Annotated in this window: 99 protein-coding genes and 1 pseudogene (2 of these 100 cut by a window edge); 42 read left to right on the forward strand and 58 right to left on the reverse strand. The window is 73.6% G+C overall.

All coding sequences use genetic code 11. From position 1 onward, the window contains the following. Positions 1 to 73, forward strand: the 3' portion of a protein-coding gene (locus FHX78_RS00930) for an SDR family NAD(P)-dependent oxidoreductase (RefSeq protein ID WP_145865542.1). Its footprint begins 722 nt before the window's first position; the window shows 73 of its 795 coding nt (coding positions 723-795); the start codon falls outside the window, past its left edge; the stop codon is at positions 71 to 73. Positions 74 to 132: 59 nt separating this feature from the next. Here the strand turns inward: FHX78_RS00930 and FHX78_RS00935 are convergent, their stop codons facing one another. The 6 genes from FHX78_RS00935 to FHX78_RS00960 all read right to left on the reverse strand — a co-directional run bounded on the left by FHX78_RS00935 (position 133) and on the right by FHX78_RS00960 (position 6,654). Further along, a complete protein-coding gene (locus FHX78_RS00935; RefSeq protein WP_145865543.1) occupies positions 133 to 1,260 on the reverse strand; it encodes a glycoside hydrolase family 5 protein in 1,128 nt (375 codons plus the stop codon). Between the two features lie 107 nt (positions 1,261 to 1,367). Continuing rightward, positions 1,368 to 2,117, reverse strand: a complete 750-nt coding sequence (locus tag FHX78_RS00940; RefSeq protein ID WP_373313072.1) for a sulfite exporter TauE/SafE family protein — start codon at positions 2,115 to 2,117, stop codon at positions 1,368 to 1,370. Positions 2,118 to 2,301: 184 nt separating this feature from the next. Continuing rightward, positions 2,302 to 2,619, reverse strand: a complete 318-nt coding sequence (locus tag FHX78_RS00945; protein WP_145865545.1) for an SCO5918 family protein — start codon at positions 2,617 to 2,619, stop codon at positions 2,302 to 2,304. Positions 2,620 to 2,853: 234 nt separating this feature from the next. Then, positions 2,854 to 4,530, reverse strand: a complete 1,677-nt coding sequence (locus tag FHX78_RS00950; protein ID WP_145865546.1) for a DEAD/DEAH box helicase — start codon at positions 4,528 to 4,530, stop codon at positions 2,854 to 2,856. A gap of 247 nt (positions 4,531 to 4,777) precedes the next feature. After that, entirely contained in the window at positions 4,778 to 5,569 is a 792-nt protein-coding gene (locus tag FHX78_RS00955) for an SAM-dependent methyltransferase (protein ID WP_145865547.1), read from the reverse strand. Between the two features lie 92 nt (positions 5,570 to 5,661). After that, on the reverse strand, positions 5,662 to 6,654 hold the full coding sequence (locus FHX78_RS00960; protein WP_145871548.1) for a LacI family DNA-binding transcriptional regulator: 993 nt from the start codon (positions 6,652 to 6,654) through the stop codon (positions 5,662 to 5,664). A gap of 360 nt (positions 6,655 to 7,014) precedes the next feature. Between FHX78_RS00960 and FHX78_RS00965 the strand changes: the two genes are divergently transcribed. The 6 genes from FHX78_RS00965 to FHX78_RS00990 all read left to right on the forward strand — a co-directional run bounded on the left by FHX78_RS00965 (position 7,015) and on the right by FHX78_RS00990 (position 15,402). After that, entirely contained in the window at positions 7,015 to 7,944 is a 930-nt protein-coding gene (locus FHX78_RS00965) for a carbohydrate ABC transporter permease (RefSeq protein ID WP_145865548.1), read from the forward strand. 7 nt (positions 7,945 to 7,951) lie between these two features. Further along, the gene (locus tag FHX78_RS00970; RefSeq protein WP_145865549.1) at positions 7,952 to 8,893 is read left to right on the forward strand and encodes a carbohydrate ABC transporter permease; all 942 of its coding nucleotides are present in this window, start codon (positions 7,952 to 7,954) and stop codon (positions 8,891 to 8,893) included. Positions 8,894 to 9,056: 163 nt separating this feature from the next. Continuing rightward, on the forward strand, positions 9,057 to 10,400 hold the full coding sequence (locus FHX78_RS00975; protein WP_145865550.1) for an ABC transporter substrate-binding protein: 1,344 nt from the start codon (positions 9,057 to 9,059) through the stop codon (positions 10,398 to 10,400). A 73-nt stretch (positions 10,401 to 10,473) separates the two neighbouring features. Continuing rightward, positions 10,474 to 12,516: a beta-galactosidase gene (locus FHX78_RS00980; RefSeq protein WP_145865551.1), complete on the forward strand. Its 2,043-nt coding sequence runs from the start codon at positions 10,474 to 10,476 to the stop codon at positions 12,514 to 12,516. 124 nt (positions 12,517 to 12,640) lie between these two features. After that, entirely contained in the window at positions 12,641 to 14,680 is a 2,040-nt protein-coding gene (locus FHX78_RS00985) for an RICIN domain-containing protein (protein WP_145865552.1), read from the forward strand. A 128-nt stretch (positions 14,681 to 14,808) separates the two neighbouring features. After that, complete coding sequence (locus FHX78_RS00990; protein ID WP_145871550.1) at positions 14,809 to 15,402, forward strand: sugar O-acetyltransferase; 594 nt, start codon at positions 14,809 to 14,811, stop codon at positions 15,400 to 15,402. 41 nt (positions 15,403 to 15,443) lie between these two features. Here FHX78_RS00990 and FHX78_RS00995 read toward each other — a convergent pair whose 3' ends face one another. From FHX78_RS00995 to FHX78_RS01005, 3 genes are all read right to left on the reverse strand, one after another. Continuing rightward, positions 15,444 to 16,733: a vWA domain-containing protein gene (locus FHX78_RS00995; protein WP_145865553.1), complete on the reverse strand. Its 1,290-nt coding sequence runs from the start codon at positions 16,731 to 16,733 to the stop codon at positions 15,444 to 15,446. Continuing rightward, complete coding sequence (locus FHX78_RS01000; RefSeq protein WP_145865554.1) at positions 16,730 to 17,950, reverse strand: AAA family ATPase; 1,221 nt, start codon at positions 17,948 to 17,950, stop codon at positions 16,730 to 16,732. The genes FHX78_RS00995 and FHX78_RS01000 overlap by 4 nt, the downstream gene beginning before the upstream one ends. Before the next feature lie 69 nt (positions 17,951 to 18,019). Next, the gene (locus tag FHX78_RS01005; RefSeq protein WP_145865555.1) at positions 18,020 to 19,411 is read right to left on the reverse strand and encodes a hypothetical protein; all 1,392 of its coding nucleotides are present in this window, start codon (positions 19,409 to 19,411) and stop codon (positions 18,020 to 18,022) included. A 329-nt stretch (positions 19,412 to 19,740) separates the two neighbouring features. Here FHX78_RS01005 and FHX78_RS01010 point away from each other — a divergent pair, with 329 nt between their 5' ends. Further along, entirely contained in the window at positions 19,741 to 20,193 is a 453-nt protein-coding gene (locus FHX78_RS01010; protein WP_145865556.1) for a phospholipase, read from the forward strand. Positions 20,194 to 20,414: 221 nt separating this feature from the next. On the opposite strand, the gene FHX78_RS01015 is transcribed toward FHX78_RS01010, so the two are convergent. The 5 genes from FHX78_RS01015 to FHX78_RS01035 all read right to left on the reverse strand — a co-directional run bounded on the left by FHX78_RS01015 (position 20,415) and on the right by FHX78_RS01035 (position 28,208). Further along, positions 20,415 to 22,481, reverse strand: coding sequence for an iron ABC transporter permease (locus FHX78_RS01015; protein WP_145865557.1), 2,067 nt, complete (start codon positions 22,479 to 22,481; stop codon positions 20,415 to 20,417). A gap of 4 nt (positions 22,482 to 22,485) precedes the next feature. After that, complete coding sequence (locus FHX78_RS01020) at positions 22,486 to 23,460, reverse strand: ABC transporter substrate-binding protein (protein ID WP_145865558.1); 975 nt, start codon at positions 23,458 to 23,460, stop codon at positions 22,486 to 22,488. After that, a complete protein-coding gene (locus FHX78_RS01025; protein ID WP_145865559.1) occupies positions 23,457 to 24,311 on the reverse strand; it encodes an ABC transporter ATP-binding protein in 855 nt (284 codons plus the stop codon). The genes FHX78_RS01020 and FHX78_RS01025 overlap by 4 nt, the downstream gene beginning before the upstream one ends. Positions 24,312 to 24,389: 78 nt before the next feature. Next, on the reverse strand, positions 24,390 to 25,574 hold the full coding sequence (locus FHX78_RS01030) for a spore photoproduct lyase family protein (RefSeq protein ID WP_145865560.1): 1,185 nt from the start codon (positions 25,572 to 25,574) through the stop codon (positions 24,390 to 24,392). A gap of 354 nt (positions 25,575 to 25,928) precedes the next feature. After that, positions 25,929 to 28,208, reverse strand: coding sequence for a catalase (locus FHX78_RS01035; RefSeq protein WP_145865561.1), 2,280 nt, complete (start codon positions 28,206 to 28,208; stop codon positions 25,929 to 25,931). Positions 28,209 to 28,664: 456 nt separating this feature from the next. On the opposite strand from FHX78_RS01035, the gene FHX78_RS01040 reads away from it, so the two are divergent. After that, complete coding sequence (locus FHX78_RS01040; protein WP_145865562.1) at positions 28,665 to 31,238, forward strand: discoidin domain-containing protein; 2,574 nt, start codon at positions 28,665 to 28,667, stop codon at positions 31,236 to 31,238. Between the two features lie 24 nt (positions 31,239 to 31,262). Here FHX78_RS01040 and FHX78_RS01045 read toward each other — a convergent pair whose 3' ends face one another. Next, on the reverse strand, positions 31,263 to 31,487 hold the full coding sequence (locus tag FHX78_RS01045) for a hypothetical protein (protein ID WP_145865563.1): 225 nt from the start codon (positions 31,485 to 31,487) through the stop codon (positions 31,263 to 31,265). A gap of 177 nt (positions 31,488 to 31,664) precedes the next feature. Here FHX78_RS01045 and FHX78_RS01050 point away from each other — a divergent pair, with 177 nt between their 5' ends. Continuing rightward, a complete protein-coding gene (locus tag FHX78_RS01050) occupies positions 31,665 to 32,138 on the forward strand; it encodes a carboxymuconolactone decarboxylase family protein (protein WP_145865564.1) in 474 nt (157 codons plus the stop codon). A 42-nt stretch (positions 32,139 to 32,180) separates the two neighbouring features. Here FHX78_RS01050 and msrA read toward each other — a convergent pair whose 3' ends face one another. Further along, a complete protein-coding gene (gene msrA / locus FHX78_RS01055; protein WP_145865565.1) occupies positions 32,181 to 32,693 on the reverse strand; it encodes a peptide-methionine (S)-S-oxide reductase MsrA in 513 nt (170 codons plus the stop codon). A 223-nt stretch (positions 32,694 to 32,916) separates the two neighbouring features. On the opposite strand from msrA, the gene FHX78_RS01060 reads away from it, so the two are divergent. Then, complete coding sequence (locus tag FHX78_RS01060) at positions 32,917 to 35,595, forward strand: SpoIIE family protein phosphatase (protein WP_145865566.1); 2,679 nt, start codon at positions 32,917 to 32,919, stop codon at positions 35,593 to 35,595. A gap of 37 nt (positions 35,596 to 35,632) precedes the next feature. On the opposite strand, the gene FHX78_RS01065 is transcribed toward FHX78_RS01060, so the two are convergent. The 8 genes from FHX78_RS01065 to FHX78_RS01100 form a co-directional block, all read right to left on the reverse strand. Further along, positions 35,633 to 36,076, reverse strand: a complete 444-nt coding sequence (locus tag FHX78_RS01065; RefSeq protein WP_145865567.1) for an ATP-binding protein — start codon at positions 36,074 to 36,076, stop codon at positions 35,633 to 35,635. 114 nt (positions 36,077 to 36,190) lie between these two features. Next, the gene (locus tag FHX78_RS01070) at positions 36,191 to 37,387 is read right to left on the reverse strand and encodes a carboxylate-amine ligase (protein WP_145865568.1); all 1,197 of its coding nucleotides are present in this window, start codon (positions 37,385 to 37,387) and stop codon (positions 36,191 to 36,193) included. Positions 37,388 to 37,556: 169 nt separating this feature from the next. Continuing rightward, positions 37,557 to 39,143 carry an MFS transporter gene (locus tag FHX78_RS01075; RefSeq protein WP_145865569.1) on the reverse strand — a complete coding sequence of 529 codons (1,587 nt, stop codon included), beginning with the start codon at positions 39,141 to 39,143 and terminating at the stop codon, positions 37,557 to 37,559. Between the two features lie 168 nt (positions 39,144 to 39,311). Continuing rightward, positions 39,312 to 39,788 (reverse strand): MarR family winged helix-turn-helix transcriptional regulator, encoded by a 477-nt coding sequence (locus tag FHX78_RS01080; protein WP_145865570.1) that lies wholly within the window; start codon positions 39,786 to 39,788, stop codon positions 39,312 to 39,314. Positions 39,789 to 39,888: 100 nt separating this feature from the next. Then, positions 39,889 to 40,230, reverse strand: a complete 342-nt coding sequence (locus tag FHX78_RS01085; protein ID WP_145865571.1) for an STAS domain-containing protein — start codon at positions 40,228 to 40,230, stop codon at positions 39,889 to 39,891. Positions 40,231 to 40,237: 7 nt separating this feature from the next. Continuing rightward, positions 40,238 to 41,470, reverse strand: a complete 1,233-nt coding sequence (locus FHX78_RS01090) for a PP2C family protein-serine/threonine phosphatase (RefSeq protein WP_229924068.1) — start codon at positions 41,468 to 41,470, stop codon at positions 40,238 to 40,240. A 32-nt stretch (positions 41,471 to 41,502) separates the two neighbouring features. After that, positions 41,503 to 42,309, reverse strand: a complete 807-nt coding sequence (locus tag FHX78_RS01095; RefSeq protein WP_145865573.1) for an alpha/beta fold hydrolase — start codon at positions 42,307 to 42,309, stop codon at positions 41,503 to 41,505. Between the two features lie 85 nt (positions 42,310 to 42,394). After that, positions 42,395 to 43,300: an NAD(P)-dependent oxidoreductase gene (locus tag FHX78_RS01100; RefSeq protein WP_145865574.1), complete on the reverse strand. Its 906-nt coding sequence runs from the start codon at positions 43,298 to 43,300 to the stop codon at positions 42,395 to 42,397. 119 nt (positions 43,301 to 43,419) lie between these two features. Between FHX78_RS01100 and FHX78_RS01105 the strand changes: the two genes are divergently transcribed. Continuing rightward, a complete protein-coding gene (locus FHX78_RS01105) occupies positions 43,420 to 44,037 on the forward strand; it encodes a TetR/AcrR family transcriptional regulator (RefSeq protein ID WP_145865575.1) in 618 nt (205 codons plus the stop codon). Between the two features lie 68 nt (positions 44,038 to 44,105). Then, the gene (gene htpG / locus FHX78_RS01110) at positions 44,106 to 46,010 is read left to right on the forward strand and encodes a molecular chaperone HtpG (RefSeq protein ID WP_145865576.1); all 1,905 of its coding nucleotides are present in this window, start codon (positions 44,106 to 44,108) and stop codon (positions 46,008 to 46,010) included. A 24-nt stretch (positions 46,011 to 46,034) separates the two neighbouring features. Here the strand turns inward: htpG and FHX78_RS01115 are convergent, their stop codons facing one another. The 3 genes from FHX78_RS01115 to FHX78_RS01125 form a co-directional block, all read right to left on the reverse strand. Then, positions 46,035 to 46,565, reverse strand: coding sequence for a DUF2269 domain-containing protein (locus FHX78_RS01115; protein ID WP_145865577.1), 531 nt, complete (start codon positions 46,563 to 46,565; stop codon positions 46,035 to 46,037). An 86-nt stretch (positions 46,566 to 46,651) separates the two neighbouring features. Then, entirely contained in the window at positions 46,652 to 47,737 is a 1,086-nt protein-coding gene (locus FHX78_RS01120; protein WP_145865578.1) for a GNAT family N-acetyltransferase, read from the reverse strand. Positions 47,738 to 47,867: 130 nt separating this feature from the next. Then, the gene (locus FHX78_RS01125) at positions 47,868 to 48,248 is read right to left on the reverse strand and encodes a hypothetical protein (protein WP_145865579.1); all 381 of its coding nucleotides are present in this window, start codon (positions 48,246 to 48,248) and stop codon (positions 47,868 to 47,870) included. A gap of 259 nt (positions 48,249 to 48,507) precedes the next feature. On the opposite strand from FHX78_RS01125, the gene FHX78_RS01130 reads away from it, so the two are divergent. Next, a complete protein-coding gene (locus FHX78_RS01130; protein ID WP_145865580.1) occupies positions 48,508 to 49,815 on the forward strand; it encodes a cation:proton antiporter in 1,308 nt (435 codons plus the stop codon). Positions 49,816 to 49,836: 21 nt separating this feature from the next. On the opposite strand, the gene FHX78_RS01135 is transcribed toward FHX78_RS01130, so the two are convergent. Then, positions 49,837 to 51,663, reverse strand: a complete 1,827-nt coding sequence (locus FHX78_RS01135; protein ID WP_229924071.1) for an RICIN domain-containing protein — start codon at positions 51,661 to 51,663, stop codon at positions 49,837 to 49,839. Between the two features lie 366 nt (positions 51,664 to 52,029). On the opposite strand from FHX78_RS01135, the gene FHX78_RS01140 reads away from it, so the two are divergent. The 4 genes from FHX78_RS01140 to FHX78_RS01155 all read left to right on the forward strand — a co-directional run bounded on the left by FHX78_RS01140 (position 52,030) and on the right by FHX78_RS01155 (position 56,885). Further along, positions 52,030 to 52,692 (forward strand): TetR/AcrR family transcriptional regulator, encoded by a 663-nt coding sequence (locus FHX78_RS01140; RefSeq protein WP_268257223.1) that lies wholly within the window; start codon positions 52,030 to 52,032, stop codon positions 52,690 to 52,692. Positions 52,693 to 53,062: 370 nt separating this feature from the next. Beyond that, positions 53,063 to 54,013, forward strand: a complete 951-nt coding sequence (locus FHX78_RS01145) for a hypothetical protein (protein ID WP_145865581.1) — start codon at positions 53,063 to 53,065, stop codon at positions 54,011 to 54,013. A 178-nt stretch (positions 54,014 to 54,191) separates the two neighbouring features. Beyond that, entirely contained in the window at positions 54,192 to 55,367 is a 1,176-nt protein-coding gene (locus FHX78_RS01150) for a S1 family peptidase (RefSeq protein WP_145865582.1), read from the forward strand. 195 nt (positions 55,368 to 55,562) lie between these two features. Next, complete coding sequence (locus tag FHX78_RS01155; RefSeq protein WP_145865583.1) at positions 55,563 to 56,885, forward strand: lipase family protein; 1,323 nt, start codon at positions 55,563 to 55,565, stop codon at positions 56,883 to 56,885. 201 nt (positions 56,886 to 57,086) lie between these two features. Here FHX78_RS01155 and FHX78_RS01165 read toward each other — a convergent pair whose 3' ends face one another. Next, positions 57,087 to 57,626: a snapalysin family zinc-dependent metalloprotease gene (locus FHX78_RS01165; protein ID WP_145865584.1), complete on the reverse strand. Its 540-nt coding sequence runs from the start codon at positions 57,624 to 57,626 to the stop codon at positions 57,087 to 57,089. Between the two features lie 227 nt (positions 57,627 to 57,853). Here FHX78_RS01165 and mgrA point away from each other — a divergent pair, with 227 nt between their 5' ends. Together mgrA and FHX78_RS01175 are read left to right on the forward strand one after the other, a co-directional pair. Further along, on the forward strand, positions 57,854 to 58,897 hold the full coding sequence (gene mgrA / locus FHX78_RS01170; RefSeq protein ID WP_145865585.1) for an L-glyceraldehyde 3-phosphate reductase: 1,044 nt from the start codon (positions 57,854 to 57,856) through the stop codon (positions 58,895 to 58,897). 90 nt (positions 58,898 to 58,987) lie between these two features. Next, the gene (locus FHX78_RS01175) at positions 58,988 to 59,470 is read left to right on the forward strand and encodes an MSMEG_6728 family protein (RefSeq protein ID WP_145871555.1); all 483 of its coding nucleotides are present in this window, start codon (positions 58,988 to 58,990) and stop codon (positions 59,468 to 59,470) included. A 64-nt stretch (positions 59,471 to 59,534) separates the two neighbouring features. On the opposite strand, the gene FHX78_RS01180 is transcribed toward FHX78_RS01175, so the two are convergent. The 9 genes from FHX78_RS01180 to FHX78_RS01220 form a co-directional block, all read right to left on the reverse strand. Then, the gene (locus tag FHX78_RS01180) at positions 59,535 to 60,821 is read right to left on the reverse strand and encodes an ABC transporter substrate-binding protein (RefSeq protein ID WP_145865586.1); all 1,287 of its coding nucleotides are present in this window, start codon (positions 60,819 to 60,821) and stop codon (positions 59,535 to 59,537) included. Then, positions 60,818 to 61,960 carry a branched-chain amino acid ABC transporter permease gene (locus FHX78_RS01185; protein ID WP_145865587.1) on the reverse strand — a complete coding sequence of 381 codons (1,143 nt, stop codon included), beginning with the start codon at positions 61,958 to 61,960 and terminating at the stop codon, positions 60,818 to 60,820. The genes FHX78_RS01180 and FHX78_RS01185 overlap by 4 nt, the downstream gene beginning before the upstream one ends. Then, on the reverse strand, positions 61,953 to 62,849 hold the full coding sequence (locus tag FHX78_RS01190; RefSeq protein WP_145865588.1) for a branched-chain amino acid ABC transporter permease: 897 nt from the start codon (positions 62,847 to 62,849) through the stop codon (positions 61,953 to 61,955). The genes FHX78_RS01185 and FHX78_RS01190 overlap by 8 nt, the downstream gene beginning before the upstream one ends. After that, complete coding sequence (locus tag FHX78_RS01195; RefSeq protein WP_145865589.1) at positions 62,846 to 63,649, reverse strand: ABC transporter ATP-binding protein; 804 nt, start codon at positions 63,647 to 63,649, stop codon at positions 62,846 to 62,848. The genes FHX78_RS01190 and FHX78_RS01195 overlap by 4 nt, the downstream gene beginning before the upstream one ends. Continuing rightward, the gene (locus tag FHX78_RS01200) at positions 63,646 to 64,428 is read right to left on the reverse strand and encodes an ABC transporter ATP-binding protein (RefSeq protein WP_145865590.1); all 783 of its coding nucleotides are present in this window, start codon (positions 64,426 to 64,428) and stop codon (positions 63,646 to 63,648) included. The genes FHX78_RS01195 and FHX78_RS01200 overlap by 4 nt, the downstream gene beginning before the upstream one ends. A 225-nt stretch (positions 64,429 to 64,653) precedes the next feature. Then, positions 64,654 to 65,913: a PucR family transcriptional regulator gene (locus tag FHX78_RS01205; protein WP_145865591.1), complete on the reverse strand. Its 1,260-nt coding sequence runs from the start codon at positions 65,911 to 65,913 to the stop codon at positions 64,654 to 64,656. Positions 65,914 to 66,053: 140 nt separating this feature from the next. Then, on the reverse strand, positions 66,054 to 68,999 hold the full coding sequence (locus tag FHX78_RS01210; protein ID WP_145865592.1) for a helix-turn-helix transcriptional regulator: 2,946 nt from the start codon (positions 68,997 to 68,999) through the stop codon (positions 66,054 to 66,056). Positions 69,000 to 69,222: 223 nt separating this feature from the next. Then, a complete protein-coding gene (gene bdeA / locus FHX78_RS01215) occupies positions 69,223 to 70,125 on the reverse strand; it encodes a bis(hydroxyethyl) terephthalate hydrolase (RefSeq protein ID WP_145865593.1) in 903 nt (300 codons plus the stop codon). 300 nt (positions 70,126 to 70,425) lie between these two features. Continuing rightward, complete coding sequence (locus tag FHX78_RS01220) at positions 70,426 to 70,638, reverse strand: hypothetical protein (RefSeq protein WP_189908675.1); 213 nt, start codon at positions 70,636 to 70,638, stop codon at positions 70,426 to 70,428. 139 nt (positions 70,639 to 70,777) lie between these two features. On the opposite strand from FHX78_RS01220, the gene FHX78_RS01225 reads away from it, so the two are divergent. The 3 genes from FHX78_RS01225 to FHX78_RS01235 all read left to right on the forward strand — a co-directional run bounded on the left by FHX78_RS01225 (position 70,778) and on the right by FHX78_RS01235 (position 73,107). After that, a complete protein-coding gene (locus FHX78_RS01225; RefSeq protein WP_229924067.1) occupies positions 70,778 to 70,960 on the forward strand; it encodes a hypothetical protein in 183 nt (60 codons plus the stop codon). Positions 70,961 to 71,047: 87 nt separating this feature from the next. After that, on the forward strand, positions 71,048 to 71,962 hold the full coding sequence (locus FHX78_RS01230) for a DUF6424 family protein (protein ID WP_145865595.1): 915 nt from the start codon (positions 71,048 to 71,050) through the stop codon (positions 71,960 to 71,962). Between the two features lie 29 nt (positions 71,963 to 71,991). Continuing rightward, a complete protein-coding gene (locus tag FHX78_RS01235; protein ID WP_145865596.1) occupies positions 71,992 to 73,107 on the forward strand; it encodes a DUF2235 domain-containing protein in 1,116 nt (371 codons plus the stop codon). Positions 73,108 to 73,120: 13 nt separating this feature from the next. On the opposite strand, the gene FHX78_RS01240 is transcribed toward FHX78_RS01235, so the two are convergent. Then, complete coding sequence (locus tag FHX78_RS01240; protein ID WP_145865597.1) at positions 73,121 to 74,806, reverse strand: tetratricopeptide repeat protein; 1,686 nt, start codon at positions 74,804 to 74,806, stop codon at positions 73,121 to 73,123. A gap of 366 nt (positions 74,807 to 75,172) precedes the next feature. Between FHX78_RS01240 and FHX78_RS01245 the strand changes: the two genes are divergently transcribed. After that, positions 75,173 to 75,994, forward strand: a complete 822-nt coding sequence (locus FHX78_RS01245; protein WP_145865598.1) for an SAM-dependent methyltransferase — start codon at positions 75,173 to 75,175, stop codon at positions 75,992 to 75,994. A 79-nt stretch (positions 75,995 to 76,073) separates the two neighbouring features. Here the strand turns inward: FHX78_RS01245 and FHX78_RS01250 are convergent, their stop codons facing one another. Next, positions 76,074 to 76,991: a helix-turn-helix domain-containing protein gene (locus tag FHX78_RS01250; RefSeq protein WP_145865599.1), complete on the reverse strand. Its 918-nt coding sequence runs from the start codon at positions 76,989 to 76,991 to the stop codon at positions 76,074 to 76,076. Between the two features lie 157 nt (positions 76,992 to 77,148). After that, the gene (locus tag FHX78_RS01255; protein ID WP_145865600.1) at positions 77,149 to 77,379 is read right to left on the reverse strand and encodes a DUF397 domain-containing protein; all 231 of its coding nucleotides are present in this window, start codon (positions 77,377 to 77,379) and stop codon (positions 77,149 to 77,151) included. A gap of 134 nt (positions 77,380 to 77,513) precedes the next feature. Here FHX78_RS01255 and FHX78_RS01260 point away from each other — a divergent pair, with 134 nt between their 5' ends. The 5 genes from FHX78_RS01260 (at position 77,514) to FHX78_RS01280 (ending at position 83,773) form a co-directional block, all read left to right on the forward strand. Further along, the gene (locus FHX78_RS01260) at positions 77,514 to 78,098 is read left to right on the forward strand and encodes an ATP-binding protein (RefSeq protein WP_229924070.1); all 585 of its coding nucleotides are present in this window, start codon (positions 77,514 to 77,516) and stop codon (positions 78,096 to 78,098) included. A gap of 30 nt (positions 78,099 to 78,128) precedes the next feature. Then, a complete protein-coding gene (locus FHX78_RS01265; RefSeq protein WP_189908674.1) occupies positions 78,129 to 78,674 on the forward strand; it encodes a hypothetical protein in 546 nt (181 codons plus the stop codon). Positions 78,675 to 78,890: 216 nt separating this feature from the next. Continuing rightward, a complete protein-coding gene (locus FHX78_RS01270) occupies positions 78,891 to 81,617 on the forward strand; it encodes a SpoIIE family protein phosphatase (RefSeq protein WP_145865602.1) in 2,727 nt (908 codons plus the stop codon). Positions 81,618 to 81,764: 147 nt separating this feature from the next. Continuing rightward, positions 81,765 to 83,129 carry an FAD-dependent oxidoreductase gene (locus FHX78_RS01275; RefSeq protein WP_145865603.1) on the forward strand — a complete coding sequence of 455 codons (1,365 nt, stop codon included), beginning with the start codon at positions 81,765 to 81,767 and terminating at the stop codon, positions 83,127 to 83,129. A 146-nt stretch (positions 83,130 to 83,275) separates the two neighbouring features. Continuing rightward, complete coding sequence (locus FHX78_RS01280) at positions 83,276 to 83,773, forward strand: lamin tail domain-containing protein (RefSeq protein WP_145865604.1); 498 nt, start codon at positions 83,276 to 83,278, stop codon at positions 83,771 to 83,773. Between the two features lie 33 nt (positions 83,774 to 83,806). Here the strand turns inward: FHX78_RS01280 and FHX78_RS01285 are convergent, their stop codons facing one another. The 5 genes from FHX78_RS01285 to FHX78_RS01305 all read right to left on the reverse strand — a co-directional run bounded on the left by FHX78_RS01285 (position 83,807) and on the right by FHX78_RS01305 (position 88,737). Continuing rightward, on the reverse strand, positions 83,807 to 86,176 hold the full coding sequence (locus FHX78_RS01285; protein WP_145865605.1) for a glycoside hydrolase family 65 protein: 2,370 nt from the start codon (positions 86,174 to 86,176) through the stop codon (positions 83,807 to 83,809). Between the two features lie 284 nt (positions 86,177 to 86,460). Beyond that, a complete protein-coding gene (locus FHX78_RS01290) occupies positions 86,461 to 86,835 on the reverse strand; it encodes a roadblock/LC7 domain-containing protein (protein WP_145865606.1) in 375 nt (124 codons plus the stop codon). 86 nt (positions 86,836 to 86,921) lie between these two features. After that, a complete protein-coding gene (locus FHX78_RS01295; RefSeq protein ID WP_145865607.1) occupies positions 86,922 to 87,440 on the reverse strand; it encodes a roadblock/LC7 domain-containing protein in 519 nt (172 codons plus the stop codon). 38 nt (positions 87,441 to 87,478) lie between these two features. Then, positions 87,479 to 88,249: a DUF4388 domain-containing protein gene (locus FHX78_RS01300; RefSeq protein ID WP_145865608.1), complete on the reverse strand. Its 771-nt coding sequence runs from the start codon at positions 88,247 to 88,249 to the stop codon at positions 87,479 to 87,481. Then, on the reverse strand, positions 88,246 to 88,737 hold the full coding sequence (locus tag FHX78_RS01305) for a hypothetical protein (RefSeq protein WP_145865609.1): 492 nt from the start codon (positions 88,735 to 88,737) through the stop codon (positions 88,246 to 88,248). Before FHX78_RS01305 ends, FHX78_RS01300 begins: the two co-directional genes overlap by 4 nt. A 477-nt stretch (positions 88,738 to 89,214) precedes the next feature. On the opposite strand from FHX78_RS01305, the gene FHX78_RS01310 reads away from it, so the two are divergent. Continuing rightward, the gene (locus tag FHX78_RS01310; RefSeq protein ID WP_145865610.1) at positions 89,215 to 90,372 is read left to right on the forward strand and encodes a peroxisomal biogenesis factor 19; all 1,158 of its coding nucleotides are present in this window, start codon (positions 89,215 to 89,217) and stop codon (positions 90,370 to 90,372) included. Positions 90,373 to 90,488: 116 nt separating this feature from the next. Here the strand turns inward: FHX78_RS01310 and FHX78_RS01315 are convergent, their stop codons facing one another. After that, positions 90,489 to 91,826, reverse strand: coding sequence for a hypothetical protein (locus FHX78_RS01315; protein WP_145865611.1), 1,338 nt, complete (start codon positions 91,824 to 91,826; stop codon positions 90,489 to 90,491). A gap of 245 nt (positions 91,827 to 92,071) precedes the next feature. Between FHX78_RS01315 and FHX78_RS01320 the strand changes: the two genes are divergently transcribed. The 3 genes from FHX78_RS01320 (at position 92,072) to tgmB (ending at position 93,710) form a co-directional block, all read left to right on the forward strand. Continuing rightward, entirely contained in the window at positions 92,072 to 92,398 is a 327-nt protein-coding gene (locus FHX78_RS01320) for a YkvA family protein (protein WP_145865612.1), read from the forward strand. A 120-nt stretch (positions 92,399 to 92,518) separates the two neighbouring features. After that, positions 92,519 to 92,710: a putative ATP-grasp-modified RiPP gene (tgmA, locus tag FHX78_RS01325; protein ID WP_004935783.1), complete on the forward strand. Its 192-nt coding sequence runs from the start codon at positions 92,519 to 92,521 to the stop codon at positions 92,708 to 92,710. Positions 92,711 to 92,726: 16 nt separating this feature from the next. After that, positions 92,727 to 93,710, forward strand: a complete 984-nt coding sequence (tgmB, locus tag FHX78_RS01330) for an ATP-grasp ribosomal peptide maturase (protein ID WP_145865613.1) — start codon at positions 92,727 to 92,729, stop codon at positions 93,708 to 93,710. Between the two features lie 18 nt (positions 93,711 to 93,728). Here the strand turns inward: tgmB and FHX78_RS01335 are convergent, their stop codons facing one another. Both FHX78_RS01335 and FHX78_RS01340 read right to left on the reverse strand, forming a co-directional pair. Continuing rightward, positions 93,729 to 93,947: a hypothetical protein gene (locus tag FHX78_RS01335; protein WP_145865614.1), complete on the reverse strand. Its 219-nt coding sequence runs from the start codon at positions 93,945 to 93,947 to the stop codon at positions 93,729 to 93,731. A gap of 160 nt (positions 93,948 to 94,107) precedes the next feature. Further along, positions 94,108 to 94,581, reverse strand: a complete 474-nt coding sequence (locus FHX78_RS01340; protein ID WP_145865615.1) for a hypothetical protein — start codon at positions 94,579 to 94,581, stop codon at positions 94,108 to 94,110. Between the two features lie 343 nt (positions 94,582 to 94,924). Between FHX78_RS01340 and FHX78_RS01345 the strand changes: the two genes are divergently transcribed. Beyond that, positions 94,925 to 95,410, forward strand: coding sequence for a hypothetical protein (locus FHX78_RS01345; protein ID WP_229924066.1), 486 nt, complete (start codon positions 94,925 to 94,927; stop codon positions 95,408 to 95,410). 317 nt (positions 95,411 to 95,727) lie between these two features. On the opposite strand, the gene FHX78_RS01350 is transcribed toward FHX78_RS01345, so the two are convergent. Then, positions 95,728 to 96,333 (reverse strand): dihydrofolate reductase family protein, encoded by a 606-nt coding sequence (locus FHX78_RS01350; protein ID WP_145865616.1) that lies wholly within the window; start codon positions 96,331 to 96,333, stop codon positions 95,728 to 95,730. A gap of 307 nt (positions 96,334 to 96,640) precedes the next feature. On the opposite strand from FHX78_RS01350, the gene FHX78_RS01355 reads away from it, so the two are divergent. After that, positions 96,641 to 97,612 (forward strand): GlxA family transcriptional regulator, encoded by a 972-nt coding sequence (locus tag FHX78_RS01355; RefSeq protein ID WP_145865617.1) that lies wholly within the window; start codon positions 96,641 to 96,643, stop codon positions 97,610 to 97,612. Positions 97,613 to 97,652: 40 nt separating this feature from the next. Here FHX78_RS01355 and FHX78_RS01360 read toward each other — a convergent pair whose 3' ends face one another. The 3 genes from FHX78_RS01360 to FHX78_RS01370 form a co-directional block, all read right to left on the reverse strand. Then, positions 97,653 to 97,949 carry a DUF5133 domain-containing protein gene (locus tag FHX78_RS01360; protein WP_145865618.1) on the reverse strand — a complete coding sequence of 99 codons (297 nt, stop codon included), beginning with the start codon at positions 97,947 to 97,949 and terminating at the stop codon, positions 97,653 to 97,655. A gap of 111 nt (positions 97,950 to 98,060) precedes the next feature. Then, positions 98,061 to 99,830, reverse strand: a complete 1,770-nt coding sequence (locus tag FHX78_RS01365; protein ID WP_145865619.1) for an ABC transporter ATP-binding protein — start codon at positions 99,828 to 99,830, stop codon at positions 98,061 to 98,063. A gap of 120 nt (positions 99,831 to 99,950) precedes the next feature. Next, positions 99,951 to 100,808, reverse strand: coding sequence for an aldo/keto reductase (locus FHX78_RS01370; RefSeq protein ID WP_145865620.1), 858 nt, complete (start codon positions 100,806 to 100,808; stop codon positions 99,951 to 99,953). 237 nt (positions 100,809 to 101,045) lie between these two features. Here FHX78_RS01370 and FHX78_RS01375 point away from each other — a divergent pair, with 237 nt between their 5' ends. The 4 genes from FHX78_RS01375 to FHX78_RS01390 all read left to right on the forward strand — a co-directional run bounded on the left by FHX78_RS01375 (position 101,046) and on the right by FHX78_RS01390 (position 104,907). Further along, positions 101,046 to 101,459 (forward strand): VOC family protein, encoded by a 414-nt coding sequence (locus FHX78_RS01375; RefSeq protein ID WP_145865621.1) that lies wholly within the window; start codon positions 101,046 to 101,048, stop codon positions 101,457 to 101,459. A gap of 544 nt (positions 101,460 to 102,003) precedes the next feature. Next, positions 102,004 to 102,894: a Gfo/Idh/MocA family protein gene (locus FHX78_RS01380; protein ID WP_145865622.1), complete on the forward strand. Its 891-nt coding sequence runs from the start codon at positions 102,004 to 102,006 to the stop codon at positions 102,892 to 102,894. Positions 102,895 to 103,260: 366 nt separating this feature from the next. After that, the gene (locus FHX78_RS01385; RefSeq protein ID WP_145865623.1) at positions 103,261 to 104,466 is read left to right on the forward strand and encodes a glycoside hydrolase family 64 protein; all 1,206 of its coding nucleotides are present in this window, start codon (positions 103,261 to 103,263) and stop codon (positions 104,464 to 104,466) included. 234 nt (positions 104,467 to 104,700) lie between these two features. Beyond that, on the forward strand, positions 104,701 to 104,907 hold the full coding sequence (locus tag FHX78_RS01390) for a hypothetical protein (RefSeq protein WP_145865624.1): 207 nt from the start codon (positions 104,701 to 104,703) through the stop codon (positions 104,905 to 104,907). An 83-nt stretch (positions 104,908 to 104,990) separates the two neighbouring features. Here the strand turns inward: FHX78_RS01390 and FHX78_RS01395 are convergent, their stop codons facing one another. The 5 genes from FHX78_RS01395 to FHX78_RS01415 all read right to left on the reverse strand — a co-directional run bounded on the left by FHX78_RS01395 (position 104,991) and on the right by FHX78_RS01415 (position 111,341). Further along, positions 104,991 to 105,479, reverse strand: a complete 489-nt coding sequence (locus FHX78_RS01395) for a DUF5709 domain-containing protein (RefSeq protein ID WP_145865625.1) — start codon at positions 105,477 to 105,479, stop codon at positions 104,991 to 104,993. Between the two features lie 140 nt (positions 105,480 to 105,619). Continuing rightward, positions 105,620 to 106,465 (reverse strand): proteasome subunit beta, encoded by an 846-nt coding sequence (gene prcB / locus FHX78_RS01400; protein ID WP_145865626.1) that lies wholly within the window; start codon positions 106,463 to 106,465, stop codon positions 105,620 to 105,622. A gap of 99 nt (positions 106,466 to 106,564) precedes the next feature. After that, positions 106,565 to 108,052 carry a hypothetical protein gene (locus FHX78_RS01405; protein WP_145865627.1) on the reverse strand — a complete coding sequence of 496 codons (1,488 nt, stop codon included), beginning with the start codon at positions 108,050 to 108,052 and terminating at the stop codon, positions 106,565 to 106,567. 200 nt (positions 108,053 to 108,252) lie between these two features. Next, positions 108,253 to 110,607 carry a glycoside hydrolase family 65 protein gene (locus tag FHX78_RS01410; protein ID WP_145865628.1) on the reverse strand — a complete coding sequence of 785 codons (2,355 nt, stop codon included), beginning with the start codon at positions 110,605 to 110,607 and terminating at the stop codon, positions 108,253 to 108,255. Further along, entirely contained in the window at positions 110,604 to 111,341 is a 738-nt protein-coding gene (locus FHX78_RS01415; RefSeq protein ID WP_145865629.1) for an HAD family hydrolase, read from the reverse strand. Before FHX78_RS01415 ends, FHX78_RS01410 begins: the two co-directional genes overlap by 4 nt. A 93-nt stretch (positions 111,342 to 111,434) precedes the next feature. Here FHX78_RS01415 and FHX78_RS01420 point away from each other — a divergent pair, with 93 nt between their 5' ends. The 3 genes and pseudogenes from FHX78_RS01420 to FHX78_RS01430 all read left to right on the forward strand — a co-directional run. Beyond that, the gene (locus FHX78_RS01420) at positions 111,435 to 112,121 is read left to right on the forward strand and encodes a nucleoside/nucleotide kinase family protein (protein WP_145865630.1); all 687 of its coding nucleotides are present in this window, start codon (positions 111,435 to 111,437) and stop codon (positions 112,119 to 112,121) included. Positions 112,122 to 112,137: 16 nt separating this feature from the next. Continuing rightward, positions 112,138 to 112,641: a GNAT family N-acetyltransferase gene (locus FHX78_RS01425; RefSeq protein ID WP_145865631.1), complete on the forward strand. Its 504-nt coding sequence runs from the start codon at positions 112,138 to 112,140 to the stop codon at positions 112,639 to 112,641. 165 nt (positions 112,642 to 112,806) lie between these two features. Continuing rightward, a pseudogene (locus FHX78_RS01430) lies at positions 112,807 to 112,989 on the forward strand (phospholipid carrier-dependent glycosyltransferase) (it continues 1,361 nt past the right edge of the window).

Raw genomic sequence — 112,989 nt, forward strand, 5'->3', positions numbered from 1 at the left:
CGAACAGGCCTCCGCCACCACCGGCGGGGCGCTGCGCGTCGACGGCGGCTACGTCGACTCGATCCTGCCCTGAGGCCGCACCGGCCCGCCCGGCAGGGGCGCCGGGCGGGCCGGTCCCGCGTGCGTGCCGGGTCAGTGCGCCGGGAAGCCGTCCGGGGTCCGGACGCGGTCGCGGATCCAGGCACCGGCGGGCTTCAGCGCGGAGGTGCCGGTCCAGGGGCCGTCGCGGTGACAGGTGCCGGGTGCGAAGACGGCTCCGGAGCGGTGGTCGTCGGAAAAGTTCCAGTTGACCCAGCTGATCTTCTCGCTCGCCATCAGGTCGAGGTAGCGCTGAGACATGGCGAAGTCGTCGGGGCCCTCGCCGGCGTAGTTCTGCGTGCCGAACTCGGTGACGAACACGGGGATCCGGTCCGCGGCCCGGGTGAGGGCCGCCAGGTACTCGTCCCGGTGCGAGGCGGCGTAGAAGTGGAAGGTGTACATGATGTTGGAGGCGTCGACCGGGTCGTTCACGACCTCCGACTCGTCGGCGCCCTCGGAGACGCCGAACGAGGACCAGGCGCGGGTGCCGACGAGGACGGGGGCGTCGGGGTCCACGGCGCGGATGACCGGGATGATCTGTTCCGCGTAGCTCCTGATCCGTGACCAGCTCACACCGCTGGGCTCGTTGGCGATCTCGTAGAGGACGTTGTTCCGGTCCTGGTTGCGGCGGGCGATCTCGGTGAAGAACCGCCGCGCGCTGTCGAGGTTCAGGTGCGGGTCGCCGGGGTCGAGCATGTGCCAGTCGACGATGACGTACATGCCGCGCTCGCTCGCCCGCCGGATCAGGGAGTCGGCCAGGTCGGTGAAGTGCGCGGGGTCGGTCTCGTAACCGCCTTCCTGGACGTACGTGGAGACGCGCAGGACGTCGGCGTTCCAGTCCCGGGCCAGGGCGTCGAGCGAGCCGTCGGTGAGGCAGTGGGGGTACCACTGGGTGCCGTGGGTGCTCATGCCGCGCAGCTGGACCGGGGTGCCGTGCTCGTTGCAGAGCTTGGTGCCGCAGACCTCGAGCTGTCCGTTGACGGCCACCGGCGTGCCGGCCGCGGGCGGGCCGGCCGGGGTGGTGTCCCGGGTGTCCGCCGCGGACCGCGCGGCGGGGGTGGTCGCGCCGGTGGGGGCCGGTGCGGCGAGGGTCGCGGGCGCGCCCGTCAGGGTGAGGAGGAGGGCACTGGCGAGGGCCGCGGCGGTCGCGGCGGGGCGCAGGGGGAAGCGGGCCGGTGTCATGTGGGGGGCTCCGTCCGGATGGATGGTTAGGAAAGTTTCCTAACGTGACGGAACCAGAGCCGGGCCCGGTTTGCAAGGTGCACGACAAGTGCGGGCCCGGGGACGGGTCAGCGGAGCAGCAGCTGCACGAGGGCGACGGTGCCGACCGTGACGATGAGGGCGCGCAGGACCGCGGGGCTGAACCTGCGGCCCGCGCCGGCCCCGAACCGGCCGCCCAGGGCGGAACCGGCGGCGATGAGCGCGACGGCCGTCCAGTCGAAGTCGGCGACGAAGAGGAAGAAGGTCGCGGCGACCGCGTTGACGATCGCGGCGAGCACGTTCTTGACGGCGTTCAGGCGCTGCAGTGGCTCGTCGAGCAGCAGGCCCATCAGGGAGACGTAGATGATGCCCTGGGCGGCGGCGAAGTAGCCGCCGTAGACGCTGGCCAGGGTCAGCCCCGCGAGCAGCGGTGCGCCGCCGTCGCGCCGGGAGGAGGGCCGCTCCCCTCGGCGGGCCCGCACCGCCCTGCTGATCAGGGGCTGGAACGCGACGAGGACGAGGGCGAGCCCCACCAGGGTCGGCACGATGGTCTCGAACGCCTCGGCGGGCAGGGCCAGCAGCAGTGTGGCGCCGGCCAGACCGCCCAGCGCCGCACCGGCCCCGAACCTGCGGAGGCGCCGGCCCTGGCCGGCCAGTTCCCTGCGGTAACCGATGGCGCCGCCGACGGAGCCGGGGATCAGCCCGAGGGCGTTGGAGACCGTGGCGGTGACGGGGGACAGCCCCGTGGCGAGCAGCACGGGAAAGGTGATCAGTGTTCCTGAGCCCACGACGGCGTTCAGGGCGCCGGCGCCGGCTCCCGCCGCGAAGACGCCCAGCATCTCCGGCGGGGTCACGCCGCGGCTCCGGTCACGTCGTCGCCGTCCGAGGGCGGCCGGTGCCGGCCGGGGTCCGCTGAAGCATTCATGGGACGACGCTAGCCCGTGGACCCTTCGGCGCTCGCCGAAGGGTCCACGTCCAGGTCTCCCGGGCGGCCCGGTGCGGCCGCCGTTCGGTCGCGGTGGCTCAGGCCTGCCCGGTGGCCGGGCTGCCCAGCAGTTCCGACGCCGTCTCGAGCGGGGAGAGCTCGCGCGCGGGCGGCGCGGCCTCAGGGTGCGCGTGGCAGGTGAAGCCGAGGCGCGCCATGGCCCGGACGACCTCGCCGCTCGAGAAGTCGCGGCGGTCCTGCCGGGTGATGACCTGCCCGACCTGCTTGGCGGGGTAGCGGCGGCGGCCGATGGTCACGGACTCACCCGTGATCGGTTCGGGGGTGATCCCCTTCATCGACTCCAGGACTCCGGCCTTGGTCAGGTCGAACGGGTAGCGGGCGATGACACAGCGCATGTTGCCTCACAGGAGGAGAAGGAAGACGGGCCCACCCGGGTGGGTGGGTGGTCCGCGGCGGACTGGGGTCGATCAGGGGGGCGACAGGCGCCACGGCGGCCGGGCCGCATCCACGGCCGTACCACCGGGTCGCCATGTCGCCATGTCGCTATCTCGTCATGGACGCGGTGCGTCCGAGGTCCTGTCGTCGGACGCCCGCCCTCCGGGCGGAGGACGGGAGTCCGACGACGGGTCCTAGGCCGCGCGGTCCGCGGCCGGCTCCCTGCGCGCCCTGCGGCGCGGCGCCTCACCGGCGCGCCGTCCCTGGCCGGTCCGGCTCTGCGCCGTGCGCTCCTCGGCCGGGCGGCCCCCCTGGGTGACGCGTCCCTCGGCGGAGCGGGACTGCCCGCCACGCCCCTGCCCGCCACGGCCCTGCCCCGTGCGCTCCTCGGCCGGGCGGCCGCCCTGCGCGGTACGCCCCTCGGCGGAGCGGGACTGCCCGCCACGCCCCTGCCCGCCACGGCCACGGCGGCCGCGGGACGACGAGGACGCGGCGCGGCGGGGCCGCTCCACGACCGGGGCGGCGATGACGACCGGGATGCCGGAGGGGGCCTGGGCTCCCGTGATCCGGGTCAGCTCCGCGTCGCCGGACCGCACCTGGGTGATCCGCGGGGTGATGCCCGCCTGGGTCATCAGCCGGCTCATCTCACGCCGCTGGTCGCGCGTCACCAGGGTGATGACGGTGCCGGTCTCGCCGGCGCGGGCCGTACGGCCGCCGCGGTGCAGGTAGTCCTTGGGGTCGCTGGGCGGATCGACGTTGACCACCAGGTCGAGGTTGTCGACGTGGATGCCGCGCGCCGCGACGTTGGTCGCCACCAGCACCGTCACCAGTCCGTCCTTGAACTGGGCGAGGGTCCGGGTGCGCTGGGGCTGGGACTTGCCGCCGTGCAGGCCCGCCGCGCGGACGCCGCTGCTCAGCAGGTGCTTGGTCAGCTTGTCCACCGCGTGCTTGGTGTCCAGGAACATGATCACCCGGCCGTCGCGCGCCGCGATCTCGGTCGTCGTCCGGCGCTTGTCGGTGTCGTCGATGTGGAGCACGTGGTGCTCCATCGTCGTGACCGCGCCCGCCGACGGGTCCACGGAGTGGACCACCGGGTCGCTCAGGTAGCGCCGCACCAGCTGGTCGACGTTCCGGTCGAGCGTGGCGGAGAAGAGCATCCGCTGGCCGTCGGCCCGCACCTGGTCCAGCAGCCTGGTGACCTGGGGCATGAAGCCCATGTCGGTCATCTGGTCGGCCTCGTCGAGGACGGTGATGGCGACCTCGTCCAGCCGGCAGTCCCCGCGGTCGATGAGGTCCTTGAGCCGCCCGGGCGTCGCGACGACGACTTCGGCGCCCGCCCGCAGGGTCCCGGCCTGCTTGCCGATCGACATCCCGCCGACGACGGTGGCCATCCGGAGCCTCAGGGAACGGGCGTACGGCGTGAGCGCGTCGGTGACCTGCTGGGCCAGCTCGCGGGTCGGCACCAGGACGAGGGCGAGCGGCTGCCGGGGCTCGGCGCGCCTGCCCGCCGTACGGGCCAGCAGCGCCAGACCGAAGGCGAGGGTCTTGCCGGACCCGGTGCGGCCGCGACCGAGCACGTCACGGCCGGCCAGGGAGTTCGGCAGGGTGGCCGCCTGGATCGGGAAGGGCACCGTGACGCCCTCGTGGCCGAGGGTGGCCAGCATCTCGGCCGGCAGGGCGAGTTCGGCGAAGTCCCGCACGGCGGGGAGGGCGGGGGTCACCGTCGTCGGCAGGGCGAACTCGCCCTGGACGGAGGACCCTCTGCCCGACGAACCCCGGGAGCGACGCGGAGCACCGGAGCGGCCTGATGCCGTGGCTCCGGTGCGGGTGTGCGTGCGGGTGGAACGATTATTGGTGCGGGCGCGATTCAAGCGGAACCTTCCTTGAAGTGGCACCTGTCAAGGAACGCCCACAGCGAGATGCTTCCGGCAGCGGACCGGGGCCTGCGTCGCGGTGGACGCGGGCCCCAGCTGCGAAGTGAACGTTATGAGGAAGAGAGGCGTTTCGGTCGCCCCTCGAGCCTTTCGGCTACCACAACTGCAACTGACCTCACAGTACACGCCCGCGCAACCCCCCGGTCCACCCGTGGCGCCGTACGGCCGTGACCGGGCGCGGGTGTCAGGGCAGCCGGGCCACGCCGGCGTAGATGCCGCTGTCCTCCGCAGCCGGGGCGGGGGGCGTCCGGTACCACTCCGGAGCGGTCACCAGACCGGGTTCGACCAGGTCCAGGCCGTCGAAGAAGCGGGCGACCCCGGCGCGGGTGCGGAAGCCCAGGCGTATTCCCGCGCGGGCGTACTCGGCCGTGACCTGCTCGGCCAGCTCGGAGTGGAGGTCGGAGGCGGCGTGCGACAGGACGAGGTAGCTGCCCGGCGGGAGGGCGGCCCGCAGCTCGCCGACGATGCCCAGGGGGTCCTGGTCGTCGGGGAGGAAGTGCAGGAGGGCGATGAGGGACAGCGCGATCGGGCGCTCGAAGTCGAGCACGCCGCGCGCGTGCCGGATGATCTCTCCCGGCTCGCGCACATCGGCCGCGACGTAGTCCGTGGCGCCCTCGGGGCTGCTGATCAGCAGGGCCTCCGCGTGCCGCAGCACGATCGGGTCGTTGTCGGTGTAGACGACCTTCGCGGACGGGACGAGGCGCTGCACGATCTGGTGCAGGTTGGGCTCGGTGGGGATGCCCGTGCCGATGTCGAGGAACTGGTCGATGCCCTGCCCGGCGAGCCAGGCGGCGGCGCGGTGCATGAACCGGCGGTTCTGCCGGGCGGCGTCCCGCGCCTGGGGCGGCAGCTTCTCCCCCACGGCCTCGTCGACCGGGTAGTTGTCCTTGCCGCCGAGGAGCCAGTCGTAGACCCGCGCCGGGTGCGCCTTGCCGGTGTCGATCCGCGGAGGGTTGGCGGGGGTGCCGGTCGGCATGGCGGTGTCCGTCCCGAGGAGTGGAGCGAGAGTGCCTGACGGTCGCCAAGTCTCGCACACCAACCGGCGCGGGCAGGAGGGGAGTTGGCTCCTCAGACGGAGTCCGGGGGCGGCGCCGTGCTGGCGCGCGGCACCAGTCGCGCCGGGACCAGGGTGGTGCCCCGCTCCGGTCCGACCTGGCGCATCTTGCGCAGCACCGCCTGGACGCAGAGCCGTCCCACCTCGGCGAAGTCCTGGTGGACGGTGGTCAGCGGGGGCAGGAAGGAGGACGCCTCGGGAATGTCGTCGAAGCCGATGACGCTGACGTCGTCGGGGACGCGCCGGCCGCGTTCGTGCAGGGCGCGCAACAGGCCCAGCGCCATCTGGTCGTTGGCGGCGAAGACGGCGGTGCACTCCTCGCGGGCCGCGAGGTCGAGACCGGCCCGGTAGCCCGAGTCCGCCGACCAGTCGCCGCGGACCAGGGGCGGCGGCACCCGCCCGGCCTCGGTGAGGGCGGCGCGCCAGGCGTCCGTGCGGCGCTGCGCGGCGAAGGAGCCCTCCGGGCCGCCCAGGTGCCACACCGTGCGGTGGCCGAGGCCGAGCAGGTGCTGCACGGCGGCGCGGGTGCCGCCGGCCTGGTCGGTGTCGACGACCGTGTAGTGGTCGCCGGCGTCGGAGTCGACGACCACGACCTGGACGTGCGGGGGCAGGGTGACCGTCGCCGCGTCCAGCAGGTGGACCTCCATGATGACGATCACGGCGTCGACGGCGAGTTCCTCCAGCCGGGAGAAGGCGCCGCGCACCTCGGCCTGGGTGGGCACCGCGACCGGCAGCAGGGTCACCGCGTAGCCCTCCGCCGCGGCGGAGGTGGCGATCGCCTCCAGCGTGCGCACGTTGCCGGTGGTGGACAGGGTGAAGGTGATGACGCCGATGGTGCGGAACTCGCCGCGTTTGAGGGCGCGGGCCGCGCTGTTGGGCCGGTAGCCGAGTTCCTTCATCGCGGCCAGCACCTGGCGGCGGGTCTCCTCCGTCACCCCCGCGTAGCCGTTGGACACGCGGGAGACGGTCTGCGACGAGACTCCCGCGAGGCGGGCCACGTCCGCCATGGAGGCCGTGGCGCGGGCCCGGGTGCGCCCGGGAGGCGCAGCGCCGCCGGCCGCGTCCCGCGCGGTCCCGGCCGTCCCGGTGGCGGGGCCGGACAGGTGCGCCGACCCTCCCTCGACCGTGTCCACTCGACGTCCGCCGCCTTCCTGTCGGTTGCTCGCACCTCGGTTCCCCGGGGAACCCTTGACCGTCGTCCTCGGGGGAGTGTAAACATTCCGCCATCGGATGTTTACGTAAACATAACAGCTCGGCGCCTCCTCGCGGTCACTGATGTTTGCGTAAACATCACGTGCTGGGGCATGCCGCCCGGCTCCGGGCCGCGACAGCCGCCGGTTCCGGAATGGTGACGAGCGAGGTACGACATGACGACGCTGCAACCGCCGGTGGACGCCGCCGAGCCGCGGCCGGCCCCGCCCCCGGCGGGACGGGACCGCCGCTCCTGGACGGGGTGGGGGTTCATCGGCCCCTTCGTGGCCGTGTTCGCCCTGGTCTTCCTGGCGCCGATCGCGTACTCCCTGTACCTGAGCCTCTTCCGCGACCAGCTCATCGGCGGGACCACCTTCGTCGGCCTCGACAACTACCAGCAGGCGCTGCGGGACGACCGCTTCTGGGCCGCCCTCGGCCGGGTCTCGCTCTTCCTGTGCGTCCAGGTGCCGGTCATGCTCGGCATCGCCCTGCTGGTGGCCCTGGCGCTGGACAGCGGCCGGCTGTACGGCAAGGACTTCTTCCGCATCTCGGTCTTCCTGCCGTACGCGGTGCCCGCCGTCGTCGCCACGCTCATGTGGAGCTTCATGTACGGCACCCGCTTCGGCCTCGTCGGCGACATCAACGACGCCTTCGGCGTCTCGCTGCCCGACCCGCTCTCCCCCGGCCTGGTGCTGGCCTCGATCGGCAACATCGTCACCTGGGAGTTCGTCGGCTACAACATGCTGATCTTCTACTCGGCACTGCGGGTCGTCCCGCACTCCCTCTACGAGGCGGCCGAGATCGACGGCGCCGGCCAGATCCGCGTGATCACCGCCATCAAACTGCCCGCGATCCGGGGCGCGCTCGTCATCGCGACGATCTTCTCCATCATCGGCAGCTTCCAGCTGTTCAACGAGCCCAGCGTCATGCAGAAGCTGGCGCCCAACGCCATCACCACCGACTACACGCCCAACTTCTACACGTACTCGCTGTCCTTCTCCGGCCAGCAGCACAACTACTCCGCGACGGTCGCCATCGTCATGGGGCTGATCACCATGGTCATCGCCTATGTCGTCCAGCTGCGCGGCATGCGCAAGGGAGTGTGAAGCAGCGATGACCAGTACCGTCACCCCCGCCGCCACCGGTTCCACGGCCTCCCGGTCCGCCTCCGGCGCACGGCTGCGCACACCCCGGCGCCGGCACTCCCCCGGCCGGCCCCGCCGCAGTGTCCTGCTGACCGTGCTCACCGGCCTGGTGCTGCTCTACAGCCTCGTGCCGCTGGTGTGGCTGGCCGTCAGCGCCACCAAGACCCAGGAGGGGCTGTCCCGTTCGTTCGGCCTGTGGTTCGACGGCGACTTCGCCCTCTGGGCCAACATCTCCGAGACGTTCACCTACGACGACGGCGTCTTCACCCGCTGGCTGCTCAACACGCTGCTGTACGTGCTGGCGGGCGCCGGCGGCGCCACCCTGCTGGCGGTGCTGGGCGGTTACGCCCTCGCCAAGTTCGACTTCCCCGGCCGCCGGGCGGTCTTCGCCGTCGTCATCGGCGCGGTGGCCGTGCCGGGGACCGCGCTGGCGGTGCCGACCTTCCTGATGTTCAGCAACATGGGGCTCACCAACACCCCCTGGGCGGTGATCATCCCCTCGCTGATCTCCCCGTTCGGCCTGTACCTGATGTGGGTGTTCGCCAGTGAGGCCATCCCGACCGAGCTGATGGAGGCGGCCAGGATCGACGGCGCCGGCGAGATGCGCACCTTCTTCCAGGTCGCGCTGCCGCTGCTGGCGCCGGGCATCGTCACCGTCTCGCTGTTCACCATGGTCGCGACCTGGAACAACTACTTCCTGCCGCTGATCATGATCAAGGATCCGGACTGGTATCCGCTGACCCTGGGCCTGAACAGCTGGAACGCCCAGGCCGAGACCGCCGGTGGCCAGCCCGTCTTCCATCTGGTCGTCACCGGCTCACTGATTACCATCGTCCCGCTGATCGCCGCGTTCCTGCTGCTCCAGAAGTACTGGCAGTCCGGCCTCGCCGCCGGAAGCGTCAAGGAATAGCGCCACCCGCCCCCTCCTGTCCCCACCACCGCTGTCCCTGTCCGCCGCCGCGCGGCACCGTCCGCCCCGCCGCCGCGCCCGGACGGACGGTGCCCGCACGGTGGTTGTCCCCGCCCCCGCCCACCGGTCCCGGTGTCGGCCACGAAGAAGTGGAAGCACGACCATGCGCACACACCCCCGCCGCCTGCTGCGCGGCACCGCCCTCGTCTGCGCCCTCGCCCTGGGCGCCACCGCCTGCGGCGGATCCGACGACGAGGGATCCGCACCGAAGACGGTCTCCGAGGCCGACGTCCGCGCCGCGCTCGACAAGGGCGGCTCCCTCACCGTCTGGGCGTGGGAACCCACGCTGAAGCAGGTGGTCGCCGACTTCGAGAAGGAGCACCCGAAGGTCGAGGTGAACCTCGTCAACGCGGGCACCGGCAACGACCAGTACAAGGCGCTGCAGAACGCCATGTCCGCCAAGAAGGGCGTCCCGGACGTCGCCCAGGTCGAGTACTACGCCATGGGCCAGTACGCGCTGACGAAGCAGCTCACCGACCTCGAGGGCTTCGGCGCCGACAAGCTCGCCGACCGGTACTCCCCCGGCCCGTGGAACGGCGTGAAGGCCGGCGGCGAGGGGATCTACGGCCTGCCCATGGACTCCGGCCCGATGGCGCTGTTCTACAACAAGGCGGTCTTCGACAAGCACAAGATCAAGGTGCCCACGACGTGGGACGAGTACGTGGACGCGGCCCGCGACCTGAAGAAGGCGGACCCGAAGGCGTACATCACCAACGACGCCGGCGACGCGGGCTTCGCCACCAGCCTCCTGTGGCAGGCCGGTTCACGCCCGTACGACGTCGACGGCACCACGGTGGGGATCGACTTCTCCGACGAGGGCGCCAAGACCTACACGGACACCTGGCAGAAGCTCCTCGACGAGAAACTGGTCGCGCCCGTCACCAGCTGGTCCGACGACTGGTACAAGGGCCTCGGCGACGGCACCATCGCCACCCTGGCCATCGGCGCCTGGATGCCCGCCAACCTCGCCTCCGGAGTGAAGGACGCCGCCGGTGACTGGCGCGTCGCCCCGCTGCCGCAGTGGCAGGCGGGCGGCCGGGCGAGCGCCGAGAACGGCGGCAGCGCCCTCACCCTGCCCGAGCTCGGCGGCAACGAGGCCCTCGCCTACGCCTTCGTCGAGTACGCCAATGCCGGCAAGGGTGTGGACACGCGGGTGAAGGGCGGCGCCTTCCCGGCCACCACCGCGCAGCTGAACTCCCCGGCGTTCCAGAACACCGAGTTCCCCTACTTCGGCGGCCAGCAGGCCAACAGGATCTTCGCCGAGTCGGCCGCGAACGTCGCCGACGACTGGTCGTACCTGCCGTACCAGGTGTACGCCAACTCGATCTTCAACGACACCGTCGGCAAGGCCTACGTCTCGGGCACCAAGCTCGCCGACGGACTGAAGAGCTGGCAGGACGCCTCCGTCAAGTACGGCGAGGAGCAGGGCTTCACCGTCGAGAAGTAGCCGTCGAGCAACAGCACGCCGGGCGGCGCGCACCCCCGCGCCGCCCGACGGCCCCCACCCCGGAAGGACCGCCATGATCTCCACCCTCCTGTCCCGCGCCGGCGGGGCGGACGGTGACCCCGCCCCCCGTCTCGTCTACGGCGCCGACTACAACCCCGAGCAGTGGCCCCGCACCGTGTGGGAGGAGGACGTCCGGCTGATGCGCGAGGCCGGCGTGAACCTCGTGTCCGTGGGGATCTTCTCCTGGGCCCGCATCCAGCCGGCCGAGGACACCTGGGACTTCGGCTGGCTCGACGAGGTCCTGGACCTGCTGCACGAGGGCGGCATCGGGGTCGACCTGGCCACCGCCACCGCCTCCCCGCCGCCCTGGCTCACCACCGCCCACCCGGAGATCCTCCCCGTCACCGCCACCGGCGGGACGCTGTGGCCCGGGGCGCGCCAGCACTGGCGGCCCACCTCGCCGGTCTTCCGCCGGTACGCGCTGCGCCTGGTGCGGGAGCTGGCGACCCGCTACGCCGGACACCCGGCGCTGGTCGCCTGGCACGTCAACAACGAGCTGGGCTGCCACAACGTCTACGACTACTCCGACGACGCCGCCCGCGCCTTCCGGGACTGGCTGCGCGCCCGCTACACCACGCTCGACACGCTCAACAGCGCCTGGGGCACGGCCTTCTGGTCGCAGCGCTACACCGACTGGGAGCAGATCCTGCCGCCCCGGCTGGCCGCCTCCCACCCCAACCCCACGCAGCAGCTGGACTTCAAGCGGTTCTCCTCGGACGCGCTGAAGGACCATCTGCGCGCCGAGCGCGAGGTCCTGCGGGAGATCACCCCGGACATCCCCGTCACCACCAACTTCATGGTGATGGGCGGCACGAAGGGCATGAACTACCCCGACTGGGCCGCCGAGATCGACTTCGTCTCCAACGACCACTACGTGCACCCCGGCCCGCACGACCGGGACGAGCTGTCCTTCTCCGCCAACCTCACCAGCGGCATCTCCGGCGGGCGGCCCTGGTTCCTGATGGAGCACTCCACCAGCGCCGTGAACTGGCAGCCCGTCAACGTGCCCAAGCGGCCCGGTGACCTGGCCCGTGACTCACTGCTGCACGTCGCGCACGGGGCGGACGCGGTCTGCTTCTTCCAGTGGCGGCAGTCGGCGGCGGGCGCCGAGAAGTACCACTCCGCGATGGTGCCGCACGCCGGCGCGGACAGCGACCTGTTCCGGGCGGTGACCGAGCTGGGGGCCACCCTGAAGGCGCTCGCCCCGGTCGCCGGGACCGAGCGGGAGCCCGCGCGGATCGGCATCCTCTACGACTGGGAGTCGTGGTGGGCCAGCGAGCAGGACTCGCACCCCACCTCCCTGCTGGACTACCGGCAGGAGGCGCTCGACTGGTACGCGGCCCTCCTCGCCCTCGGGATCCGCGCCGACCTCGTCACCACCCGTGCCGACCTGCACCGCCACCACATGGTGATCGCTCCGGTGCTGCACGTGGTCCCCGCCGACCTGGCCAAGACGCTCACCCGGTACGCCGAACAGGGCGGCCACCTCGTCACCACGTACTTCTCCGGTGTCGTCGACGAGCACGACCACGTCCTGCTCGGCGGCTACCCGGGCGCCCTGCGGGACCTGCTCGGCATCCGGATCGAGGAGTTCGGCCCGCTGCTCCCCGGTGTCGGCGTGGAGCTGGACGACGCCACGACCGGCACCCTGTGGACCGACCGGATCACCGTGACCGCCGCGGACACCGAGGTCGTGTCCCGCTACCGCACCGGACTGCAGGCCGGCCGGCCCGCGGTCACCCGGCGGCCGACGGGCTCCGGCTCGGCCGCGTACGTCTCCACCCGGCTCGGCGTCGACGGGCTCACCTCCCTGCTGCCCCGGCTGCTGGGCCCGGCCGGGGTGGAGAGCGAACTGCCCGCCGGCCTCCGCGGGCTGGTCGAGCCGGCCGTGCGCCGGGGACCCGGCGGCAGGTTCCTGTTCCTGGTGAACCGTACGGACGAGACCGTCGTGGTGCGGGACGTCCCCGGCGAGGCACTCGTCGGCACCACCGGCGCCGACGGCGCCCTCACCCTCGGGCCCCGCGCGGTCGCCGTGCTGCGGCAGCCGGCCGTCTGAGACCCCCACAGCTCCCCGGGACGGCACGCACCCGCCCCGGGGGCCGTCCCCTCCCGCCGACGGCGTACGCGGCGGGAGGGTCCACTTGAGCGCGACCACACCTCAATGTTGGGAGCACACACCGATGGCACGCCGCACCCGCAGCAGACGGCTCCTCACAGCCGCCGGGCTCACCGCCCTGGCCACCGGGGCCGCCCTGCTGTCCGCCCCGTCCTCCACCGCACAGGTGGCGGCGGACACCCCCTCCGTCACCGTCCGGCCCGACCCCTCCTACCAGCAGGAGGAGTTCGAGGGCTGGGGCACCAGCCTCGTCTGGTTCGCCAACGCCACCGGCGACTACCCGCCCGAGATCCGCGAGAGGCTCGCGCGGCTGCTCTTCGGCGACGACGGGCTGGCCCTGAACATCGCCCGGTACAACATCGGCGGCGGCAACGCCCCCGACGTGAAGGACTACCTGCGCGCCGGCGGCGCCGTCGAGGGCTGGTGGAAGGCGCCCGCGGGCACCACCCGCGAGGACACCGGCTGGTGGGACGCCGAGGACCCCGCCGACTGGAACGAGCACGCCGACGCCACCCAGCGCTGGTGGGTGGACCGCATCAAGAAGGACATCACCCACTGGGAGACCTTCAGCAACTCCCCGCCGTGGTTCATGACGGTCAGCGGGTACGTCTCCGGCGGGTTCGACGCCAACGCCGACCAGCTCAAGCCGGAGTCGGTCGACGACTTCGCCGCCTATGTGGCGGGCGCGACCAAGCGGCTGGAGAAGGCGCACGGCATCGAGGTCGACACCGTCGACCCCTTCAACGAGCCGAACACCACCTACTGGAGCACCCGCCTGGGCGCGGACGGCGAACCCGTCGGCGGACGCCAGGAGGGCGCCCACATGGGGCCCGGACTCCAGGAGAAGGTGCTGCACGCCCTCGCCCCCGCACTGAAGGAGGCGAGGACCGGCGCGGAGATCTCGGCGATGGACGAGACCAACCCGTCGATCTTCGCGCAGAACTGGAACTCCTACTCCCCCGAGGCCCGCGACCTCGTCGGGCAGATGAACGTCCACACGTACGGCACCGGTCAGCGCACCACCGTGCGCGACCTCTCCAAGGCCGCGGACAAGCCGCTGTGGATGAGCGAGGTCGAGGGCGACTGGGGTGACGGGCAGAGCTTCACCGACATGCGCCCCGGTCTCGGCCTCGCCCAGCGCATCGTCGACGACCTGCGCGAACTGGAACCGCGCGCCTGGGTGTTCTGGCAGCCGGTCGAGGACCACGACAACATGAAGCCGGGCGGCGAGTCCGCCAAGGGCGGCAACTGGGGCGAGATCCAGGTCCCCTTCAGCTGCACCTCCGAGGACACCCTCGAGACCTGCCCCGTTCACACCAACACCAAGTTCGACACCGCCCGCAACTTCACCCACTTCATCAAGCCCGGCGACCGGCTGATCAAGGTGAACGACACCTCCAGCGCGGCGGCGGTGACGAAGAACGGCAAGGGCGCCTCCCTGGTCCACGTCAACAGCACCACGGCGCCGCGCGAGGTCACCCTCGACCTGTCCCGGTTCCGCCGCGTGAGTGCCGGCGCGACCGTCACACCGGTCGTGACCAGCGCCGACGGCAAGCTGGCACGGCACGACGCCATCAGGGTCGACGGCCGCGCGGCCACCTTCACGGTGCCGGCCCAGTCGGTGACGTCGTTCGTCGTCGAGGGCGTCTCGGGTGTCGCGCAGGACGCCCCGCTGCTGCGCAAGGGCCACTCGTACACCCTGACCGGGGTGCAGAGCGGCAAGGCGGTCGAGGTCGCCGGCGACGGCACGTCCCTCGTCATCGGCTCCGGTGACGGCTCCGCCGCCCAGCGGTGGCGGCTGAGCGCGGTGCGTCCCGACGACGGGGTGCGCCAGCGCTACGAGTTCACCAGCCCGGTGGACGGCAGGCGGCTGGCCGTGCGGGACGGCGTCCCGGTGGCCGAACCGCACACCGGAGAGCGGGACCCCGCCGCCGAGTGGATCATGTCCACGACGGGCGACGGCACCTGGACCCTGGTCAACGCGGACACCGGACGCCTCCTGGAGGTCGGCGGCCAGGCCACCCACGAGGGCGCCGCGGTCACGACCTGGCCGCCCAACTCCGGCGCCAACCAGCGCTGGACGGTCACGGACGTGACGGACTGACCGGACCCCTTTCCACGGCGGCCCGGGCCGCACCGCCCCCGCGGCGGGTGCGGCCGGGCCGCCGCCACGACACCCTGGGAGCACCCGTGGCACACGACGACACCGCCGAGCGCGAGGTGCGCCGCCGCATGGCGGAGCACGAGCTGTACACCGACTCGGCGCCCGGCCTCGAACGGCTGGAGGAGCAGCGGCTGCGCGGCAAGGAACTCGCCGCGCGGTACAACGGCACCGGCCCGCGCGACCGGGGGGCCCGCGACGCGCTCCTCGGCGAACTGCTCGGCTCGGTGGGCCGCGGGGTGTGGATCGAGCCGCCGCTGCACGTCGCCTACGGCCGTCATGTGCGCCTCGGTGACGACGTGTACGCCAATTTCGGTCTCACGCTGGTCGACGACGTCGAGGTCGTCGTCGGCGACCGGGTGATGTTCGCGCCGCACGTGACGGTCAGCACCACCGGGCATCCCGTCCATCCGGAACTGCGCCGGGACGGCAGCCAGTTCTCGGCTCCGGTGCGCGTCGAGGACGACGTGTGGATCGGGGCCGGCGCGGTGATCCTGCCGGGCGTGACCGTCGGGCGGGGCTCGGTCGTCGGCGCGGGCAGTGTGGTGACCGCCGACGTGCCGCCGATGACGGTCGTCGCCGGGACCCCGGCGCGCGTGCTGCGGCACATCACCGACGCGGACCGGGAGTGGACGTACCGGCCGCCGGGCACCGCGCGAGCCTGAGCGGGGGCCTGAGCTGGGGCCTGAGCGGGGACCGGCGCGGCTCACCGCGCGCCCGGTCCCGGGTCGATGGTCACCACGCGGGCCCAGTCGGGCGGGGTGTCCGGCACGTAGTCGGGATCGTCCTCGTCCACCGGCGAACCCGCGCGCTGCCGGGGGAACAGCCCCACCACCGTCCGGCACGCCGGCCGTGCGTCCGGCCAGGGCGTCTGTCCGTCGGTGAGCACGACCACCACGTCCGGGCGGGGCCGCGCGGCCAGTGCCCGGGCGAAGCCGGTCCGCAGGTCCGTGCCGCCGCCGCCGGTCAGCGGGATGCCCTCGGCGCGGCACAGCCGGTGGACCTCACCGGCGGCCGCGTCGCAGGGCACCACCGTCACCATGTCGCGCCTGCCGCCCACGGCGCGGGAGATCGCGGCGACCTCCAGCAGCGCGCTGCCCAGCTCGCGGTCGCTGACCGAGCCGGAGGTGTCGATGACGACCGACACGCGGGGCGGCGTGCGGCGCAGGCTCGGCAGGACGACGCCGGGCACCCCGGCCGACCGCCGTGCGGGACGGCCGTAGGTGTAGTCGTCGCCCGCGCCGGCCCCGGAGACCGCCGAGCGCAGCGCCGCGCCCAGCAACTCCCGCCAGGGCTGCGGCGGGTGGAACGCCTCCTCCGCCCACCGCCGCCAGCCCTTCGGCGCGTCGCCCGGCCGGGCGGTGATGCCCCGCGCCACCCGGAAGCGGACCGCGTCGCGTTCCTGCTCGCTGAGGCCGTGCGCACCGTCCGGGCCCAGGTCCCACTCCCGTTCCCGTCCGTCGGCGCCGCTGCCGCAGTCCAGCCAGGCCATGCCCTGGGTGTACGGGCCGAGGCGGAACTGGCGCAGGTAGTCCTCCATCAGCTGCCCGGCGGGCAGTTCCAGCAGGTGGGGCAGGACCACGTCGGCGGGGGCCGGCAGCCCGTCGCCGTACACGTCGTCGTTGATCTCGCAGTCGGCCGCGATGTTCATCCGCAGCCGTTCGGCCGGGCCGTGCAGTCCGCGGGCGCGGGCGACGCGGTCGCTGCGGCCGTGGTGGTCGCGCAGCAGGTGCGACACCTCGTGCACCCAGACGCCGGCCAGTTCCTCCACGGGCATGCGGTCCACGAAGGCCGGTGAGACGTAGCACCGCCAGTGCCGGTCGACGGCCATCGTGGGAACGTGCCGGGACGCGACGACGTGCAGGGCGAACAGCGCGGTGGCGAGGTAGGGCCGGACGCGGGCGGCGTGCAGCCGGGCGGCGAGGAGCTTGTCGAGGTCGAGTGCGGGGTCCGGGGGCCGGGGCGGGTGCGCGGTCCGGTGCGGGTGCGCGGTCATCGGCCGGTCCCTGCCGCGACGGCGGCCCGGTCGGCCCGCCGGGAGAGCTCCATGGCCGGGGCGAGCCGGTCGATCGTCGCCGGTACGTCCCAGTCCGCGCGGCGCAGGGTGGCGAGGGTGGTGGCGGGGACGACCACGACGTCGGGCGTGCCGGTGTCGACCGCGCGGGCCAGCAGCGCCCAGGCGGCGTCCCAGCGGGACTTCTCGGGGCGTGCGCGCACGGCGGCGACCACCGCGTCGAGCACGGCCTGGCGCAGATCGCCGCGTTCGGGCAGCTCGGCGCGGGCCGGGTCGGCGAGCAGCGCCTCGGGGTCGGGGAGGTCCATGCGGTCCAGGCTCGCCAGGAGTTCGAGGCCCGGCCCGTCGCCGACGGTGCCGCGGACCAGCAGGGACAGGACGTCGCGGGAGGAGCCGGCGGCGGTGGCGAACGCGATCAGGTGCAGGGTCATCTCCCAGCTGCGCGGGGAGGGCCAGGGGCCGCCCCGCCGGGTTTCGCCGCTGGGCAGCCGGTGCACCAGCGGCGGCCGGGCGGTGAGGAAACGGCACACGGCGCGGCGGGCGAACTCCACGGCGCCATGGAGCCGTGCGGGGTCGAGCCGGGGCAGGATGGCGTGCGGCCAGGTGCCGCCGAGGCCGCGGACGACGACCTCGGGGTCGTGGGTCCACTGAAGGTGCACGAAGCGGTTGGCCAGCGGCGGGCTGAGTTCCCACCCGTCGGCCGCCGAGGCGCGTGGGTTGGCGGCGGCGACGATCCGTACGCCGGGCGGCAGCCGCAGGGCGCCGATCCGCCGTTCCAGCACCAGGCGCAGCAGGGCCGCCTGGACGGCGGGCGGCGCGGTGGACAGTTCGTCGAGGAAGAGCAGGCCCCGGCCGGCCCGTACCAGGCGGACGGCCCAGTCCGGCGGGGCCATCGGGATGCCCTGTCCGGCGGGGTCGTCGCCGACGACGGGCAGTCCGGAGAAGTCGGACGGTTCGTGGACGCTGGCGATCACGGTGGTCAGGGGCAGGTCGAGGGCGGTGGCGAGCTGGGTGAGGGCGGCCGTCTTGCCGATGCCGGGCTCGCCCCAGAGCAGGACGGGCAGGTCGGCGGCGACTGCGAGGGTGAGGGCCTCCAGCTGGGTGTCGGGGCGGGGTTCGGTGGTGGTGTCGCGCAGGAGGGCCAGCAGGTCACCGGCGACGGCGAGCCGTGCGGCGGGGGAAGGGGTGTGCGGGGGCATGGGTGATCACCTGTGGGTGTGTCGGTGGTACGCGAGTGGGAGGGGTGCGGGGACGGCGGTCCCCTGGTGTCAGGTGAGGGTGGCGTGGCGCGTGCGGTCGCGCAGGCGGCGCGGCCGGGGAACGGCCGGGCGGAGGCGGTCGGGTGCGGGTCCGCGCAGACCGGTCCGGTACAGGCCGTAGGCGATCCGGCGGTCCGCGGCTGCCTCGAGTGCGTCCCTCAGGGGTCCGCCGCGCAGGCGCGCGCGGGCTCCCAGCAGGTTCTCGACGACGGCGAGCGCGCCGGCGGTGTCGCCGTGGAGCAGGCGTTCGCGTACACCGGTGAGGCAGTCCGGGCGGCGGTGTGCCCGGTCGATGGCCTGGAGGCAGGGCAGGGGCGGGCCGGTGAACGCGGCCAGCAGTTCCTCCCGGCGGATCTCCTCCGGGTCGTGGTCCAGGGGGACCAGGACGCCGTCGACCAGGCCGATGCGGTGCCGTGTGCCGCGGCACTCCACGAGGTGCGGCTGTCCCGCCCGGTCCGGTGGCGGGGGCGGGCCGGTCGCCGTGCGGCCCGGTGCGAGGGCGGCGGCGACCAGCGGATGCAGCCGACCGGCCTCGATCGCGCCGGTGCGGAGCAGTTCGAGGTCGGGCAGGACGTGGGTGGCCGCGTCGGGCAGGACGGGCAGCGCCGGGCCGTGGGCGGCGGGGTCCGGCGGGCCGGCCCGTACGCCCGGGGAGCCGGGTCCGCCGGCGTCGTCGGTGACGGTCAGCACCAGCCGGTGCCCGCCGCCCGCCCGTACGGCGACGGAACCGCCGGTGCGGCCGGCGTCGCGCAGCACGATGCGCGCCTCGTCGGCCCACCGGTCGACGGCGCAGTGGTGGCCGGGCGGCAGCAGTTCCGCGTGCTCTGACGGGGCGTCACCGCCGGTGCGGTCGGCGCCGGAGCGGTGGCGCAGTTCGTCCGTGCGGCGGGCGTCCCACAGGTGGCGGTGGAGGTCGAGGCGGAAGCGCGGTCCGGGGCGCGGGTGCGGGTGGGCGCGGGCCCCGTCGCGGAGCCGGGAGCCGTCCCACAGGGTGAGCTCGATGCGCCGGCCGCCGTCCGCCCAGGCGGGCGGTGTCCGGACGACCAGGTGCACCGGGTGCGGTCCGCCGGGGTCGGGGACGTCGTAGCGGGCCAGGGCGATGGTCAGGCCGGGGCGCAGGAGTCCGTCCGGGGCGATCCTCGGCATGTGCCAGCGCAGCAGGTCGGGTGCCAGGTGCCGCAGGTCGGCGCGGACCCGTGCCGCGAGGTCCCGGCCGTGGGTGCGGGCGAGGGGGCGGAGCCGGAGGTCGGTGTCGATGCCCGCGGCGGCGCATGCGCCGGCCCAGTCGCCGACGTGGCGGCGGGCGGTCGCGGTCTCGATCATGGAGGGCGGCACGGCGTAGGCACGTACGCGCTGCCAGAGGGAGAGGCGGGTGTCCCCGTCCGAAGGGTGTGTGCGCATCAGCACTCACCTTGCGTGGACGGGTCCCCCAATCTGTGAACGGAGTGAGTGGTCATCGCGGCGAGCATAGCCCGCCGCCTCACGGCCTGTCAGGTGTCTTTTTTCCGCTCGGGCCGCGGTTGCCGGTGGGGGGACCTCCGGTTCGGCGATCGAGGGGAAGGGCTGGTTGCGGCGGGCCCTTCTCCGGTTCACCTCCCCCTCGCCGGGCCCTGCCAAGAGTTAACGGATCATTGGGCGGCCCCGGGTGTGAGGGGACACCGGCCACGGGCATTGTCTTGTCATGAACCTGCGGTCCGATGGTCGGGCCGCAGTTCTCATGGAGGTATGGGATGCACCGCAAGCTCGCCACCGCGCTCGCCGCCCCGGCCCTGGCGCTCGTCAGTGTCCTCGGCACCGCCACGGCCGCCGACGCCGTGCCCGCCGACAAGGCCCAGGTCCTCGCGAGCTGGACGCAGACCAGCGCGTCGAGCTACAGCCTCTGGGCCGCGGCCCGGGCCAACCAGTCCGCGTGGTCCGCCTACGAGTTCACCTGGGCCACCGACTACTGTTCCACCTCCCCCGACAACCCGTTCGGCTTCCCCTTCTCGATGTCCTGCGCCCGCCACGACTTCGGATACCGCAACTACAAGGCGATCGGCCGCTTCGACGCCAACAAGGCGCGCCTGGACAGCGCCTTCTACGAGGACCTCAAGCGTGTCTGCGCCCGCTACAGCGGCGGGACGAAGAGCGCCTGCGACAGCACCGCGTGGACGTACTACCAGGCCGTCAAGGCCTTCGGCTGAGCCCTCCGCCCGAACGGGCCCGGTGCCGCCGGCCGGTGAACGGACCGGCGGCTCCCGGCACTTGTCACCACTCCCCCGGTTGACCCGCCCGCGCCCAGGAACGGCGGACGCCGGTCTCACTCGCGGAACGCCTCCGGCGGCGGAGGAGGACACCGCGAACTCCGCGACGAGGTGTTCCCCTCCTCACCCTCGCGGGGCCCGCGGTACCCGCCCGGCGTTCCCTAACGGCGTCCGCGCATCAGCACGTAGAGGAAGTACGGCGTTCCGATCACGGCCGTCATGAGGCCGGCGCCCAGCTGGGCCGGTGAGATCACGGTGCGGCCCAGCAGGTCCGCCGTGCACACCAGGACGGCGCCGAGCAGCAGCGCGACCGGGAGGACGCGGGCGTGGCGGCGTCCGACGAGGGCGCGCGCCGCGTGCGGGGCCACCAGGCCGACGAAGCCGATGGTGCCCGCGGCGGCCACGGCGGTGGCGCTCAGCAGCACGCTCAGCACGAGGAAGCCCAGCCTCCCGCGCGGCAGGTCGAGGCCGAGCAGCCGGGGGGTGTCCTCGTCGAGGGAGACCAGGTCGAGTTCCCTGTGCCGTACGGCGGCCACCGCGACGGCGACGGCGAGCACGCCGGCGAGGGGCAGCACGTCGGGCAGGGTCCGGCCGTACGTGGAGCCGGACAGCCAGGTGAGCGCCTTGGTCGCGTTGAACGGGTCGGTGAGCACGATCAGCAGGCTGATCAGTGCCGTGGTCCCGGAGGCGACACCCACACCGACGAGGACCAGCCGGTTCTGCTGGAAGCCGCCGCGCGCGGCGAGGCCGAACACGACGACCGCGGTGAGGGCGGAGCCCGCGAAGGCGGCTCCGGCGACGCTCCACGCCCCGGCGAGCGGGACCGTCGTCACGAGGATCACGGCGCCGAGCGCGCCGCCGCCGGAGACCCCCAGCACGGCGGGTTCCGCGAGCGGGTTGCGGGTGACGGCCTGGACCAGGGTCCCGGCGAGGGCGAGGGCCGCGCCGGCGAGCAGCGCGGCGAACACCCGGGGGGTGCGGGTGTCGAGCACGAAGGACACGGTCTGTCCCGCCCTGCCCTGCACCCAGTGGGCGACGTCGCCGAGCAGCAGTTTGCTGTCGCCGAGCAGGACGGCGGCGACGGTGAGGGCGACCAGGGCGACGGCGAGGACGGCGAGGGTGGTGAGGAAGACGGCGCGGCTGCGGATGCGCAGCCGGTCCGGTGCGGCGGCCTGGGCGGTGTCGCGGAGCCGGGCCGCCATCACGACGAGGAAGACGGCGCCGACGAGGCTGGTGACCACACCGGTGGGAACGGCGACCGCGGTGTCCGGGTCGACGCACGCGCGCAGCAGTACGTCCGCCCCGAGCACCAGCCCCGCGCCGACCAGACCGGCGGCCGGCACTGCCGTGCGCACCCGTGCGAACCCCCGGAACCGGCGGGCGAGCGGGCGGACGAGGGCGGGGGCGCACAGGCCGACGAAGCCGATCGGGCCGGCGAGGGTGACGGCGGCCGCGGAGAGCAGGGTCGCCAGCACGACCGCCGTGATCCGGGTGGCCCGCACCGGCACACCGAGGCCGCGGGCCGCGTCGTCGCCGAGGGCGAGGGCGTCGACCCGGCGGGCGATGAGCAGGAGCCCCACGAGTCCGAGGACGGCGACGGGCAGCATCTGGACGACGCCCTCGAAGCCGTTCTGGCCGATGCTGCCCTGGTTCCACTGGTAGAGGCCCTCGGTCTGCTCGGGGAACAGCAGCAGGAGGCCCTCGGTGACGGCGGTGAGGCCGAGGGCGAGGGCGGTGCCGGCGAGCACGAGGCGTACGGTGCCCGCGCCGAGCCCCGACAGGCCGAGCACGACGGCCGCCGCGGCGAGGCCGCCGGCGAAGGCGATGCCGGAGGAGGCGAGCAGCGGCAGCGACACGCCGGTGACGGCGGCGAGGCCGAGGGCGAGGTAGGAGCCCGCGTTGACCGCGAGGGTGTCCGGGGAGGCCAGCACGTTGCGGCTGACGGCCTGCAGGGCGACGCCGGCCATGCCGAGGGCCGCGCCGACGAGGAGTCCGGCGGCCGCCCGGGGCAGCCGGGAGGCGATGACGACGGACGCGTCGGCCGGGTCGGCCCGTCCGGTGAGTGCCTTGAGGACCTCGGCCGGGCCGACCGCGGCGGTGCCCTGGGTGATGTCGACGACGGCGAGGGCCGCGACCAGGAGCACGAGCGCGGTCGTCACCGCGGCCGCACCCGCCCGGGACGTGACCGTCGCCGGGCGGGCGGGGGTGGTGGGGGCGGTGACGGCCATCGCGCTACTTCGTCAGCGCCGCGACGAGGGAGTCGGCGTACGCCTCCATCGAGCCGGTGCCGCCGAACATCCAGACGCCGTCGGAGAGCCGGTGGACGTCGCCGGACTTCACGAACGGCAGCGACGTCCAGACGGAGTTCTTCGCCAGCTCCTTGCCGAAGGGGTCGCTGCTGGGGTCGTCGTCGTTGCCGATGTAGACGAAGTGGACCTTCCCCAGGCCGGTCAGGCCCTCGACGTCGGTCGAGGCCAGGCCGTAGGCCTCGTCGCCCTTCATCTTCCAGGCGTTCTTCAGGCCGAGCCGCTCGTTGACGGCGCCGATGAGCGATCCGGCAGTGTAGGGGCGCACGGAGACCTGGTTGGAGGTGACGTAGCCGTCGGCGAAGGCGATCTCCGCGCCGTCCAGGCCGGCGTCGGCAAGGGCCTTCCTGCCCTCGGCGAGCTTGGCCTCGAAGTCCTTCTTCAGGGTCGCCGCGCGCTCGGTGGTGCCGGTGGCCCGGGCGATGAGGTCGACGTTCTCCAGCATCCGCCCGATGGGGTCGGCGGCGTCGGCGGAGGTGACCTGGAGGACCGGCGCGACCTCGCGCAGCTGCTTGACGGCGCCCGGCTGCAGGTCGGAGGTGGTGACGATGAGGTCGGGCTTCAGCGAGGCGATGGTGTCCATGCTGGGCTCGCCGCGGGTGCCGATGTCCTTGGGGTCGTTCTTGAGCGGGACCGCGGTGTCCCAGGTCTTGTAGCCCTTCACGTCGGCCACACCGACCGGGTCGACGCCGAGCGAGACCAGGCTCTCGACGACGTTCCACTCGGTGCCGACGACCTTGGTGGCGGGGCCGTCGAGTTCCACCTTCGCGCCGGTGGCGTCGGTGAGGGTGATGGCCTCGGTGGACGCCTTGGCGTCGTCGGCGGCGGGTTCGGTGGTGCCGCAGGCGGTCAGCAGGAGGGCGGCGGCGGCCAGGGGCGCGGTGAGCAGGAGGCGTCTCATGAGGTGGTGCTGAGCCTTTCGCTTCGGGTGTGGTGGCGGCCGATGGCGCGGGTGCGCAGCCGGCCGGTGAGGGGGTCGGTGTCGACCTCGATCCGGATGCCGTAGACCTCGGTCAGGCGCTCGGGGGTGAGGACGTCCTCGGGCCTGCCCTCGGCGACGACGCGGCCGGAGGCGAGCAGGACGATCCGGTCGGCGACGGCCGCGGCCTGGTCGAGGTCGTGCAGGACGACGCCGACGGCGATGCCGTGCTCGTCGGCCAGGTCCCGCACGAGGTCGAGGAGTTCGACCTGGTAGCGCAGGTCGAGGTAGGTGGTGGGTTCGTCGAGGAGGAGGACGCCGGTCTCCTGGGCGAGGCAGCCGGCCAGCCACACGCGCTGGAGCTGCCCGCCGGAGAGGTGTTCGGCCCCGCGCTCGGCGAGTTCCGCGACGCCGGTGAGGGCGAGGGCGCGGTCCACGGCGGCCGGGCCGCCGGGGTCGCCGCCGCCCCATCGGCCCCGGTGCGGGTAGCGGCCGAACTCGACGACGTCCCGCACGCTCAGGCCGCTGGGCGTGGGGCGGGACTGCAGCAGCAGGGCGACGCGGCGGGAGAAGTCCCGCGGGCTGAGCGCGAGCGCGTCGGTGCCGGCGTCGATCGTGAGTGTGGCGTGCCGGGGGCGTTGCAGCCGGGCGACGGTGCGCAGCAGGGTCGACTTGCCGCTGCCGTTGGGGCCCACCAGGGCGGTCACTTCGCCGGGCCGCAGGGTCAGCGCCGCGTCGTGCACGACGTCCGCGCCGTCGTACGCCACGGTCACGTCCGTGGCCGACAGTTCGTGCCCGCGCGGGCCCAGGGGCGTCTCTTCACCAGGAATCACGTGGCAAGGTTAGCCTACCCTTATTCCACGTTATCGGGCGGTGACCTGCGACAACGCCGGAGAAGGTCTGGCGGACCGTCAGAACGCGTAGCGGATGCCGAGCCAGGGTGCGTGGTGGGCGACCAACTCGCGCAGCTCCGCGAGGGCTTGGCGTTTGACGCCGTTGCGGTAGCGGAGGTTGAGGGCGCCGTTCTCGGAGCGCTTGGTCTGCTGCGCGGCGGGCTGCCACAGCACGTCCTCGCCGCGCGGGTGCCAGCGGAGGTTGACCTCGTGCAGGTCCGCGTTGTGCGTGAGCATGATGACCTCGGCCAGCGCCTGCCGCTTGACCCGCTGCGGCAGTACGTCGTCCAGCTGCCGCAGCAGCTCGGCCCAGGCGTCCTGCCAGCCGGGGCGCAGGACGACGGGCGAGAGGTTGAAGTGCACCTCGTACCCGGCGTCGAGGAAGTCCTGGGCGGCGGCGATCCGCCGGTCGACGGGGCTGGTGCGCAGGTCCAGCAGGCGGGAGTCGTCGGCCGGCATCAGCGAGAAACGGATGCGGGTACGGCCGCGCGGGTCGAGCTCCAGCAGGTCGGGGTTGACGAACTTGGTCGCGAAGGACGCCTTCGCGGTGGGCCAGTCCCGGAAGGCGCGCACCAGGTCGGCGGTGTTGTCGCAGATCAGCGCGTCGACCGAGCAGTCGCCGTTCTCCCCGATGTCGTAGACCCATGCCTCGGGGTCGCACTGGTTGGGCTCCTGCTTGGGGCCCTGGGCGGCGATGTGACGTCCGAGGTGGGCGACGATGCGGTCGATGTTGGTGAAGACGGTGATCGGGTTGGCGAAGCCCTTGCGGCGGGGCACGTAGCAGTACACGCAGGACAGCGCGCAGCCGTTGGACGGGCCGGGGGCGATCCAGTCGGCGGAGCGGCCGTTGGGGCGGGTGGTGAGCGTCTTCTTCACGCCCAGCACCAGGGTCTCACGTTTGATCCGCATCCAGCGGTCGGCGCTGCCCTCGTTGCCGTGCAGCTCGGGGATGCGCCAGTGGGAGTCGACCTCGATCAGCCGGGCCTCGGGGAAGCGGGCGAGGATCTGCCGGCCGCGGGGTGAGGCGGCGGCGGCCGGTTCGGCGTGGATCTCCCGGATCGCGAGCAGCCTCCGCGCCTGCGCGGAGTCCCGGAAGGCGCCGCCGGCCGGGGCGGCCGGCTCGGCCACCGGGGTCCGGGGCATCGCGTCCAGGCCGAAGAGCGGTTCCTGGGAACCGCCGGGCGGGGTGGGGTGGGGGTGCATGGGCTCGTCGGCTCTCGGACGGACGGGAGGGCGGTACGGGAGGCCCGCCGGGCGGGATCGGGAGCCGGCGGGGCACGGCCGTCCTCCCCACTGTACGGCGGCTACACGGTGACCTGCGGTCCCGCCGTGCGCCGACGGGCCCCGGGCCCGCGCCCCCGCCCCGGGACGCCCGTCACCGCACGGCTCCCGCGTTGCGGCGGAACGCCGCGGTGCGCCGCCCGCGACCGGTCCCGCGGCTTCGCGGCGCGCGTCGCGTCCGCCCCGCGCGGTGGCCGAACCGCTCGGAGCGGACCCGCTCGGAGCGGCCCCGTCGCCCGCCGCCCGCTTCCGGGTGGCGGGCGGCGGGCCGGGGTGTCAGGCCCCGGTGGTGAAGCGTTCCCAGACCCGGTGCGAGGACAGCAGCTCGCGGAGCTGTTCGAGGGCGGCGGGACCCGAGTCGGCGACGACGACACCGGGCGCGTCGACCGGAACGCCCGCCGCCTCCAGGGCGGTCTCGCCGCCCGCCCACGCGCCGATCGCCTTGCCGTGCCGGAACGCCTCGGACAGCAGCAGGGAGAGCCGCGGGTCGAGGGTCGTCCGCGCGGCGGCGGAGGGGGCGCCCTTGGCGTCGCGCGCGCCGTACGCGTCGCCGCCCACGGCCGGCGCGCCCGCCAGCAGCACGGCGTCGAACTCGACGGAGCGGGCGGTGGCGTAGGTGCGCTGCGCCACCGGCGCGCCCGCGCCCGTACCGACCGGGCCGCCGGTCGGTGCGACCACGAACGGCACCATGCCGGCTTCGAGCACCGCGTCGCGTACCGCGTGCACCCCGTCGAGGTCGCCGTCGGGGCTCGCGACGATGCCGATGACGCGGCCCTCCACGGGCCAGCTCTGCCCGAGCTGGGAGAGGGCCGGGCTCGGTTCGACGTCGGCGAGCGGCACCGTCGGCGCGGGCGCGGGCAGGCCCAGTCCCTCGGCGACCTGGGAGCACAGCTCGGGGTCGATGTTGGCCAGGACCTGGAGGGCGCGCTCCTTGACGGCCTGCTCGTAGCACTTGGCGAGTTCGAAGGTGTAGGCGCCGATGATGTGCTCGCGCTCGACCGGGCTCATGCTCAGCCAGAAGCGCCGGGGCTGGCTGAAGTGGTCGGCGAACGACTCGGGTGCCTCGCGCACCTTCGTCGCCTCCGGGACCCGTACGGGGGTCTCGATGTAGGCGCCGGTGTCGGCTCCCGCGGTGAACGGGCAGCCGCCGTCGAGGGAGTTCGGCCGGTACGGGGCCACGCCCCGGTGCACGGCGGTCTGGTGCATGCCGTCGCGGAGCATGTCGTTGACCGGCGCCTGGGGCCGGTTGACGGGGAGCTGCGGGAAGTTGGGGCCGCCGAGGCGGGTGATCTGCGTGTCCAGGTAGGAGAAGAGGCGTCCGGCGAGCAGCGGGTCGTCGGTGATGTCGATGCCGGGGACGAGGTGGCCGACGTGGAAGGCGACCTGCTCGGTCTCCGCGAAGAAGTTCGAGGGGTTGCGGTTGAGGGTGAGCAGGCCGACCGGCTGTACGGGGGCGAGTTCCTCGGGGACGAGGTTCGTCGGGTCCAGCAGGTCGATGCCCTCGAAGGTCTGGTCGGGGGTGTCGGGGAAGGTCTGGATGCCCAGTTCCCACTCCGGGTACGCGCCGGACTCGATGGCGTCGGCGAGGTCCCGGCGGTGGAAGTCCGGGTCGACGCCGTTGATCAGCTGCGCCTCCTCCCACACCAGGGAGTGCACGCCGAGCTTGGGCTTCCAGTGGAACTTCACCAGCGTCGTTCCGCCGTCGGCGGCGACCAGGCGGAAGGTGTGGACGCCGAAGCCCTCCATCATCCGGTACGACCGCGGGATGCCCCGGTCGGAGATGTGCCACAGGGTGTGGTGGGTGGCCTCGGTGTGCAGGCTGACGAAGTCCCAGAACGTGTCGTGGGCGCTCTGCGCCTGCGGGATCTCCCGGTCCGGGTGCGGCTTCACGGCGTGGATGATGTCCGGGAACTTGATGGCGTCCTGGATGAAGAACACCGGGATGTTGTTGCCGACCAGGTCGAAGACGCCCTCACTGGTGTAGAACTTCGTCGCGAACCCCCGGGTGTCGCGCACGGTGTCGGCGGAGCCGCGTGAGCCCACCACCGTGGAGAAGCGCACGAACACCGGTGTCTCCACGTCCTCGCTCAGGAAGGCCGCCTTGGTCACCGCGGCGGCGGTGCCGTAGCTCCTGAACACCCCGTGGGCCGCCGCGCCGCGGGCGTGGACCACCCGCTCGGGGATGCGCTCGTGGTCGAAGTGCATGACCTTCTCGCGCAGGTGGTGGTCCTGGAGCAGGACGGGACCGCGGGGGCCCGCCTTGAGCGAGTGGTCGGTGTCGTGGAGCCGCGTGCCCTGCGCGTTCGTCAGGTACTTCCCGGACTGCGCCATCCTGGCCTGGTCGGCACCGGTGGGCTGGCCGGTGGGCGACACGGTGTCCGGGCCGCTCTGGTCCGGCTTCGGCGGCAGCGGCTCACGGGGCTCGGTGGGCTCGGCCAGGCTCGGCGCCTCCGAGGCCGGCCGCCCGGGAATGCCGTCCGCCGGCGACGAACCGTCGTCCCGCAGGCTCTCGCTGATCTTCTTCGCTGCCCGCTTGACGGGGTTGGCCTCGCTCATGGGGTGACACTCCTCCGCTTCGTCGCGGCCACGGACGGGGTGGCCTGCGTAGGGTCGGGCGCCGACTGGCGAACATCCCGACAAAAAGCACATAAATAGGGCATCGGTTCGTGCCAACGTCTCACGGCGCGTCCACCTCCGCAGCGACGCACGCCCCGATGGGGTGAACGCGTACCCCTGCCGCACGGATCAAGGCATGGCAATGCGGCCCGGCGGACGGGCGACGGAGGATCCCGGGCGCACTCCCCCGGTGCCGCTCGTTGACCAATTCGCGTCCAGGGGCTTGCCCGGGTGATGTCTCACCACTTAAATCAAACCCTGAACTAAGCGGTGCGGCAGCCGTGTTCGTCCTTCGGCATGCCCCGGGCACGAAGAGCCGCGCCGACGCACCAGCGGCCCGGTGCCGCTCGTCGCAGTCCGTTCCCCCTCCCCACCGTCCCAGCAGAAAGCGGACGCATGAGACACGTGAAGCAGTTGAGCCGCCTCAGACGCAGAGCCCTGGTCGCGGCCTTCGCCGCCACGGCGGCGCTCGTCACCCTGCCCGCCGCCCAGACCCCCGCCACGGCGGCCGAGACCCCCTTGTCCCAGGGCAGACCGGCCACCGCCTCCTCGACCGAGAACGCCGGAACGCCGGCGAGCGGCGCCGTGGACGGCGACACGGGCACCCGGTGGTCGTCGGCCGCGAGCGACGACCAGTGGCTGCAGGTCGACCTCGGCACCACGGCGTCGGTCTCCCGGGTCGTCCTCACCTGGGAGGCGGCCCACGGCAAGGACTACAAGATCCAGTTCTCGCAGGACGGCGGCACCTGGACCGACGCCAGGACCGTGACCGGCAGCGACGGCGGCGTCGACACGGTGGACGTGTCGGGCCAGGCACGCCACGTCCGGATGCAGGGCCTGGACCGGGCCACCGCGTGGGGCTACTCCCTGTGGGAGTTCCAGGTCTTCGGCACCGGCGGCGGCACCCCGCCCGCCTCCTGCGGCACGGCCGACGCGGCCCGCGGCAAGCCCGCTTCCGCCTCCTCCACGGAGAACGCGGGTACCCCCGCCTCCGCCGCCTTCGACGGTGACACCGGCACCCGCTGGTCGAGCCAGGCCTCGGACCCGCAGTGGGTGCAGGTCGACCTGGGCACGGTGCAGGACCTGTGCGAGGTGGACCTGAACTGGGAGGCCGCCTACGCCAAGGACTTCCGGATCGAGGCCTCCGCCGACGGCCGGACCTGGACCGCGCTCCGCTCCGTCACCGGCGCCACCGGCGGCCGGGCCTCCTACGAGGTGAGCGGCTCGGGCCGGTACGTGCGCGTCCTCGGCACGGCCCGCGCCACCGGCTACGGCTACTCCCTGTGGGAGGTGGCCGTGCACACCGCCTCGGGCGGCACCGGTCCGATCGAGGGCGGCGGCGACCTGGGTCCGAACGTCATCGTCGTGGACCCGTCGACGCCGGGTCTGCAGCAGAAGTTCGACCAGGTCTTCGCCCAGCAGGAGACGGCCCAGTTCGGCAGCGGTCGCTACCAGTTCCTGCTGAAGCCGGGCACGTACGACAACATCAACGCCCAACTCGGCTTCTACACCTCCGTCTCCGGGCTCGGCCTCAACCCCGACGACGTCCAGATCAACGGCGACATCACCGTGGACGCCGGCTGGTTCAACGGCAACGCCACGCAGAACTTCTGGCGTTCGGCGGAGAACCTCGCCCTCAACCCCGTCAGCGGCACCGACCGGTGGGCGGTCGCGCAGGCCGCCCCGTTCCGCCGGATCCACGTCAAGGGCGGCCTCAACCTCGCCCCGAGCGGCTACGGCTGGGCCTCCGGCGGCTACATCGCCGACTCGAAGATCGACGGCACCGTCGGCCCGTACTCCCAGCAGCAGTGGTACACCCGCGACAGTTCGGTGGGCGGCTGGACCAACGGCGTGTGGAACATGACGTTCACCGGCGTCCAGGGCGCTCCGGCGTCCAACTTCGAGACCGGCCCGTACACCACGTTCGACACCACGCCGATCTCCCGCGAGAAGCCGTTCCTCTACCTGGACGGCGACGACTACAAGGTGTTCGTGCCCGCCAAGCGCACCAACTCCCGCGGCGTGTCCTGGCCCGCCAACACCGGCGGCACCTCGCTGCCGCTCGACCGGTTCTACGTGGTCAAGCCCGGCGCCACCGCCACGACCATCAACGCCGCGCTCGACCAGGGCCTCCACCTGCTGTTCACGCCCGGCGTGTACCACATCGACCGGACCATCGAGGTCGACCGGGCCGACACGGTGGTGCTGGGCCTCGGCCTGGCGACCATCGTCCCGGACGGCGGCGTCGACGCCCTGCACGTGGCGGACGTCGACGGTGTCCGGCTCGCCGGGTTCCTGATCGACGCGGGGCCGCAGAACTCGGACACCCTGCTGCGGGTCGGCCCGGCCGGCGCGTCCGCCGACCACTCCGCCAACCCCACCACGGTGCAGGACGTGTTCATCCGCGTCGGCGGGGCGGGCCCCGGCCGGGCCACCGACTCCGTCGTGGTCAACAGCGACGACGTGATCATCGACCACACCTGGATCTGGCGCGCCGACCACGGCGAGGGCGTGGGCTGGGAGACCAACCGCGCCGACTACGGCCTGCGCGTCAACGGCGACGACGTCCTCACCACGGGCCTGTTCGTCGAGCACTTCAACAAGTACGACGTGGTGTGGAGCGGAGAACGCGGCCGCACCATCTTCTTCCAGAACGAGAAGGCCTACGACGCTCCCAATGAGGCCGCCATCACCCATGACGGCATCGTCGGTTACGCGGCCTACAAGGTCGCCGACTCGGTGAACGAACACGAGGCGTGGGCGCTCGGCAGTTACTGCAACTACACGTCCGACGACACCATCGTGCAGCACCACGGGTTCCAGGTGCCGGTGAAGCCCGGCATCAGGATGCGGCACCTGCAAGTGATCTCGCTCGGCGGCAAGGGGCAGTACCGCCACGTCATCAACGACACGGGCTCCCCGACGTCGGGGACGGACACGATCCCGTCCAAGGTGACCCGGTTCCCCTGAGCGTGACAGCGCCCCGCGCCGGACTCAGAACAACTGCCCCTGTTCCGCGGGGGCGGTCCGGCGCGGGGCGCGGCGCGGGCCGGGGGGCCGCGCCGGGGTCTCCTCGCCGAACAGCGGTGCCGTGCCGTACTCGTCCGGCTCGGCCGGCACCACGACGGGGCCGGTGCCCACGTTGAGGCACAGCGGGGCGTCGCGGTCGAAGTCCCCGGGCGTCATGTCCGTCCAGTCGCGTTCCCGACGCTCACTCACCGACGCTCCGCTCCCCGTTCACCCGGCCAGGTTATCGGTCGTTGCGTGCCCCGCGGACGACGCGGCGCACGGCCCGGCGGGGACAGAGAGACGTACGTCACACACGCGTTCCCGTCACACATCCGGGAGCCGGTCCGTCAGTGCTGCGCAACGACAGAGCCGACCAAGGAGATCCCCATGAACGCGCGTGTCGACTTCTTCGCCCACCCCCTCGCCGCCAAGGTGCTCCGGCACATCAACTCGGCGGGCCGGGCGGTGACCGACTCGGGGCTGCCGCACACCACTCAGGAGCTGGTGAAGATCCGTGCCAGCCAGATCAACGGCTGCGGCTTCTGCACCGACATGCACACCAAGGACGCGGCCGCCGCCGGGGAGACCCCGCTCCGCCTCAACCTGGTCGCCGCCTGGCGGGAGGCCACGGTCTTCACCGACGCGGAGCGCGCGGCGCTGGAACTGACGGAGCAGGGCACCCGGATCGCCGACGCGGCCGGCGGGGTCGGTGACGAGGCGTGGGCCGAGGCGGCCAAGCACTACGACGAGGAGCAGCTGGTCGCCCTCGTCTCCCTGATCGCCGTCATCAACGCCTACAACCGCATCAACGTCATCAACCGGCAGCCGGCCGGTGACTACCAGCCGGGCCAGTTCGGCTGACCGGCGGCCGCCCCGGCCCCCTCGGGCCGGGGCGGGTCCGGATCAGGCCCCCGCGCGCTTCGGCAGGCGCCAGCCGGGGCGGACGAAGTGGCAGGTGTAGCCGTCCGGGTAGCGCTGGAGGTAGTCCTGGTGCTCCGGCTCCGCCTCCCAGAAGTCCCCGGCCGGCGCGACCTCGGTCACGACCTCGCCCGGCCACAGCCCGGACGCGTCGACGTCGGCGATCGTGTCCTCGGCGACGCGCTTCTGCTCGTCGTCGAGGTAGAAGATCGCGGAGCGGTAGCTCAGGCCGATGTCGTTGCCCTGGCGGTTCTTCGTGGTCGGGTCGTGGATCTGGAAGAAGTACTCCAGGATCGTCCGGTAGTCGGTGACGGCGGGGTCGTAGGTGATCTCGATCGACTCGGCGTGGGTGCCGTGGTCGCGGTAGGTCGCGTTGGGCACGTCACCGCCGCTGTACCCCACCCGGGTGGTCAGCACGCCCGGGAACGTGCGGATCAGCTCCTGCATGCCCCAGAAGCAGCCGCCCGCGAGCAGCGCCCTCTCCTCGGTCCTCGTCATCTCGTCTCGCCCTTCTCCCAGGTGTCCTGCGGGTCCCTCAGTGGGAACCCCGCCCTGACCACCATTGTTCCGGCCACGGCCCCACCGTCCGGCGGGGGGCCGGACAGGCTCCCCGCCGGGCCGGGGGTCGGGGGTGGGCGCGGCCGGGTTTTCGGGTCCGGTGGCGGGCGGGGTCGCCGGTGACCGTTCGCGCCCGCCCGAGCGGCGATGCTAGAAAAGTGTCATGGCCGGTTTCCTCGGCCGCCTCCGCCCGGTGGTGACCACGCGCCCCGTCGCCCACCAGGTGTTCGCCCTGCAAGTGGTGATCGTGCTCCTCCTCGCTCTCGCCGCCGCGGCGGCCCTGGTGCTGCAGGCGCGCGCCGACACCGAGCGGGAGGCCCGCAACCGGGCCCTCGCCGTGGCGCGGACCTTCTCCCAGGCGCCGGGGGTGCGCGGCGCGCTGGCCGCCGAGAACCCCAGCGCCGAGCTGCAACCGTGGGCCGAGGCGGCGCGCAGGGCGTCCGAGGTGGACTTCATCGTCGTGATGACCCCGCAGGGCATCCGCCACACCCACCCCAATCCGGCGCAGATCGGCCGGCACTACATCGGCACCATCGGTCCCGCGGCGGAGGGCGGGACGGTCAGGGAGACCGTCACGGGCACCCTCGGGCCGTCCACGCGGGCCGTGGTGCCGGTCACCGGGCCGGACGGCACCGTGGTGGGGCTGGTCTCCGCCGGCATCACCCTCGAGCGCGTCAGCGAGACCGCCAATCACCAGGTGCCCCTGCTGCTCAGCGCCACGGGCGTCGCACTCGGCCTGTCCGTCCTGGGGACGGGCCTGGTCAGCAGACGGCTGCGGCAGCAGACGCACGGGCTGGAGCCGGCCGAGATGACCCGCATGTACGAGCACCACGACGCCGTGCTGCACGCGGTGCGCGAGGGCGTGCTGATCGTCGACGGCGACGGGCGGCTGGCCCTGGCGAACGACGAGGCGCGCAGGCTGCTCGACCTTCCCGCGGACGCGGAGGGACGCGCCGTGTCCGCCGTCGAGGTCGACCCCGGGCTGGCCCGGCTGCTCGCCGAGGGCCGCAGCGCCACCGACGAGGTGTACGTCGCGCGGGGCCGGCTCCTGGCCGTGAGCCAGCGTCCGACCGACCGGGACGGCGGGCCCTCGGGGGCCGTCGTCACGCTGCGGGACACCACCGAGCTCCAGGCCCTCGCGGGCCGGGCCGACGTGGCCCGGCAGCGGCTGCGGCTGCTCTACGACGCCGGGCTGCGCATCGGCAGCCGCCTCGACGTGGTGCACACCTCGCAGGAGCTGGCGGACTTCGCCGTGCCGCGGTTCGCCGACTACGTCGCCGTCGACCTCGCCGAGCCCGTGCTGCGCGGGGAGGAACCCTCCCAGGGTGACCCCGAGCTGCGCCGGGTCGCCTTCCGGGGCGTGCGGGACGACATCCCGTTCCTGCCGCTCGGTGAGCTGATCCGCTTCTCCCCCGCCACGCCCCAGGGCGCCGGTTTCCGTTCGGGCAGGCCGGTCCTGGAACCGGGCATGGCGGACTTCGGCGGCTGGCACGAGCCGGACCCCGAGCGGGCGCGGAGAGTCGTCGAGTCCGGTATCCATTCGATGATCACGGTGCCGCTGCGCGCCCGCGGTGTCGTCCTGGGTGTCGCCTCCTTCTACCGGGCGCGCAAGCCCGAGCCGTTCGAGGAGGACGACGTGGCGCTCGGCGAGGAGCTGGTGGCCCGCGCCGCGGTGAGCATCGACAACGCGCGCCGCTACACCCGCGAACACGTTCTGGCGGCCACGCTCCAGCGCAGCCTGCTCCCCCGGGCGCTGCCGGAGCAGAACGCGCTCGACGTCGCCCACCGCTATCTGCCCGCGCAGGCGGGGCGCGGCGGGGTCGGCGGCGACTGGTTCGACGTCATCCCGCTGCCCGGCGCGCGGGTGGCGCTGGTGGTGGGTGACGTGGTCGGCCACGGGCTGCACGCCGCCGCCACCATGGGACGGCTGCGTACGGCGGTGCACAACTTCTCCACCCTCGACCTGCCCCCCGACGAGCTGCTGTGGCACATGGACGACCTGGTCACCCGGATCGACCAGGACGAGAGCGGGGAGGTGGAGACGGCCCCGGTCACCGGGGCCACCTGCCTGTACGTCGTCTACGACCCGTCGACCCGCTGGTGCACGCTGGCCCGCGCCGGGCATCTGCAGCCGGCCGTCGTCCACCCGGACGGACGGGTCCGCTTCGTCGACGTACCCGCCGGTCCGCCGCTCGGTCTCGGCGGTCTCCCCTTCGAGTCCGCGGCGCTGCGGTTGCCGCCCGGCAGCAGTCTGGTGCTGTACACCGACGGGCTGGTGGAGGACCGGCACCGGGACATCGACGAGGGGCTGGACCTGCTGCTGCGGGCGCTGACCGGCTCGGCCGGTGCCCCGGAGGAGGCGTGCGACGCGGTGCTGCGGGCGATGCTGCCCGAGCGTCCCCGCGACGACGTCGCGCTGCTGATCGCCCGTACCCGCGCGCTGGACGCCGGCCACACCGCCGCGTGGGACGTCCCGTCCGATCCGTCCGCCGTCGCCGCGGTGCGCTCGGCGGTCACCCGGACGATGGCCGGCTGGGGGCTGGAGGAGGAGGCCTTCGTCACCGAGCTGATCGTCAGCGAGCTGGTCACCAACGCCGTCCGGCACGCCTCGCCGCCCATCCGGGTGCGCCTCATCCGCGACCGCACCCTGATCTGCGAGGTGTCCGACGGCAGCAGCACCTCCCCGCACCTGCGCCGGGCCGCCACCACCGACGAGGGCGGACGCGGGCTCTTCCTCGTCGCACGGTTCGCCGAGCGGTGGGGCACGCGGTACACGGCGAACGGCAAGGTCATCTGGACGGAGCAGCCCCTGCCGGACGGGCGGCGGGCCGGGGGGAGGTGAGCGGGCGCCCTGGAGGGGGCCGGGGCGGACGCCGGGGTCAGGCGGAGAGGGAGATGCGGGCGGTGATGCTCTTGCCGGCCGGCTCCTGCCGTACGTCCAGGGCCTGGGCGACGGCCATCACGATCTCCAGTCCGTGCTGGCCCACCCGGCCGGGATCCGCGTCCCGGGGCACCGGTGCCGCCGGGTTGCCGTCCCGCACGACGACCTCGACGGCGTTGTCGGAGACCAGCAGGTCCAGTCCGACGGGGCCGGGCGCGTACTTGCGGGCGTTGGTGACCAGCTCGCTCACGACGAGCTGGGTGACCTCCACCACCCGGGTCGACACGGGCGTGCCGTCCTCCGCCCGCACCCGGGCCAGGAACGCGGCGGCGAGATGGCGGGCCTGCGCTATCCAGGCGCCGTCATCCTCCAGGGCGTACGACGCCCGCAGCCGCGGTGCGCCTGGCACCGTGTCCCCCTCGTCGACTGGAACTGGTTCCATCCGGTCCGCCTTCACTCACCGATCACACCGCGCGACTACCCTCATCGCTCCCCCGCACGCCACTGAAGTGTGACAGGTGTCTCGGACATCGCGGCTTCGCGGTCGGCCGTCGTCTCAGCCGGCCGTGCCGGGGGCCGTGCGCGAGGGGATCCCGGCGCGGGTCCGGGCGGCGTCCGGCGGGGCGGTGGGGCGGCGCCGGCGGTGGGCGGGAGCGCGGGGCGGAGGACGGCCGCCCCGTGTCTCGGCGGCCATCATGCCGACGCCGGCGAGCAGGTCCTCGTCCCGGGCCACCCGCCGCAGCCGGTGTGCCGCGCTCCCCGTCCGCAGGGCCTCCTCCAGGAGCGCGCGTACGGTGTCGTGGTCGCCGGACGCCTCCAGTGCCGGGCGCAGCCGGCGCAGCATCCCGCGCAGGACCACGGGTGCCGGGGCCGGACGGCGGGTGAGCGGATCGACGAGTTCTCCTTCGAGGCCGGAGCGCGCGGCCCGCCAAGCGGCGGCGCGCAGCCACTCGTGGTGCCCGTCGCACCGGGGTGCCCGTCCGCGTTCCAGGCGGTCACGGGCGTCCCGGACCAGCGCGCGGAACAGCCCGGCGACCAGGACCACCGTCCCGGCCCGCGGGCACGCGTCGCAGATCCGCAGTTCCAGCGTGCGCTGGTGGGCCGACGGCCGTACGTCCTGGTACAGCATCCCGGTGTCGGTGATGACGCCGGAGCCGATCAGCTCGTCCACGGCGGCGTCGTACTCGGCGGCGCTCCGGTAGCAGCCGGCCGGTCCGGCGGTCGGCCAGCGCTGCCAGAGCATGGTGCGCCAGCTGGCGTATCCGGTGTCCGAGCCCAGCCAGAACGGTGAGCTGGCCGACAGTGCCAGCAGGGGCGGCAGCCAGGGTGAGAGCGGGCACATGGCGCGTACCGCGGTGTCCCGGTCCGGTACGTCGACGTGGATCTGCGCGCTGCAGATCAGCTGCTCGTCGGCGACGCGGCGGTAGTCGTCGGCCATGCGCCGGTACCGGGGTTCCGGGGTGATGTCGCGGGAGGTGACGCGGGCGAGCGGCGGGGTGCCTGCGGCCACGGGTGCCAGGCCGAAGGGGGCGGCGGCCGAGTCGAGCCGGCGCCGGGCCGCGCACAGGTCGTCGTAGAGGCCGTCGAGGGTGTCGTGCACCTGACTGTTGCGCTCGACCACCGACCGGTGGAGCTCTCGGGTGAAGCCGGCTCCGCCGAGCCGTTCCAGCAGCGGTGCGGCGCCGGGCACGAGGCGACCGCTCTCCACGTCGACAACGTGGAACTCTTCCTCCGCACCGATCCGCACCGTCACCGCCGACCCCTTGCCCGTAGCCCGTGCCGTTCCTCCGGCGTCACCGGGTCCGCCGGCGGCGCATCCGGCGCGTACCGGGTGCCCCGGAACGGTCCGGGGCACGCCTTCGGATCGCGGCCTGCCCGGTGGTGGTGACGGGCGCCCCGGGGGGCGCCCGTCACCAGCGGCGTCAGTGCGCCGTCTGCTCCTGGGCGGGGCGGGTGACGCCCAGGGCGGCCAGGGCCGCTCCCGCCAGGCAGAGCACGCCGGTGACGACGACGGCGGTGTGGACGCCGTTGAGGAAGGCGTGGCCGCTGCCCTGGGCGACGGCCGCCCGCAGGCCGGCCGGCATGTCCCCGGAGACGGGGGCGACGCCCATGGCCACGGCGTCCTTGGCCTCGTGCAGTCGCCCGGCCAGGTCCGCGGGCACGCCCGCGGCGGTCAGTTCCCCGGTGAGGGTCGATCCGACCCTGCTGCTGATCAGGGAGACCAGGACGGACGTACCGAGCGCCCCGCCGATCTGCAGCGTGGTGGCCTGGAGTCCGCCGGCCACGCCCGCGTCGCGGACCGGGGCGCTGCCCACAATGGCCTCGGAGGAGGCGGCCATCACCATGCCGACGCCGAGGCCGAGGGCGACGAACGGCGGCCACATCGTGGCGTAGGAGGAGTCGGTCTGCCAGGTCAGCATGCCGAAGCAGGCGGCGGACTGGAGCACCATGCCGAGCGGCATGGTGAACCGGGCGCCGAGGCGCTGGGTCAGGGCCGCGCCGAGCGGGGAGGCGACCAGGGAGGCCAGGCTCAGCGGGAGGGTGCGGACGCCCGCCTCGACGGGGGTGAAGCCCCGTACGTTCTGGAGGTACAGCATCACGAAGAAGATCACGCCGAGCATGACGAAGAAGTTGAGCGCGGTGATGACCGCGCCCACCGTGAGCGTGCGGCTGCGGAACAGGCGCATCGGCAGCAGCGGGTGGGCGATGCGGGTCTGGTACCGGCCGAAGACGGCCAGCACCAGCACTCCGGCGGCGACGGCGCCCCAGGTGCCCGCGGAGGTCCAGCCCCAGGTCTCGCCCTTGACGACGCCGAGGACCACGCACAGCAGTCCGAGCGCGAGCAGCACGACGCCGGGGACGTCGAAGCGGTGGGGGCCGCCGGCGGTGCGGCTCTGCGGGAGGACGCAGGCGCTGAAGACGAGCGCCACGACGCCGATGGGGGCGTTGATGTAGAAGACGGACTCCCAGCTGACGTGTTCGACGAGCAGGCCGCCGACGATGGGGCCGAGGGCCGTGGACACGGCCGAGACCATGGCCCAGATGCCGACCGCCATGCCGAACCTGCGGGGCGGGAAGGCCGCGCGCAGCAGTCCGAGGGTGTTGGGCATCAGCAGACCGCCGAAGACACCCTGGAGCGCGCGGAAGACGACGACGCCCTCGATGGATCCGGACAGGCCGATGGCGACCGAGGCGAGGGTGAACCCGACGACGCCGACGAGGTAGTACGTGCGCCGCCCGAAGCGGTCGCCGAGTTTGCCGCCGAGGATGAGCGTGGCCGCGAGGGCGAGCAGGTAGGCGTTGGTCACCCACTGGAGCTGGGCCGTGGTGGCGTGCAGTTCGCTGCCGATCGCCGGGTTGGCGATGGCGACGACGGACGCGTCGAGCTGCACCATGAACAGGCCGAACGCGACGGCGCAGAGGGTGAGCCAGGGGCTGGACCGCGGACCGCCGGCGGGGGCGGGGGCGGGCGCGGTGGACTGATCCACGGACGTGGACGGGGACGGCATGGGTGAGCCTTCTCTTGGTGGGATGGGACCTGCGGAGGGCGGCCCGCGCGGCACGGCACGGCGGCACGGGTCACGCACGGGGCCGTGCGTGACCGGCGTCCGGAAGGAGCCCGCGTCGGGTGCGCGGGGCGTGGGACGGTGCCGGGCCGCCCGGGGCGGGCCGCCCGGTCAGTGGGCGGGGGGCTGCAGCCGGTGCGTCAGGGCGGTGAGCGCTTCCATGGCGGAGCCGAGGGCGCCGAGTTCGCCGTCGGTGAGGGACGTCAGGGCCTGCCTGAGGTGCTCGGTCTCCAGCGCGCGCACCTCGGCCAGCCGCCGGCGGGCGGTGTCGGTCGGGTAGAGGTGGGCGATCCGCTTGTCGGTGCTGTCCTGCCGGCGCTCCAGCAGTCCCGCCTCGGTCATCTGCGAGACGAGGGTGCTGACGTTGTTCGGCTTCATCAGCAGCGCCTGTGCGGCCTCGCGCACGGTGGTGCCCTCGGACCGGGCGACGAACCGCAGCAGCGCGAGCTGGCCCTCGGGGGGCTTGGGGTGCGGGAAGTCGCGGGCGATCCGCCGGTCCAGGGCCCGGTACAGCGCGGGGAGGCATGCCGCGAGGCCGGCGGCCGTGCGGTCGATGTCCCGGCGGGGGGCGCTGGAGGAGTCGGTCACCCGGCGTGAATAGATATGGGGCTATAGCTATGTCAAAAGAGGTATGCCGTAAGAGGTATGGGGCCCGGCGCGCTCCGGTGCCGCCCGCCGGCCGGCGGGGTCAGCGGTCGGTGAGCGGCGACACGGTGTCGCGTATGTCGAAGACCTGGTCGAGGCCGGTCAGGTGGAGCAGGCGCCTCATGTTGGCCGGTACCGCCACCAGGACGACCTCGCCCCCGGCCGACACGACGTGGTTGCGCACGGCGATCAGCGCGGTGATGCCGCTCGAGTCGCAGAACGCCAGGTCGTTCAGGTTCACCTCCAGCAGCCGGCCGGGCGCGACGGCGGCCGCCTCCTGGCCGCTGTGGCGCAGCTGCTGGGCGTTGGTGTGGTCGAGGTCGCCGGAGACGGCGAGGACGAGGCCGACGGGCGCGTGCGACGTGGTGATCGTCAGTGGCTTCATGCGGGTTTCAGGATCCGGTGTCGGTGCGGTCGGGGAGACCGATGGCGAGCAGGGCCGTGTCGTCGTCGAGTCCGTCGCCGAAGCCGCGCAGCAGCTCGGTCAGGCCGTCGATGACGCGCCGGGGCCCCGAGGGGGTGAGACCGGCGGCGAAGGATTGCAGCGCGTCGTAGCCGTAGAGCTCCTTGCCGGGGCCGATCCGCGCCTCGGTGAGGCCGTCCGTGTACAGCAGCAGGGTGTCGCCCGGATGCAGGGTGGTGCGGGCCGTGACGAACTGCGCCGCGGGCAGGGCGCCGACGAGCATGCCACCCCGGGTGGAGAGGTACTCGGCGCCGCCGTCCCCGCGCAGGACCAGCGCGGGAGGGTGGCCGCCGGAGGCCAGCCGGACGTGCACGCTGTCCCCCGCGCGTTCCAGGACGCCGACCACGGCGGTGCAGTACCGGGGGTCGTCACCGGTGTACCGCTCCAGCAGGACGGTGTTGAGCATGCCCAGGTTGGCGACGGGGTCGGGGTCGTGCAGGGCCGCGGCACGCAGGGTGTAGCGGGTGAGGGAGGTCAGCGCGGCGGCCTGCGGTCCCTTGCCGCACACGTCGCCGAGGAAGAAGGCGAACCGGTCGTCGCCGTCCAGCGCGAACAGGTCGTAGAAGTCGCCGCCCAGCTGGATCGGTGAGGCCGTGTGGTAGTGGCAGGCGGTCTCCACGCCCGGGATGTCCGGCAGGGTCGCGGGCAGCAGGCTCTGCTGGAGCACGGCCAGCGCCTCGCGCAGCTGCTCGCGGTCGGCCTCGGCCTGTCTGCGGGCGTCGTCGGCGGCGCGGCGGGCGCGCAGCAGTTCCTGCTCGTAGGCGCGCCGGTCGGTGGCGTCGAAGACGGTGGTCCTGATCAGCAGGGGTTCGCCGTCGTCGCTCCTCTTGACCGTCGAGGTGACGAGCACGGGCAGCCGGGAGCCCTGCGCGGTCTTCATCTCCAGGGCGATGCCGCCGAGGTGGCCCTGCATGCGCAGCAGGGGGGCGAAGTGCGTCTCGTGGTACAGCCTGCCGCCGACCGTGAGCAGGTCGCTGAAGCGGATCCGGCCCACGACCTCGTCGCGGGTCAGCCCGAGCCAGTCCAGCAGGGTCGCGTTGATCTTGGCGACGGTGCCGTCCATCAGGGTGGACAGGTATCCGCAGGGCGCCGACTCGTACAGGTCCTCCGCGGAGTCCTCCAGCAGCGCGCTGAAAGCGGCGCGCGTACTGGGTACGCCCATGCCCGACCCCTCGGAGCCACCGGTCGCCGGACTCATCGGCCGAGGCCCGAGACGAATGCCGAGATCGCCGACGCGGTCGCCTCCGGGGCGCTCAGCTGGGGGCAGTGGCCGGTGGCGGCCAGGGTGACCAGCTCGCTCCCGGGTATCACGGAGTGCACGTACGCGCCGACCTCCCGGGGCGCGATGGCGTCGTGCTCGCACTCCAGGATCAGTGTCGGCACGCTCACGCCCTCGAGGTCCTTGCGGCTGTCGGACAGGAAGGTGGTGCGCGCGAAGACCCGGGCGATGTCCGGGTCGGTGGCGCAGAAGCTGTTGGTCAGCTCCTGGCCCAGCTCGGGCCGGTCCGGGTTGCCCATGATCACGGGGGCCATGGCCGCCGACCAGCCGAGGTAGTTCGACTCCAGCGACTCCAGGAGTTCGTCGATGTCCTGCTCGGTGAAGCCGCCGCGGTAGCCCTCGTCGTCGATGTAGCAGGGCGACGGGCACACCATGACCAGTGAGCCGATCCGCTCCGGGGCCTCGGCCTGGGCCAGTACGCCGGCCATCGCGCTCACGGAGTGGCCGACGAAGACGGCGTCGCGCAGGTCCAGCTCCTCGCAGACCTCCACCACGTCGCGCGCGTAGCCGTGGAGGGAGGAGTAGCGCTCCTCCTGCCAGGCCGACAGGTCGGAGCGGCCGGCGCCCACGTAGTCGAAGAGCACCACCCGGTTCTCCCGGGCCAGGGCCGGCTCGACCAGACGCCACATGTTCTGGTCACAGCCGAATCCGTGCGCCAGGACGACCGTGCGGCCGGAGGGGCGGCCGGTCACACGGATGTTGTTCCTGCGGTGGATGCTCATTCGCCCATGCTCGCACGCCGGACGGGAAACCCGAACGGACGGCTGGATTCCAGATCGAGTGGGCCTCGTCACTGGTGGGGGGACTTCACGGCCGGCCGTCCGCCGGGGCGCCGGGGTGAGCACCGTCGGTCCTGGCCTCCAGCGCGCGCAGCACGGCCACCATGTCCTCACCGCCGTGGCCCTGCGCCACGGTCTCGCCGAAGAGCGCGTGGCAGACGTCGAGGAGCGGCGAGGCCACCCCCGCCGTGCGGGCGGCCCGCGCGATCAGCCGGTTGTTCTTCAGTACGTCCGTGGCGGCGGCCTGCACCGCGAAGTCCCGGGCGAGCAGTTTGGGCGCCTTCATCCGCGAGACGGCGCTGGCCATCGGGCCCGCGTCCAGGACGTCCAGGAAGCGGGCCCGGTCGAGCCCGTGCCGGTCGGCGAAGTGGAACGCCTCGGTCAGTCCGGTGACCTGGGTGATCAGGAACAGGTTCACCGAGAGTTTCATCAGCAGGGCGTTCGGGACGGGGCCGCAGTCGAACGTCTCACTGCACAGGGAGGCGAGCAGCGGCCGCACGGCCGTCACGGCGGCGGGGTCGCCGGCCAGCATCGCGACCAGTTGCCCCTGTTCCGCCGGCACCCGGGAACCGGAGACCGGGACCTCGGCGTACGCGCCGCCCGCGGCGCGGACGTCGGCCTCCAGGGCGGCCGAGTACTCCGGTGACGTGGTGCCCATGTGGACGACCGTGTGCCCGGCGACCCGGGCGGCGAAGTCGGGGGTGCCGCGGCCCAGCACCGCGTCGACGGCCTCCTCGTCGGCCAGCATGAGAAGCACGGTGCCGGCCCGCTCGAAGACCTCGGCGGGGCCCGCGGCGACCTCGGCCCCGGCGGCGCGCAGGGGCGCGCACCGGGCGGGGGTGCGGTTCCAGACGACGAGGGGCGTCCCCGCGCGGGCGAGGTTGAGTGCCATGGGCCGGCCCATGACACCGAGTCCGATGAAGCCCACGTGCACGACGCACCGCCGTTTCCGGGCCGCCCGGAGGCGCCCCTGCTATGACCGTCGTCATAGTAGCGGCTGTCATGACAGCGGTCATAGGGTGGCGGGAGAACGCGAGGAAGGGGAGGCCGGCGATGGCGGTGTCCGGACGGGGACCCCGGGAGCGGATGGTCTTCAGCGCCGCCCAGCTGATCCGGCGGGACGGGGTCGCCGCCACGGGGATGCGGGAGGTGGCCGCGCACGCCGGGGCGCCCCGCGGTTCGCTCCAGCACTACTTCCCGGGCGGCAAGGAGCAGCTGGTCAACGAGGCGGTGGGCTGGGCGGGCCGGTACGCGGGCGACCGCGTGGCCCGCTTCCTGGCCGCGCTGCCGGAGCCGACGCCCGGCGGGCTGTTCGCCGAGATGGTCCGCCAGTGGACCGACGAGTACGAGACCGCCGGCTTCGGTGGCGGCTGCCCGGTGGCCGCCGCCACCGTCGACCGGGCGGGGTCCACCGAGTCGACGCGGGAGGCCGCGACCGCCGCCTTCGCCCGCTGGACGGGCGCGGTGGCCCGGGCGCTGTCGGACATGGGTGTCCCCGCCGAGCGGGCCGGGCCGCTCGCCACCCTCATGATCAGTTCCCTCGAAGGGGCCATCCTCCTCGCCCGCGCCGAGCGGGACGTACGCGCCCTGACGACGGTGGCCCGCGAACTGGGACCCCTTCTGGACGCGGCGGTGACCAGCACCGACTCCGGGCACTGTGCCGAGGGGTGACGCCGTGTTGACTAAAGTGGGCGCGCCAGTACCCGGCCATTCATGGACCAGTGAGGTAAGCGCGAACCATGCCGACCGAAACGTTTGAGTTCCAGGTAGAGGCCCGTCAGCTGCTGCAGCTGATGATCCACTCGGTCTACTCGAACAAGGACGTCTTCCTCCGCGAACTCGTCTCCAACGCCTCCGACGCGCTCGACAAGCTGCGTCTGGCCGCGCTGCGGGACGACACGCTGGACGCCGACGTCTCCGACCTGCACATCGAGCTGGAGATCGACAAGGACGCCCGCACCCTCACCGTGCGGGACAACGGCATCGGGATGTCGTACGACGAGGTCGGGCAGCTCATCGGCACGATCGCCAACTCGGGCACCGCCGAGTTCCTGCGCGAGCTGCGCCAGGCGCAGGACAAGGCCGGCGCGGAGGGGCTGATCGGCCAGTTCGGCGTCGGGTTCTACTCGGGCTTCATGGTCGCGGACGAGGTCACGCTGCTCACCCGGCGGGCGGGCGAGGAGCGGGGCACCCGCTGGACCTCGCGCGGCGAGGGCACGTACACGCTCGAGGCGGTCGACGACGTGCCGCAGGGCACCTCGGTCGTCCTGCACCTGAAGCCGGCCGACCCCGACAACCAGCTGCACGACTACACCTCGGTCTGGAAGATCAAGGAGATCGTCAAGCGCTACTCGGACTTCATCACCTGGCCGGTCAGGCTCGTCGGTGAGGCGGGCGACGACGGCGAGGCGGCGGCGCCCGAGACGCTGAACTCGATGAAGGCGCTGTGGGCGCGCTCGCGCGAGGAGGTGTCCGAGGAGGAGTACCACGAGCTGTACAAGCACATCGGCCACGACTGGCGCGAACCGCTGCAGACCATCCAGCTGCAGGCCGAGGGCACCTTCGAGTACCAGGCCCTGCTGTTCGTCCCGTCGCACGCCCCGCACGACCTCTTCCAGCAGAACTTCAAGCGCGGGGTGCAGCTCTATGTGAAGCGCGTCTTCATCATGGACGACTGCGAGGCGCTGCTGCCGCCCTACCTGCGGTTCGTCAAGGGCGTCGTCGACGCGCAGGACCTCTCGCTGAACGTGTCCCGCGAGATCCTCCAGCAGGACCGGCACATCCGGATGATGCAGCGCCGGCTCACCAAGAAGGTGCTGTCGTCGGTCAAGAGCATGATGACCGACGACGCCGAGCGGTACGCCACGTTCTGGCGGGAGTTCGGGGCCGTGCTCAAGGAGGGTCTGGTCACCGACCCGGACCACCGTGACGCCCTCCTCGCGGTGGCGTCGTTCGCGACCACGCACGGCGACGACGGCAACCCCACGGTCACGCTCGAGCAGTACGTGGAGCGGATGCGGGACGGCCAGGAGGACATCTACTACATCACCGGCGAGTCCCGCGAGAGCATCGACAGCTCCCCGCACATGGAGGCCTTCCGGGAGCGCGGCATCGAGGTGCTGCTGCTCACCGACCCCGTGGACGAGGTGTGGGTCGACGCCGTGGGCGAGTTCGGCGGCAAGCCGCTGCGGTCGATCGCCAAGGGCGAGATCGACCTCGGCGCGCGCGAGGACGAACAGGGCGAGGACGACCGGGAGAAGCAGGCCGAGGAGTACGCGGGACTGCTCGGCTGGATGCGGGAGCGGCTGGAGGAGGACGTCAAGGAGGTGCGTCTGTCGACGCGTCTGACGGTGTCCCCGGCCTGTCTCGTCGCCGACGCGAACGACCTGACGCCGGCGCTGGAGAACATGTACCGGGCCATGGGCCAGGAGGTGCCGAGCGCCCGCCGCATCCTCGAACTCAACCCGGACCACGCGCTGGTGAAGGGTCTGAACGAGGCGTACGGGGCGCGCGAGGACCGCTCGGAGCTCACCGAGACCGCCGACCTGCTGTACTCCCTGGCCGTGCTGGCGGAGGGCGGCCGGCCCAAGGACCCGGCGCGGTTCGTGCGGCTGATGGCCGACCGGCTGGAGCGCACCCTGTGAGGTGAGAGCGCGCCCTGCCCGTGCTCAGACGCGGGCCGGTTCGCCGCGCCCCGGCCCGCGGGCACCGGCCCGCGGGCACCGGCCGCGGCGGGTCGGCCCCCAGGGCTTGAGGACCGAGATCACCGTCACGAGGACGTAGGCGGAGAGGGAGACGACCGGACCCACGAGGACGTCGCCCCCGTCGGGCAGGGGGTGACCGGCGGTCACGGCCGCCGCGGCGGCGTCCACCCCCGGACGCAGCGCGAAGGCGGTCGCGGTGGTCGTGGCCAGGGTCAGCCAGAACTTCGTCCGGACCCAGCGGTGCCGGGCCAGTCCCCAGGGGGTGCCCAGGGACAGCACGAGGCCGCTGGTCAGGGTCAGGAGGGCGAACGGCAGCACGAGCCGGTCGGCGAGAAGCTTCATGGCCCGCACGGACGCCTCCACCGCGGCCGGCGACGCGGTGGTGTTCGCGGTGACGCCGAGTGCGAGCAGCCCGACACCGAGTCCGAGCCAGCCGGCGGAGGCGACGACATGGATGACGAGGTGGGCCCGGCGTGCGGGGCGGCTGAGTCTCACCCGCACCACGGTGCCGGGCCCGGACGCCGGGAACGTCCGACGGTGGGAGTAACCCCGCGTACGGACGTGGGCGTACGGCCCGGGGGTCAGCCCTCGCGCAGCCGGCCCAGCCGGGTGAGGGTGTGCCGGGCCGCGTCGGCGAGCCGGGGGTGGCCGCGCACGAACCGGCGGGCGGCCCTGGCCGGCTCCCGGCCCAGCCGGTAGGCGGCCCCGCCCGGTCCCGGGCGCACCACGGCACCCTCGTAGACGGGGAGTTCGCGGGTCTTGAGCGAGTCCTTGTAGCGGGCGGGCCCGCTGCCCAGGTCGACCATGCGGATCCCGTCGGCGGCCGCCGCCTCCAGCATCCGCAGCTGCAGCACCAGCCCCGGTGAGTACCGGCCGTGGTCGCGGTCGTACGCCGGGAACCACCAGGACAGGACGGTGGCCGAGCGCAGGCCGAAGTGGGCGGCCACGGGGCGGCCGCCGGCGTACAGCACGGAGAGCAGGCCGCGGCACTCGGGGTCGTCGCCGTGGGCGAGCAGCTCCACCAGCCCGGTGATCCACTGCTGCGCGAACCGGTCGCGGCGGCCGGTGCGCCGGTACTGGGCGGACTTCCAGCGCATCAGCGCCCGCAGCGCGTCCGGGTCCCGGGTGTCGTGGACGAACCGCACCTCGCCGACCTGCCGGGCGAGCCGGCGTTCCTTGGCCAGGACCTGTTTGACGAATCCCGGGGAACGGGCGCGCAGCCCTTCGAGGTAGTGCGCGTATCCCCGGTCGAGGTCGATCACCGGGTCGGCGAGTTCCTCTACGGCGTGCGGGACGAAGAGGTCCTGGCCGGCCTCCAGGTTGTCGAACTCCCACGAGGAGAGCGCGCAGGCGGCGAGCAGGGTGCGCGGGTCGAGCCGGATGCCGGGGCGCAGCACGGCGCCCTGGCTGTCCGACACCCCCAGTCCGATGGCCCGGCCCTGTCCCAGCGGCCCCTTCTCGTGCGGGAAGAAGCCGACCGGTGTGCCGTCGTCCTGGAGGACGGCCACCCTGGCCGCGGGGACGACCTGTCCGACGGCCGTGGTGAACACGGGGTCGAGGAACGGGTTCTCCGGGGCGCCCGACTCCGCTCGCAGATGTCTCCACGTCTTGTGCTCGCTCGGGCCCAGCTCGTCCGGGCGGACCACCAGAATGCGCTTTCTCTCCATGTCTGCCTCCTGTGTCGTCACGGGGGTACGGGACACGAGAAGGCCTGCGCGTCGTCGTGGGCCGGCTCGGGGGCCCGCAGGGGGGCGGTACCCGGCCGTGCGGCGCAGGCCGTGGGCGGTACTGCCCCGCTCAGCAGCGGAACGTCTGCAGGGCGGCGGTTCCGGGGGCGTTCCCGCCCGGTCCCCGGCCCGGTGGCGGGCCGCCCGGGCGCGGGTGGTGGGCGGACCGCCGGGGTGCGGTCGCCTGGGTGGCCGTGCCGGTGGCCGGGTGGTGCGCCGCGGCCGGTCCGGCGGCCCTGGGCGAGCGGGCCAGGGGGCGGTGGAGCGAGGCGTCGCCCTCGCCGGGGCAGGGCCTTCCGGCGCCTTCACGCGCCGCGTCGGCCGGCTCGTCGTACTGCGCCGCCGCGGGGTGGGCCGCCGGGGGCCGGTCCGCCGCGAGCGCCGGGGCGCACAGGTGCAGCAGGAGCATCGACGCCAGCAGGACGACTGCCGCTGCCCATCGAGACCGCACCGGTCACCCTTTCGATACGCGTCCGGCGGGGGTGGCCGCACCGGGCCGGTACCGGGCGGTCCCCCCACGCGTGTGCGCCCGGCACGCCTTCCAGTAGCGCCGAGCGCGTCCCGCCGCGTCAAGACCCTCGCGCCGCAACGGCGCGCACTGTGTCCGCACCGGCCGCACTGCTCCATCGGTGCCCCGTCCCTCACACCGGGGAGTGATCGTTCGGCCGGACGGACGGCGTACCGGGGCCGGCTCCGGGCACACGTGATCAGTGAGCTCCCCGGACTTCCTCTTCACCCTGCTCGGCGCCGGCGCCCTCGGCGCGGCCGTACTCCCCCGTGTGGTGGCCCGCAGGCCACTGTCGTTGCCCCTGGTGTTCCTCGTCTGCGGGGTGGGGCTCCAGCTGTCGCGGGTGCCGCTGCCCGGCATCGACCCGGTGTCGGACCGGGTGTGGGTGGAGCACGTCACCGAGATCTGTGTGCTCGTCTCGCTGATGGGCGCGGGACTCGCCCTGAACCGGCCCTTCGGCCGTCGCGGCTGGCGGGGCACCTGGCGGCAGCTGGGCATCACCATGCCGCTGACCATCGCGGCGGTGGGCGCCCTCGCCTGGGGCGTGCTGGGCTGGCCGGTGGCGGCCGCGCTGCTGCTGGCGGCCGTGCTGGCGCCGACCGACCCGGTGCTCGCCTCGGAGGTGCGGGTGGGCGCGCCCACCGACTCCGAGCACGACGAGGACGAGGTGCGCTTCACCCTGACCAGCGAGGCCGGGCTGAACGACGGCCTCGCCTTCCCCTTCGTACTGGCCGCCGTGGCGCTCGCCGCCGCGGGCGGCCGGGTGACCGGGGGCGGGGTCGCCCACTGGGCGCTGGTCGAGGTGGCGTACAAGTGCGCGGTCGGTGTGTGCGCGGGGCTCGCCGTCGGCGCGCTGCTCGGCTGGCTGTTCTTCCGGGCGGGGTGGCGGACGATGCGGCTGTCCGAGCACCGGGAGGGCTTCGTCGCCATCGGCGCCACGTTCCTCGCCTACGGGGTGACGGAACTGGCGCACGGGTACGGCTTCTTGGCGGTATTCGTCACCGCCTGCCGGATCCGTGCGGCGGAGCGCGCCCACGGCTTCCACACGGTGCTGCACGACTTCGTGGAGCAGGTGGAGCGGCTGCTGACCGCCGCGCTGCTGTTCCTGCTCGGGGTGTTCGTCGCCCAGGGCGGTCTGGCGGCACTGACCTGGCTGGACGCGCTGGTGGGTCTGCTGCTGCTGTGGGTGGTCCGGCCGCTGGCCGCGTGGGCCGCCCAGCTCGGCACGCCCGCCGGTCCCCGGGAGCGGCTGGTGATCGCCTTCTTCGGGATCCGCGGCATCGGCTCGCTGTTCTACCTGGCCCACGCGCTCGGCCACTCCGGTTTCGGCGTCGCGGCCGAGCGGTTGTGGGCGGTGGTGACCTTCACGGTGCTGGCGTCGGTCGTGCTGCACGGGGTGAGCGCCACCCCGGTGATCTCCCGCCTCGACCGGCTGCGGCGGCGCCGGGCCCGTGCGGGCGGCGCCGGTCCGGAGCCGGACGAGGACGAGGTGGCGGGCAAGCGGCTGTAAACCGGGCCCGGCGGCCGTGGTTCAGCCGGTCAGGGTGAAGGTCTGGGCGGCCGAGCCGGCGCACGGCTGCTGGGACAGCCGGGCCCCGTTCGCGGTGGAGGCGTTGTCGACGGTCAGGCACTTGCCGCTGTGCCGGGCGACGAACCGGTACCGCCCGGCGGTGCCGGTGCCTTCCGCACGCCACTGCTGGTTGGTGCCGCCCACGTACTCCCACAGGTGCGCCCGGGCGCCGTCGGCGGTGGCGCCGGGGCCGCCGTCGACGTCCCAGACCCTGCCGTTGTGCCGGTTGACGACCTGGTGGTGGCCGTCGCCGGTGGGCCGGAACTGCCAGTACTGGTTGGCGCCGGTGCCGCAGGCCCACTGCTGCAGCGCGGTGCCGTTGGCGGTGCCCCAGTCGGCGGCGTCGAGGCAGGCCCCGCTGCCCTCGTTCGCGACCCGGTACCAGGCGGCGGGGTCGATCGGGCCGGCCGGTGCGTCGGTGCCGCTCCAGGTGAACGTGGCGACGGCCCCGGCGGGCAGGGTGTGGGTGAGGGACCTGCCGTTGTCGGTGAGGGAGAACCGCTGAGCGCTGCCGGCGGTGTTGACGACGTAGGCGGCGCGGGTGCCGTCGGGGTTCTGGAAGACGACGTTCTGCACGCCTCCGGCGCCCTGGCTGGTGGAGCCGATGCGGGTGGCGCCGGGCTTGACGAACTTGCTGACGTGGCCGAGCACGTAGTACTCGGCGTTGCGGGTGACGTTGCCGCCCGCGATCTCGACGACGCCGTTGCAGCGGTTGGTGCAGTGGCCCTGGTGGGGGCCGCCGTTCTGGTCGAGGGCGAGGTTCCAGTTGATCACGGTCTCGCCGCCGTTGCGCATGTTCTGCACGACCAGGTTCTCCGCGTGCCAGCGCAGGGTGTCACCGAAGGTGGCGGCGGTGTCCGCGCTGTCGGTGCCGGAGCACTCGGTGAAGAAGACCCGCTTGCCGGCGTTCACGATCTGCTGCTGGGCGCCGACCTGGCCGCCGTAGCAGTGGAAGGCGGCGCCGATGACCCGGCTGATGCCCGAGGTGCGGGAGAAGACGTCGAGCGGGTAGTGCGGATGGTCCCAGTTGTGGTCGTAGGCCAGGATGTTGGTCGGCAGTCCGGCCGCGGTGAGCTTGGGGTCGAGGACCTTGAGGAAGTCCGCCTGCTGGGCGGAGGTCATCGACGTCGACGGGTAACTGGTGGCGAACTCGGGCTCGTTCTGCACCGTGAGGTCGGTGAGGGTGATGCCCTCCTGCGCGTACGCCTTGATCGCCTTGACCAGGTAGTCGGCGTACGCGCCGTAGTGCTCGGGGGCGAGGCTGCCGCCGTTGAGGGAACCGCCGGACTTCATCCACGCGGGTGGTGACCAGGGCGAGCCCATGAAGCGGATGGCCGGGTTGACGGCGGTGGCCTGCTTGAGCACGGGGAGGATCTCGGCGCGGTCGCGGTCGATGGAGAACCGGCCGGGGGTGTCCTCGTAGGAGTGGGGGTCGTTCGTGGCGTCGAAGTCGGTGCTGCCGAGCGGCTGGCGCAGGTAGTTGAGTCCGATGCCGTCGGAGCCGGTGGAGAACAGCGAGCGCAGCAGCGCGTCGCGCGTGCCCTGCGGCAGGCTCTGGACGAGATGGGCCGAGGCGCCGGTGACGGAGGCCCCGGCGCCGGTGAACCGCTGGCCCCTGCTGCCCGCGTCGACACGGATGTCGACGGACTGGGGGCTGCCGTCGAACGGGACGGCGCCCTCCGCGGAGAGCTTCTTGGCGCCGTCGGGGGTGGTGACCCACACCTGGGCGGTGGGGTCGGCCGCCTGGGCGGTTCCGGCGCCGGTGAGACCGAGACCGGTGGCGGCCAGACCGAGGGCGAGCGCGGCGGCCCGGGCCCGGCGGGGGCGGCTGGTTCTGCGGCGGCCGGTTCCGCGGGGGGATCCGGAGGTCAGAGGTGACACGGTGCGGCTCTCCTTCGTCGGGTGACGCGTGGGGTACGCCGGCCGGCCGTCGGGGAGGCGCCGGGCGGGCCCGGAGTGCGTGGGGTGCGCGTGGCTCCGGGTGCCGGGGGTGTTGGGGGTGTTCCTTCCGGCCGTGACGGCGGCGTTCCGTCGGAATGACGGCGCCATGAAAGCACACCCACTAAGTGGTTAGTAAGTGGTGTGCGTCACTTACTATGAGGCGTGCTTGAAGATCAACGACGTGAGGATCACCCCGGCCGTAAGCTGTCGCGGGTGAGTGACCAGTCGGTGGGCCGGCCCGCCCGCAAGGCCAGGACCGAGCCCCGCACCCCCCGCAGTCCGGAGGCCCGGCAGCGGCAGCGGGACATCCTGCACATCGCCATGGACACCTTCGCGGCCCGGGGCTACAACAACGCCTCGCTCGCGGAGATCGCCGAGCGCGCGGGACTGACCCAGGCCGGCGTCCTGCACTACTTCCGGTCCAAGGCGCTGCTGCTCACCAGCGTCCTCGAACTGCGCGACCGCACGGACATCGAACAGCTCGGGTCCGACCGCCCGCAGGGGCTCGCCTTCCTGCGCCACCTCGTCGACACCGCCCACCGCAACGCCGAACGCGAGGGCATCGTGCGGCTGTACGCCGTCCTGTCGGCGGAGTCCGTCACCGACGACCACCCGGCGCAGACGTACTTCCGCGACCGGTACACCGGGCTGCGGGCGTTCGTCACCGACGCGCTGATCGAGGCGTGCGGCCTGGCGGAGGCCGACCGGGAGCGGGCGCGCGACGCGGCGAACGCGGTCATCGCCGTCATGGACGGGCTGCAGGTCCAGTGGCTGCTGGCCCCCGACTCCGTGGACATGGCCGCCTCGACGGACCTGGTCATCACCTCACTCCTGACCACCCTCGCCCCGGACCGCTTCGCCCGCTCCGGCGAGTGAGGCCGCCGGCGGGGCGGGTCGCTTCATGCGTGCGGGGCCAAGCCCCTGTGCGCCGCTGAGACCGCTCCCCGGGGCGGGTCGTTTCCCTGTGCGCGGTGCCAGCCCCTGACCGCCGCCGCTGAGACCGCTCCCCGGGGCGGGTCGTTTCCCTGTGCGCGGTGCCAGCCCCTGACCGCCGCCGCTGAGACCGCTCGCGGGGCGGGGCATTTCCCTGTGCGCGGTGCCAGCCCCTGTCCGCCGCCCTTAGGCCGGTCACGGGTCGGACCGTTCCGTTGCGCTCACCGGTCCGCCCGTTGCCGCCACCGAGCCCGCCCACGGGACGGACCGGTCCGATGTGCGCGGCGGTCGCGTTCGGTGGACGCTGGGGATCATGCGGCGCAAAGAGGTGCGGGACGACGGGGAAGGCGATGTGGAGGCGGCGCTCGACGAGCTGTACGCGCTGCCGCCCTCCGGCTTCGTCGCCCGCCGCGAGGAACTGGCCGCGGCCGCCAGGACCGCCGGGCGGGCCGACGACGCCCGCCGCATCCGCGCCGCCCGCCGCCCCACCCTCGCCGCCTGGGCGGCGAACCTGCTCCGGCGCTCCCGGCCCGACGAGGCGGAACGGTTCCTCGAACTGGGACGGGCGCTGCGCGAGGCCCACGCCACCCTGGACCCGAGCGGGCTGAAGGAGACGTCCGCTCAGCGGCGGCGCATCGTCTCCGCGTTGTCCCGGCAGGCCGCGGGGCTGGCGCGGGAGGCCGGACACCCCCTGTCGGACACGGTGCAGCGGGACGTCGAGACGACCCTGCGGGCGGTGCTCGCCGATCCGGAGGCGGCGGATCTGTGGGCCGGCGGCCGGGTCGAGAGCACGCTCACACCACCCTCCGGGTTCCCTTCGGACACGCCCGGCACGCACGCCCCGGCACCCAAGGCGCCGCGCCCGCCGGCTCGTACACCGTCGACCACCGCGCGTACGCCGTCGGCCACGGCGCGGAGGAAGGACGAGCTCGCGGAGCGGCGGGCCGAAAGGCAACGGCGGTTGGCGCAAGCCAGGGAGGCCGCGCGGGAGGCCGGAGACAGGCTTCGTGAGCGGCGTACGGAGCACGAGGACGCCGATGCCGCACGGGAGCGGGCGGACGAGCAGGTCCGGGAGGCCCGGCAGCGGGTGTCGGCGGCCGAGGACGAACTCCGTGAGGCGCGGGCCGTGTTGGAGCGGGCGGAGCGGGAGCACGGGGAGGCGGAGGAACGAAGCCGCGGGACCACGGACGCCCTCGCCCGGGCCGAGCGGGACGAGAGGGAGGCCGCCCGGGAGGTCGAGCGGGCGGCGAAGGGGGCGAGGTGACCGGGGCACCGCAACGGGTCGGCCCCATCGCCCGGACAACGCGCGTCAATTGAGCCGCACATTGGCATAGACCTGACACGGTCGGCTCGCTAAGCTCTGCTCAAATCCGGTGAGAGCGCTCTCACACCGTGGTTGTTCCACCCCCACCATTGCTGGAACGACGAAGGGCACACCTTCCATGAGACGCACCAGACTCGCGCATGCCGGCGTGGCCGCCCTGCTCATGATCGGCGGCTGGACCGCGGCCGGCACGCTGCCGGCCTCGGCGCACGACGCCCCCGACTCCCCCACCGCCCGGGCCGCGGACCCCGCGCCCGCCTCCGCCGGCATGATGGAGGCCATGCAGCGGGACTTCGGCCTGACCCGCGCCGAGGCCGAGGACCGCCTCGCCGCCGAACGCGAGGCCACCGACCTCGCCCCCAAGGCCCGCAAGACCGCCGGTTCCGCCTACGGCGGCGCCTGGTTCGACGCCAAGAGCGAGAAGCTGACCGTGGCCGTCACCCCGGAGGCGGACGCCTCGACGGTCCGGTCCCTGCGCGCCTCCGGTGCGGCCGTCCGCACCGTCGAGCACAGCGCGCGCACGCTCGACGCGGCCAAGTCCCGCATCGACCGCCTCGACGCGCCCTCGGGCGTCAGCAGCTGGTCCGTGGACCCGACCGCCAACACGGTCGTGGTGAACGTCGTCGAGGGCCAGAAGGCTGACAACGATGTCCGCTCCTTCGTGGCCAAGGCCCGCGAGGCCGGCCCGGTCACCGTGCGGACCGTGGGGGCCCAGGCCGAGACCTTCGCCGCCGGAACGGTGGGCGGCGACCCCTACTACACCGGCAACGTCCGCTGCTCCATAGGCTTCTCGGTGCACGGCGGCTTCGTCACCGCCGGGCACTGCGGCGGGGTCGGCTCCCAGGTGAGGGGCTGGGACAACTCCTACATCGGCAACTTCCAGGGCTCCTCCTTCCCGGAGAACGACTACGCCTGGGTCAACGTCGGCAGCGGCTGGTGGACGGTTCCGGTGGTGCTCGGCTGGGGCACGGTCTCGGACCAGCTGGTGCGCGGTTCGGCCGAGGCCCCGATCGGCGCCTCCATCTGCCGCTCCGGCTCCACGACCCACTGGCACTGCGGCAACGTGCTGGCCAAGAACGAGACGGTCAACTACAGCCAGGGCGCGGTGCGCCAGATGACGAAGACCAGCGTGTGCGCCGAACCCGGTGACTCGGGCGGCTCGTTCATCAGCGGCGACCAGGCGCAGGGCGTCACCTCCGGCGGCTGGGGCAACTGCTCCGGCGGCGGCGAGACCTGGCACCAGCCGATCAACGAGATCCTCAACCGCTACGGACTGACGCTGCACACGGCCTGATCCCACACGCCGACAGCGCACGGGCCCCCGCCGGACGACCGGCGGGGGCCCGCTTCTCGTCGCGCCCGTCACGGCTCGGCCCCCGGGAGCCTCGACAATAGTTACCGGGACGTAACTTACCGAGGAGTTACCAGCGGTAAGTGAGCGCTGTTAGTTTCCGGTTGCACTTCCCTGGAGCAGATCGAGGAGTGAGCCGTGAGCCGAATCAGCAGCGTGCTGACCACCGTGGTCGCCACGACCGCCTGCGTCTGCGTGTCCGCGCCGCCCGCCGCCGCGGGCGAGCCCGTGGTGTCGCGGGGCGTCACCATCCCCGCCTTCTACACCCCGCCCGCCGAACTGCCCGCCGCCAACGGCGTGCTGGTGCGTCACGAGCCCCTGCGCCTCGGGCTGAGCCTGCCCGGCCTGGACGGCCGCCGGCTGCCCGGCACGGCGACCCGCCTGATGTACACCTCCACCGACTCGGGCGGGCAGCGGGTCGCCGTCACCGGCGCCTACATCGAACCGTCCGCGCGCTGGACGGGCGCCGGGCCCCGCCCGCTGGTGGTCGTCGGCTCCGGCACCATGGGACAAGGCGACCAGTGCGCGCCCTCGCTCGCCCTGGAGCACCCCCTGACCCTCAACGGGCAGACGGTGTCGCTCGGTTACGAGAACCTCGCGGTCCACCGGCTGCTCTCCACCGGCGCGGCCGTCGTCGTCACCGACTACGTCGGCCTCGGTGCCACCGACCGGCTCCACACCTACGTCAACCGCCTCGACCAGGGGCACGCCATGCTGGACGCCGCCCGCGCCGCCCGCGCCGTGCCGGGCGCGTCCGTCACCACCGCGTCCCGGGTGGCCATGTACGGGTACAGCCAGGGCGGCGGGGCCAGCGCCTCCGCGGCCGAACTCCAGAGCGCGTACGCACCCGACGTCCCGCTCGTCGGCACCTACAGCGGGGCGCCGCCCGCCGATCTGACCGAGGTGATGAAGGGCATCGACGGCAGCGCCCTGGCCGGGGCGCTGGGCTGGTCGATCAACGGGTTCGCCCAGGCGGAGCCGGAGGTGCGCAAGGTCGTCGAGGAGAACATCAACGCCACCGGGCGCGCCGCCCTCAAGGACATCTCCACGGCCTGTGTGGGAGACGCGATCCTCGGTCACGGCTTCACCCGGAGCACCGAGTGGACCGCGAGCGGGAAGTCCCTCGGCGAGATCATCGCCCGCGAGCCCGGCGCGCAGGCCGTCCTGGACAAGCAGCGCCTCGGGATGACCAAGCCCACCGGGCCGGTCCGGCTGGCCACCGGCGTGCAGGACGACATCGTGCCGCACGAGCAGGCGCGCCGGCTGGCGGCCGACTGGTGCGAGCGGGGCGGCGACGTCACCTACAAGGCCGTCCGGCTGCCCAACCTGGGCGACAAGCTGCTCACCAACCACCTGGCACCGCTCCTCACCGACCAGGGCGACGCGGTGGAGTGGCTGACCGACCGGCTCGCGGGCGAACCGGCGACGTCCAACTGCCCGGCCGTCCCGGTACGGGACTGACCGGCCGGAAACGGCGCGAGCCCCGTCCCTGTGATGCGGGACGGGGCTCGCGGTGGAGCGCCGGGCAGGCCTTGCACCTGCATCTCCCCGCAGGAAGCGGGGCGTCTTTCCTTGGACCACCAACGCACGGCCGGGCTCCGGGGATTCCGTCGCCGTGACGTGGGACAACCATAGCGGTGATCGCCCCAGTAGTCACATCAGTCACATGAGCGCCCCGGCGGGGGCCCTGTCGAAGTTGCCCTCGACCTCGGTCCGTTCCGCCGCGTTCGGGTAGGCGTTGGTGCACGTGGTGCCCGCGCTGGCGCCCGACATCAGACGGGAGCAGGGACCGGGCTTGCGGTCCGGCAGGCCCAGCATGTGCCCGAGCTCATGGGCCGCGATGCGGACCGTGTGGTGACCCTGGTCCACGGCCTGGCGTCCGATGTACACCGTCCCGGTGCCCAGGGAGCCCGGCACGGCGCGCGGCCAGCCGTCGTCCGCGAGGACGCGGATGTCGGCCCGTTGACCGGAGGCGGCCGGGCGCAGCTCGACGGAGTCGACGCTCTCGTTCCACACCGCCGCGCCCCGGTCGACCGCGGACCGGAACTCCGCGGCGCCGCTCGCGTCGTAGGTGAGCACCCGGGCGGCCACCGCGGGGCTCGCGGCGGGGGCGGACGGGGCGGCCACCGCAGGGCCGTCCAGCAGGGGAAAGGACATCACCAGAACAGCGGCCAGGCCGCCGGTCAGCGTACGGATGTGCATGGTCGACCTCCTGTGGGGGGAAGGGCAGTCGTGCTCATGCCACTGCCTGCGCCTCTGCCCACTGACACGGCACTCAATCCCTCCGGCGGACCGCCGGCCCATTCAGAAGCGGTGGTGCTGAATGCCATGCGGGGGATCGGTTGGACTTCCTGATCTGTGCGGGGGCACTGTGGACAGGGCTCACACCATGCCACGGGACGCCCCGCCCCGCACCACCCGGAGACCCGATGAACCACGTCAGCAACCCCGAACGCTACGACGGCACCATGCGCTACCGGCGCACCGGCCGCTCGGGCCTCGACCTCCCCCTGCTGTCCCTGGGCTACTGGCACAACTTCGGCGACGACCGCCCCTTCGAGACCCAGCGCGAGATCGCCCTGCGCGCCTTCGACCTGGGCATCACCCACCACGACCTGGCGAACAACTACGGCCCGCCCTACGGCTCCGCCGAGATCAACTTCGGCCGGCTGATGCGGCAGGACCTCGCGCCGTACCGCGACGAGCTGGTGGTCTCGACCAAGGCCGGCTGGGACATGTGGCCCGGCCCGTACGGCCAGGGCGGCGGCTCCCGCAAGTACCTGCTCGCCTCGCTGGACCAGTCCCTGAAGCGCATGGGCCTGGAGTACGTGGACATCTTCTACTCGCACCGCCTGGACGCCACCACTCCGCTCGAGGAGACCATGGGCGCCCTGGACACCGCCGTCCGCCAGGGCAAGGCGCTCTACGTCGGCATCTCCTCCTACGACGCCGAGCGCACCCGTGAGGCCGCGGCGATCCTGCGGGACCTCGGGACGCCGCTGCTGATCCACCAGCCGTCGTACAGCATGCTGAACCGCTGGATCGAGACCGAGGGCCTGCTGGACGTGGCGCAGGAGGAGGGCTTCGGGGTCATCGGCTTCACGGCGCTCGCCCAGGGCCTGCTGACCGGCCGCTACCTGGACGGCGTCCCGGGCGACTCGCGGGCGGCGGCGGGCAAGTCGTTCGACCCCGCGTGGCTGACCGAGGACATGCGCGGCCGGCTGCGCGTCCTGAACGGCATCGCGGCCCGCCGAGGGCAGTCCCTCGCCCAGATGGCGCTGGCCTGGGCCCTGCGGGACCCGCGCGTGACGTCGCTGGTCATCGGCGCCTCCCGCACCGAGCAGCTGGAGCAGAACGTGGCCGCGCTGGAGAACCTCGACTTCACCGCCGAGGAGCTGGCCGAGATCGACTCGTACGCCACCGACGGCGGCGTCGACCTGTGGCGCGAGGCCCGGCTGGGCAACCTGGGGTGAGCCGCGGGGTGTGAGCGGCGCGGGGAGGGGAACTGCGGTGCGGTGAGCCGCGCTCCCCGGCGCGGCGGACCCGACGCCCGGGACGGCCGCATGCAGACCTTCCTGCCCTACCCCGACTTCTGCGAGTCGGCGCTGGTCCTCGACCGGCGCCGGTTGGGCAAGCAGCGGGTGGAGGCGCTCCAGGTGCTGCGCGGCCTGATCGTGCCGGGCTACGGATGGCGCCGCCATCCCGCGGTGCGCATGTGGACGGGCTACGAGGAGGCGCTGGTGCGCTACGGCCTGGAGGTCTGCCGGGTCTGGCGCGACCGGGGCCATCAGGACAGCTGCGCCGCCACCCTCGTCGCCGACCTCGCCACGGTCCGGCCCGGCGCTCCGGTGCGCGGTCAGCGGGAGCTGGCCGAGGCCGGTGAGCTGCCGCCCTGGCTGGGGGACGACGCCGTGCACCGCAGCCACCGCTCGGCGCTGGTCCGCAAGGACCCCGCCGTCTACGCGGACCTCTTCCCCGGGGAGCCGGACGACCTGCCCTATGTGTGGCCGGCGTCCGACCGCGACCCGGAGGCGGTCGCCGACTGACCGGCGTCCGTACGTGCGCGGGGTTCGGCCCCCACGAGGCCGTGGGGGCCGAACCCGGCGCGCGTCAGCGTGCGGACAGGTACTCCTCGACGCCGGGAGCCGTGTGCGCCTCCTCCGCGTTCACCACGCCGCCCACCGCCTCGGCGTCGGGCTTGAGCACATAGGTCTCGACGCTCGCGGGACGGTCGACGTCGGAGAAGTCCTGCGCGGTGCCGAGGCCGGTGTCGGCGTTCTTCTGCGAGCGGTGGGCCTTGACCACGTCCTCCCGGGTCAGGCCGCCCGCCTCGCAGGCCTTCTTCAGGTCGGCGCCCATGAGCTGCGCGGCGTTGTACCCGGACAGCACGCCGGAGTCGACCGGCGAGTCCGGGTACTTCTTCCGGTAGGACGCCACCATGCGCTCGACGCCGGGCAGGTCGGAGCTGACCGCGGGCGCGGCGCTCACCACGTTCAGCATCGCCGCGAGGGCCGGCGCCGCGGGGGTCTTCATCAGCTGCGGCGCGAAGCCGGGGGCACTGCTGACGACCGGGACGCGCAGGCCGCGGGAGGCGGCCACGCCCACCAGGGAGGCCGTCTGCGCGGGCCCGGCGCTGATCAGGACGGCCTTCACGCCCTCCTTGCGGAGCGCCGAGACCTGGGCCGACAGATCGGTGTCCGTCGCCTTGATCTTCAGTCCGGTCACCTTCAGACCGGCCTTCCGCGCCGCCCAGGTGGAGCCCTCCAGCGCGTTGGCGCCGTAGTCGCCCTCGAAGTGGACGTGGCCGATGGTGTCGCCCTTCTTCAGGCCCTTGGCGCGGGTGAGGAACTCGACCGCGGCGATCATGTCGACATCGTAGGTGGTGCCGAGCACCTGGATGGCGTCCTTGCCGAGCAGGGAGGCCGCCCAGGCCTGCGGGAAGGTGAGCATCCGGTCCCGCTCGATGTCGTCGAGCAGCGCCGCGACCACGGGGGAGCCGATGACCTGGGGCAGTGCCACGACGTCCGGGGCGATGTCGGCGTACGCGGTGACCGCCTTCTGCACGTCGTAGCCGTGGTCCTTGACGACGATCTCGACCTTCCGGTCGCAGATGCCGCCCCGGGCGTTGGTCTCCTCGGCCCACATCTGCTGGGCCTGCACGATGCTCTTGCCGAGCGTGGCGTAGGGGCCGGTCAGGTCGGTGAGGGCGCCCAGCCTGATGGTGTCGGCGCCGACGCCGGGGCCGGTGCGGACGCCGTCGGCGGCCTCGCCGCCCTGGTCGCCGCCCTCCGCCTTGGAGCTGCATCCGGTGGCCGCGAGCAGCAGGGCGAGGGCGCCGGCGAGGACGGTCCCGGCGGTGCGGTGCCGGTTGCGGTGCCTGTGGTGCGTGGTGTTCACGGGGTGTGCTCCTTGGGTCGTGCGGCTGCGGCCGGTTGTGCGGGCGAGGCGGTGGCGGTGGGCGTGGACGGGGTGCTCCGGCGGCGCCGTACGCGGTCCCGGGCCCGGCGCGTCAGACCGTGCAGGCCGTCGGGTGCGTACAGCAGGACCAGGACGATGGCGGCGCCGTACAGGTAGCGGGCCGCCTCGGTGGGGCCCACGGTGCCGTCGGTGGAGCCGGGGGCGGTCACCAGCGGGAGCTGGTCGGCGTAGCGGGTCATCAGCAGCGGGAGCGCGGTGACGAACACGGCGCCGGCGGTGGCTCCGGCGACGGAGCCGAGGCCGCCGATGACGATCATGGCGAGGTAGTCGACGGAGAGGGCGAGCGAGAAGTAATCCGGGACGACACGGCGGAAGGCGAGCGCGAGCAGCACGCCCGCCAGCCCGGCGTACATCGACGACACCACGAAGGCCGCCGAGCGGTGCCGGGCGACGTCGACGCCCATGACGGCGGCCGCGGTCTCGCTGTCGCGCAGGGCGGCCAGCGCCCGGCCGGGACGTCCGCGCAGCAGGCCGCGGGCGGTGAACCAGGTGAACGCGAACAGGGCCAGGCCCAGGAACCAAAGGCGTTCCTCCGCCCCGAACGGGACGCCGAGGACGGTCAGTTCGGGGCTGTCCGCGCCGAAGGTGAAACCGCCGAGGGTCAGCGGGGGCACGGAGCGGCCGTTGAAGCCGCCGGTGACGGAGTCCGCGGTGAGCAGCACGTGGTGGCCGAGGAAGACCAGCGCGAGGGTGGCGATGCCCAGGTAGATCCCCTTGACCCGGGCGGCGACGGGACTGAACAGGCCCCCGGCCGCCCCGGCGAGCAGCACCGCGAGGAGCGCGGCGAGGGCCGGGGGCAGTCCGGGGCCGGGCTCGCCGGCGAAGTAGGCGTAGCCGTAGGCGCCGACGGCGAGGAAGAAGGCGTGGCCGAGGGAGAGCTGGCCGGCGGTGCCGCTGAGCAGGGCGAGGCCGACGGCGCCGATGGCGGCCGCCATGGAGAACAGGCCGATCCGCAGCCAGAAGGCGTCCAGGTAGAACGGCGGCAGGCACAGGAGGACGGCGAGCGGCAGGAGCCGGGCCCCGCGTCGGGTCAGGGCCGTGCGCGGACGGTCAGACACGGGCCGCTCCCTTCGCGCCGAACAGCCCGGTGGGCCGTACCAGGAGCACCAGCAGCATGACGGCGTACGGGGCGACGTCGCCGAAGCCCTCGCCGAGGACGTGCAGGTCGGACTGGTAGCCGCCGACGAGTGCCTCGGTCAGGCCGATGATCAGGCTGCCCGCGAGGGCTCCGGCCGGGGAGGCGAGGCCGCCGAGGATCGCGGCGGGGAAGGCGTTCAGCGCGATCTGGCCGGTGGTGCGTTCCAGTCCGGGTGCGGGGAAGGCGGCGAGGAACACGGCGGCCAGCGCCGCGAGCGCGCCCGCCAGGCACCAGGCCCCGGCGCGCACCCGGCCGAGCCGTACGCCCATCAGGGCGGCGGCCTCCAGGTCCTCCGCCGCCGCCCGCAGCGACAGGCCCCACGAGGTGAACCGGAAGAGCGCGAAGACAGCGCCGATGACCAGGGCCGACACCACGATCGCGGCGAGCCGGCTGTCGGCGACGGTCACCGGTCCCAGCTCGGTCACCGAGTCGCCCCAGGGGTCGCCGAGCGACAGCAGGTCGCCGCCGATGCGCCGGGCGAGGTCGGTGAGCAGGACGATGTCGATGCCGATGGTGACGATGGTCTGCACATGGGCGGCGTGGGCGTCGTGGCCGCCGCGTTGCAGCAGGAGGCGGTCGAGGGCGCCGGCCAGGGCGGCCGTGGCGAGGACCGCCAGGGCGAGCGCCCCGGCGAAGCCGAGGTCGTCGTGGAGGACGGCGATGAGGTAGCCGCCGAGCAGCAGCAGGGAGCCGTGGGCGAAGTTGAGGACGCCGGAGGCCTTGAAGATGACGACGAAGCCGAGCGCGACCAGCGCGTAGACGGCGCCGAGTGCCAGTCCGCCGAGGACGTTGTCGAGGAATCCGGTCATGCCGCCTCCTCCCCCGGTGCGTCGGTGCCGAGGTAGGCGCGCAGCACCTCGGGGTCGCGGCGGACCTCGTCGGGGGTGCCGTGGGCGATGGGCCGGCCGAAGTCGAGCACGGTGACGTCGTCGGCGAGGCGCATGACGAGGCCCATGTCGTGCTCCACCAGCACGACGGACAGGCCGAGTTCGGCCCGGACCTCCCCCACCACCTCGACGGTGCGGGCGCGTTCGGCGGCGTTCATGCCGGCCACGGGTTCGTCCAGGAGCAGCACGCGGGGCTCCAGGCAGAGGGCGCGGGCGAGTTCGACGCGCTTGCGGTCGCCGTACGGCAGCAGGGCGACGGGGCTGTCGAAGTGGGCGCCGAGACCGGTCAGTTCGGCGATCTCGCGGGCCCGGCCGAGGTGCTCGCGCTGTTCGCGTACGGCCCTGGGCAGGCGCAGCGCGCTCGCCGTGAAACCGGCGCGGGACAGGGCGTGGCGGCCGAGCATCAGGTTGTCGGCGACGGTGCCGTGGGTGGTGACGATGTTCTGGAAGGTGCGGGCCACGCCGAGGGCGGCGATACGGTGCGGGGCGAGCCGGGTCAGCTCGGTGCCGCCGAGCGTCACGGAGCCGGCGGCCGGGCGGCACAGGCCGGACAGCACGTTGAAGCAGGTCGACTTGCCGGCGCCGTTGGGGCCGATGAGGGCGTGCACCGAGCCGGGGGTGACGGTGAAGGAGACGCCGTCGAGGGCGGTGAGCCCGGCGAAGCGCACGGTGACGTCCCGCGCGTCGAGCACGGGCGGCGGGGCGGAGGGGCGGTCGTTCACGCGGCCCCCTGGTCCTCGGCCTGCTCGCCCAGGTAGAGGCGGCGTACGGCGTCGGTGCGGGCGAGTTCGTCGGCGGGGCCGGACAGCCGGGTCTCGCCGACCTCCAGGACGTGGGCGTGATCGGCGAGGGAGAGGGCCATGCCGGCGTTCTGCTCGACCAGGAGCACGGCGGTGCCCTGGGTGTTGATCTCGCGGATCACCTCGGCGATCCGGTACACCATCTGCGGTGCGAGGCCGAGGGAGGGCTCGTCGAGCAGCAGCAGGCGGGGGGCGGCCATCAGGGCGCGGCCGATGGCGAGCATCTGCTGCTCGCCGCCGGAGAGCAGACCGGCGGCCTGGTGGGTGCGTTCGGCGAGCCGGGGGAAGAGCGTGAAGACCCGGTCGCGGGCCTCCTGGACCTGGGCGCGCCCGCGCCGGCCGAGCCCGAGTCCGCCGGAGCGCAGGTTCTCGTCGACCGAGAGTCCGGCGAAGACCCGTCGTCCCTCCGGGACCTGGACGACTCCGGCGCGTACCGCCGCGACGGGGTCCCTGCCGTCGAGCGCCGTCCGGCCGTAGCGGATGCGGCCGGCCGTGATCGCGCCGCGGTGCAGGCGCAGGGTGCCGGAGACGGCGCGCAGCAGGGTCGTCTTGCCGGCGCCGTTGGCGCCGAGCAGCGCCACGACGGCGCCGTGCGGCACCGTCAGGGAAACGGATCGGAGGGCGGACACGGCGCGTCCGTACGTCACGTCGACGTGCTCGACATGCAGGGCGGGCGCCTCGTCCGGTGGTGCTTCGGGCATCGCGGCTCCTCGGGGCCGCGCCGCTCGGAGCGGCGGCGGCTTCGGGGGAAGGGGAGCTCACGACAGCACGGGCGCGGACGGCCGGTACAGGCTTCCGCGCCCGCTCGCTGCGGCGTACCAACAGGGGCGGCCGGGGGTTGTGCGGGTGCCCAGGCGGCCGGGGGGCGGTTCGGGGTTGTGCGGGTGCCCAGGCGGCCGGGTGCCCTGGCGGCCGGGGAGGGGCGGTCAGCGGCGCAGGAGGGTGCGGGCGGTCAGGGCGAGGCTCACCTCGACCAGGTCTCCCGGGCGGGAGAGGGAGCGGCCCGTCAACTGCTCGTAGCGGCGCAGGCGGTTGAGGACGGTGTTGCGGTGGCAGTACAGGCGGCGGCTCGCCCGCTGGGCGGAGCCGTCACAGGCCAGCCAGGTGGCCAGGGTGTCCAGCAGGACCTCCGCGTCGGCCGGTTCGAGGTGGGCCAGCGGGCCGAGGAGCCGGTCGGCCAGCGCGGCGCCCAGTTCGGGACTGGAGGCCACCAGCGCCGCCGGCAGATGGTCGGCCAGCCGGACCGTCCCGCCCGACCCGGGGCACAGACTCAGGGCGGTGTCCGCCAGCCGCCGCGCCTCGCCCACGGCGGCCAGCCCCTCCACCACGCCGCTCACGCCGATCCGGGCCCCGGGCGCCTGCTCGGGCGGTACGACCGGATCCGCGCCGTCCGCGACCAGGGCGATGCCGTAGTGGGCGTCCACGCCCGAGTGCCAGTGCACGCGCACACCCGGCCCGAGATCCGCCTGGGCACCGGAACAGCCGTCGAGCCGGGAGCCGTCGACCGCGACGACCACGTACCGTCCGTGCTCCGGCAGGTCCAGCGCCTGTGCCGCCTCGGGGAGGTCGGCGATCCGGCTGGTGCCGTCCAGCAGGGCCGCGGCCAGCAGACGCACCCTGTTCTCCCTCCGCCACGCCAGCTGTCGCTCCGTCTGCCGGTAGGCGTCCGCGACGAGGGTGCAGTGCTCGTCGACGAAGTTCCACACGTCGGACGCCACGTGCACCAGCAGCCGTACGTCCTCGGGGGCCGCCCGGGACGTCTCGTCGACCAGGCCCTGCCACACCAGCGAGCCGCCAAGCCGGAAGGCGTGCAGCAGCGCGTCCAGCGGGAGCCCCTGTTCGGCGCGGGCGGCACCGATCTTCCAGGTGCAGCGCCGCGCCCCGTCCCGGGCGCCCCGCGGGTCCAGCAGGGACGCGATGCTGTGCCGCAGCGAGCGGTGCACCTCCTGCCAGATCCCGGTGGCGTCGCCCTCCACCGCCGCCCGGTAGGCGGGCTCCTGCTCCTGCAGTACGGCGACCAGGCGGTCGGTGAGCTGGGGCAGGTCGTCCAGCAGGACGCGGGCTGCCCGGTGCAGCACGTGCAGCGCGTCGGCGTCGATCAGCGACCGCACGCGCGGGGTCCGCGGCCGCGGCGCGGGCACGGGTCCGGGGCGCGTCAGGGTACGTGGCCGTACGGCGTGTTGCATCGCGCATCTCCCCCAGGGTCGGCTTCCCGGCGGTGCCCGCGCGGCGGTCCCCGTGCCGGCACCGGCCGGCCGGGGAGCCCGCGGGCCGCCGCCACCGGACTCGTCCTGCCCCGAAGGATCGCATACCGTCCGGTCGGTCCCTAGAGTTGTGCACCGGTCTTTTCCGCCTGCTCGACCAGCCGGGCCAGCTCGACCCGGGAGCGGACACCGAGGGTGGCGAAGACGTTCCGCAGGTGGTAGTCGACCGTGCGGGTGCTGACGGACAGGCTGAGGGCCACCTCCCGGTTGGTGGCGCCCTCGGCGACGTGCCGCGCGATACGCAGTTGCTGCGGGGTCAGCCGGGACAGCTCCCCTCCCCCGGTCTCCGCCGGGGCCGCGCCGCCCGCCCTGAGTTCGGCGGCGGCCTGCTGGGCCCACAGGCCGGCGCCGCAGCGCTCGAAGCCCATCAGGGCCTCCCCGAGACGCGCACGCGCCTCGCGCAGCCGGCGCCGGCGCCGCAGCCACTTGCCGTGGAGCAGGTCCGTGCGCGCCCGCTCGAAGTCGCCGGCCGTCGCCTCATGACGGTCCAGGGCGCGCAGGAACAGCTCGTCGGCCTCGTCGGGGGCGGCCAGCAGGGCGCGGCAGCGCAGGAGTTGGGCGGGGGCCTGCGGGTCGGCCCCGCAAGCGGCCCACAGGGCGAAGTCCTCGACCACCGTCGCCGCCCGCTCGGGCCGTCCGGCCAGCGCGGTGGCCTCCACGAAGCAGGGCACGGCGAGCATCCACACCGCGAAGTGGCCGCGCCGCACACCGGGGAGCACCAGCGGGCCGAGCCGGTCGGCGGCCTCGCGCGGGCGGCCGGCGCCCAGGTCGGCGCGGGCCGCCGCCCAGTGGGCGAGCGTCGCGGCCTGTGCGAGCCCGTGCCGCCGGGCGGTGCGCAGGGCGGCCGCCACGTGCTCGGCGACGACCTCCTTCTCGCCCTCGATCGAGGCGGCGAGCGCCAGGACCGCGTGGTGGTGGGCGGCCGTGTTCCGCTGCCCGGCCCGGTAGGCGGTGCGCAGCCCTTCCTCGGCGTGGGTCCGGGCGAGCTGGTGGCGTCCGGCCCGCAGTTCGGCGTAGGCCAGGTACTCCAGCGCCCTCGGCTCCAGGGCGGCGGACCCCCGGGTCCGGGCCGCCGCGAGCGCCCGTGCGCCGGCGCGGCGGGCCGCGGTCACCTCGCCGAGCATGAGCGCGGCCGCGGCGGAACGCAGCAGCGGCTGCGGCTCGTCGCCGCGCAGTCCCCACTCGACCACCCGCCGCAGCGGGTCCGCGGCCAGATCGAACCGCCCCAGCAGTACGGCCCGCATCCCGTCCCGGTGGTCGCGGAGCGGTGCGGAGCGGCCGTCCCGGGGCAGGACCCCACCGCCCGCGCCACCCGACGCCCGTCCCACGACGGCCGGGACGACGGCCCCGGGAGGCGGCGGGGTAGGGACACCGGAACCGGAGTCCGGGCCGAAACCCGGGGGTAAATCCGCGCCCGTACCCGAGCCCGAACCGGGGCCGGAACCCATGCCGGAGCTCCTGCCCGAGCCGGAACCCGTGGAGGAGCCCGAGCCGGGCCCCGAGCCGGGACCCGATTCCGAGCCCGCGCCCGCGCCGTCGGGGCCGTCCGTGGCGAGGGCTCGCAGGCAGGAGGTCGGGTCGCCCGCGGCCCAGGCCGCGTCCGCCGCGCCCAGGACCGCCATGTCGGCGTCCTCGCGGCCGGCGGCGGTCAGCAGGGCGGCTGCGAGCAGGAAGGACTCGCGGGCGTCGTCGGCCGGGCCGTCGGCCAGCAGCACGGCGCCGCGCAGGAGTTCCGCACCGCCGCGCACCGCCGCGGGAGCCGGTCCGCCGCGGGCGGCGTCGAGCAGGCGCAGTGCCTCGGACGGGTGTCCGGCGAGGGCGGCCTGCTCCGCCGCGGCGGTGTAGCGGTGGGCCCGCTCCGCGTCGTGCGGTGTCAGTTCGGCGGCGCGCGTGAGCGCCCTGCGGCGCAGGCCGGGCGACAGCGGTGCCGCCGGGTCCCCCGCTCTCGCCGCCAGTCCGTCCGCGAGGGCGGGGGCGGGCTCCGGGACGCTCCACGAGCGGTGCAGCAGCGCGGGGACGCCGTCCGGGTCGGCCAGGGACTCGGCCAGCGCACGGTGCGCGGCACGGCGCCGGTCGGGCGGCGCACCGGCGTACACCGCCCTGCCCAGCAGCGCGCTGCGGAACCCGACACGGCCCTCCGCCAGGACCAGCACGTCGGGCAACGGCCCTGCCGCGTCGGCCTCGTCGCCCCGCGCCGCCGCCCGCAGGACGAGGTCCGCGTCGGCGTCGGACTCCCCCGTCGCCCGTACGGCAGCCGCCGCCGTCAGCAGCAGAGCGGACCGGTCCGGCGGCAGACCGGTGAGGCACCCGCCGGCGACCGAGGCCAGGACCTCCCCGTCGGCGAGCGGCCGGGGCAGGGGCCGGCCCCCGGCGAGCTGGGCGGGCGACAGCCGGTGGAGCAGCGCCCGCAGCAGCGCGGGGTTGCCCTCCGCCTCGGTCACCAACTCCTCGCACACAGCGCGGTCGACGGCACCGCCCGTCGCTTCGTCGACCAGGCGGGCCGCGTCCGCCGGGGCGAGCGGGCCGAGCCGCAGCAGGGGCAGCGCCGCCCACTGCGGGTCGACGGGCCGGTGTCCGGGCACCGTCAGGAGCAGCCCCGCCCGGATGCCCGCCGCGTGCACCCGCGCGGCCGCGTGGCCCAGAGCCGTGCGCGACGCGGTGTCCCACAGGTGCGCGTCGTCCACGCAGACCAGGAGCGGGGCCGGACCGGCCGCCGCGCGGAGGAGTTCGTACAGCGTCTCTCCGGCCGTGCCGTTTCCGGGCAGGGGCACCGCCGTGCCGGCCGCCCGCAGCACGGTGCGCAGGCCGCTCAGCGGCTGTGCCCGCAGGCCGGGGTCGGCGCGTACGTGCCACACCGGTCCGGCGCGGAAGGAGCGGGCGGCGTGCTCGAGGAACGCCGTGCGGCCGCAACCGGGTTCACCGGTCACGACGCGGACGCCGCCGCCGGTGCGCAGCCCGTCCAGCAGCCGGGAGACCGCCTGCCGCAAAGGAGTCGTCTGTCCGGTCATTCCCGTTACCTTACTCACGCGTAAGGTGACGTGGAAGAAGTGCGTCCGCGCCTCGTTGGGTGCCCGGCCGCCGTGTCACCAGCGGCTTCTCGTACCGTGCCGGGGAGCGGAGTGTGCCGCGGCACAGCACGGGCGGCGTCCGGCGGGGCGCCCGCACAGCACCGGTGGCGGCCCGCGTCGTGCGCGGACCGCCACCGGGTGCTCGTCGAGCGGGCTCCTGGGATCAGGAGGTGTGCGGGCAGTTGCCCCGGGACTCCTCGATCGTCAGGCTCGGCCGCGGCAGCGGGCACAGGAACTGCTCGTAGCGGGTGTCGTTGTCGATGAACCGCTTCAGCCAGGAAATGCTGTACTTCGCGATCGTCGTGTTGGACGAGTTGGGCGTGAAGTGGGTGGCGCCGTTCAGTTCCAGGTAGGCGCGGTCCAGGGAGGACGGCAGGCCCGTGTAGAGGGGTTCGGCGTGGCTGGAGACCGGGGCGACCGTGTCGCCGTCGGCGCCGAAGATCAGGGTGGGTGTCCTGACCTCCGGCCAGCTCTTGTCGAGGTTCCAGGGCGTCAGGGGGACGGCCGCCTGCAGCGAGGGCCGGTCCTTCGCGGCCTCCAGGCTGCCGCCGCCGCCCATCGAGTGGCCCATGACGCCGAGCCGGCTGCTGTCGACGCGGCCGCGGACGATGCTGCGCTGGGTCAGGTAGTCCAGTGCGGCGAGCAGTTGGTCGCCGCGCGAGTCCGGCTGGTCGAGGGTGGTGTTGGTGTCGATGGTGAAGACCACGAAGCCCTGGGAGGCCAGGCGCGGTCCCAGCCAGGCGATGGAGGACTGGTAGGCGGTGAACCCGGGTGAGATCGCGATCGCGCCGAAGGTGCCGTCGGCGGTGCTGGTCGGGTAGTAGATCGTGCCGCCGCCGAAGCCGGTGACCGCGAGCGAGGAGACGGAGGTCTCCGACACGGCGTACGGGCCGCGCAGCGCCTCGATGCTGGACTCGGTCGGTGCCGGGCCGCGCTCGTAGGGGTTGTCGGCGGCGTGCGCGCCGGGACCGCTGAGGGTGGTGAGACCGATGACGGCGGCGACGGCCGCGGTGAGCCCGGCGAGCCGGCGGGTTCCGCGCCGGCGGGTGTGGGGGTGCTGCTGCACGACGAGTGGTCCTCTCTGTCGCGGCGGACCGCCCGGCCGGTGCACGGGAGTACGGCGTGGAAGGGAGCCGTGCCCGGCCGGGGGCGCCGCCGATGGACTGGGGGTGCCACTGTCGGAGAGGAGGGGGCCGGCGCGGACCGGCAATCTCACCGGTCTTCCGCGCCCCGGCGCGCCGGACGAAGGCGTCCGCGCGCCCTGCATGCGGGGGTGAGGCGGGGGTACACGGACAGGCGCGGTCACCGTCGGAGTCGGCGCCGACGGTGACCGCTGTGCGGGAGCGGCCGGTGGGCCGCGGGCCGTTCAGGCCGCGTCGTAGACGTGGGCCCGGCCGCCGGCCCACTTCACCCAGGCCGGATCGTCCAGCAGCCGTTCGCCCTCCGGGAGTCCCGCGCGGCGCAGGAACTCCACCACGTCGCGGTCGGAGGTGGCGAGGCCGACGATCTCACCGCGCACGGTCACGCGCCGTCCGCCCGAGCCGAGCGGCGGATGCACCACGATCGGCGCCTTCGTCATCCCTCCAGGATCCGGCCGGTGCCGCCGCCGCGCACCCCCGGCCCCGCCGGTCACCCGAGTGCCACACCGGGCGGGCCGTCCGGGCCCGCCCCGTGCTCGTATGGAAGCGGCCTCCATGCCTACCCGGAGGGAGCCGGAAATGCACGAGATGTGGTGCGGTGCAGACACCTCGGGGGAGCCGGTGTGGCACGTCCTCACCCCGGACAAGACCTCCACCCTGTGCGGAGTGGAGAAGGAGGAGGAGACGCCCCGGCAGCACTCGACGGACCGGCACTGCTTCTCCTGCATGAAGACGTTCCAGACCGTCGTGGCGTCCCGCTGAGCCCCGGCGCGGACGGGGCCCGCCCCGGGACGACCGGGGCGGCCCGCTCCCCGGGAAGGAGGGCGCGGGAAGGGGGACAATGGACTCATGTCCGTCATGGTCTCCACCCGGTCCCCGGACACCGCGGCCGGTCTGCGGCCGGGCGGCATCCGCTCGGGGAACCATCCCTGGAGGATCCGCCTGGTGTCGCACGCCCGGCGCCGCGAGTCCGCGTACTTCAGGGCCGCCAAGAAGACGGCCAAGAAGATCCTCGCCGAGCTGGGCGAGGAGGATCTGCCCTACGGGCCCCGCCCCTCCGCGTCCGAGCACTGGGAGATGCACCACGGGGGCAGTCTGTGGGTCAGGACGACGAGCGGCTGGCGGCTCTACCGCGCGCGGGTGGGCATCGAGTGGAGCATGCAGTTCTGCGCCGACCCGACGAGGGTCGACCGGCTGCGGCGGGACGCGGCCGAGCTGGTCGCCGCGTTCCCGTTCACCCTGCCCGCCCTGGCGGCGCTCGGTTACGAGGAGGCCGAGGAACTGCTGCGCACGCCCATCACGGACGCCGACGGCGTCGAGGCGTGGACCGACTCCCTGTTCAACGCGTGCGTGCCGCTGAGCCGCGGCGACCACCAGGGCATCCTGCCCAAGGTGCCCGGCGAGCACCACTATCCGTGGCCGGTGAAGAGCGCCGACTACATCCGGTACGACGACTTCCATCTGTGGGTGACCCTGCCCGACGGCACGCACGGCGCGGTCACCCCGGTCGACCGGCGCGGCTCGGGCGACGGGCACGTACGCCTGGTGCACGTCCCGGAGGGCAGTACGGCCGCGGACACCCTGGCGCGGGCGCAGGACCACGGCGAGATGGCGGTCCTGCCGCCCAACAGCTCCGCCGCGCTCCAGGCGTTCGCGGCGCAGATCGAACCCGGCCGGCGCACGGCGTCCGGCCCCCTGGCCCCCCGCGCGCGCCCGCGCACCCGCGCTGCGGGGCGTGGCCGTCGCGCCGCCGGGGACCCCTAGGCACCCCGAGGCCTCCCCGGAGGGACGCCATGCCGCGCAGGATCGTGCTCTGCCTCGACGGTTCGGGCAACCAGGTGGGCGCCCGCCACCCCACCAACGTGGTCAGGCTGTACCAGATGCTGGCGGCCGACGATCCCGCCCGGCAACTGCTCTACTACGACCCGGGGGTCGGCACCATGTCGTCGGCGACCGCGCACGGCCCGGCCGGCCGGTGGCTCTCCCGGACGGCGGGCCTGGCGTTCGGCACGGGGCTGAGGACCAACCTCGCCGAGGCCTACACCTACCTGATGCGGCACTGGGAGCCGGGCGACCTGGTGTACGTCTTCGGTTTCAGCCGGGGCGCGTACACGGCCCGCGCGCTCGTCGGGATGCTGAACAAGCCGGGGCTCATGCGTCCCGGCTCGGAGAACCTCGTCCCGTACGCGGTGTCCAAGTACGCCTTCAACCACGACATCGACGAGAGCCACCGGCAGGTGGCACGCTTCTCGCACGCCTTCTGCCGGTGCACCGAGCGGGAGCCCCTGTGGGAGCAGGTCAAGCTCAACGCCCCGCGGCAGGTGTCGCGTTACGCCCTGCCGGTCGCCTACCTCGGGGTGTGGGACACCGTGAAGGCGGCCGGTGTCCTGCGTCTGGGCACCCTGCGCTGGCCGTACACCCACCAGTTGCCCAACGCGGCCCGGATCCGGCACGCCGTCGCCCTGGACGAGAAGCGCCGCCCCTACCGGGAGTTCCCGGTGACGCGCCGGCCCGAGGGGCTGCGCGACACGGCCGAGGAGGTGTGGTTCGCGGGGGTGCACTCGGACGTCGGCGGGACGTTCGGGCACGACGAGGGCGAGCCGTTGCTGTCCACCGTCGCGCTCAAGTGGGTCACCGACGGCGTGCGGCGGGACCTGGTGTTCCGGCCGGACGCGTACGAGGAGACCTGCGAGGTGAGCGAGGAGTCCGCCTGCGCCCGGGTGCACGCCAACGGGCCGCTGTGGGTGCTGGCCGGCCGCCGCCGGCGGCCCGTGCCGGACGACGCGCTGCTGCACACGAGCGTGCGCGTCCGGCGCGAGCGGGATCCCGGCTACCGTCCCGACCTCCCCGGCCCGGCGGACGGCGGGCGCTGGGCCGATCCCGACTGGACCGAGCCGCGCCCGTCCTGAACGGGCCGCCCGCTCAGGGGCAGGGGCAGCCGTCGCCGGAGGCACTGGACGGCCGGGGGCCCAGCCGGCAGAAGCAGGACGCCTCGATCGGTACGTCGGCCAGCGCGGCCGCCGACCGGAGCTGCCGGGCCACGATCGCCGCCTCCCCCGGCTTGCCGTTGCGCAGCAGGCACTCGTGGAGCCCGTGCAGCGCCCAGACGTTCCCCGGGTGCTGCAGGGGACGCGGCAGCGTGTCGTCGAGACCCAGGTCGGCGCGGTACACCGCCTCGGCCTCGGCGACGCGGCCCTGCTCCAGCAGCAGGGCCCCGTAGGCGTGCCGGGTGGGCTGCATCCAGCCCCACGGCTCGTCGTAGGGGAGGTTGTCGTCCAGCTCGACGGACCGCTCCAGCGCGGCGAAGGCGGTGTCGTAGTCGCCCTTGCGGTAGGCGAGTTCGCCGTCCAGCATGGCGGCCGCGATGCCGAGGATGTCCCGGCAGGTGTTGTTGAACAGCGTCCGGGTGCCGGGGACGCGGTCCACGGCGGCGCGGAAGTGCTCCCGTTCGGCCTCGGCCGCGTCGGTGGCGCCGGTCGCGGACAGGGCGACGCCACGGGCGTAGTGGAGCATGGCGGTGGTGACGCAGTGCAGTCCGGGGTCCGCGGGGAACGGCAGCGCCAGGATGTCGTCCCAGCGGCCGAAGCGGATCAGGACGTGGACGCGCATCGCCAGGAACCCCTCGAGCCAGTCGGCCATGGGCGGGCTCTGCACCCGCAGCAGTTCCTCGGGGACGGCGGCCTCGAGCTGTGCGGCGGCGTCCAGGGCGGTCTGCGACTGGCCGGCGAACATGGCGCCGTAGATCCTGAAGTGGTGGTTGTGGGCGCGGTAGAGGGTGTAGAAGTTCATCGCGCCCGCGCGCCGGAGGTACTTCTCGTCGGCGGCGACGGCGCGGGAGTTGTCCGACACGACGCGCCGGTAGTCGCCGCACAGCACCTCCAGGTGCGAGGGCATGTGGTGCAGGTGCCCGGCGTCGGGCACGGCTCCGCGCAGCCGGTCGGCGACCACGAGGGCCGCTTCCGGGGTGGGGGACATCTCCATCAGGTGGATGTACAGGTGGAGGATGCCGGGGTGCCGGGCGCCGGCCCCGGTGGCGAGCGCGCCGTCGAGGACCGCCTTGGCCTCCAGGGTGCGGGCGCCGTCGGCCGGGCGGCCCGTCCCGAGGTCCCAGAGCTGCCAGGGAGTGAGGTTCATCAGCGCGTCGGCGCACAGGGCGGCCACGTCCGGGTCGCCGGGGGCGTCCTCGTACACGGCGAGCATCCGGTCCGCGTACGGCTCGTTCCACACCGAGCAGTCCCGCGCGGCCCGCGCCCGGGGGTAGCGGGCGCGCAGGGCTTCGATGAGGGCCCGCTCGACGGGGGTGGCGTGCGCCGCCTTCTCGTGCGCCCGCTCCACCGCGCGGTGGGCGCGTTCGACGGCGCGGGCGAGTTCGCCGCCGTCGAACGCCTCCCACGGTTTGTTGTAGTTGGGGCCGAGGGCGTAGGCGATGCCCCACTGGGCCATGGCGCAGTCGGGGTCGGCCCCGGCCGCGCGCTCGAAACAGGCCACCGCCTCCTCGTGGTTGAACGCGTAGGTCCACATCAGCCCGCGGTCGAACCAGAGTTGGGCCGTGGCGGAAGAGGTCGTGACGGGCCGGCTGTAGGTGCCGAGGTCGTAGTAGTCGTCCATACGGGCCTCCCGGGGGCGCGGATGGGCCGGCCTGCTCCAACCGGCGACGGATGTCCCATGGGGACGAAACCGACGATAGCGGGGCACGGGCTCCGCCGCAGGGAGCGGCGGGACCCGCCTCCCCCGGGGCCGCGGGTCCACCGGTCCGGACCCCCTCGGGAAACGGCGACGCCCGGCGAACCCCTCCCCGGGACGCCGTCCGTCACCATGCGGGTGCGAGCGGGCACCCTGAGTGGCCGGTGCGGGCGCCGCGGCGGTCCTTCGACGCCTCATTCGCCGACGGGCTGGCACCGGCCGCGAAGTGCTCCCTAGGATGTATTCCCTGTCCACCCAGTCCAGTTGGCGTGGCACGCCGCAGGGGGAACGATGCACACCGGTAAGCAGTTGTCCACCGAGATCGACGCAACCGTGCCGACGGCCGCGCGTATGTACGACTACTACCTGGGCGGCAAGGACAACTACGCGGCGGACCGGGCCGCGGTCGAGGAACTCGACAAGGTGGTGCCCAGCACCCGGCCCCTGGCCCTGAACAACCGGCGTTTCCTCCAGCGGGTGGTGCGCACCCTCACCCAGGAGTACGGGATCCGGCAGTACCTCGACCACGGTTCCGGCCTGCCCACCCAGGACAACGTCCACCAGGTCGCCCAGCGCATCGACCCCACCACCCACGTGGTGTACGTCGACAACGACCCGATGGTGCTGGTGCACGGCCGGGCCCTGCTGGAGCAGGACCAGCGCACCGTGGTCATCCAGGCCGACATGCGCGACACCGACGGGATATTCGGCCACGCCGAGACCCAGCGACTGATCGACTTCTCGGAGCCGGTCTGCGTGCTGTTCAACTCGGTGTTCCACTGCATCCCGGACAGCGACACCGACGGCCCCCTCGCCCTGGCCCGCAGGGTGCGCGAACGGCTGGCGCCGGGCAGCTTCATGGTGATGTGCCAACTGGTCAGCCCCGACCCGGAGGTCCGTGAGTTCGTCACGAACTTCATGGACCAGGCGACCCAGGGGCACTGGGGCCGGGTGCGCGAGGAGAAGGACGTGGAGTCGTACTTCGAGGATCTCGAGATCCTGGAGCCGGGGCTGGTCGAGGTGTCCACCTGGCGTCCGGACACCGAGGTGACACCGCGTCAGCTCACCCAGGAGTGGATCGAGTTCGGGGGCGTGGGCCGGCTCCCGGTGTGAACCCCGGGCAACGCGACGCCCCCCGGCCGGACCACGCAAGGGTCCCGCCGGGGGGCGTCGGTTCGTCCGGCCGCCGTTGTCAGGCGGAGTAGCGCTCCTTGATCGTCCTGCGCAGCAGCTCCACGGAGTCCCGGGGGCGGAGCGCCTCGTCGGAGAGGCGGTCCAGTGCGATCCGGTACTCCTCGGTCTCGTCGCGGTCCTCCAGGAAGTTGGCGCTCCTGATGTGTTCCAGGTAGACGATGTCGGGCAGGTCGAGTCCGCCGAAGCGCAGGTAGGTCACCGGGATGGCGGGCGCCGAGGCGTTGGTCACGTCCAGCGGCACGATCTGCACCGTCACATTGGGCCGCTCGGCCATCGTGACCAGGTGCTCCAGCTGTTCCCGCATCACCGCGGCGCTGCCGAGGACGCGCAGCAGGACCGACTCGTCGAGGACGGCCCACAGCTGCGGCGCGTCCTGGCGCATCAGCAGTTCGGCGCGGTGCATGCGCAGTTCCACCCGGCGCTCCACCTCGCCCGCCGGGGCGTGGGGCAGGCCCCGCTCGACCACGGCGCGCGTGTAGGCGGCGGTCTGCAGCAGGCCGGGGACGTACTGGATCTCGAACGTACGGATCGTGGCGGCGGCCTCCTGGAGTCCGACCAGGCGGTCGAACCACTCGGGCATCAGCCGCTTGTCGTACCGCTGCCACCAGCCAGGCTCACCGGCCCGCCGCAGCAGCTTGAGCAGCACCGAGGCCTCGTACTCGTCGGTGCCGTACAGCGTCAGCAGGGCCCGGACGTCGCCCTCGGTGGGCGGGCGACGGCCCTTGCCGGACTCGATGCGGGAGAGCTTCGCCCCGCTGAAACCGACGGAGCGCGCCGCCTGGTCCTGGGACAGTCCGGCGTCCTCGCGGAATCCCGCCAGCTGGACACCGACCAGCATCTTCAGCAGGGTCGGAGCCGGCTCGGGCCTGTCCAGATAGGGTTCCAGACGGGAGAGGCGATGCGACGCGGCGGACATCCTGACTCCCAGCAGACCGGCACAAGGGCGATTTACACTATCGCACCTGACTCTGCCTCACCGCAGCGGCGCGCGGAAGCCCACAAGAAGTGAGGCATTGGGTTCCGCTTCACCGGGCATCGCCCCCGGGTGCCGGCGCAGGCCGGACGGGGCGGACTCAGACGAGGTGGTCGAACTCGCCGTCCTTCGCGCCGGCCAGGAAGGCCGCCAGCTCCGCGGGCGTGTAGATGAGGGCGGGGCCGTCGGGGTCACGGGAGTTGCGCACCGCTATCCCTCCCCCGGTCAGCGGGGCCACCTCGACGCAGTTGCCCTCGGCGTTGCTGTGCCGGCTCTTGATCCAGCGGGCGTCCAGCTCGCTGGCCCGCACTCCGTTCCGCACTCCTGGCACCGCTGTCTCCTCGCTGTCCACGTGTCCCGCCACGCACGGGGAAAAAATCTCGCGCAATTTCTCGTGCAATTGCACGCGACCGTTCTCAGCGTGGATAATAGCTGCGGCGTCAACCCCCGTGTGGGCGCCCCGTCCTGACGTCGCATCGAGGAGATGCCGTGTCATCACCTGCGTATCCCGTGCTCCGGTCACCGGCCGCGGCCATGGTGTGGGCGGGTGTCCCCGGCACGGCGCCGGTCTTCCCGTACAACCCGCTCCCGACGGCGCCGCACGGGGAACCGCACGCGATACCGGAGACGGCCCGCGACGGGTCCGCCTCGGCGGCGCTGCGCATCGCGCGGGGCCCGGAGGGCCTCGCCCGGGCGCGGTCCTTCACCCGGGCCACCCTGGACGGCTGGTCGCTCGGCCACCACTGCGACGACGCCGCCCTCGTGATGACCGAGCTCGCCGCCAACGCCGTGACCCACGCGGCACCGCGGTGCGCCGGTGCGCCGGACGTCCGGCTCGGGTTCCGCCTGGAGCCGGCGCACCTGCTGCTCACCGTCTCCGACCCCGACGACCACGCGCCCGTGCTCGCACCCGGTGCCGGCTCCGACCTGGAGGAGCACGGCCGGGGGCTGTGCATCGTCGACGCCCTGTCCGAGGCGTGGGGCTGGACCCCCACTCCCCCGGCGGGCAAGACGGTGTGGGCCCGGTTGTCCACCCGCCCGCCCATCTGACACGACTTGCCGCGGAAAGGCCTCCACGCCATGCGCAGCGCTTCTACGGAACGACCGAGCAGCGAGCGCCCAGTGCGCCACCCGTCCCCCACCAAAGTGGCCCGTGCCACGCCCCTCGCGGCCCTGTCCCGTGTGCCCTGGGCCGACATGCAGGACTCCACCGGATCGGCGGCCGCCGTCCCCCTCCTGCTCAACGGCATCGCCTGGGGGGACGCCGACACCGCCCGGGCCGCCCTGGAGGACCTGCGCAAGCGGATCTGCCAGTACGGCTTCGTCACGGAACAGGCGACCGCCGCCACGGTCCCCTTCCTCTGGGAGCTGGCCCAGCTGCCGCACGTCACCTGCCGGGCCGGGATCATCCAGTTGCTCAAGGCCATCGCCGACGCCCGGCAGTGGGAGAGCACCGCCGCCGCCTACCCCAAGCTGCTCAACCACCGCGAGAACCCGGTGGTGTGGGAGCGCAAGGCCCGGCAGGCGGTGCGCGCCCGACGCGAGGACCTGGACCGGCTGCTGGCGGAGGAGGACACCGAGATCGCCCGCGCCACCACCGAACTGGCCCGGGCACTGGCCGACTGAAGCGGCCGCCGGGCCCCGCCCGGGGCCCGGTCACGGACCGCGCGCGACCTTCGGGGGACGAGTCGCGCGCTGGGGGGAGGGTCGCGCGCGGTCGAAGGGGGGACGACCGCGCGCGACCCGCAGACCGTCACGTGGCGGGGTGATCCGCCGGACGGGTGGGGGCCGCCCCTCGCCTCGCGTGGCGCGGCAGTGTAGACATGGCACATGGTCCGACTCATGGGTCGATCCCAGACCCGGTCGCCCCTGCGGCCCGGCGCCGCCGCGTCCGTACGGCGCCGACGGGAGGGAAGCGATCGCTCACGGTGGCATCCGGCCACGGCACTGCGGTCGGTGCTGAGCGGGCGCAGCGTCGCCGGACAGGTGTTCGTGCTGCACCTGATGATCGTGCTGCTGCTGGTCGTGGCCGCCGTGGTGGCGCTGGTGCTCCAGGTGCGCCGGGACAGCACGCAGGAGGCCCGCAACCGCTCGCTCGCCGTCGCGGAGACCTTCGCCAACGCGCCGGGCGTGACCGAGGCGCTCGAGGCCCCGGATCCCACCGCCGTGCTCCAGCCCCGCGCCGAGGCGGTGCGCAAGCAGGCACACGTCGACTTCGTCGTCGTCATGAACACCGACGGCATCCGCTACACGCACCCCAAGCCGGACCGCATCGGCCGGCAGTTCGTCGGGACCATCGCGCCCGCACTGGCCGGCGAGCCGGTGGTGGAGGAGATCGAGGGCACCATCGGGCAGCTGGTGCAGGCGGTGGTGCCGGTGGAGGATCCCGACGGCAGGGTGGTGGGCCTGGTGTCGGCGGGCATCACGACCGAGCACGTCGGAGGGGCGGCGGAGGACCAGATGCCGCTCGTCCTGGGAGCCGCGCTCGCCGCGCTCGCCCTGGCCACCGCAGGCGCCGCCCTGGTCAGCAGACGGCTGCTGCGCCAGACCCACGGCCTGGGCCCGCACGAGATGACCCGGATGTACGAACACCACGACGCGGTGCTGCACGCGGTGCGCGAAGGAGTGATCATCGTCGACGGGGACGGCACCCTGATGCTCGCCAACGACGAGGCGCACCGGCTGTACGGCCTGCCCGAGGACGCCGAGGGCCGGCACGTGCGGGACATCGGCCTCGATCCCGGCACCGCCGACCTGCTGTCCTCGGGCCGGGTCGCCACGGACGAGGTGCACCTGGTGGGCGACCGGCTGCTGGCGGTCAACCAGCGGCCCACCGACCGCGCGGGCGGCCCGCCCGGAAGCGTCGCCACGGTACGCGACTCCACCGAACTGCGCGCCCTGTCGGGCCGGGCCGAGGCCTCACGCGAGCGGCTCAACATGCTCTACGACGCGGGCGTGGGCATCGGGACGAGCCTGGACGTCACCCGCACCGCCGAGGAGCTCGCCGAGCTGGCGGTGCCCCGGTTCGCCGATTTCGTCACGGTGGACCTGTTCGAGTCGGTACTGGCCGGCGGTCACCCGGACCCGTCCGGGGCGCTGCGCCGCACGGCCATGACGGGCATCGCCGAGGACGCCCCGCTCTACCCCAAGGAGGAGAAGATCCGCTGGGTCCCGACCTCCCCGCAGGCCGTCAGCCTCGCCACCGGCCGGCCGGTCCTGGAGCCGCGGCTCGGCGAGGCCCCGGGCTGGCAGGCCCAGGACCTGGAGCGCTCCGGGCAGATCGTGGAGTACGGCATCCACTCGCTGATCACGGTTCCGCTGCGGGCCGGCGCCCTGGTGCTGGGCGTGGTCAGCTTCTGGCGGTCGCGCAAGCCGGATCCGTTCGACACCGACGAGCTGGCCCTGGCGGAGGAGCTGGTCGCCCGGGCCGCGGTCTCCATCGACAACGCCCGCCGCTACACCCGCGAGCACAGCATGGCGGTGACGCTGCAGCGCAGTCTGCTGCCGCGCACACTGCCCGAGCAGAGCGCCCTGGAGATCGCCTACCGCTACCTCCCCGCGCAGGCCGGGGTGGGCGGCGACTGGTTCGACGTGCTGCCGCTGTCCGGCGGCCGGGTCGCGCTCGTGGTCGGCGACGTCGTCGGACACGGTCTGCACGCCGCGGCCACGATGGGGCGGCTGCGCACGGCGGTGCACAACTTCTCCGCCCTGGACCTCCCGCCCGAGGAGCTGCTCGCCCTGCTCGACGAGCTGGTGGCCCGTATCGACCAGGACGAGGCGCAGGACGAGCACAGTGCCCCGGTGACCGGGGCGACCTGTCTGTACGCCGTCTACGACCCGGTCTCGCGGCGGTGCACCGTGGCCCGCGCCGGGCATCCCCCGCCGGCCCTGGTCCGCCCGGACCGCGGCGTGGAGTTCTGGGACGTGCCCGCGGGGCCTCCGCTGGGGCTCGGCGGGCTGCCGTTCGAGTCGGCCGAGCTGGAGCTGCCGGAGGGCAGCCGGCTGGTCCTCTACACGGACGGGCTGGTCGAGGACCGGCGGCACGACATCGACGTGGGCCTGGAGGAACTGCGCGAGGCCCTGTCCCGGGCCGGTGACTCCCCGGAGGACACGTGCAGGGTCGTCCTGGAGTCCCGGCGGCCGGTCCGGGCCGGGGACGACATCGCCCTGATCGTGGCGCGGACGCGGGCGCTCGGCGCCGACCGGGTCGCCGAGTGGCAGGTACCGGCCGACCCGGCGGCCGTGGGCGAGGTGCGGGCCGCGGTCAACCGGAAGCTCGCCGAGTGGGGCCTGGACGAGCTGGCGTTCAGCACGGAGCTGATCCTCAGTGAGCTGGTCACCAACGCGCTGCGCTACGGCGGCGCCCCGATCCGGGTGCGGGTGCTGCGCGACCGCAACCTGATCTGCGAGGTCTACGACAGCAGCAGCACCTCGCCGCACCTGCGGTACGCGGCCATGACGGACGAGGGCGGCCGGGGGCTGTTCCTGGTCGCCCAGCTCGCCGAGCGGTGGGGCACCCGCTATCTGCCCGCCGGGAAGGTGATCTGGGCGGAACAGCCGATCGGCTGAGGACCGGGCACCCCGCATAAGGGCGACTGGGAGATCTCATAAGAGAGGCTTATGAGCCCATAGACCGGACCCGCGTACCAGGTAAGGCATGCCTCAGTTTAGGCTTCCCACTGAGTCGTCCTGTCATCGCTCGAAGGGAACCTGACCATGCCCCGCCCCCTGCGGGTAGCCATCGTCGGATCCGGCCCCGCCGGGATCTACGCCGCCGACGCCCTGCTCAAGTCCGACGTGGCCGCCGAACCCGGCGTGTCCATCGACATCTTCGAGCGCATGCCGGCGCCGTTCGGACTCATCCGCTACGGCGTCGCCCCCGACCACCCGCGGATCAAGGGCATCATCACCGCCCTCCACCAGGTGCTGGACAAGCCGCAGATCCGCCTGTTCGGCAACGTGGACTACGGCACCGACCTCCACCTCGACGATCTGCGGACGTTCTACGACGGCGTGATCTTCGCCACCGGCGCCACCGCCGACCGCGCGCTGTCCGTCCCGGGCATCGACCTCGACGGCTCCTACGGTGCCGCGGACTTCGTCTCCTGGTACGACGGTCACCCGGACGTGCCGCGCACCTGGCCGCTCGACGCGGAGAAGGTCGCCGTGCTCGGCGTCGGCAACGTCGCCCTCGACATCGCGCGCGTCCTCGCCAAGACGGCGGACGAGCTGCTGCCGACGGAGATCCCGCCGAACGTGTACGAGGGCCTGAAGGCCAACAAGGCCGTGGAAGTCCACGTGTTCGGCCGCCGCGGCCCGGCGCAGGCGAAGTTCAGCCCGATGGAACTGCGGGAACTGGACCACTCCCCCAACATCGAGGTCGTCGTCGACCCCGAGGACATCGACTACGACGAGGGCTCGATCGCCACCCGGCGCGGCAACAAGCAGGCCGACATGGTCGCCAAGACCCTGGAGAACTGGGCGATCCGCGACACCGGCGACCGCCCGCACAAGCTGTTCCTGCACTTCTTCGAGTCCCCGGTGGAGATCCTCGGCGAGGACGGCAAGGTCGTCGGCCTGCGCACCGAGCGCACCGCACTCGACGGCACCGGCAACGTCAAGGGGACCGGCGAGTTCAAGGAGTGGGACGTCAGCGCGGTCTACCGCGCGGTGGGCTACCTCTCCGACAAGCTCCCCAAGCTGCCCTGGGACATCGACTCGGGCACGGTCCCGGACGAGGGCGGGCGCGTCATCCAGGAGACCGGCGAGCACCTGCCGTCCACGTACGTCACCGGCTGGATCCGGCGCGGTCCCGTCGGCCTGATCGGTCACACCAAGGGCGACGCCAACGAGACGGTGGCCAACCTGCTGGCGGACTACGCCGAGGGACGGCTGCTCACACCCGGGTCGCCGGCCCCGGAGGCGGTGGACGCGTTCCTCGCCGAGCGCGGGATCCGCTTCACCACCTGGGACGGCTGGTACCGCCTCGACGCCGCCGAGAAGGCGCTGGGCGAGCCGCAGGGCCGTGAGCGCGTGAAGATCGTCGAGCGCGAGGACATGCTGCGGGAGAGCGGCGCGTGAGCCGCTGACCCTCGAGCGGTCGCACCTGGAAGCGTCCGTCCGGCCCGAACAGGGGCCGGACGGACGCTTTTTATGTATATGATCCCACCCTTCACCGAAACATCACATGCCCTTCACGGAAGGGTCATGCAGGGGGGAACGAGATCATGCGCATACGCACCGCCGCCGTCGCCACCACCGCCGTCGCCGGCGCGCTGGCCGCCCTGACGGCCGCCCCGGCCCAGGCCACCGAGTACAGCTCCGCGCTGAAGGTGCGCGGCGTCCAGTACGACGCTCCCGGGTCCGACTCCAACCGGTGCACCACCGGCAACACCGACGAGGAGTACCTGACGGTCAAGAACTACTCGTCGTCCACGACGGTCAACCTCCGGGGCTACGTGGTCAAGGACGCCGCCGGCAACCGCTTCGTCTTCACCGCCAACCACTACCTCCAGCCCGGCGACCACGTGAAGCTGCGCGGCGGCAACGGCACCGACTCCGACCGGTACAACGTCGTCTACCGCGACAACTGCAACTTCCTGTGGAACAACGACAAGGACACGATCTACCTGTACAAGCCCTCCGGTGCCCGCGCGGACGTGCACGCGTACACCAGGAGCGGCTCCGACCCGGACGGCAACGGGTACATCACCTTCCACAAGTGACCGGTCCTCACCCCGCCTCCCGGCGGCGGACCGTCAGTCCGGCAGGACCAGCCGGTCCGTCTCGCCGGGCTGGAGGCGGACGCTCCGGTCCGGCAGATGCACCTCGATCGGGGACCGGCCGGACGAGGGGACGGTGACCTCCAGCAGGCCGCGCTCCAGCCGCAGCCGCACACCCCAGTGGCCGTGGTAGCGCAGGGTGAAACCGTAGGAGGACAGTTCCGGCAGGGGCACCGGGTCGAGCCAGAGGGCTCCGCCGCGGGTCTCCAGGCCGGTCAGTCCGCGCTGGACCAGATCGAGGGTGCCGGCCATGGCGCCGAGGTGGATGCCCTCACCGGTGGTGCCGCCCTGGATGTCGGCGATGTCGGCCTGGAGGGCCTCCTGGCAGAACTTCCAGGCGTCCGCCCGCCGGGCCCGGGCCAGGACCCGGCCGTGCACCAGGCCGCTGAGGGTGGATCCGTGGCTGGTGCGGTGCAGGTAGTGGTCCACCGTGCGCCGCCAGGTCCGCTCGTCCAGGTCCAGGCCCAGCCGGTGGAAGAGGCCCTGGAGTTCGGCCGGTGAGAAGAGGTAGCCGAGCATCAGGACGTCGGCCTGCTTGGAGGCCTGGTAGCGGTTGACGGTGTCGCCCTCGGCCTCCAGGATCCGGTCCAGGCGGCGGATCTCGCCGTACCGGTGCCGGTAGCCGCGCCAGTCGAGTTCGGCGAGTTCGCCGTACCCCTCGAACTGGCTGATGACCCCGTCGTGGAACGGGACGTGCAGGGTGCGGGAGATGTGGTCCCACGCGTCGAGTTCACCGGCGTCCAGTCCGGTCCGCTCGGCGAGTTCCCGGCGGCGGGGCTCGGGCAGCCCGCGCAGCACGTCCACGGTGCGGCTGAGCACCCAGGCGGCGGTGACGTTGGTGTAGGCGTTGTCGTCGAGGCCCGGTTCGGCGGCGTCCGGGTAGGCGTCGTGGTACTCGTCGGGGCCGACCACGCCCTTGATGCGGTACCGGCCCAGCTGCTCGTCGTAGGTGGCCGAGTCGGCCCAGAAGCGGGAGATCTGCAGCAGCATCTCGGCGCCCTTGGTGTGCAGGAACTCCTCGTCGCCGCTGGCCTCGCAGTACTGCCACACGTTGTACGCGATCGCCGAACCGACGTGGTGCTGCAGATGGGAGTGGTCGGGCAGCCAGCGGCCGGAGCGGGGATTGAGGTGCAGCTTCTGGGTCTCCTCCCGGCCGTCGCTGCCGCTCTGCCAGGGGTACATCGCGCCCCTGCGGCCCGCGTCCCGGGCGGCGGCGCGGGCGCGTTCCAGGCGCCGGTGACGGTAGTGCAGCAGGGCGCGGGAGACCTCGGGGAAGTGCAGGTTGAGGTACGGCAGGACGAACAGCTCGTCCCAGAAGACGTGCCCCCGGTAGGACTCGCCGTGCAGTCCGCGGGCGGGGACGCCCACGTCCAGGTCCGCGGTGTGCGGCGAGAGGGTCTGCAGGACGTGGAAGAGGTGCAGGCGCAGGATGCGGCCCGCCTCGCCGGGCACGTCCAGTTCGGCACGCCGCCACAGCTGGTCCCAGGCGGTCAGATGCGGCTCCAGCAGCGCGTCGAAGCCGCCCGCCCGGCCCACCCGGTCGACGGCGGCGTGCAGCGGGTCGCTGATCGCGGGGTCGCGGGAGGTGTGCAGGGCGACGACCTTGTCGACGGTGACGGGGCGGCCGGCGGCCAGGTCGAGGCGGGTCGTCTGCAGGGCGCGCGGGCGGTCGTGGCGGTTGGTGACGGGCGCGGGCGAGGTCAGCCGGGAGGCGAGGGCGATCCGGACGTCCGAGGTACGGGTGCGGCAGCGCAGCCAGACCGTGTCCGCGGTGGCCGTGCCGGTGAGCACATGGGTGAGGTGGCGGCCGTCCAGCTCCCGGTAGCGCGGCACGCCGGCGTTGGTGACGCCGCCGTCGAGCGCCGCCTCGGTCTCGAGGGCGCCGGAGAAGCCCTGGGCGGTGAACTCGGTGCGCAGGCCCGCCAGATGGGGGTCGGCCATGTGCACGAATCGGTGCTGGCGGACGAGGAGTGCCCGTCCCCCGCCGAGGTCGTAGCGCGTCCGGCGTTCCAGCAGCCCGGAGGACAGGTGGAGGGTCTCGCCGTGGTCGAGGACGGTCGCGGTGTCGGGGATGAGCCAGGGCCCGTCCGGCAGGCGGAAGCGCAGCGGCAGCCAGTTCGGCAGGTTGACCATGTCCTCGTTCTCGACCTGCCGTCCGGCCACCTCGGAGGTGAGCCGGTTGTAGCAGCCGGCCGCGTACGTCCCCGGGTAGTGCACGTCGTCCGCTGAGCACTCCGGCAGCGCGCCCCGGGTGGCGAAGTATCCGTTGCCCAGGGTGCACAGCGACTCGCGCAGGCGCGCGTCGGCGGGGTCGTACCCCTCGTGCTCCCAGGTCCAGCCGGTCACTTCGACGCTCCTCCCGCCGGCGGCCGCGACGCGTCCTGCGACGTCCGTACGACGACGTCGACGCCGTGCCGCGGCGGTCCGTCCCGGAGGCGTCACCGACGGTGAGACCCACGCCGGTCGTGGGCCGGACGGCCACCCCGGCCGGGCGTCGCCCCCGAGTACCCCCTGACGGGTGCGGGACACACACCGGCGGGGGCGGTGGACCGGCGGGACCGCCGCCGGGTCCTTCCGCGCACGGGACGGCGCGGGAGGACCCGGCGGCGGTGATCGGGCCGGGGGGCGGGTCAGACCTCCAGTTCGGACTCGATGCGGCGCAACTGGTGCCGCGCCATGGCGAGGTTGGCCCGGCCCGCGTCGAGCACCAGGTACAGGAACAGGCCGTTCCCGCCGCGCCCCTTGAGCAGGCGGATCAGGTGGTACTGGCTGCTGAGGGTGATGAGGATGTCCTCGATCTCCTCGTTGAGGCCCAGGTGTTCCATGGTGCGCAGCTTGGACCGTACGACGTCGGTGTTGCCGGCGGCGGCGATCTCCAGGTTGAAGTCCTTGCCGCCGCCCAGCGTGCCGAGGGCCATGCCGCTGGTGTAGTCGACGAGTGCGGCGGCCGTCGCGCCGTCGATGGAGCCGAGGCATTCCTTGAGCGCGGTCTCGGTGTTGGCCATGGGAGGTGTCCTTTCGGTCGTGACGGGTGATACGGGCCGGCCGCCGGTTCGTGCGGGGGCGTCCGGCCCCGGGGAGGAGTCGGTGGTCAGCCGCCGGGCTGGGGCCGGGGCCGGTGCGCCGGCCGCTGCGGGGTCCGCACCGGGAGGGTGCCGATGGGCCGGGCCGGGTCGGGCGCGGGCGGGGGGTGCTCCGGGGGCGCGGGCCGGTCGGCGTGCCGTCCGCCGCCCGGGCCGGTGCGGGCTTCGACCAGCTCCGCGATCCGGGCGCCGCTGCGGCGGCCCTCCAGGTGCAGCCGGCCCACGTTGACCCGGTCGTCGGCGAGGAGGGTGAGGACGGCGGTGGTGCCGGCCGCGTAGGTGGCGACGTAGCCCCGGCTGCCGCGGACCAGCAGCTCGCGGAACTCGCCGCGGGCGGCGGCGTCCGTCATGCGGTGCGCGACGCCCAGCGAGGCGGCGGTGAGCGCGGCCAGTCCCTCCGGTTCGGTGTCCGGCACGTCGTGGGCCAGGACGAGGCCGTCGACGGTGGCCGCGAGGGAGCCCGCGAGCCGGGGTACGCGGCTGCGGAGCCGGCGCAGTTCGTCCAGTACGTCCGTCTCGACGGCCATGAGCAGTCTCCTTTCGGCACGCTGCCGGCGCGCGCGGATCACAGGGCCTCCAGGGCGTCCAGGAGCCGTCTCAGCAGCGCTGTGTCGGGCTCGTCCCACGTCGCGCCGCCCGCCCCGGGGGCGGAGACGGCGGGCGGGGGTGGCGCGGGCGTGACCAGTCCGTCGGCGGCCAGACGGCGTAGTTCGACGAGGGTGTGGAAGGTGCGGTGGCCCAGGGCCGAGGCGATCTGGGCGGCGGTGCGGACGCCGTCGACCAGGGCGAGGGTGCGACCGCGGCGCGGCGGCAGTCCGGCGGGGCCGGCGCCGGGCAGGCGGACGAGCGGGGCGGTGTCGACGGCCGGGTCGGGCCAGATGCGGTGCAGCAGGTCGCGGCGGCGCCACGACTCGCGCAGGACCGCCGCCACCGGGACGGGGCGGACCGCGCCGAGCCAGTGGACGGCTCCGGGGCGGAAGCGGAGGGTGGCGCCGTCGTGGGCGAGCGCGCAGTACGCGGCATCGAAGAGCGCGCCGAGATGGCACAGTTCCAGCGCCCCGGCGGTCAGGCGCCCGCTGTCCACCAGGTGACGGCCGACGCGGTGGCGGGCCCCGGCCCGCTCGACCGCCTCCCACCAGCCCGACGGGGCGACGGCGCCGCTGCGGGTGAGCAGGTCGCCGAGATCGGGGCTGTACGGGGACTCGACGTGGAGGACGCGTCCCGCCGAGAGGTAGAAGATCCCCGACTCCGTGGACAGGGCCCCGGTGGCGTGGTCGGCCGCGAGGGTGCCGAGGAGTTCCGGGGCGGTCCCGTCGGCGGGCGCCGCCGTGGTCATCCGAGCACCAGCCGGTCCGCCATCTCGGCCAGCCGGATACGGGCCAGCGCGAGGTTGCCTTCGGCGCGGTCGAGCCACAGGTAGAGGAAGACCGTGCTGTCGAAGGCCGTGACGACGAACCGCAGCAGGTGGTACGCGTCGGCGGTGGTGAGGATCAGGTCCTGGACGGGCGGTTCCTCGCCGGGCGCGGAAACGGACCCTGGAGCGGTTGCCGCGCCGGGCGCGGTTGCGGGGCCGGGCGCGGTTGCGGGGCCGGGCGCGGTTGCGGCGCGGGGCGCGCTCGGGGCGCCGTCGGCCGGGGCGAGTGTGCCGCTCTCCATGGCCAGGCGGGCGAGCTCGGCGGTCTCGGCGGCCGTGGCCTCCGCGTCGCCGCCCGGTGCCTCGCCCACCGCGCCGAGGGCGAGCCCGCTGATCCAGTCGGCCACCAGGGCGCCGCGCGCCCCCGGCAGACGCATGGCTTCCAGCAGGCTCTCGTCGATTCCGGGCACGCCGGATCCCCCTTCTCGCACGGCTGTACCGCGAACGTGACTTCGACGCTACGGTGTGTGCTCGACCGAGGTGAGGGCTTTGGCTTTTTCCGGTGGAATATGCACGGGGGAAGGTGCACCCCTGATAGGGTCCGCGCTTTTCCCCGCCCGGCATGAGTCCCGGCACCGGGCGGCACGGACGGGTGCGGGCAGGGCCGGCCCCGATGCGGATGGTGGACCGGCCCTGCCCGCGGGGCCCATTGTGGTGCGGTCCGCGGCGCCGGGACCACGGGTGAAGCGCGTCACCGCGTGTGCGCCGCGCACACCCCGCGCGCGACGGGCCGCGTGCGACACGCCGGACGCCCGCGGCCGCATGGGGGCCCGTAGGAGCCGGGTAGGGGCGGGCCGGACCGCCGCCCGGCGGAACCCCCGTGTCATGTCGCCCGCCGGCGGCGACGATACTGACAGCAGCACGTACCCCCGCTCACCACTGGACCCATGCCGACCTCCCCCGCAGTCCGTCCCACCATCCCTTCCACGGTCTGGCTGACCCGCGGCCGCCACCCCGCAGCCGCGGCCGACCAAAAGCTCCGGCGCGGCCTGCGCCTGCTCAAGGACAGCCACGCCATCGACGACTTCCTCGAACTCCCCGCCTCCGGGACCGCACCCGACCTGGTGTTCGAGGCCAGGCTGCGGGCCGCCGGTGAGGTCACCGTGCGCGCCCGGCTGAGCCTGGGGCCCGGCACGGACGCGGGCCGGGACTGGACGCTGGTCGCCGAGGCGGAACAGCCCTGGGACCCCTCCTGGCCCTCCCCCGCCGCCATGTTCTGGCCACAGGAGCCGGACGCCGAGTGGTACCTCGACGCGGCGACGGGACTGCGGCTGGAGGAGATCAATCCGCTCCCGGAGGACGACAAGGCCGTACGACGGCTGCTGCGGGACTGCGCGCGCGACGCGTGGCGTATCCATGTGCTCGTCCACGAGGCCATGACCACGGACGAGCGCGGCCGGGTGCCGCTCGCGCGCTGGCTGCCGCCGGGGCTGCGGCACCGCGTCGTCGAGCACCGGGCCACGCCTCAGCAGTCGCGGGTGGCGAACTGGGCGCTGCGGGAGTTCGGTGTGGAGGTGCCGCGCGGCGGTGCGGTGGTGCTGCCCGGCGCCCCGGCCCCCGAGGGGTACGACGCCGAGGCCTTCGCCGTGCGGGCGGTGTTCCTCGACGGCACGGAACCGGGCGACCTCATCGACGCGGTGACCCGGTACGACGCGCTGCCGCGCGCGCTGCCGGACGGCGCGCAGGACGCCCTGACCGCGCTGCGGGAGGACTGGCGGCTGCTCACGGTCGAGGAGGAACTGGCCCGCCAGCGGGCGCTGGTGGCCATGTACGCCGAGGCCCTGGAGGCCATGACGAAGTCGCGCGACCTGTACCGGGAGGCCGCCGAACGCGCCAACGAGGCCCTGGCCGCGTTCCGGGACGCGGCCGACGCCCCGGGCACCGGGCGGCCGCCGGCCCCCCGCACGCCGTCCCCCTCCCCCCTCCAGCAGCTGACCCGCACCCTGGAACGCCTCAAGGCCGGCGGCCCCAAGCCCCGCCGGACCACGGCCGAGGAGGCCGGGGACCCGGCCCCCGAGCCGCAGTCGACGACGTCCGACCACTGAGTCCTGTCGGTCGCGTCGGGCGGCGGACGGGGGCGGCGCCCCGGCCACGCGAGAGGGCGCGCGCCACCCCTCAGGACGGTGCGGCCGGTTCGCGGGCGGCCGGAGCGGTCGTCCCGTTACGCGGCGGGCCGCGGGCGTCGGCCGGGGCGGCCGGTGGCGGCCGGCAACGGTGACGCCACCCGGACCACCAGTGCCGCCAGCGCCAGCAGCGCGGCCGCGGCGGCGGCCGTCACGGCGATCCACGGGGGCGCGAGGGCGAGGTCCACCGCCCGGGGCAGGGCCGCCGACGGGAAGGAGCCGCCGTAGGCGTGGGCCCCGGCGAGGACCGCCGGGACCACGAACGCGCCCACGAGCGCCATCGCGCCGGGGCGCACCATCAGGATCAGGGCCAGCACCGTGCAGAGCACCGACAGGCCGACGGTGAAGGCGTGCAGGCGCAGGGGGACGCCGTCGCTCCGCAACGGGAAGTGGAGCACGGCGCACACCGCGAGGGCCGTCGCGGCGATCCATCCGGACCAGACGACCGGCCTGTTCACCGGCTCGGGCGTGCGGTCACGGGTGTGGGTGCCGGGGAGCCGGAACCGCCCGGTGCCGGGCCCGGCGGAAGGGGCGGGGCGGGGGCGCCGGGGCCGGCGGGGGCCCGCCTCACGGGCGGCGGAGCGCAGCCGGCCGGGCCGGCGCGCGGCCTCCGGCTTTGCGCCGGCCTCGGGGCCGGGGCGGGGCGGCGATCCCGTCGCCCGACGGCCGGGGGGCTCGGGTGGCCGGTGGGCGGCCAGACGGTCGATCAGTTCGACCAGTTCGTCGACGGACCGGCCGGTCGCGGCGGCCCGCAGCGCCTCCTCGCGGCAGTGGGGTGCCAGCGGCTCGCTGTGCAGCAGCGCCACCAGCCGGGTGACGTCCTCGACGGAACGGTGGGCCGCCGCCGCACGGATCGTCTCGTCCGCGCTGTCGGCGTCGCGCGGCGGCCGGGTCAGCCGGGCGACGAGGCGGGTGACGTCCTCCACCGACCGGCCGACCCCGGCGGCGCGCAGCGCGTCGACCACGGCGCGGGCGTGCTCGGGCGAGCGCTCCAGCGCGGTGATGAGGTCGACGACCTCCTCCAGCGGCCGGTCCGACACGGCGGCGTGCACCAGGTCGCTGACCGGATCGCCGTACGGCTTCCCGGTGGCGGGGGCGTCGGGATGCGCCGGGCCCGGCGGACGCACGGGGTCCGGCGGCTGTGCGGACTCCAGCGGGTCCACCAGGTCGACGGTGGCGACCGGATCGTACGGGTGCGCGGCGTCCACCGGGTGCGTGCGGTCCGCGGGCTCCGCCGCCCGGCGGCGTGGGCGTGCCGGGTCGAGGCGGTGGGTGCCGGTCGCGGTGACCGTCGTGGCGGAGGGCGGCTCCGATGCGGCCGCCTCGGCGGGTATGACCGGTTCGTTCGAGGAGGAGGACGAAGAGAAAGTGGTCATGGTCGGCTCCCTGGGGAAGGCTGATGACCATTTCTAGGCGCCCCAGGCGCTCGCTGCCACTCGACTGGGCCACCGGTATGACCTGCGAGGATCCGGTGTTTCGCGGGCACGCCGCGGGGCATTCGACGCGGGCGCGCATGGCCGGTCCCCGCCGCCATACCGGCGCCCGGAGCGGGAATCCGCTCGGAGACGGCTGTGTCGCCGCGAGGACCGCGGCGAAGGGTCACTGGAAGGAGGGCGGTCCGTTGGAGAAGACCACCGTGCTGCTGACCGTCGCGGCGGTCCTCGCGGCCGCGCTGCTGGGCGGCGCCGTCGCCGTCCTGGTCCGCCTCGTCCGCACGCGGCGGGAGCTGCGGCGGGCGGGGCTGCCCACGGGGCCGCCCTGGCTGTTCTGGGGCGCGGTCCTGTATCTGGTCATGCCGGCGGATCTGTTGCCCGACCCGATCTACCTGGACGACATCGGCGTGCTGCTGCTCGCCCTGCGCACCATGCGTGGCTCCCTCGGGGCGGGGGTGCCCGGCGCGCCCCCTCGGCGGCGGGGCCGGCACCCCGCCAATGATTACGCTCCGTGAGGAAACCAACCACCCGTTCGATTCGTATAAGTCTCTGGAAGCCAAAAGAAGTCGGCGGACCAAGCGGCGGCGCCCTGTGGGCCGTTGCCTGATCGGCGCAGCACCGACGAGGGAGAGACGATGCAACCGTTCGCGCTCAACTACGCACGTCCGGCGGTGGAGTTGGCCGTTGCCACTCCGTACGCGTATGACTCCGGACTGCAGTTGAACGTACTCGGCGACGGACGGATCGCGGCCTGCGACCACGCTCTGTTGCGTGAGGTGGGGACGACGACGTCCACTGCGGGCTCCAAGACCCACTTCGACGACTGAACGCGGACCGTAGACCATGACCGTGCTGATCCTCACCAGCGAGGAGGATGTGACCGCCGACATGGTGGTGGTCCATCTCAACGGCTCAGGAGTGCCGGTGGTGCGCCTCGACCCCGCCGATCTGACCCACGGCGTCTCGCTGTCCGGCGAGTACGTCCACGGCCGCTTCCGCGGTCATCTCTCCGTCGGGGGGCGGCTGGTGAGCATCAGCGGGCTGCGGTCCGTATGGGTGCGCCGGCCGGGCGTTCCGGCCGGCCGCGCGCCGCAGCCGTCGGCGTGGCTGACGGAGGAGGCCTCGCAGGCGCTCTACGGCATGCTGCGCGGCTGTGACGCGCGCTGGATGAACCACCCGGACGCGGCCCTGCGGGCCCGCCACAAGCCGTGGCAGCTGCGGCTGGCGCAGCGCTGCGGGCTGCCCGTGCCCGCCACGCTGATCACCACGTTCCCGCGTGCCGCCCGGGAGTTCGCCGAGCGGTTCCCGGATCTGGTGGTCAAGCCGGTGTCCGGGGCGCATCCGCAGGATCCGCCCCGGGCCGTGCCGACCAGCCGGGTGGCGCCGGACACGGACTTCTCGGCGGTCGCGTTCGGGCCGACGCTGCTCCAGCGGCGGGTCGCCAAGCGGGCCGACATCCGGCTCACCGCGGTGGGCGAGCGATTGCTGGCGGCCCGCAAGACGACGGCCGCGGACGCGGATCCGCAGGAGGTGGATGTGCGTTTCGCCACTCCCGGCCCGCCCTGGGAGCCGGTCGAGGTCCCGGCGCGCACCGCCGACGCGGTCCGCGCCTATCTTCACCGGGCCGAACTGGCGTACGGGGCATTCGACTTCGCCGAGGACGCCGACGGGACGTGGTGGTTCCTGGAGTGCAATCAGTCGGGGCAGTTCGGGTTCGTCGAGGTGGAGACGGGGCAGCCGATCGCCCGGACCATCGCCGAGTGGCTGTCCCGTCCCGTCCCCGAGGAGCCCGCGGAGCTCGACGAGGCGGGCAGCGCGATGCGGTGAGCGACCGTCACAGGGGGGTCAGTGCGGCCTCGGGCCGGGCAGCATGGCCGTGCGCTGCCAGCCGTTGCCCGGGGACTGCGGCCGGTGGTCGAGGCCGGGGGCGTAACCGGGGGACTGCAGGGGCCGCATGACCAGCTCCAGTTCCCTGCTCACGCGTTCGGCCTCGCGGCGGACCTGTGCGGGCACGTCGCCGCACTCCGCGATGAGTCGGTCGTAGATGGGGGAATCCTGGAACACCCGACAACGTGCCTTTCTGCTCGACGGCCCCGGTGCGGGGACGCAACTGCCGAGTGTAAGCGCCCGTCCACCGTGACGTGGGAATTCCCCGGGACGAGTGACACCCGAGGGGTACCCCGCAGGTGCCGCGCCGGGGGTCCCGGGGGCCGGGGCAGGGCGGTCAGGCCCCCGTCGTCGAGCCGGGGCGGACGATCATCAGGACCGTGACGGTCGCCCACAACAGGTTGAACACCCCCGTGAACATGGCGAGTTGCACGGTGCTCTGCCGGTCGACGGGCCGGTGCCCGTGCAGCTGCCCGATGATGTCGTCCTGACGGGGCAGCACGAAGGCGAGCAGAACACCCGCGGCCGCGGCGGTCAGGGCGATCGAGGTGATGAGCCAGCCGTCGCCCAGGACGCCCATGGCGAGGGCGGTGGCGAGGCCGAGGAGGGGCACGGCGACGCCTATGCGGGCGTAGACCCGGCAGATGCGGTGGAGCAGGGCGACGGTGGTCACGGCCGTCGCCGGGGGCCCGTCGTCCCCGGCCGGGGCGGCACGGCGTACGGCCGGGGGGAACATGCTGGCCGCGACGGTCACGGGACCGACGGCGATGATGGCGGCCAGGACGTGGAGGGACAGCAGGAGCTTGGTCACCGGGGCTCTTTCCATGGTGTGATCGGCGGTGCCGGGCTCACGTTAGGGACCCGCCGGCCGCTCCCCCAGAGGCTGGAACGACAGGATCCAACGGATTCCCGCCAGACGGGGCCGGTGCCGACGGTCGTCGTTCCCGTACGGCCGACCGACCAGCCGGCAGCGGCCGCCGGCCAGAAGGTCTCCCCCAGTCAGAAGCCGTCGTCGTCAGCCGGACGCGCGCTCAGGTCCCGGCCGGATCACGAGGGCGTGTGGCGCGATTGCCGCCGTTGACCGCCCTGTCGGCACCATGTCACCTTCGGACGGCCCCCGCGCCGGGGGCAGTCGTCCAGGGGAGGAACGAACGGTGATCACAGGCAGCGGGCACAGAAGAGGCAGAGGCACCAGGGTCGCCGTCACGCTGACGGCGGTCCTGGTCACGACGGCCATGGCGGGACCGGCCGCGGCAGCCGCCGGCGGTCCGCAGACCGGTGCGCCGGTGACCGCACAGTCGATCGTGATGAGCGACCCCACGCCCGAGGAACAGGAGCAGCTGCGGGCCATCGCCGGTGCCATCTGGACGCCCGAGCTGGCGGTCGGCTGGAACATGAACGCCGAGGTCGCCGACGTACTGTCCACGGCCACCGGTGAGATCCTCAAGTGCAGCGAGGCGTTCGCCCTCGTACCGCGCCCGGTCGGCTTCGTGCCCGGACTCAGTTATCTGGTCAAGTACTGGAAGAACCTTCGGGACTATTTCCTGGCCGTCAAGAGTGACCGGACCTACCGCGCCTGCGTGGTCACCGCCGCGGCCAACTACCGCTCCCCCATCGAAATGGCCTCCATGGGCATCTGACCACCCGGCCGGCGGACCGCGAGCGGCTGCCCAACTGCTGGCCGGCGGCTCGGCCGGCGCATCGCCCTGGTTCTTCCGCTCCACTGCCTCCGCCGTGCCTGGTCCGACCGTCGCGCCGGCGCGGCGGACTGGTGCGCGGTGAGCACCTGGCGGTAGCCCTCGGATGCCACGTGCGGTTCCGCCGGCCGGGAGTGCCTGTTCTGCCGCGGCGTCGACTCCCGTCGCACAGCGACGACGGACCGGGCGTCCTGACGCCGGCCGTTCCGCCCCCCATCAGGTCTTGCTCCGTGTCCGGCGGACGGGCGGACGGGGTGACGTCACTCAGGGGTGCCGAGCGGCGGGTGGTCGAGCACGCGGGGCTTGTACTCGACCAGCTGGATGCGGCCGTCGAAGGTGCGGTGCCCGATCATGTCGAGGGCGACGTCCGGATAGCCGTCGTAGATGCGCTCTTCGCCCGTGGCCCCGGTGATCACCGGGAACATCACGACGCGGAAGCGGTCGACGAGTCCGGCCCGGAGCAGGGACCGGCACAGGCTGAGGCTGCCGATCGTGCTCAGGAACTCCGAGCCGCTCGACTTCATGGCGCGGACCGCCTCGACGGCGTCGTCGCGGACGAGCGTGGCGTTGGCCCACGTCAGCGGCTCCTCGAGCGAGGAGGAGAACACCACCTTGGGCGCCTGCGTGAGCGCGTCGAAGGACGCCTCCTCTTCCGGCCTGAACTCGTCCTGGCCATCCGGGGCCCGGCCTGCGGCGAAGCCCGACATCAGGCGGTAGGTGTTCGCTCCCATCAGGTAGGTGGCCTTGGGCTGTTCGCCGAGCCACGCGAGGTATTCCGGCCCGTCGAGGCCCCAGAGCCCGGGCCATCCCCGCGCCGATGCGCAGCCGTCGAGGGAGGTGATGAAGTCGACGAGAAGCTCCGACATGGCGGTGTCCTTTCGTGGGCTGTCACGAGTTTGGACCGGCCGGTAGCCGCGGACTCATCGGCCGCGCTGTGGAGTGACGAGAAAGCCCCTGGCACTTCAGCCGATCAGGTCGCCGGAGCGGCACGCTCCGGAGGGCCGGGAGCCCTGTCGCCCGGTGGCCTCCGTAACTGACCATGGTGCGCGCGCTGTGGGCGCGGCGACCCAGGCGGGTGCGGGCTTGCTGACGGGGCCGCACAGCCGCCGTCCATATCACCGGCCATGATCCCCGACCGGAGATCGTCTGACGGCAGACCCTAGGGTGGCCGTCATGCACTCCGTGGCGATCCTGGTCCTCGATTCGGTCGTGCCGTTCGACATGGCGGCGCCCCTCCAGGTGTTCGACTGGACTCGACTGCCCGACGGCCGGCACCCCTACCGGGTCCGGCTGTGCGCAGAGCGGCCGGAGGTGGTCGCGGACGGCGGGTTCACCCTGCGGGTCGACCGCGGGCTGGAGGCGCTGGCGGACGCGGACACGGTCATCGTCCCGGGCCGCGCCGAAGGCGCGCCGCCGCCCTCGCCGGCCGTGCTCGCGGCGCTGCGGCAGGCGGCCGGCGCGGGCACCCGGATCGCCTCGGTGTGCGTGGGCGCCTTCGTGCTGGCCGAGGCCGGGCTGCTGGACGGGCTGCGCGCCACCACGCACTGGGTGGCCGCCGCCGAACTGGCCCGCGCCTTCCCGCGCGTCGACGTGCAGCCGGACGTGCTCTACGTCGACAACGGGCAGATCCTCACCTCGGCCGGCGCCGCCGCCGCGCTGGACATGTGCCTGCACATGATCCGCCGGGACCTGGGCTCGGCCGTGGCCGCGAACGCCGCCCGGATGTCGGTGATGCCCCTGGAGCGGGAGGGCGGCCAGGCCCAGTTCATCGTGCACGAGCACCCGCCCGTGCCCCGCGGATCTGATCTGGAGCCCGTGCTGGACTGGATCGAGGACAACCTGGCGCACGAGGTCACGCTCGGCGCGATGGCGGCCCGCGCGGGGATGAGCGAGCGCACCTTCAGCCGCCGTTTCCGCGAGCAGACGGGCACCACGCCGTTGCAGTGGCTGCTGCGGGCGAGAGTGCGGCGTGCCCAGTACCTGCTGGAGAACAGCGACTACACGGTCGAACGGATCGCCCAGCAGTCCGGGTTCGGGTCGCCCACGGCCTTCCGCGAGCGGTTCCGCAAGGTGGTGGGCACCACGCCGTACGCCTATCGCTCGACGTTCAACGGCAGGCGCGGCGCCACCGCGGGCAGCGCGTAGGCCCCCGGACGGCGGTCCAGCGGTCCGGCGGTCCGGCGGCTCAGCCGGCCAGGGGCAGGCCCTCCCCGTCCGCCGCCGGGGTCCGGCCGTCCGTGGGTCGCGCCCCGGCGAGCAGGGCGTCCGCCCGGGCTATGGCGTCGCGGAGGACGGGCGTGCCCATCATCACGCAGAGCCGGTGCGTCACGTCGTCGAGTTCCCGCGCCGCCGCGGGCGAGTACCGCTCCGCCTGGGCGATCCGCAGCGTCGCGTAGCGCGTCAGCACCTGCCTGACGACCTTGGGTGCCGGCTTGACGACTGTGGGTTCCGGTCTGACGGCCTTGGCTTCCGGTCCGAGCACGAAGCGCCCCTCTCTCTGGTTTCCGCTGCGTATGCCCCGACCAGGCGGAAGCACTCACCCCATTTCCTCCACCGACCGCATTTGACCGAAAACTGTCGTCTACTGACCGTCTCAGGCGACCTGTCCGCTGTGCAGCGCGGTGTACGCCCCGCCCCGGCGCAGCAGCTCCTCGTGTGTGCCGATCTCCTGGATCCGCCCGTCCGCCATCACCACGATCCGGTCGGCGCCGCGCACGGTGGAGAGCCGGTGCGCCACGACGAACGTGGTGCGCCCGCGCAGCAGCCGGGCCAGCGCCTCCTGCACCAGCGCCTCCGAGCGGGTGTCCAGCGCCGACGTCGCCTCGTCCAGGACCAGCACCTTGGGGTCCCGGATCAGGGCGCGGGCGATGGCGAGGCGCTGGCGCTGGCCGCCGGAGAGGCGGGCGCCACGCTCCCCGACGAGGGTGTCGAGGCCCTGGGGCAGCCGGTCGACGAACTCGAGCGCGTTGGCGTCGCGCAGCGCGGCCCGTACCGTCGCCTCGTCGGCGTCGTCCATGCCGTAGGCGACGTTCTCCCGGACGGTGCCGTCGAAGAGGATCGACTCCTGGGGCACCACCGACAGGAAGCGCCGGTAGGTGCGCAGGTCGAGGCTGTTCATGTCGGTCCCGTCGAGCAGCAGCCGGCCCGAGGTCGGGCGGATGAAGCCGATGACGAGGTTGAGCACCGTGGACTTGCCCGCGCCCGAGGCGCCCACCAGCGCGATGGTCTCGCCGGGCGTGACGTCGAGGGTGAAGTCCCGTACGGCGGGCCGCTCGTCGGTGTCGTAGGCGTGCCCGACGCCCTCGAAGGTGATGGCCCCGCGCAGTGCGGTGACCTCCGACTTGCCCTCGTTGTCCTCCAGTTCGGGAGCCTGTAGGACCTCGCCGACGGAGCGTACGGACTCCAGCCCCTTGGTGATGACCGGGGCCAGCCCCGCCAGCGTCGTCGTCGAGTTGGTGAGCGTGGTCAGGAAGGCGCTGAGCATCACGACGTCGCCGGGCGTGACGCCCCAGACCTCGTAGTACGAGATCAGGGCCGCGCCGGTCAGCACCAGCACGCCGACCACGTTGAGCACAACCCAGGACAGCGAGCCGAAGCGGCCGTTGACCAGGTCCAGGCGCATCCCGGAGGTGAGCAGCCGGTTCAGGGTGCCGTCCATGCGGCGCAGGGCCTTGCCCTCCAGGCCGTGGGCGCGGGTGACGGGGATGAGCCGCGTCATCTCCGTCACCCGGGAGGACAGCGCCTCCACCTCGTGGCGGAAGTGCTCGTTGTGGGTGCGCAGCCGGGCCCGGAGCTTGGCGACGAGCACGGCCGCGGCGGGCACGACGACCAGGAAGACGGGGAGGAACTCGGGGGTGCGGACGGCGATGATGACGAATCCGCCGGCGAGCACGGTGAGCGCGCCGAGCCCGAGTTCGGCGGTCTGCTGCACCATCTGCTCGACGGTCTCCACGTCGCGCACGACCTTGGCCTGGAGCACACCGGCGCTGACGCGGGAGTGGTAGCCGATGGAGAGCTGCTGCATGCGGGTGCACAGGGCGGAGCGCAGCGCGGTGCCCATGCGGCGCACGCTGCCGTACAGCAGGCGGACGTACAGCAGGTGCAGGGGGTAGTTGACCACCAGGATGAACATGATGACGCCGGTGCTGGTCCAGAGCCGGGAGACCGGCTGGTGCTGCACGACGGTGTCGATGATGGAGGCGGTGATCAGGGGCAGCAGCCAGATGGGGCTGTGCTTGACGGTGAAGACGACGACGGCACCGGCCAGGCGTCTGCGGTCCGCCCTGAGCAGATAGGCGAGGGTGCGGATCGGGTGCTCGCCCCGGTAGCGGTGGTCGAGCGGTCTTTCCGGCGATGTCGCCATCGGTGGTGGTCCTCCCCGGAGTACATGGTCAGCAAGCGCTTTCTCTGCGGCGCCAGGAGTAGACCAGGCGTGCGGGGTGCCGCGTCGGCGGCGTCCACCGCCTGAGACGGGCCGCCGGTCTCAGGCGGCGTCCAGCTCGGCGATCTCCCCGGCCGTCAGCACCAGGTCGGCGGCGCGGACCGAGTCGCGGACGGACTCCGGCCGGCTCGCCCCCGGAATCGGCACGACGACCGGCGACTTGGCGAGCATCCACGCCAGGCACACCTGGTGCGCGCTCACCCCGTGCGCCTGCGCGATCCGCGCGAAGGCGGCGTGGGCGGAGCCGAGTTCACCGGCCCGGGAGATGCCGCCGAAGGGGCTCCAGGGCAGGAACGCGATGCCGAGCTCGTCGCACAGGCGCAGCTCCGGCTCGCTGGAGCGGAAGGCCGGGGAGAACTGGTTCTGTACGGAGACCAGCCGGCCGCCGAGGATCTCGTCGGCCTGCCGGATCTGCTCCGGGTCGGCGTTGGAGACGCCGGCCATGCGGATCTTCCCCTCGTCCAGCAGTTCGCGCAGCGCGCCGACGGACTCCGCGTACGGGACCCGGGGGTCGGGCCGGTGGAACTGGTACAGCCCGATCGCCTCCACCCCCAGCCGGCGCAGCGACGCCTCGCACGCGCGCTTCAGGTGCGCGGGGCTGCCGTCCCGCGTCCAGCTGCCGTCACCGGGGCGCAGGTGACCGCCCTTGGTGGCGACCAGGACCTCGCCGCCCCGCTCGTGGGAGGCGAGGGCCTTGGCGATCAGGATCTCGTTGTGTCCGACCTCGTCGGCGCCCAGGTGGTAGGCGTCCGCGGTGTCGATCAGCGTGACGCCCGCGTCCAGGGCGGCGTGCAGGGTGGCCAGGGAGCGGGCCTCGTCCGGGCGCCCTTCGATCGACATGGGCATGGCGCCCAGTCCGACGGCGCTGACCTCGACGTCACCGATACGGCGGGTGTGCATGAGCGCGTGACCTCTTCCGGCTGTCTCGTCGCGCGGTGCGCGGTCTGGAAAGGCGTGGGCAGAGCGCGTACCAGCCTGGTCGTGGTCAGGCCGGAAATCCAATAGAAGAAAGCGAACGCATTCAGCAGACGGGGCACTGAATCGGGGATCCGTCGGCGATGCCGCCGCCGCGCGGCTGTCGGTGCCCGGCGTTACGCTGCGCGGAGCCGATCCTTCGCACCCTTACGGGAGGTACTCATGGCCTCGGTCCTCAACCCGTACTTGAGTTTCGACGGGGACGCACGGCAGGCGATGGAGTTCTACAAGGACGTCTTCGGCGGCGAGCTGCGCCTGAACACCTACGGCGAGTTCGGCCAGCCGGGCGCGGAGAACGCCGACAAGATCATGCACGGCATGCTCCGGACCACCGACGGCTTCACCCTCATGGGCGCCGACATGCCGCCGGGCATGGAGCACGCACCGGGCAACGCCTTCGCCGTGAGCGTCAGCGGCGACGACGAGAGCGCGCTGCGCGGTTACTGGGACAAGCTGTCCAGCGGCGGCTCGGTGTCCGTGCCGCTGGAGAAGCAGATGTGGGGAGACGTGTTCGGGATGTGCACGGACCGCTTCGGCGTCCCGTGGATGGTCGACATCACCCAGTCCGAGGGCTGAGCCCACCGGCGGACCGGCTCGGGGGCCGGCCGCCGCCCCGCGACCGCCGCTCGGCGCGCCGTCCCGCGCCCGCACCGTTCCTCGGCGCGCCGCCCCCGCACGCTGGCTCCGCGCGCGCCGCCCCGCTCGGCACGCCTCCCCGCGTGCGCCGCTCCTCGGCAACCGCCCAGCACGCGCACCGCACACGCGCACCGCCCCGCACGCACACCTCCTCACGGCGCCCCCACCGGCGCGCACCGCCCCGCGCGCCCGCGCACTGGACCGGCGCACCGGCGCCCGGCGGTCACCGGCACCGTGACCGTGACCGGGCGCTGCCCGAACGCTCCGGAGAGCAGGACCGCCGCTCCCCCGGCCGCGCCACCCCCGCAGGCCATCGGACGATCCCGACCGACCCCGGCCGATCCAGGCCGATCCCGACAACCAGCTGTTGACATCGCTTTCCGGCAGGGATCATCGTTTCCACGCGGAACGCCAACCGCGTCGGTGGCACGCGACAGGCATGGACGGCCCGGCTGGGAACGCCGGGCCCGGGAGAGGCGGCGGCATGCGGATCGGACTGCTCGGCACCGGCCCCTGGGCGCAGTTGGCACACGCCCCCGCGCTGAGCGGGCACGAGGACCTGGAGTTCGCCGGTGTGTGGGGCCGCCGGCCCGAGGCCGCCGCCGAACTCGCCGGGCAGCACGGCACCCGGGCCTACGACGACGTGGAGGACCTGTTCGCCGACGTGGACGCCGTCGCCGTCGCGCTGCCGCCGGCGGTGCAGGCGGAGCTGGCGGTGCGCGCGGCGCGGGCGGGGTGCCATCTGCTGCTCGACAAACCGCTGGCGCCGACGGTCGCGCAGGGGCGGGCGGTGGTCGAGGCGGCCGCGGAGGCGCAGGTCGCCTCGGTGGTCTTCTTCACCACCCGGTTCCAGCCGGGACCTCAGGCCTGGATCACCGAACAGGCCGCCGCCGGCGGCTGGTTCACCGGGCGGGCACAGTGGCTCGGGGCGGTGTTCACCGACGACGGCAGCCCCTTCGCGGCGTCGCCCTGGCGGCGGGAGAAGGGCGCATTGTGGGACGTCGGCCCGCACGCCCTGTCCGTGCTGCTCCCGGTCCTCGGCGACGCACGGCGGGTGACGGCGGCGGCGTACGGTCCCGGTGACACCGTCCACCTCGTCCTGGACCATGCGAGCGGCGCGTCGAGCAGCCTCACCCTGAGCCTGACCGCTCCCCGGGCCGCCGCCGGTGCCGAGGTCGAACTCCGCGGCGAGGCGGGGGTCACGGTCCTCCCGGAGGCCACGGACGGAGCGGTCCCCGCGCTCACCCGGGCCCTGGACGCCCTTCTCACCGCGGCCTGCACCGGCACTCCCCACCCCTGTGACGCGGCGTTCGCCCTCCGGGTCACGGAGATCCTCGCCACGGCGGAGACGGCGCTCCACGGCGCAACGCGCTGACCCGGCCCGCAGCCGGTGCCCCGCACCCGATCCCGACACCACGAGCACCAGCACCAGCACCAGCTGCGCAGTGGAGCGCTCCCACTGCGCAGCGTGCTCACCCGGCCCGACCACCTTAAGTCACCCTTAAAGGCCGGTTAAGCACTCGTGGGCTCTTCGTCATTGTTTCAAGTAGCCCCAGGTCAGAGCGTGTTGAGGACAAGTCGGACCATTGGCGGGGTCCGTCGCGGTCCCTACCATCGAGAGCGCGCGCCGGTCCCGACGTACGGCATGAGAGCGCTCTCAGGCAGTGCGTCTCTGGTGTCCGTGCCTCCCCGTCGGCCGGCGTGGTCCGAAAGCCGCACGAGTCCCCAGGAGACCCCCCACATGACTCCTCGCCACCAGCGCACCCTCGGCCGCCGCAAGGTCCTCTTCGCCCTCGGCGGCGCGGCCGTGGCCGTCCCCGCCGCGGCGGCGCTCGCCCCCCACGCCCTCGCCGGGCAGTCCGGTGAGCCGAAGGCCACCGCGGCAGCGGCCGGGCCGCTGCCGCTGACGATCGCCAACAGCACCGGTTCCTTCGGCAACGAGAACGTGCACCTCTACATCGTGGGCAACGCCGACGGCCGTCAGGTCCGCGTCACCCCCGAGGGCACCCTCGCCCCGATCGCCGCCTCGGACAACGGCCCCGACGGCTTCACCGACTACGCGATCAGCCTGGCCGGCAGCGGCGAGACGAAGCTGTCCCTGCCGTACATGTCCGGCCGGATCTACGTCTCCCTCGGCGAGAAGCTCAAGTTCAAGGCGGTCACCGACGGCAACGGCAACGCGGCGCTCCAGTACCCGGCCGGCTGGGTCACCTCGGACCCCAACTACGGTGTGCTGCACGACTGCGCGGAGTTCACGTACAACTCCTCGGGCATGTTCTGCAACACGACGATGGTCGACATGTTCAGCGTGCCGCTGAGCATCCGGCTCACCGGCGCCAAGGACCAGACGACGGGCACCGTGCGCGAAGGGGGCCGTGCCGCCGCGTTCGCCGCCGTCAAGCAGGTGGAGGCGTTCTCCCGGCTCGTCGTGGACGACACCCGGATCATCGCCCCCGGCCACGGCCTGGACGCCGGTCTGTTCGCCAAGGACTACCTCGCCCCGTACATCGACGAGGTGTGGAGCACCTACACCGGCAAGGACCTCAGGATCACCACCAACGCCGGGACCTTCACCGGCCGGGTGCGCGGCGACCGGTTCACCTTCGACGGGCCCGCCCAGGTCTCCTTCGGCAAGCCGTCCACCCGGGACGTGCTGTTCTGCGACGGCGCCCTGGCCGCGCCCAACGACGGCACCACCGGTCCGGTCGCCGCGGTGCTGGGCGCCGGCTTCAACCGCTCGACGCTCCTCAGCCACCCCGAGCAGCCGACCACCGACCCCTCGGTCTTCTACGGCACCGAGCTCACCAACCACTACTCCAAGGCCATGCACACGGCCACCGAGGACGGCAAGGCGTACGGCTTCGCCTTCGACGACGTGGCCGACTTCGCCTCGTACATCCAGGACACGGCCCCGACGGGCCTGCGGCTGACGCTCACGCCCTTCTAGGCCCTGCCGTCGCCCCCTCGGGCGGACGCCCCCGGGGTGCGCCGCCCGGGCCGGCACCTCGGGAGCAGGTTTCCCGTCGGCCCGGGAAGGTACCCCGGGAAGCCAGGAGGCGGCCCTTCACCGCGGTGCCGCGAGCGTTCCGGATGCACGGCGGGCTCCCGCGTTGAATGGTGATATCGGACCCGATGACAGCACCGGGGCCGCAACAGTGATCCGGACCCGAGGAGCCAGAAGATGTCGACGTCCCAGCCCGACGCGTCCCGGCGGCCCGAGGACCGCGCCACCCCGGACAGCCTGCTCCACGCCCGCACCGGCACGGATGTGTCGCCGGAGGACCTGGTCCTTGCCTCGGGCAAGGACCTCACCCCGCGCAACCTCGACTGGGCGCGGCGGAAGCTGGCCGAGGAGGGGCCCGCCGCCCTCGACAAGATCCTTCCCTGAGATGCCCCAGGCCGTGCCCGCACGGCGGAAGAGCGCCGCCGGTCCGGTGCGAGGGCGCACCCGGACCGGCGGCGCTCTGCGTGTCAGCTTCTGTCCGCGTCGTCCGGGAGCGCCGCCCCGTCCTCGACGACGTGCATCGCGGCCTCCTCCGCGCCCGCGGCGCCTCCGTCGATGCCGACGTCCTCGGCGACGCTCTCCTTCGTGGTGTCGGCGTGGGCGCCCTCGTCGGGGGCGACCAGGCGTCCGGCCCGGCCGGTGCCCGCCTCCGGATCGACCGGCTCGCCCTCGCCGCCGGGCAGGTCACCCACACCGTCCCCCTCGGGCCCGGACGTGTCCGGCACCTCCTGGGCCAGCCGTTGGTCCAGGCTCTCCCCTTCATGCTGCTCGGCGGCCGTGGTGCCGTACTTGGTGACGCCGAGCGGCTTCTCCGGCGGGGAGTAGCCCTCGTCGAGGGTGTCGTCGTAGGTCCGTTCGTCGACGGCGTCCTGCATGTCGAGCGGCGCGGCGTCCTCCTGCTCCTCGTTGCTGCCGGTGGGCTGGTACGCGTCGTCGGCCATCGGTTCGGTGCCCATGACTGCCTCCCTGTCACGCTGCGTCGGCTCGTTCCTCCGCGGCTGCCGGATCCGCCGCGGGTGTCAGATCCGCGTTTCCCGTCACGCGATCTCTAACCCAGTGCGCCGGACGACAGGGGACGTCAGCCGTGGTGAGCGGGTCACACGGGCGCGTTCGGCCCGTCCGGCCGGGACCGCCGCCGCTCGACCACGGTGAGGCTCAGCCGCCGGACGTCCGTCTCGGTGAGCCGCTCGTATCCGTCCTCGGTGATGACCGACACGACCGGGAAGATGCGGCGGGCGACGTCCGGGCCGCCGGTCGCGGAGTCGTCCTCGGCCGCGTCGTAGAGCGCCTCCAGGGCGGCCAGGACGGCCTCGTCGCGGGCCATGCCGGGCCGGTACAGCTTCTTCAGCGCTCCCCTGGCGTACGGCGATCCGGAGCCCTCCGCGTGGAAGGCGGACTTCTCGTAGCGGCCGCCGGCGGCGTCGAAGGAGAAGATGCGGCCCCTGCCGCCCCCGGGGGCGGTGGTGTCGTAGCCGGCGAGCAGCGGGACGACGGCGAGGCCCTGCATGGCCTGGGCGAGGTTCTGCCGGATCATGGCCGCCAGCCGGGTCGCCTTCGCCGTGAGGGTCATGGGGATGCCCTCGATCTTCTCGAAGTGGGCGAGCTCCACCTGGTAGAGCCGCACCATCTCCAGGGCGATCCCCACGGTGCCGGCGATGGCGATCGCGGTGTGGTCGTCGGCGGGCAGCACCTTCTCCAGGTCCCGCTGGGCGATCAGGTTCCCCATGGTGGCCCTGCGGTCGCCGGCGACCAGCACGCCGTCGCCGTAGGTGAGGGCGAGGATCGTGGTGCCGTGCGGGGCCTCGGGGGCGCGGACGCCCCGGTGCGGGGTCCCGGTGGCCAGCAGTTCGGGGCGGTGGGCCGCCAGGAACTCGGTGAAGGACGAGGTGCCCGGGGTGAAGAACTCCTCCCCCAGCCGTCCCTCGTGATCGCTCGCCGCCATGCCGTACTCCCCCCTCGTCGCCCCTCCGCGTACCGACAACCGGACTCCTACCTGGTCCGGGCGCGCCGGAAACACCCGCCCGTGGCCGGGGGACGGCCGTCACCCGGGCGCGGGGGCGATGCGGGCCTGGAGGTCGCCGATCCGGTGGACGGGCCAGCCACGGGCGTAGCCGGGCGGTGTGCCGCCGGGGCCGGTGAGCGTGGCGACGGGGACGCGGTCCGCGGTGCGCAGGATCTCGGCGACCGTGGTGTTCTCGTTGTTCCCGGCGGTCGCGCCGGAGGAGCAGCCCGCGTAGTAGCCGAGGGGGATGGCCTCGTGGCCGGTGATCAGACAGGGCGGGCGGACACCGAGCCGGTGCAGCTCAGCGGCCATGCGGGCCCAGTCGCGGCGGCTGTCGAGGTTGCGGTCCACGGTGTGGACGAGGACGGTCAGCTGCACGGTCAGATGGCCGGCCAGCCCGAGCGCGACCAGGGCCCTGGCGGCCGGCCGCCACCTCCCGCGCGGTGCGGTGACGAGGTACCACAGCGCGTCGGCGACCGGGACCGCGAGCAGGGCGTAGGCGGGCTGGAGGAAGCGGGGCGCCGCGTAGCCGATCATGAACAGGTACGGCAGCGCGGCGGTGGTGGCGCAGGCCAGGGGGACGGCGGTGCGCGGGGTGCGTCCGGCGCGGACCGCGACGACCAGTGCGAGGACGGCGAGCAGCGGCAGGACGAACCACCACAGGGTGATCACCGGGTGCGGCATCGCCCCCGTGCAGGGCCGGCACAGGGCACGGCCGCCCAGGCTGCGCAGCTGGTCGTCGACGGCGATCTGCACGCCGAGCCCGCCCTGGACGCGGGAGGCCTCGGCCAGCCGCTCCCCCAGGCCGCCGAACCCGGCGTACGCCTCGATCACCCACTCGGCCGCACCCGCCACCAGTCCGCCGGTGAGGGCGAGCAGCAGCCGCCCGTGCCGGGCGAGCAGGGCGAGCACGAGGAGCGGGACGGCCACCCAGACGGCGTCGGTGGGCCGCATCCAGGCCATGAGCGCCGCCCCCGCCACGACGCCCCACAGCGGGCCGCCGGCCGTAGGGTCCCCGCGGTGGCGCAGGAAGCAGCCGACGGTGATCAGCGCGCCGAGGGCGACCCAGTAGTTGGGCATGGCCTGGGGGCCGTAGAAGAGGGTCACCCACAGGGAGGCGAAGAAGGCGCCGGCGGTGACCAGGACCCGGGTGGGGAACAGGCCGCGCCAGGCGCGCAGGGCGAGGTAGAGCCCGAGGCCGGAGAGCGCGGCGAGGTGGACGCGCAGCAGCACCGTGGACGAGGACCAGGACGCGATGGGCGCCACCAGCAGGGACACGCCCCGGGAGCGGGGGGCGCTGAAGAAGGCGGCCGGGTGGTGGGAGGTGACCTGGCTGATGTAGACGACCTCGTCCCAGCCGAAGCCCAGCACCGGTCGGACGAGGGCGAGTTGGGCGAGGGTGAAGACGGCGGCGAGCACCGCGAGCGGCCGCCTGCCGCCGGGTGCGCGCGGGGGCGCGAGCGGTCCGGGCCGCTGCTTCTCGCGGCGCCGGGCGCCGGCGAGGAGGGCGCCGGGGCCGTCGGTCATCGTCCGTCCCTCGCTCCCGCGCGTCATGGGTCCCGGGTGCCCACCGGCCGTACGTTCCAGGGACCGGGGGACCAAGGGGCCGGGGCTTTTCCGGAGAACACGGACAAGCTAACCCGCTCGGGGCGGGCACGCAGGGCGGGATACGCCCAACCGCGTCACCCGCCCCGGGTGCCCCGGGTGCTCCGGGTGCCCGCCGCCGGTCAGCGCGGGTGCGGTCCGCGGTGCGGGGGCTGCGCGGGCGCCGGGCGCGGTACGGGCGGCGGGACGGGCCGTTCGACGGGGGCGTCCTTGCGCACGGTCAGCTCCGTGCCGTGGTGACGGAGGGTCAGCGGCGGGCCGGAGCGCAGGGTGTAGGTGGCCCGGTCGGGGGTGACCTCGACGCGCAGGCACCGGCCGAGGAACCGCAGGGTGAAGGCCAGGCGGCCGAGCCTCGGCGGCAGCCGCGGGGTGAAGCGGAGGCTGCCGTCGTCCCAGCGCAGGCCGCCGAACCCGGCGACCAGGGCGGTCCAGGTACCGGCCAGGGAGGCGATGTGCAGTCCGTCCCGGGTGTTGTGCTCCAGGTCCGCGAGGTCCATCAGGGCGGCCTCGGCGGTGTAGGCGTGGGCCAGGTCGAGGTGGCCGGTGCGGGCGGCGAGGACGGCCTGGACACAGGCGGACAGCGAGGAGTCCCGTACGGTCAGCGGCTCGTAGTAGGCGAAGTTGCGGGCGATCTGCTCGTCGTCGTGGTTCTCCTCGAAGAAACCGGCGCAGGTGTGCATCGCCAGCACCAGGTCCGCCTGTTTGATCACCTGTTTGCGGTAGAGGTCGAAGTAGGGGAAGTGGAGCATCAGCGGGTACTGGTCGGCGCGGGTGCCGGCGAAGTCCCAGCGCTGGTAGCGGGTGAACCCGGCGTGCTGTTCGTGGACGCCGAGTTCGTCGTTGTAGGGGACGTGCACGGCTTCGGCGGCGTCCCGCCAGCCGGCGCTCTCCTCCTCGTCGACGCCGAGCTCCGCCGCCCGGTCGGGATGGCGTTTGCAGGCGTCGGCGGCGGCCAGCAGGTTCGCCCGGGCCATGAGGTTGGTGTACGTGTTGTCGTCGGCGACGGCGCTGTACTCGTCCGGTCCGGTGACCCCGTCGATGTGGAAGACGCCCCGGTCGTCGTGGTGGCCGAGGGAGCGCCACAGCCGGGCGGTCTCCACCAGCAGTTCCACGCCGGTGTCGTGTTCGAAGCGCTCGTCGCCGGTGGCCTGGACGTAGCGCACCACGGCGTCGGCGATGTCGGCGTTGACGTGGAAGGCGGCGGTGCCGGCGGGCCAGTAGGCGGAGCCCTCCGATCCCTCGATGGTGCGCCAGGGGAACGCGGCGCCGCGCAGGCCGAGTTGGGTGGCGCGCTCCCGGGCGACGGGCAGGGTGGTCTGCCGCCAGCGCAGCGCCTCGGCGGCGGCGTCCGGCGCGGTGCAGATCAGCAGGGGCAGCACGAAGACCTCGGTGTCCCAGAAGGCGTGGCCGTCGTAGCCCGAGCCGGTCAGTCCCTTGGCGGGTATCGCGCGCCGTTCGGCGCGGGCGCCGGCCTGCAGGACGTGGAAGAGGGCGAAGCGGACGGCCTGCTGGATCTCCTCGTCGCCGTCGACCTCGACGTCGGCGCGGGACCAGAAGTCGTCGAGGTAGGCCCGCTGTTCGTCGAGGAGGCCCTGCCAGCCGCTGTGCCCGGCCGCGGCCAGGGCCGCCTCCACCTGGTCGCTCATCGCGGGCCGGGAGCGGGCGCCGGACCAGCCGTGGGCGACCAGTTTCTCCACCCGCAGCCGCTGTCCCGGTTCCAGCACCGAGGTGACGGTCAGCCGGGCCACGTCCACGTTGCTCTCGCAGCCGGTGGTGGTCCGTTCGGGGCCGTCGACGGTGTGGTCGGCGGCCACGGCGACCCTGAGGCCGCTGCGCCGGGTGCGGTGCACCAGACGCAGCCGCAGGTCCCGGGCGACGTCCTCCTCCGGTTCCAGCGGCGACTTCAGGGCGCGGGCGGCGCGCGGGTCGCCGTCCGGTCCCGGCAGGCTCTCGTTGGCGACCAGTTCGGACTGCACCACCACACGCGTGCGGCGGTCGACGGGCTCGACCTCGTAGGCGACGGCGGCGACGGCCCGCTGGGTGAGGGAGACCAGGCGGGTGGAGCGCACCCGGACCGTGGACCCCGCCGGGGAGGTCCATTCGCAGACCCGCTCCAGGACGCCCCGGCGCAGGTCCAGGGTCCGTTCGTGGCTGACGAGCCGCCCGTAGCGCAGGTCGAACGGCTCGTCGTCGACCAGCAGCCGGATCACCTTGCCGTTGGTGACGTTGATGACCGTCTGGCCCGACTCCGGGTAGCCGTAACCGGCCTCGGCGTAGGGCAGCGGGTGCAGTTCGTGGACGCCGTTGAGGTAGGAGCCGGGCAGGCCGTGCGGTTCGCCCTCGTCGAGGTTGCCGCGCCAGCCGACATGGCCGTTGGACAGCGCGAACACCGACTCGCTCTGCGCGAGGACGCCGAGGTCCAGGCTGCGTTCGCGGACGGTCCACGGTTCGACGGCGTACGCCCGCTGTGTGATCACTGCTCACCCCCGAGTTCGGCCAGGTCGGTCACGACCCGGTCGGCGCCGTGCGCGTACAGGGCGTCGGTCTGGCCCACCCGATCCACACCGACGACGTATCCGAAGTGCCCCGCGCGGCCGGCGTCCATGCCGGCCAGCGCGTCCTCGAACACGGCGGCCCGGGACGGTTCGACACCGAGGTCCCGGGCGGCGGCGAGGAAGGTGTCGGGCGCCGGCTTCCCGGGCAGCCCCCGCTCGGCGGCGACCACTCCGTCGACGCGCACGTCGAAGAGGTCCTCGGCGCCGATCGAGCGCAGGACGTCACGGCAGTTGGCGCTGGAGGAGACGATCGCGGTGCGCAGTCCGCGGGCGCGGACCGCCGCGAGGTAGCGCAGGGTGCCGTCGTATGCCTCCACGCCGTCGGTGCGGATCCGCTCCAGCAGCAGGTCGTTCTTGCGGTTGCCGAGGCCGTGGACGGTGCGTGCGTCGGGCGGATCGCCGGGGTCCCCCTCGGGCAGTTCGATGCCGCGGGAGGCGAGGAAGGTGCGCACTCCGTCGGCACGCGGGCGGCCGTCGACGTACTCGTCGTAGTCGGCGTCGGTGAAGGGCCGGAAGGCGTCGCCGTCCCGTTCGCGGAGGAAGGCGTCGAACATTTCCCTCCAGGCGGCCGCGTGGACGACGGCCGTCCTCGTGACGACGCCGTCGAGGTCGAAGAGGCAGGCGAGGATGTCATCGGGCAGACCCAGATCCGTCATACAGGACACCGTTCCCCATACGGCGCCGAACAGTGAGTGGCGCGGGCCACATGGCGGCGGTCCGCCGGCTGCGCAAGTGACACACTTTCCCCTGTGGCACTGACTTTCGACGACCTCCTCCGCCGTGCCCGCTCCCTGCCCCGGGACGGCCGGCGCGCCCTCCTCGGCATCGCCGGCAGCCCGGGCGCGGGCAAGTCCACGCTCGCCGCACACCTGGTGCGGGAGCTGAACGGCACCGGCGCACCGTGGGCCGCGCACGTCCCCATGGACGGCTTCCACCTCGCCGACGCCGAACTCGACCGTCTGGGCCGCCGGGACCGCAAGGGTGCCCCGGACACCTTCGACGCGGCCGGCTACGCGGCCCTGCTGCGCCGACTGCGCGAGGAGACGTACGACGTGGTGTACGCGCCCGGCTTCGAGCGGGAGCTGGAGCAGCCGCTCGCGGGGGCCGTGCCGGTGCCGCCGAGCGCCCGGCTGGTGGTGACGGAGGGCAACTATCTTCTGCTGGACACCGGTGCCTGGACGCGGGTGCGGGCGCAGCTGGACGAGGTGTGGTTCTGCGCGCTGGACGAGGAGGAGCGGCTGCGCCGGCTGATCGCCCGGCACGAGGAGTTCGGCAAGAGCCACGAGGAGGCGGTGGCCTGGGTGCTGCGCACCGACCAGCGCAACGCCGAGCTGATCGACCCGACTCGGGACCGGGCCGACCTGGTGGTTCCGCCGTCCGCGCTGCCGGAGGCGTCCCGGCCGGTGGGACCGGCTGGACGGAGTGCGGCCTCCTGACGCAGGCTCTGCTGTCGTGATCAGAGAAGCCACCGTCGACGACGTCCCCGAGATCCGCGCGATGATCCGCGAACTCGCCGCCTACGAGAAGGCCGCCGAGCAGGCCCGCGCCACCGAGGAGCAGCTCCGCGCCGCCCTGTTCGGCGACCGCCCCGCCGCCTCCGTCCTGATCGCCGAGGACGACACCACCGGCGAGGTGGCGGGTTTCGCGCTGTGGTTCCCCCGCTTCTCGACCTGGACGGGCACGCGGGGCATGCACCTGGAGGACCTCTACGTCCGTCCCCGCACCCGGGGTGCCGGACACGGCAGGGCGCTGCTGGCCGCCCTCGCGGCGATCTGCCGGGACAGCGGTTTCGAACGCTTCGAGTGGATGGTGCTGGACTGGAACGAGCCGGCGATCGCGTTCTACCAGGCGCTCGGGGCGGAGCTGCTGGAGGAGTGGACGCTGTGCCGGCTGACCGGTGACCCGCTCGGCGCGCTCGCGGCGCGGGCCCCGGCCGTGGTGCGCGCGGCGCGCTGACCGCGCCGGTTCCGCCCCGCGCGCACGGGGCCGGTGCGAGAGTGGGGGCCCATGACGGGTCTTGCGGCGGCGGGCGCACGGGAAGCGGTCCACGGCGGGACGGCGCCGCGGGGCGCGGGCCGGCGGTGGCCGGTGGTCGTGGTGGTGGTGCTGCTCCTCGGGCAGATGGCCGCGGCGATGGTCACCACCGCCGTGCGGCAGACGCCGACGATCGACGAGCCCGTGTACGTGGGTACGGCCGCCGTGTACCTCCGGGAGCACAGCCTGCGGTACAACCCCGAGCACCCGCCGCTCGGGAAGCTGGTGATCGCGACGGGGACCGCGGTCGCGGATCCGCACCTCGACGCG

Source organism: Streptomyces capillispiralis (assembly GCF_007829875.1).
GTDB classification, from domain to species: domain Bacteria; phylum Actinomycetota; class Actinomycetes; order Streptomycetales; family Streptomycetaceae; genus Streptomyces; species Streptomyces capillispiralis.

Bases quoted from the DNA above. Each gene is read 5' to 3' on its own strand.
- FHX78_RS00935 (WP_145865543.1), bottom strand. From the start codon at position 1,260: ATGACACCGGCCCGCTTCCCCCTGCGCCCCGCCGCGACCGCCGCGGCC.
- FHX78_RS00940 (WP_373313072.1), bottom strand. From the start codon at position 2,117: ATGCTGGGCGTCTTCGCGGCGGGAGCCGGCGCCGGCGCCCTGAACGCC.
- FHX78_RS00945 (WP_145865545.1), bottom strand. From the start codon at position 2,619: ATGCGCTGTGTCATCGCCCGCTACCCGTTCGACCTGACCAAGGCCGGA.
- FHX78_RS00955 (WP_145865547.1), bottom strand. From the start codon at position 5,569: ATGCCGACCGGCACCCCCGCCAACCCTCCGCGGATCGACACCGGCAAG.
- FHX78_RS00960 (WP_145871548.1), bottom strand. From the start codon at position 6,654: ATGGCGGACGTGGCCCGCCTCGCGGGAGTCTCGTCGCAGACCGTCTCC.
- FHX78_RS00965 (WP_145865548.1), top strand. From the start codon at position 7,015: ATGACGACGCTGCAACCGCCGGTGGACGCCGCCGAGCCGCGGCCGGCC.
- FHX78_RS00970 (WP_145865549.1), top strand. From the start codon at position 7,952: ATGACCAGTACCGTCACCCCCGCCGCCACCGGTTCCACGGCCTCCCGG.
- FHX78_RS00975 (WP_145865550.1), top strand. From the start codon at position 9,057: ATGCGCACACACCCCCGCCGCCTGCTGCGCGGCACCGCCCTCGTCTGC.
- FHX78_RS00980 (WP_145865551.1), top strand. From the start codon at position 10,474: ATGATCTCCACCCTCCTGTCCCGCGCCGGCGGGGCGGACGGTGACCCC.
- FHX78_RS00985 (WP_145865552.1), top strand. From the start codon at position 12,641: ATGGCACGCCGCACCCGCAGCAGACGGCTCCTCACAGCCGCCGGGCTC.
- FHX78_RS00990 (WP_145871550.1), top strand. From the start codon at position 14,809: ATGGCGGAGCACGAGCTGTACACCGACTCGGCGCCCGGCCTCGAACGG.
- FHX78_RS00995 (WP_145865553.1), bottom strand. From the start codon at position 16,733: ATGACCGCGCACCCGCACCGGACCGCGCACCCGCCCCGGCCCCCGGAC.
- FHX78_RS01000 (WP_145865554.1), bottom strand. From the start codon at position 17,950: ATGCCCCCGCACACCCCTTCCCCCGCCGCACGGCTCGCCGTCGCCGGT.
- FHX78_RS01005 (WP_145865555.1), bottom strand. From the start codon at position 19,411: ATGCGCACACACCCTTCGGACGGGGACACCCGCCTCTCCCTCTGGCAG.
- FHX78_RS01010 (WP_145865556.1), top strand. From the start codon at position 19,741: ATGCACCGCAAGCTCGCCACCGCGCTCGCCGCCCCGGCCCTGGCGCTC.
- FHX78_RS01015 (WP_145865557.1), bottom strand. From the start codon at position 22,481: ATGGCCGTCACCGCCCCCACCACCCCCGCCCGCCCGGCGACGGTCACG.
- FHX78_RS01020 (WP_145865558.1), bottom strand. From the start codon at position 23,460: ATGAGACGCCTCCTGCTCACCGCGCCCCTGGCCGCCGCCGCCCTCCTG.
- FHX78_RS01030 (WP_145865560.1), bottom strand. From the start codon at position 25,574: ATGCACCCCCACCCCACCCCGCCCGGCGGTTCCCAGGAACCGCTCTTC.
- FHX78_RS01035 (WP_145865561.1), bottom strand. From the start codon at position 28,208: ATGAGCGAGGCCAACCCCGTCAAGCGGGCAGCGAAGAAGATCAGCGAG.
- FHX78_RS01040 (WP_145865562.1), top strand. From the start codon at position 28,665: ATGAGACACGTGAAGCAGTTGAGCCGCCTCAGACGCAGAGCCCTGGTC.
- FHX78_RS01050 (WP_145865564.1), top strand. From the start codon at position 31,665: ATGAACGCGCGTGTCGACTTCTTCGCCCACCCCCTCGCCGCCAAGGTG.
- msrA (WP_145865565.1), bottom strand. From the start codon at position 32,693: ATGACGAGGACCGAGGAGAGGGCGCTGCTCGCGGGCGGCTGCTTCTGG.
- FHX78_RS01060 (WP_145865566.1), top strand. From the start codon at position 32,917: ATGGCCGGTTTCCTCGGCCGCCTCCGCCCGGTGGTGACCACGCGCCCC.
- FHX78_RS01065 (WP_145865567.1), bottom strand. From the start codon at position 36,076: ATGGAACCAGTTCCAGTCGACGAGGGGGACACGGTGCCAGGCGCACCG.
- FHX78_RS01075 (WP_145865569.1), bottom strand. From the start codon at position 39,143: ATGCCGTCCCCGTCCACGTCCGTGGATCAGTCCACCGCGCCCGCCCCC.
- FHX78_RS01085 (WP_145865571.1), bottom strand. From the start codon at position 40,230: ATGAAGCCACTGACGATCACCACGTCGCACGCGCCCGTCGGCCTCGTC.
- FHX78_RS01090 (WP_229924068.1), bottom strand. From the start codon at position 41,470: ATGGGCGTACCCAGTACGCGCGCCGCTTTCAGCGCGCTGCTGGAGGAC.
- FHX78_RS01095 (WP_145865573.1), bottom strand. From the start codon at position 42,309: ATGAGCATCCACCGCAGGAACAACATCCGTGTGACCGGCCGCCCCTCC.
- FHX78_RS01105 (WP_145865575.1), top strand. From the start codon at position 43,420: ATGGCGGTGTCCGGACGGGGACCCCGGGAGCGGATGGTCTTCAGCGCC.
- htpG (WP_145865576.1), top strand. From the start codon at position 44,106: ATGCCGACCGAAACGTTTGAGTTCCAGGTAGAGGCCCGTCAGCTGCTG.
- FHX78_RS01120 (WP_145865578.1), bottom strand. From the start codon at position 47,737: ATGGAGAGAAAGCGCATTCTGGTGGTCCGCCCGGACGAGCTGGGCCCG.
- FHX78_RS01145 (WP_145865581.1), top strand. From the start codon at position 53,063: ATGCGGCGCAAAGAGGTGCGGGACGACGGGGAAGGCGATGTGGAGGCG.
- FHX78_RS01150 (WP_145865582.1), top strand. From the start codon at position 54,192: ATGAGACGCACCAGACTCGCGCATGCCGGCGTGGCCGCCCTGCTCATG.
- FHX78_RS01165 (WP_145865584.1), bottom strand. From the start codon at position 57,626: ATGCACATCCGTACGCTGACCGGCGGCCTGGCCGCTGTTCTGGTGATG.
- mgrA (WP_145865585.1), top strand. From the start codon at position 57,854: ATGAACCACGTCAGCAACCCCGAACGCTACGACGGCACCATGCGCTAC.
- FHX78_RS01175 (WP_145871555.1), top strand. From the start codon at position 58,988: ATGCAGACCTTCCTGCCCTACCCCGACTTCTGCGAGTCGGCGCTGGTC.
- FHX78_RS01190 (WP_145865588.1), bottom strand. From the start codon at position 62,849: ATGACCGGATTCCTCGACAACGTCCTCGGCGGACTGGCACTCGGCGCC.
- FHX78_RS01200 (WP_145865590.1), bottom strand. From the start codon at position 64,428: ATGCCCGAAGCACCACCGGACGAGGCGCCCGCCCTGCATGTCGAGCAC.
- FHX78_RS01205 (WP_145865591.1), bottom strand. From the start codon at position 65,913: ATGCAACACGCCGTACGGCCACGTACCCTGACGCGCCCCGGACCCGTG.
- FHX78_RS01210 (WP_145865592.1), bottom strand. From the start codon at position 68,999: ATGACCGGACAGACGACTCCTTTGCGGCAGGCGGTCTCCCGGCTGCTG.
- FHX78_RS01220 (WP_189908675.1), bottom strand. From the start codon at position 70,638: ATGACGAAGGCGCCGATCGTGGTGCATCCGCCGCTCGGCTCGGGCGGA.
- FHX78_RS01225 (WP_229924067.1), top strand. From the start codon at position 70,778: ATGCACGAGATGTGGTGCGGTGCAGACACCTCGGGGGAGCCGGTGTGG.
- FHX78_RS01230 (WP_145865595.1), top strand. From the start codon at position 71,048: ATGTCCGTCATGGTCTCCACCCGGTCCCCGGACACCGCGGCCGGTCTG.
- FHX78_RS01235 (WP_145865596.1), top strand. From the start codon at position 71,992: ATGCCGCGCAGGATCGTGCTCTGCCTCGACGGTTCGGGCAACCAGGTG.
- FHX78_RS01240 (WP_145865597.1), bottom strand. From the start codon at position 74,806: ATGGACGACTACTACGACCTCGGCACCTACAGCCGGCCCGTCACGACC.
- FHX78_RS01245 (WP_145865598.1), top strand. From the start codon at position 75,173: ATGCACACCGGTAAGCAGTTGTCCACCGAGATCGACGCAACCGTGCCG.
- FHX78_RS01250 (WP_145865599.1), bottom strand. From the start codon at position 76,991: ATGTCCGCCGCGTCGCATCGCCTCTCCCGTCTGGAACCCTATCTGGAC.
- FHX78_RS01265 (WP_189908674.1), top strand. From the start codon at position 78,129: ATGCGCAGCGCTTCTACGGAACGACCGAGCAGCGAGCGCCCAGTGCGC.
- FHX78_RS01270 (WP_145865602.1), top strand. From the start codon at position 78,891: ATGGGTCGATCCCAGACCCGGTCGCCCCTGCGGCCCGGCGCCGCCGCG.
- FHX78_RS01275 (WP_145865603.1), top strand. From the start codon at position 81,765: ATGCCCCGCCCCCTGCGGGTAGCCATCGTCGGATCCGGCCCCGCCGGG.
- FHX78_RS01280 (WP_145865604.1), top strand. From the start codon at position 83,276: ATGCGCATACGCACCGCCGCCGTCGCCACCACCGCCGTCGCCGGCGCG.
- FHX78_RS01290 (WP_145865606.1), bottom strand. From the start codon at position 86,835: ATGGCCAACACCGAGACCGCGCTCAAGGAATGCCTCGGCTCCATCGAC.
- FHX78_RS01295 (WP_145865607.1), bottom strand. From the start codon at position 87,440: ATGGCCGTCGAGACGGACGTACTGGACGAACTGCGCCGGCTCCGCAGC.
- FHX78_RS01300 (WP_145865608.1), bottom strand. From the start codon at position 88,249: ATGACCACGGCGGCGCCCGCCGACGGGACCGCCCCGGAACTCCTCGGC.
- FHX78_RS01310 (WP_145865610.1), top strand. From the start codon at position 89,215: ATGCCGACCTCCCCCGCAGTCCGTCCCACCATCCCTTCCACGGTCTGG.
- FHX78_RS01315 (WP_145865611.1), bottom strand. From the start codon at position 91,826: ATGACCACTTTCTCTTCGTCCTCCTCCTCGAACGAACCGGTCATACCC.
- tgmA (WP_004935783.1), top strand. From the start codon at position 92,519: ATGCAACCGTTCGCGCTCAACTACGCACGTCCGGCGGTGGAGTTGGCC.
- tgmB (WP_145865613.1), top strand. From the start codon at position 92,727: ATGACCGTGCTGATCCTCACCAGCGAGGAGGATGTGACCGCCGACATG.
- FHX78_RS01350 (WP_145865616.1), bottom strand. From the start codon at position 96,333: ATGTCGGAGCTTCTCGTCGACTTCATCACCTCCCTCGACGGCTGCGCA.
- FHX78_RS01355 (WP_145865617.1), top strand. From the start codon at position 96,641: ATGCACTCCGTGGCGATCCTGGTCCTCGATTCGGTCGTGCCGTTCGAC.
- FHX78_RS01365 (WP_145865619.1), bottom strand. From the start codon at position 99,830: ATGGCGACATCGCCGGAAAGACCGCTCGACCACCGCTACCGGGGCGAG.
- FHX78_RS01370 (WP_145865620.1), bottom strand. From the start codon at position 100,808: ATGCACACCCGCCGTATCGGTGACGTCGAGGTCAGCGCCGTCGGACTG.
- FHX78_RS01375 (WP_145865621.1), top strand. From the start codon at position 101,046: ATGGCCTCGGTCCTCAACCCGTACTTGAGTTTCGACGGGGACGCACGG.
- FHX78_RS01380 (WP_145865622.1), top strand. From the start codon at position 102,004: ATGCGGATCGGACTGCTCGGCACCGGCCCCTGGGCGCAGTTGGCACAC.
- FHX78_RS01385 (WP_145865623.1), top strand. From the start codon at position 103,261: ATGACTCCTCGCCACCAGCGCACCCTCGGCCGCCGCAAGGTCCTCTTC.
- FHX78_RS01390 (WP_145865624.1), top strand. From the start codon at position 104,701: ATGTCGACGTCCCAGCCCGACGCGTCCCGGCGGCCCGAGGACCGCGCC.
- FHX78_RS01395 (WP_145865625.1), bottom strand. From the start codon at position 105,479: ATGGGCACCGAACCGATGGCCGACGACGCGTACCAGCCCACCGGCAGC.
- prcB (WP_145865626.1), bottom strand. From the start codon at position 106,465: ATGGCGGCGAGCGATCACGAGGGACGGCTGGGGGAGGAGTTCTTCACC.
- FHX78_RS01405 (WP_145865627.1), bottom strand. From the start codon at position 108,052: ATGACCGACGGCCCCGGCGCCCTCCTCGCCGGCGCCCGGCGCCGCGAG.
- FHX78_RS01415 (WP_145865629.1), bottom strand. From the start codon at position 111,341: ATGACGGATCTGGGTCTGCCCGATGACATCCTCGCCTGCCTCTTCGAC.